This window comes from Polynucleobacter sp. AP-Nino-20-G2 (assembly GCF_018688235.1).
In the GTDB taxonomy this organism is placed as follows: Bacteria; Pseudomonadota; Gammaproteobacteria; order Burkholderiales; family Burkholderiaceae; genus Polynucleobacter.
Genome location: NZ_CP061313.1, coordinates 396336 through 511678, shown reverse-complemented (window position 1 = coordinate 511678; position 115343 = coordinate 396336). Strand labels below are relative to the sequence as shown.

Below are 115343 nucleotides of genomic sequence, written 5' to 3'. Positions count from 1 at the left end.
GCGCCAGCCGCTCAAAACACGGCGCCCAAATAGGACAACCCACCAAAATGCGGAAATTCCGAAGATATAGAGCAATAAATCAGCTAAATAGGCCCCAAATCGACCCCCTAAGTTCTTTGGGGTCTCAAAACTCGCATGTGACCAGGCTGGATCCGCCTTGGAATAAGTCAACAAAATAGCAAATAAGCCTAGGCAAAGGCCGCAGGAGATAAACCAGCGAGCCTCCAGTAGGAGGCGGGGCATCCTGCCCTGCCCTTGATTCTCAGGGGGCTGGGGGCTTAAAGGGGTTTTGGACTTCGGGTATGCGGTTCTTGCCATGTTCTACCGATTGTAAACAAGCAATCCTATAATTTGGGGTATGACTACAAATACCCCAAATCACTCAAAAGTCCTCATTCTTGGATCAGGCCCTGCTGGCTACACGGCCGCGGTATACGCTGCCCGTGCCAACTTGAACCCAACCCTCATTACTGGCATCGCCCAAGGCGGCCAATTAATGACCACCACTGATGTGGAAAACTGGCCTGCTGACCCAGATGGCGTTCAAGGCCCAGAACTCATGGATCGCTTTTTAAAGCATGCTGAGCGTTTTAATACCAACATCATTTTTGACCACATTCATACTGCGGCGTTGACAGAAAAGCCGATTCGTCTCGTGGGCGATTCCGGCACATACACCTGTGATGCTCTGATTATTTGTACTGGCGCTTCCGCTCAGTACATCGGCCTACCAAGCGAAGAAGCATTTATGGGTCGCGGCGTTTCTGGTTGCGCAACTTGCGATGGCTTCTTCTATCGTAATCAAGATGTGTGCGTAGTAGGCGGCGGCAACACTGCAGTTGAAGAAGCGCTCTACCTTACTGGCATCGCCAAGAAAGTAACTGTCATTCATCGTCGCGATAAGTTCCGTGCTGAGCCGATTCTGAATGACCGCCTCATGGCTAAAGTTGCTGAAGGCAAAGTAGAGTTGAAATTGAACTCCACTTTGGATGAAGTGCTTGGCGATGAAAAAGGAGTAACTGGCGTTCGCATTAAGAAACAAGATGGCAGCACAGAAGATATTGCCGTGACTGGCGCCTTTATTGCCATCGGCCACAAACCCAATACAGAGTTGTTTGTTGGGCAGCTAGATATGAACAACGGCTACCTCAAGACACACTCCGGCCTGGAAGGTAACGCTACCGCCACCAATATCCCAGGCGTATTTGCAGCTGGCGACGTGCAAGACCACATCTATCGCCAAGCCATCACCAGTGCTGGCACGGGCTGTATGGCAGCCTTGGATGCGCAACGTTACTTGGAAACTTTGGCCTAATCAACCGAACCAGTGATCAAATAAAAATGCCTAGCGATGCTAGGCATTTTTATTTACAGGTAGCAATTACCCTTTAGATACTAAGGGCCAGCAAGGCAATTTCTGGGGCTCTATCCAGAATCTTCAGCAAAGCTTTGGCGGCGCCCGTAGGACTCCTCTTGCCCTGCTCCCAATTTCGAATAGTCTCCAAAGAAACCTCTATACGATTGGAGAATTCCTGCTGAGACAAGCCAATTCGTTCGCGAACCCCTCTCGCGTATTTGGCTGCATCCAGCATCGCCTGCGCATCATCTTGATGCTGATGCAACTTAATCAATCTCTCGGTAGCGGCATCAAGTAATTTTTTATCAACAAATCCTTTGGGGAAACTTCCTGGATCATTCAGGTCTACGCTAACGCGAATTATTTTCTTCATAACGCTTTACCTCCCTACGATTTGCTCTTCTCGCTGAAATAATCCTCATGGCAGTTGGCCTCTTTGTATAAATCACCACAAACGCTCTTCCCTCTAACTTACCTAAGGCTCTGAAGCGCTCCTCACCATAATCCCAGCGCTGGTCTTTTTCCACAACCAATCCCGGATCTATAAAAATTGATATCACATATGCAAAATTGAAATTTCGAGAGTTCTGGCACAAGTCACTTTTTGCCATATCCTATTCAAAATCCATTGGCACCATTGTAGGCCAATGGCCTACTATTAGTCAATCCACTAAGGGGTCTTATCTATGGGCTTTATTGCAGAAAGCCTTAAACTAGAGCCCACAAAGCATTCATGGCTTTACCAGTAGGAAATAGATTCAATATTCAGAAACATCGCCCGTCCCTTTGCTAAGATCGGAGCGTACATTAATCACTAACCGGAGTATTTATGAGTTACGACAAGGTCAGCCCAGGTAAAAAAATCCCAGAAATTTTCAACGTCATTATCGAGATCCCAATGAATGCGGATCCAGTGAAGTATGAAGTGGATAAAGAAAGTGGCTGCCTATTTGTGGATCGCTTCATGGGTACAGCAATGCACTATCCATGCAACTACGGTTACATCCCACACACGATTGCTGGTGACGGTGATCCGGTAGACGTTCTCGTAATCACGCCTTTCGCATTGGTGCCAGGCTCAGTGGTAAGCTGCCGCGCTATCGGCATGCTAGAAATGGAAGACGAAGGCGGTCAAGACGCGAAGTTATTAGCTGTTCCAGAAGACAAAATTTTGCCGATCTACAAGCATTTGCAAAAGCCAGAAGACGTCAATGAATTGCTCCTCGCCCAGATTCAGCACTTCTTCGAGCACTACAAAGATCTTGAAAAGGGTAAGTGGGTAAAAGTAAAAGGTTGGACTGGTGTTGCTGGTGCCCATAAAGAAATCTTGGACGGCATCGAAGGCTATGCCAAGTCACAGAAGTAATTGATTCTCTAGCATTGATATTGGGAGTGAGCTCACAAACCATCGCCTTAGCGCAAATCAACCCTCTTCTGGGTGATTTGCCTGGCAACGCGCAGCTCATCTCTCAAGCCGCCGCTGATGCATTCGCAAAAGGCGCAACGGTTTTAGTTACCCCAGAGCTATCGCTCACCGGTTACCCCCCAGAAGATTTATTACTACGCCCCGCTTTTATTGAAGCGGCTGAACGCGAGCTCAGTTGTTTAATGCTGGAGCTCAAGAAATTCCCAGGCCTGACTGTCATTGTTGGTCACCCTAAAAAAACCAATGCCGGCTTGCAAAACTTCGCCTCCGTATTGCGTGATGGCAAAGTGATCGCGGGTTATGCAAAACAAGAATTACCCAATCACGAAGTGTTTGATGAAGTGCGCTACTTCGTCCCAGGTAATGAAGCTTGTGTATTTGAAAACGCAGGTATTCGCTATGGCCTCATTCTATGTGAAGATGCGTGGCATGCCGCCCCTGCCAAGCAGGCTCATGCCGCAGGCGCGCAAGTGCTATTGGTTTTGAATGCATCCCCTTATCACTTACAAAAAGAAGCCTTACGCATCGAGGTGTTGCGCAAACATATTGCGATCACCAAAATGCCATTGGTGTACGTAAATGCTGTTGGCGGACAAGATGAGCTGGTGTTTGACGGCGGATCTTTCGCACTCAATCATGCGGGTGATGTTGTGATGGCAATGCCTCAGTTTGAAACTGGCTTAGGCCTTGTTTCAGTCACAGCAAGCGTTGATTTAGAAAAGGGTTCTGTTGCCACGCCTTTGAGCGTAGAAGCCCAAGCCTATCAAGCATTGGTTTTGGGTGTACGCGATTACGTGCAAAAGAATGGCTTCCCGGGCGTCATTATTGGTTTATCTGGCGGCGTCGATTCCGCTTTGGTACTCGCTATTGCAGTAGATGCCTTAGGGGCTGATAAAGTTCGCACCGTCATGATGGCCTCTCGTTATACCGCTGATATCTCCTGGATCGATGCCCGTGAAATGGCAAAAAATCTAGGCGTTCAATACGATGAAATCCCCATTAGTGAACCAGTCGACGCACTCGAAAAAGCCTTGGCTGAGCAGTTCAAGGGGTTAAAAGTCGATGCGACCGAAGAGAATATTCAGGCGCGGGTACGCGGCACCCTACTAATGGCGCTCTCCAATAAAACAGGTCGTCTAGTACTTACCACTGGCAATAAGAGTGAAATGGCTGTCGGCTACTGCACCCTTTACGGCGATATGGCGGGTGGTTTTGCAGTAATTAAGGATATCGCCAAGACCTTGGTCTATCGTCTCTGCGCTTACCGCAATAGCATTGCCCCCATTATTCCGGAGCGCATTTTGACCCGCGCCCCTTCCGCTGAATTGCGTCCCGATCAAACTGATCAAGATAGCCTCCCTTCGTACGAAGTGCTTGATGGCATTGTTGAGCGCTACATGGAGCAGAACCAATCCATTGCCCAGATCATTGCCGCTGGATTTGATTCTGAGAGTGTTGAAAAAGTCACACGCCTCATCAAGCTCAATGAATACAAACGTCGCCAAGCTCCCCCAGGAGTCCGGGTAACGACCCGAGCATTTGGCCGTGACTGGCGCTACCCTATCACCTCGAAATTTAGAGCATAAACAGGGTATTGAAGCCCTCTCAAGAGCTCTTCTAGGTGTCGGAGTCCAGTTCTAGGTATGATTACTGTATTAAGGGGAATATATGAAGCTAATTACATCCATTATTAAACCGTTCAAACTCGACGAAGTTCGCGAAGCCTTGGCTGAAGTTGGCGTTACTGGCTTGACTGTTACTGAAGTTAAGGGATTTGGTCGCCAAAAAGGCCATACCGAACTCTATCGTGGCGCTGAGTACGTTGTTGACTTTTTACCAAAAGTAAAAGTAGAAGTCGTTGTCGCCGGTGATCGCGTTGATGCGGCTATCGAAGCAATTACGAAAGCAGCCCGTACCGGCAAGATTGGTGATGGCAAAATTTTTGTAAGCCCAATCGAGCAAGCGATCCGCATTCGCACAGGCGAAATAAACGAATCAGCAGTTTAAGAAGTACTTCGGAATACGCTAGCCCTATTGCCAGGGTTAGCGAGACTGAGAGTCTGTCCGATCAGCGGATGGAGCTACCACTTCAGCAGCTTCCAACACCACAGTTTTACGATTGGTATTGAGGGAGTTAACTCTAGAGCCCTGGAAATAAATATCCAACTGAGCCAGACCAGCGGTCAGCACCTTAAAGGGTGGCTTGCCATAAAAAGATACGCCTACCCCAGCTTCAACTGACTTGTTTTGAATCTTTCCGGTGGCGTCTATGACACAAATTACCTGCTTTGACTTGGCTTGCACATAAACCATATCGGCAGACTTGCGTCCAATTTCTGGTCGATAGTTGACTGCAGGCTCTTCAGCGGCAGGACATGCGCCTGATGCCTCAGGCGTTGCTGTAGCAGGCACAGCCGCCGTTACGGCAGTGATGGGTGTTGCACTAGAGGTATCAGCTGCCGGCGCGGCAGGCTCGGGCTCAGCCACCTCTTCTTTAATAACAATGACTTCTTCTGGCTTATCTGCAAAAAATAATGTCTGCAGATTGATTACCGCAAAAACCAATCCTGCAAGTACCGCTAACCAAAGCAATACTTTCTTTTGGGATGCCAATGCATTCGCCTTACGCTCTCTTGGTTTCTCAATAGCTACCGCTGTATCCGCCATCACCACTTCAACCACTTTGACCTGAGAAACCTTTACAGGCTCCGGCGTTGGCACTGGAGCCTCTATTGAATTTTTTTCTACTTCGATGTTGGATGGAGGTGGAGGCCCATAGTCAAAAGCCTCTTCGTCACTCATTCCTAAGAGATTGGCTACTTTCTTGGCTGCAGTAAATTTAATTTGCAGACCATAAAAAGCGCCCATTTCACCATTTTCAATTTGCTCAATTTGGCGAACAGAAAGACAGGCCATTCCACCAAGATCTTTTGTACTCAGACGAAGCTTTTCCCTTGCCTTGGTAAAGGCTTCCTTGCGAATCTCAGGGAGGTTAGAGCTTTTATTCACTAAAGGTATCTTAAATGGCTAAGATGAAAAATTGATGACTGATATTATTCTCAAAATTTTAAGAGGGAAATTAGCCCTAGAGCTAGCTATTTTGAAAGTTCTCCAGATCGGACTCTAGGTATTTCGCCACTAAAGTTTGCACAGACTCAACATGCATTTTGTCCATCACTCTAGCCTTATGCACTTTAATCGTCGCGTCTGTAGTGCCTAACTTCACGGCGATATCCTTATTCAGCAAACCCTTAACTAGCCAGAAGCAAACCTCTTTCTCCCTAGGGGTGAGCGTTGCGTAGTCTTTCTTGGTCTCCACTTCCTTGGAGACGCGCTTGAGTTGTCTTTTATCAAATTCGACAGCGTCAGCAACTGCTTTTAATAAGTCTTCTAAATTGAATGGCTTAAATAGAAAATCCAGGGCGCCTTTTTTCAATCCCTTCACAATCTGGTGAGGGTGACTTTGGCCGCTGACAAAAATAATCGGGGTCTTACGCCCCATCTGCAGCAATTTTTCCTGAAGATCAATTCCGGTCATATCGGGCATTTGCATATCGAGCAAAATCACCGCCGGAGAAACTGGAATTGAATGGGCTAGAAAGGTCAATGCAGAAGAAAAATCCTCAACAATATATCCAACCTCTTTCAACATCCTACTTAAAGAAGTGCGCATCGACTCATCGTCGTCAATTAGGTAGATGTGGCCAACTTTAGTCATTGAATTTGAAGGAAAAAGTAATAGATAAGGCAATGTACTGCAGCTTGTTTCGGAAGGATATTAGCTTTTAAGCTAATGGTAAGACTGAATGAGGAAATACAATAGCGAAATAGAGTGCTGCGGTGCATAGCGAAATCCAGGGAAAAAGCCTCATAAAGCCCTGCATTACTAGCTATCTCACGGCACAATAGAGCTTTTCGACCAATTCTTTTCTGGAGTCAATATCAGCATGAAACGCCTCAATGAACGCTCGCGCAATGTCACCGAAGGGGTTGCTCGCGCTCCTAATCGCTCAATGTATTACGCAATGGGCTACCAGGAAAAGGATTTTTCTAAGCCAATGGTGGGCGTAGCAAACGGTCATTCCACAATTACTCCTTGCAATAGCGGCTTACAAAAACTAGCTGACGCAGCAGTTAACGCACTAGAAGAAGCAGGCGCTAAAGCCCAAATGTTTGGCACACCTACCGTTTCTGATGGTATTGGCATGGGCACAGAGGGCATGAAGTACTCACTGATCTCTCGCGAAGTGATTGCGGACAGTATTGAAACTTGTGTCAATGGTCTTTGGCAAGATGGCGTAGTGGTGATTGGTGGCTGCGATAAGAATATGCCGGGCGGCATGATGGCGATTGCACGTACAAACGTGCCTGCAATCTATGTTTATGGCGGAACCATTAAGCCAGGTCATTACAAAGGCAAAGATCTCAATATTGTTTCTGCATTCGAAGCTGTTGGCGAATTCACTTCTGGTCGCATGAACGAAGAAGATCTCAAGGGCGTCGAACAACACGCTTGTCCAGGTAGCGGCTCTTGCGGTGGCATGTATACCGCCAACACGATGAGCTCTTCATTTGAAGCGCTTGGCATGAGCCTGCCCTACTCCTCCACTATGGCCAATGAAGATGCCGAGAAAGTTGCAAGTGCTCACGAGTCAGCCATTGTGCTGGTTGAAGCCATCAAAAATAATTTACGTCCACGCGACATCATCACTAAAAAATCTATCGAGAATGCAGTGAGCGTCATCATGGCTGTTGGCGGCTCCACCAACGCAGTTCTGCATTACCTCGCCATCACTAGCGCGGCAGAGATTGACTGGACCATTGATGACTTTGAGCGTATTCGTAAGCGCGTTCCTGTGATCGTGGATATGAAACCATCAGGCACATACCTGGCAACTGATCTTCACCAGGCTGGCGGCATTCCGCAAGTGATGAAGATTTTGTTAGACGGCGGACTCCTGCATGGCGAGTGCATGACCATCACCGGTAAAACGATTGCAGAAACATTGAAAGATGTTCCATCAGTGCCACGCGCTGATCAAAAGGTAATCCGCACTTTAGATAACCCGCTGTACAAGCAAGGTCACTTGGCAATCCTCAAAGGTAATATCTCCCCAGAAGGTTGTGTCGCGAAGATTACCGGCCTTAAGAACCCATCCATCACCGGCCCTGCTCGCGTATTTGATTCAGAAGATGATGCAATGGCTGCAATCATGGCGCAAAAAATCAAAGATGGTGATGTCATGGTGATTCGTTATGAAGGCCCTAAAGGCGGTCCAGGGATGCGTGAGATGCTTGCCCCTACCTCTGCCCTCGTTGGTCAGGGATTGGGCGAGACGGTAGGCCTCATTACCGACGGACGCTTCTCTGGTGGTACATGGGGTATGGTCGTTGGTCACGTTGCCCCTGAGGCTTTTGTAGGCGGCACAATCGCGCTCATCGAAGAAGGTGACTCTGTAACAATCGATGCGCACAAACTACTCATCCAACTCAATGTCAGCGATGAAGAGATCGCTAAGCGCCGTGCAGCATGGAAGCAACCTAAGCCACGCTATACCCGCGGTTTACTCGCTAAATATGCTCACCTGGCAAGCACTGCAAGTAAAGGTGCCGTTACGGACCTGAATTTGGATTAAGTCAGCTTTAGGGCGGTATCTAACCCAATCAAAAAGCCCCTCAGTCATAAGACTCAGGGGCTTTTTTAATACTTAGTGCTTCATTGCCCCACCATGGCCAGCGCCCATAGCGTTCACCGGCACTTTCACCTCAACCTCACCAGCCTTTGCAAACTTAAGCTTGACTGGAACGGTCTCGCCAGCGGTTAAGGGCGCCTTAATATTCATGAACATTAAATGAAATCCACCCGGCTTCAGCTCAACAGAGCCACCTGCTGGCACTGCAATATCTTTTACCTGGCGCATCTTCATCACCTGCCCTTCCATGGACATTTCATGTAACTGCACTTCACCAGCTACCGGCGAGCTTGCGTAGAGCAATTGATCGGCAGCGCCCTTGTTCTCAATCTTCATAAAACCACCAGCCACTTTTTGCCCGGGGACGGTTGCGCGGGTATAGGCATTTTCAATCTCTACACTACCAACCTTAGCATTTTGAGCAAAGGCTCCAACTGCAAATACTGCCGCAGATATAGAAATTAAACCAATCACAATATTTTTCATGCCACTCTCCTAAAAATTAATAAACGCCTCTAGCAAACCACTTCTTTAATGCAAGGAAATTGATCGGGCCTGTTTTCCGAGTTATCTTTCCATTTTTATCAATCAACAAAGTCATTGGCGTTTCACCGCGCCACTGGGGGTCGATTTCATGTCGAAAATAATCATCAAAAGGGATATTCAGATAGTAGTTATCAGCAGCATCTAGATGGGCTTGGGATAACATTTTTTTTGTTGCTTCAACAGGCACCTCATCAACCTGAATGAATATCACCTTCGAACCTCTATCCGCAGAGAGAAACTTCCCCCATTGAGGCATTTCCCTTGCGCAGGGCGCACAAGTGACACCCCAGAAATGAACGGCAATAGCTTGCCCCGCGTTTTTCTTTAATAAAGAGCTCCACTCCCCCTTTTGATATGCTTGGATACTTACCGCATCTGCAAAGGCAAGATTCATCATCAGTAAGAATAAGGAAAGAATCGGGAATAGTTTTTTCATTGTTTGCTGCCCAGTTTAATGACTTGATACCCATCAGCACGAGTTAGCCAAGATAAAAAAACATCGCTTCCATTGCTAATTAACAAAGGATGATCTGAATATGCGCTTGTCTGTGCAACTAGACTGGGCTGAGACCAGGTAACACCATCATCCGGAGATTGCTTAAGGTACACAGATGTTGTTACCCCATCAAACACTTTCCAAACCAACCAAATAGATTGATCAAGAGCAAGAAGATAGGGGCGGGAGATATTCTCACCCTCAGAGCCAATTCTGCTTGGCTTTGAGTAGACCTCCCCCTGATTACTAGAATTTGCATAAAACACTCCAGAGCGGGCAGATCCCTGAGTAAACCAGGCCACATGATATTTTCCAGTACCAGAAACCGCAATTGCTGGACCATGGTGCGGGCAAGCATCAGTTCTCCACTCGTCTTTAGAGACTCTGCGAATTTTTCCGGACGAGGATTCATTAATTAACTGGGTTGCGTGATCACGTATACCGCCAGGGAAAATAGCTCGATAAACAATTGCTACCCCACCCTTTGGATCAATGGTGGAGCCTATGCGACAGCATTCACAACTCTGCTCATTGGCAATTTTCTCAGGCTGAAAGGTTTTTCCAGCGTCATTCGAAAATGAATAAGCGATGGATCCGCCAAGACGCGCATTGCCCGACTGCTTCGCATCAGCAACTAAACGCTTATCAATCCAAGCCAAAAATATGGAGTTATTTTCACCAATCACCATTGAAGGAAAGCGCTCGCTAGAGCCGTTCTTTATCAGTGGCGTGGGGGCTGTAAAACTGAGGCCTCCGTCAGAAGAGTGGGCCGTATTGATCTGTGCATTCCAATTACTATCCTTGAAAAATGCATAAGCCAGAAATATATTTCCTTTGGAATCAGAAACAATTTGGGGGCGGGCATCACTTCCAGCATCCAAGGATTTTCCATGTTCCGCGACAACTATGGGGGATGTAAACCTCTTTCCTAAATCGGATGACTGGGCAACAGATACCTTGCCGCCAGAGGCCCAAGCAAGCAATAAATTGCCATCTTTAGTTAAAAATGGGGTTGCCGCATTGGCGCAGTCCAATCCAAAGCCCTCGCAAGCCTGAAGCTTGGCTGATGAAGCGCCTGCCATCGAAGAATGATTCATCTGCGCTTGCGCAAGACCCGCGGTACCGAGCAGACTCAGAAGTAGTGGGCCGAACAACTGGCGACTAAAAGAGGAAAGGAATTGATATACCATTAGAAGATGATACGTGCGCCCATAGATATTGTTTGTGGCATGCCCAATACATAACTAGAACTGTTACTGCCAGTGCCAAAGGTGATGTACTGGCGGTTAAACAAGTTGACGGCCGACGCATATACCGTTGCACTCTTAGTCACTTCATAGTTAGCGCGAAGTCCGACTACAGCATAAGAGGCAACTGGCAAGGTATTGCCGTTATCTAACCAAGAGCTACCCACATATCTAACAGTCGCAGTCAAACTTGCTTGAGGCGCTGGGTAATATGTTATTCCACCGCCCAAAATATTTTGTGGCACCCCAGCCACCTGCTTACCGACCGGATCAGTAGTAGCCGTCCATGTCAACTTAGTGCTCGTAAATGCATAGTTAGCATCTGCTGCCCACCGTGAATTAATGTCGTGATGCAACTGGAACTCAAGACCTTGACTCAACAGGCTTTGATTATTTGTGTAGTAACTAGAGTTAGTGGAGCACCCACTAGGATTACCAACCGTAGCACAAAGAGAGTTGGCTAAAGCTTGTTGGCTAGGTTGAATTTTGTAACTCACAATTGCATTCTGTATGTAATTATTAAATGCAGTTAGCTGAGCAAAGCCACCCCTCCAGCGATAGTCGGTACCTACCTCATAGCCCGTCATTGTTTCTGGGGTGAGATTTGGATTTGCAAATGAATATCCAGTGCCAGATCCATAACTACGAAGCGTGTTATTCATTCCGGGCGCATGAAATGCTTGATAGGCCGCAGAACGTAAATCCCAATCTTTATTTAGTTTGTACAACAAACCTAATGTGGGACTGAGTTGAGTCTTGCTTTGATTCGAAACATTTTGATATATCGGCGCACCACTGAGGCCCGCATTATAGGAGGTTGGAGTTTGACTATTCCACTGATCCAGGCGAGCCGCCAAGGTGGTCTCAAGTGGAAATGACACTGCCCTAGACTTCACCTGACCCAGTAAGCCATAAAAAGTTTGCTGGCCCTGTCCATAGTTCACAGCTGTCAGTGATCCATTCGTGCCAAGGTTATTCGTTTGATTTGATCCTGCAATGTTACGAGCATCAACACCCACAACATACTGATCGAGAACCCCGCTTACTTCTTGAGTATATTGAGCAGACCCTCCTATGGTGCTGTAGGGATCTTTGTAGTTTGCATTGATATAAGGGAAATTTTTGGGATTAGAGCCTGTGGCCGAAGTGGTTGAGCCATTTTGCTTATTAAAACCCGTGCTCTCGTAGAAGAAATTAACATCTACTTTTGACTTCTCATCTAAGTGAGTTGTTGTTCCGCCAGCCAAGTCGGTCTCTTGCATGATATTTGTTGCAAAAGCATAGCCCGAAGAGAGATCAGACATAGTGTGATAACCAACGCGGAAAAATCCGCTCGTGTCTTGGGTGGCTTTAAAGTAACCCTGCAACCTCACATTGGAGTTGTGGGAAGCTGCATCGCCCTGTCCATTTTTTATGCTTGTTGGTGATGCCGGAGAAATCGTGGCTATATTTTGGTAACCATCAGTATTAAAGTAATCCGCAGAGAATCTGAGTTGCAGGCTTTCAGAGGCAATTAAATCCTTGGAGGCAGCTACATTGCCAGTCCCAAATGCACCATAGCTTGCTGAAACCTCTTGCTGGCTATTGACTGGTGTTTTGGTCTTAATATTAATCACCCCACCCATGCCATAGTTACCCCACAAACTAGAGACGCCTCCACGAATAAACTCAACAGAATCAATTGCGGACATGGGAACTAAGTTCCATTGCACCGTTCCATAAAAAGCATCATTTGCTGGCACGCCATCAATCAGTACCAAAGTTCTTGCATTACCAAGACCGCGGACATTAATACTTTGCCCGGTTGGATCTTTTTGGTAATAGGGAGCGTCATTCAGAATAACGCCAGGTACATTCTTTAGGACTTGATCAATCGTTTGATCCGGAGCCGCCTCTAACGCCTCTTTGGTCAAAACCGTTGTATTCAATGGAATCTCATCTAGCGACGTACCCGAACGAGTCGCCGAGACGGTAACAGTCTTCAATTTCTGATCATAGTCAGGTGGCGGCGCAATTTGAGCCTGAGCACTGGACGAAATGAGGATTAACCCAAATAGCATACCAACGCATATGCTAATTTTCTTTTGTTTATACAGCATTTACCACTCCACACAATACAAGGACAACACAATATTTCGTTGCCAACTACATAGCTAGGCTATGCCCTAATCAATAAATTAGGCTTGTGTGGGAGGGGCTACTGAGGGAGGCATTACCCAAACAGCGAGCGGCTTGGGTGATTGATAGAAAAGCTGAGGTAACAAGGCAAAGTTTTGGGGTGCTTCAAAACTGAGGTTTGTATTAAATGCGGGGGTGATGCTGCTGTGACCTACGCAATATGGGCAAGACGGTGTAGATTGAGTCTGATCAGCAAAATCATCGCCTGCCACTTGAATCTGCATCTTGCTGCCGTCAATCGAACAGACATCCATGGCAAAACCTTGGCCATGCTTTGCAACAGAAACTGCCTGAGAAATCGATGGCGCAAGCGCACTCATCACAATTGCTAGGACAGCAATCCAATGGACGAGACAGTTTTTGCGGAAATTCATGATGAATGAGATTCTATCTCAATACGATTGCAGGTGTGCAAATGCAAAAGGGGTCCCGAAGGACCCCTTTTATGACATATAAATCTGAATTACATAGAAGCTGAGCGCTCGATCAGTTTGCGACGCATTGGACGCAATACAAACCAAGCCAAGATTGCAGCAGTTCCGTTTAGGAAACTCGCAACCCAGAATACAGACTCCCATCCGCCTGTAGCTGTAGCCAATACGCTAGACAAAGGAACCAGTAATGAAGCAGTACCTTTTGCTGTGTAGAGCAAGCCAGCATTACCAGCAGCATAGGTGGAACCAAATGTATCGGCGTTGGTTGATGGGAACAAGCTGTAAATCTCACCCCATGCAAAGAACACGAGACCAGTCAACAATACGAACAAGACTGGGTCTTGACCGAAGTAGTACAAGCCCAAGATGCCCAAGCACTCAAATGAGAAGCACAGCGTCATGGTTTGCTCGCGACCAATCTTATCGGATACCCAACCAAAGAAAGGACGGGTTAAGCCGTTCAAGACGCGGTCAACGGTCAAAGCAAAAGTCAATGCAGGCAAAGCCAAACCAAGGATGCTTACAGTAACGCCAGCAATCTTGAAGTCTTTAGCAATTGGACCCAACTGAGCAGTAGCCATCAAGCCACCAGCAGCGACCATCACGAACATGAGATACATCACCCAGAACACAGGCTGCTTAACCATTTCCATTGGACGGAAGTCTTTGCGAGTTTGCGCAACGCTTGCCTTAACAGCAGTAATAGCACTCTTAATTGGCTTAGACAGGAACAAGCTTAAAAGAACCACAATCGCGCCTTGACCAATACCGAAGTACCAGAAAGCATCCTGATAGCCATTAGCGGCAATCATTTTTGCAATTGGAATTACGGTCAATGCAGAACCAGCACCAAAGCCAGCAGCAGTTAAGCCAGCAGCCAAACCGCGACGATCTGGGAACCACTTCAACGCATTACCTACGCAAGTACCATACACGGCACCAGCGCCAACACCACTTACTGCAGCAGCGATGTAGAGCATAGTCAAAGTCTCAGCATGGGCATTCATCATCCAACCCAAGCCACAGAGAAGGCCACCACCAAATACCACTGGACGTGGGCCAAATTTATCAACTAAATAACCTTCAATTGGCACCAGCCAAGTCTCGGTCAGAACAAATATGGTGAAAGCAACTTGAATCGCTGAACGACCCCATCCAAATTTTTCATCAATTGGGTTTACAAATAGTGTCCAACCATATTGCAAGTTTGCAATCATCGACATACACACAATGCCGATTAGTAGCTGAAACCAACGACCTCCTAGAGGCCCTGTAGTTTTCTCGCCGCTCATCTGTAATCTCCTGTTTATCTTTTATTAAATCTATTTACTAAATTGCAAATTCCGCTACAACTGCGGTAACTGATTTTTCAGCATATACGCCGTCAATCTCTTGACACCAGTCAAGTTTTATTCTTTTCCGCACTAGTGATTACCCTCGCTAGAAACCCCTCACTACTTGGGTTACAAGCCTTTTTCAATATTACTGGAGGGTGCTTAGATTCGATGCCCATTGTGATGAGTAATAACCCTTGTATCAATCCTTGGGTCAAAGCGTTTTGAGTAATTTGAAATCTGTAGAAATAAAAAAGCCACCCTAGGGTGGCTTTTCTTGACGCTATTTTTTTGAATTACATGCCGCGATATGCGCCATCAAAATCATAGTGACGGGTGCGCTGCTGAGCAGCTGGTTTGCTTTCAGAAAAAAGCTGGTTGAACATATTCAATAACTGAGTCATTTGAATCTCCTTAAGGGTTAATACCTAGAGTATAACCCTAATATTATGGCGATGCAACAATTCAAGATTTGCTTAAAGAGTCAAAAAGTCAGCAATTACAAACATATAAGCCATTGATTTATATGGATAAATATGTGAATCGTGTTAATGAGATGATTTCCGCGTGCGTAAACACTAGTTTTCCTATCGCCCCCACCAAGCAATCGATATAGGCAAGGTCGACCTACCCTAGCAGCTTGAATCTAGCGGAATCGATCCAATAACTTCTTACTAACTTTATCCAACTCGGCTGCATCTTTGATTAGAAATTGCAAGCCATTAGAGTCGGCAATTAAGAGGGTATTTCCCGCGATTCGACGGATGTCTTCTTCGCCCTTTAGACGAATTCTGGTGGGGCCACGGTCAGTTTCGATATCCCAAATACTGGGTGTAGCGAAGGTAGAGACCTTGGTAATTCTCTCAATGACTGGCATGAATTCACGCGTAGTCATTTCTTCCTCAATCAAAGCCAGCTCCGCTTCTGGAATCGCACTGACGCTATCAAACCAACACAACTCCTTACCCGACTGATCCATGATGGAGATCCCATCACCCGGCGCGGTAATCGGAAAGGCTCTGACTGGATAAACACCTACGTGACGATTACCAGCAGCATCAATCAAGACCAGACGCCCCAATGTGTCGCGCTCTAGGGCGTGCGGTTTTTGATATTCATTCATACGCCACCGCCAGTTTCCTTGGCAAGTACTTCTAAGCCTTCTTCACTATGCTCTTCAATACTCTCACCAATAGCGCCGCCCTCAACGAGCTCTGCCGCATGACGAAGTTGCGCTTGATATAGGGCGTAGTAAGCGCCCTGTGCATCCATCAACTCATCATGAGATCCAATCTCGACAATCTCGCCTTTGTCTAGCACTACCAAACGATCCGCTTTACGCAGCGTAGAAAGTCGATGGGCAATCGCGATCGTGGTACGGCCTTTAACCAGATTATCTAAAGCGCGCTGAATTTCTTTCTCAGTCGTGGTGTCAACAGAAGATGTTGCCTCATCCAAAATCAGAATGCTTGGATTAATCAGAAGCGCGCGTGCGATAGAGATCCGCTGGCGCTCACCGCCAGAAAGAGATTGACCGCGCTCACCTACCAAAGAGTCATAGCCGAGCGGTAGGCGAAGAATAAATTCATGAGCATGGGCTGCGCGCGCTGCCTCAATAATTTCTTCGCGCGTAGCATCGGGCTTTCCATACGCGATATTTTCAGCAATCGTGCCAAAGAATAAAAATGGCTCCTGAAGAACCAAGCCGATGCGCTTGCGATAGTCCGCAATTCCAATACTGCGAATGTCGCGACCATCTAAAGCAATTGAACCGCTACTCACATCATAAAAGCGACAAATTAAATTCACTAACGTACTCTTGCCTGAGCCACTATGCCCAACCAAGCCAATCATTTCACCAGGAGCAATATCAAGATCGATTCCCTTGGATACCGCGCGATTACCATAACGGAAACCCACGCCACGCAAGGAGATGCGGCCTTTTACTTCACCTAAAGGAGTTGGGTTAATAGGCTCAGGGACGCTAGAGACATGATCCAAAATATCAAAGATACGTTTTGCTCCAGCGGCTGCTTTTTGGGTGTGCGAAACAATGCGACTCATTGAATCAAGGCGAATATAAAAACGGCCGATATATGCCAGGAAAGCAATCAATACACCAACGGTGACTTTTTGATGCGCCACCTGCCAAATACCAAAACCCCACACAACTAGCAAACCGGTTTCAGTGAGCAAAGTCACTGTTGGAGAAAACAATCCCCACACTCGATTTACGCGATCATTGATTTGCAGGTTATGTTTATTCGAATCCACAAAGCGCTTGAGCTCGCGATCTTCTTGGGCAAAAGCTTTAACCACACGAATGCCTGGAATAGTGTCCGCCAAAATATTAGTGACCTCAGACCAAATACGATCAATCTTTTCAAAGCCAAAACGCAACTTATCGCGCACTACATGAATCATCCACACGATAAATGGCAAAGGCGCTAATGTAACTAGGGCCAGCAATGGATCAATCGATACCAAAATAGCCGCGGTCATCGTGATCATCAGTACATCGGTAGCAAAATCCAGGGCATATAAAGATAAAAATACGCAGATACGATCTGTCTCGGCGCCAATACGCGCGATTAAATCGCCAGTTCTTTTCCCACCAAAATACTCGAGGGAAAGTTTGAGTAAATGCTCAAAGGTAGTGTTGCGTAAGTCAGCTCCAATCCGCTCACTTACTAAAGCAAGTAGATATGTTTTCCACCAACCAAGACCCCACGCCACAATGGCTGCACCAAATAATGCGGCCAAATACTTGCTGGCTAAATGGAAATCAATCGGATTGCCGCGCTCATAGGGAATCAGCACATGATCCATCAGTGGCATCGTCAGATACGGAGGTATTAAAGTCGCTCCCGTTGAGAGCAAGGTTAAAACAAAACCCAGCAAGAGCTCTTTCTTGTATGGGCGAGCAAAACGCCACAACTTAAATAGAGTCCAAGTTGAGGGAGGCGCATCTTCTTCTGGATCGCATGTAGGGCAAGCGTCAGAATTTGCAGGCTTGGGACTGAGGCAAATTGGACAGACCTGCTTGTCATACTCAGAAACTTCAGTAGCAAGCTCGCTACCATGCTCACCACGGACCAGCTGACGAAAACCACTTTGTAAACGCAGAATTTGGGGATTAACCGCCAAAGTGAAGTACCAAACCCTCAAAAGCTTATCGTCGGATTCCAGCTTGAGATGCCCGACCCCCGCATGATCGCCATGCAAGATCCTAGCTTTAGGGCTAATAGGCCAAAATTCAGAATGCTCTCCATCCGTCCAAAATAAGCCTGTGGGGATAAGGCAAAGCATGCTTTTTCTGAAGCGCATCTCGAGATCAAGATCGAGCTCTACCCACGCCAGTATTGAACTAACAGCCTTAACAGGGGATTGAGGGCCAAGTAAGGTAGCAATCCAATCGCTTGGTAGGGGAGGAACGAATGGGGAAATTTCTGGCTTCATTGATCCTAAAAGTATAGTGGAGTCAGATTTTTTAGATTTAGCGGCTCTGTCAACTTTTAAGGCCAGAAAACCGTTAAATTGTCGTAATAGGCTTTTTTATGTATTTTTGCTAATTTTGTGGATTTTCAATAATTACTAGAACCTGAGAGACAGTCCGAGACATCCTCGCCCTCACCCGTTGAAGTGGCGCCGACCCTCCCCATCCACATATGCCCCAATTATTAGATAAAACAATCGAGATTCTGAGTGTCAAGCATCTCCGTGGTCCCAATATGTGGACCTACCATCCGGTCATTGAGGTCTGGGTTGATATCGGCGACCTAGAGGACTACCCATCCAATTTAATTCCTGGGTTCTATGATCGCTTGCTAAAAGCGCTTCCTAGTCTCCACGAGCATCGCTGTAGCTATGGTGAAGCTGGCGGATTCTTAAAACGAGTCGAAGAAGGTACTTGGCCCGCCCACATTCTTGAACACCTCACCCTAGAACTCCAAAATCTCGCCGGCATCCCTGGTGGATTTGGCAAAGCTCGAGACGGTGATCGCCGCGGCGTTTACAAGGTGATGGTTAGCGCGATCAATGAGGAAGTGACCTTAACGGCTCTCAAATACGCACGAGATTTATATCTCACCCTAGCTCAGGACACAAAAGATCCCGTAGCTGAAGTCGCCATGATTATTGAAAATCTGCGCGAACTTGGGGATGATCTATTGCTTGGACCTAGTACGGCCTGCATCGTGAACGCAGCTGAAGAGCGCGGCATTCCTTCAATTAGATTATCCGAAGGCAACCTCGTTCAGCTTGGCTATGGCGCTAAACAACGTCGCATATGGACAGCGGAGACAGACCAAACGAGCGCAATTGCTGAAACCATTTCTCGCGATAAAGACTTAACAAAAAGTCTGCTAGCTAGCGCAGGTGTGCCAACCCCAGAGGGTCGTACAGTCACTAGCCCTGATGACGCCTGGGAAGCGGCTCAAGATATTGGATTACCGGTGGTAGTAAAACCGATCGATGGCAATCATGGTCGCGGGGTATTTATTAACCTCTACACCCAACAAGAAATTGAAGCAGCCTATGCCGTAGCAATCGATGAGGGTAGCGAAGTCTTGGTAGAGCGTCACATCATTGGCGACGAACACCGCTTGCTAGTTGTTGGTAACAAAGTAGTTGCGGCGGCCAAAGGTGAAACTGTTTGGGTTACCGGTGACGGCAAACACACCGTGCTGGAACTCATTCAAATTCAGATTAATTCTGATCCACGTCGTGGCACTGCCGAAGAGCACCCACTCAATCCAGTAAGAATTGATTCCGCAGTGGAGCTTGAGCTCGCACGCCAGAAATTGACTGGATCAAGCATTCCCGCACTGGATCAAAAAGTACTCATTCAAAGCAATGGCAATGTAGCCTTTGATGTCACAGACCTCGTTCACCCAGAGGTAGCCAGCCAAGTAGCGCTTGCTGCTCGCGTTGTTGGGCTGGAGATTGCCGGCGTGGATCTCGTGGCACAAGATATTAGCAAGCCTCTCGAATCGCAAAATGCGGCAATTGTTGAAGTCAATGCAGGCCCAGGCTTATTGATGCACTTAAAGCCTGCGAGCGGCAAACCACAACCAGTTGGTAAAGAGATTGCGAACCACCTCTTCCCTCCCGGAGCTGACTTCCGCATCCCGGTAGTGGGTGTCTGTGGCGCGCGCGGCAAAACGCCCGTCGCCGAAATGATTGCTCACTTTTTGAGATTGACTAATCTATATGTTGGCCTATCTTGCAGCAAAGGATTGTTCTTCGGTCATCGCTCTATCCAGAAAAGTAATGCAGCCAACTGGGAAAATGCGCGTCGTACTTTATTAAATCGCGCAGTTGAAGCGGCCGTAATTGAAAACAATAATCTATCCATGTTGATTGAAGGCCTTGCCTACGATCGTTGCCAAGTTGGCGTTGTACTGAATGTTGATCCCTCAGCAAATTTCCCTCAGTACGCCATTTATGATGAAGACCAGGTATTCAGTATTGTCAGAACTCAAGTGGATGTCGTACTGCCTACTGGTGTCGCCGTATTAAATGCGGATGACCCGATGGTTGAAAAGATGGCGGAGCTTTGTGATGGCGAGGTCATCTTCTTCACGCAAGATTCTTCCAGCACTACAGCGAAAGAGCACCTGAAAAAAGGTGGTCGCCTAGTTCTGGTTGGTAAACAACAAATTACTCTGAAGTGTGGCAATCAGGATCAAAAGAGTATTCCAGTTCCGCGTCACTCTGAGCCTGACTCAGCTGCCCCATGGAAAGCCATGAACTTAGGTGCAGCGATTGCCGCAGCGTGGGCTTTAGACATTCCGTTCAACGTTATTGAAGCTGGTGCTGAAACCTTCGTTTCCGACGCCAGCGTTCCAACAGAGGCTTAATTGGAAATTACCCGTATTCGCATGTTGCGCGGCCCGAATTTATGGAGCCGCCACACCGCTTTAGAAGCTATCGTTTCCTGCGAAGAAACTGAACGCTCTATTGACACTATTCCTCAGTTCGAAACCAAGATCCGTGAGCGCTTCCCCCAATTAGGAAGCATGCGCCGCGGCGGCCATAACGAAATTCTTTCTTTGGCTCATGCCTTGGAACACGCCGCCCTTGGCCTCCAGTCTCAAGCTGGCTGTCCAGTAACCTTTAGCCGTACCGTCCAAACTATTGAAGATGGCGTTTACCAAGTGGTGGTTGAGTACACAGAGGAAGTTGTGGGGCGGATGGCCTTTGACTTCGCTTTTGGATTAATTCAAGCAACGCTAAATGACGTTCCATTTGATTTGGCAGCAGCCCTTTCTGAATTGGAAGCGCTTTATGAGGACGTGCGTCTTGGACCGAGCACAGGCTCCATCGTAGATGCCGCGGTTCAAAGAAATATCCCCTTCCGCCGCATGACAGAAGGCAGCATGGTGCAATTTGGTTGGGGCAGCAAACAAAAACGGATTCAGGCTGCTGAAACCAGTGACACTAGCGCTATTGCCGAGGCGATCGCTCAAGATAAAGAACTTACCAAGAACCTACTCGCTGCCGCTGGCGTATCAGTACCCACTGGTGAAGTAGTCACGACTGCGGATGACGCATGGCGTGCAGCCCAAAAGATTGGCGGCCCCATCGTCTTAAAGCCCAAAGATGGCAATCAAGGTAAGGGTGTCGTTGCGAATATTCAGACAGAAGCTGAAGTACGTGCGGGCTTCATTGTTACTCAAGCGTTCGGACGCGAAACCATTGTCGAGCGCTATCTACCTGGTGCCGACTATCGCTTACTTGTAGTTGGCAATCGCCTCTCCGCAGCGGCTAGACGTGAGCCAGCGCAAGTGGTTGGCGATGGCAAGCACACCGTTGCCGAATTGGTTGAACTGGAGAATAAGAATCCACTGCGCGGTGATGGCCATGCCACTGCATTAACTAAAATCCGCTTCGATGACATTGCGCTCGCACATTTAGCCAGCAACAATCTTTCTCCGCAATACGTTCCCAAAACTGGTGAGCGTGTTTTATTACGCAACAATGCAAACCTGAGCACCGGCGGAACAGCGACCGATGTAACCGATGATGTTCATCCTGATGTAGCTGCTAGCGCGATTGCTGCCGCACAAATGATTGGTTTAGATATCGCTGGCGTAGACATTCTGTGCGAAGCTATCTACAAGCCATTGGAATCACAAGGTGGTGGCATTGTTGAGGTAAATGCCGCGCCCGGCCTGCGCATGCATCTCAAGCCCTCCTATGGCAAGAGCCGTCCCGTTGGCGAAGATATCATCAATATGATGTACCCCCTGGGTGAAGATGGACGCATTCCAGTAGTCGCAGTAACTGGCACCAATGGCAAAACCACGACGGTGCGATTAATCTCACACCTTCTCAATGAAACCGGTCTGCGGGTCGGCATGACCACTACCGATGGCGTCTATATCAACCATCGCCTGATTGATTCTGGTGACTGCAGTGGCCCCAAAAGCGCTCGCAATGTCTTAATGCACCCAGACGTGGATGCAGCGGTCCTGGAAACAGCTCGTGGCGGCATGTTACGCGAGGGTCTTGGCTTTGATCGCTGCGAAGTTGCAGTAGTGACCAATATTGGCGAAGGTGACCACTTGGGCCTGAACTACATCACCAGCGTTGAGGATTTGGCGATTCTCAAGCGCGTTGTTGTGCAAAATGTAGCTCCAACAGGAGCTGCGGTACTGAACGCTGCTGATCCAATCGTAGCGAAGATGGGTGATGTTTGCACGGGTCGGGTGATTTTCTTTGCGCAAAATCAACACCACCCGGTTATTGCCGCACACCGCGCTAAGAATAAAAAAGTGATTTACTGTGATGGCACTTATATCGTAGCATCGAAAGGTTCGCGCGTACTCTTCCGCTTCCCGGTTAGCGAGATTCCATTTACCCAAAATGGCGTATTGGGATTCCAAGTAGAAAATGCGATGGCTTCTATTGGCGCCGCTTGGGCGCTTGGTTTAGATGCTGAAAAAATTGCTCGTGGCTTACATTCATTTGAAAGCTCAGCCAATGTAGTGCCAGGACGCTTCAATCAGTTCCAGCACAAAGGGGCAACCGTCATTGCTGATTACGGACATAACCCCGATGCAATGCGCGCCCTAGCAAGCGCCATCGAGGCGATGAAGCCCAAGAAGAGCCACGTAGTTATTAGTGGTGCTGGTGATCGTCGTGATGAAGATATCCGCGACCTCACCAGAATCTTGGGCAACAGCTTTGACAATGTCATTTTGTATCAAGACCAGTGCCAACGCGGTCGTGAAGATGGTGAAGTGCTCAAGCTCCTGAAAGAAGGTTTAGTTGGAACCACTAGAGCCAAGCAAGTAAAAGAGATTACGGGTGAATTCCTGGCCATCGATGCCGCCTTGAGTGATTTGTCTGCTGGGGATATCTGCCTGATCTTGATTGACCAAGTTGAAGAGTCGCTTGCTTATCTGAAGGAAAAGGTTCAGCCCTAAGGAGGCGCGCCCTTCTTGGCAAGTCCATAAGCAAAAAGCCCAATCACTGATTGAGCTTTTTTATTACAAGTACTGCACCCAAACTCTGTAGAGGTCTTCCGGGCAATTAGACCTGCGAGTGGTAATGCTGTAAACGCTCGATCTCTTCCTTGGAGCCCAGCATGACAGAGACACGTTCATGCAAATCGGTTGGGACCAAATCCATGATCAATTGATCACCGTTGGTAGAGGCACCACCAGCCTGCTCCACTAAGAAGCTCATCGGATTGGCCTCATACATCAAGCGCAGCTTACCTGGCTTATGGGGCTCACGCTGATCCCATGGATACATAAAGATGCCGCCACGAGAAAGCACGCGATGAACATCGGCCACCATAGAGGCAATCCAGCGCATATTGAAATCTTTGTCGCGCTCACCACTAACACCAGCCAGACACTCTTCAACATAACGACGCACAGGCTCAGCCCAGTGACGCATGTTGGACATATTGATTGCGAACTCTTTAGTAGAGTGCGCAATCTCAACAGCATGTTTAATTAAGACAAATTCACCGGTGACTTTATTCAAGGTAAACATCACCACACCGTTGCCTAAGGTTAAGGCCATGGTGGTTTGAGGCCCGTAAACAACATAGCCGGCAGCTACTTGATGACGGCCTGACAATAAGAAGTCAGAGGTCTGCAAAGGCGCAGATGGGTCTTGTTTCTTCAGCACCGAGAATATCGTTCCAATCGAAACATTCACATCAATATTGGATGAACCATCAAGTGGGTCGAATAGCAATAAGTAGTCACCGGTTCCCTGCACCGCTACCGGCAATTCCATCTCTTCCGATGCCAGGCCCGCCAAAGACTTGCAACCCTGAACCCCTTCAATCAAGAGGTCATTTGCAATGACATCCAATTTTTGCTGTACCTCTCCCTGGACATTGCCAGTACCAGCTGAGCCCAATAAACCAATTAAGGCGCCTTGGGCAACCTCATGACTCAACGTGGAGCAGGTATCAGCCACTGCTAAGAGTAATTCTTGCAAGCCAGCAGGAATAGCCTCGCCCTTCACCTTGGTGGACTCGAGATATTTCTTGAAATTGATATTGAAGTTACTTGAGGCAGTCAAAAGGAATTTCTCCGTGAATCAGGTAAAGAGGGTTACTTGGCAGACCTCTATTTTGCCCTGTTCATTCAAAAAATACTTAAATCCAACAGTCATAAGGCCTGCAGATGGGCTTTTGATTACTACAGACTCAGACTTCCCCTCTTTTTTGATGCATTATTTGATGCTAAAATGATTCAATATTGATGATGATAAAAGTATGCGAACAACTGTAACTATTGATGATGACCTCTACCAAAGAGGGCTGGAGCTTGCTGACCCCGGGATGGATAAGGCGGATCTCTTCCGTGAAGCAATGAATGTTTTTGTCAGAGTGCAAATCGGTAAACGATTGGCAGCCTTAGGTGGCAAGGCGCCAGAAATGAAAAGCATTCCTCGCCGAAAACCAAAGGGCGATTAATCACCATGACGATGGTTTTAGCGGACACCTCGGTATGGGTATCCCACTTCAGAAAGGCTAGCGGGACTTTGCAATCTCTTCTCATCAATGATCGAGTACTCTGTCATCCACTCATTATTTTGGAGCTTGCCTGTGGATCACCCCCATCGCCCAGAGTGAAAACTTTAAATCAACTCAAAAGCTTACGACAAGCAACTATTGCGACTAATAATGAAACATTAGAGTTCATTGAAAAAAATAAGTTTTATGACTCTGGTTGCGGGGCAACAGATATTTCACTGCTGGCCTCCGCACTCTTGTCAAAAGATGCTGTCATTTGGACTTCAGATAAAAAACTGCAAGCCCTCGCCCATCAGCTGGGGATTGAATTCAAGGAGAGCTTGCACTAAATTCCCAGCAAAGAAGGCCTGCTTATGCTTAAGATGCCGAAGCCTTAGAAATCACCTCTTTCACATCCGCAGAGAGAGTTCCGCAAGCGGCAACACGCTTTAAAGCCTCGAGCATCTGGGTTTGATACGGCTGAGCAAAATGACGCCAGCGATCTAAACCTCGCGCTAAACGGGCCGCTACCTGAGGGTTAATCGGATCCAAGGCAAGTACAGAGTCAGCCCAAAACGTATAGCCGCTGCCATCTACCTGATGAAAGCTAGCGGGGTTATTCATACAGAAAGCATGAATCACGCTACGAACTCGGTTGGGGTTATTCATCTTGAAAGCAGAGTGCTCTCTCAAGCGATGCACCTCATTCAAAGTAGGCTCAGCGTTTGGTACAGGCGGTCTGCTGGACTGTAAAGCAAACCACTTATCAATGACCAAAGCATCGTCAGCAAAACGAGTATAGAAGTCCTCTAAACATGCAGTAGCTGACTTAGAGCCATGAATTACCAATCCCGCTAAAGCAGCATAACGGTCGGTCATATTGTCAGCATTCTGATATTGATTGACCGCCATTGGAGCCCAAATGAGCGGATCAGCCTCTAACAACATACTGAGAGCCAGATTCTTCAGCGCGCGCTTTCCTGAGCTAGCAGCATCTGGATTAAAAGGTCCCGGCGTCTGCATTTGTTGATACAAAGCAGCCCACTCAATACGCAGCTGACCTGCGATCGCATGACGGAATGCGCGACGTGCAGCATAAATTTTCTGTGGATCTACGCTAGCGCATTGCTCATATAAATATGCCTCGGCGGGCAAGGTCAGCGCCAATTCTTTAAATGCGGGATCTAGCTCTGAATCGGTTAATAGATCGCGGTAGGCATCGATCAGTGCGGCATCTGGCAAACGATTTTCCAAAATCATTTGCATTGCCAGTTTCTGACCAGCTTCCCAGCGATTAAACGCATCATCATCGCTAGAGAACAGTGTCAATAAGTCCGCCTCGCTTTGCGCAAAATCCAGATGGATCGGTGCTGAGAAATTTCGATTAATCGATAGGACTGGGCGACTTTCCACCCCATCAAAAGTCCAGGTTTGTTGATCTTGCGTTAACTCCAACAATACCTCAGCTTGATTATCGCCAGCATTCAACAAACGTATCTTCAGGGGAATATGAAATGGCTCAGTCTTTTGCTGAACAGTATTTTTTGATGGGGACTGCGTCAAAGTAATTTGATATTGCTTTTTGGCGGAATCATAAAACTCACCCACCTTAACCATTGGTGTACCTGCCTGGCTATACCAGTGCTTGAACTGCGATAGATCTCGGTCATTCGCATCGGCCATTGCCATTAAGAAATCATCGCAAGTCACTGCCTGGCCATCGTGGCGCTTGAAGTACAAATCCATTCCCTTACGGAAACCTTCAACCCCAAGCAAGGTTTGATACATGCGCACAACCTCAGCACCCTTCTCATACACAGTAACGGTGTAGAAGTTATTAATCTCTTGATACTCGTCTGGACGAATGGGGTGAGCCATTGGACCCGCATCTTCAGGGAACTGTAGTTGACGCAAGAGACGCACATCCTCAATACGCTTTACCGCTCTACCGGACTCGCTACCCATTTGATCGGCCGAGAACTCTTGATCACGGAAAACCGTCAAACCTTCTTTCAAGGAAAGCTGAAACCAGTCCCGACAAGTCACCCGATTGCCAGTCCAGTTATGGAAATACTCGTGCGCAACAACGCTTTCAATATTGGCAAAGTCAGCATCAGTAGCGGTCTCGGGTTGAGCTAATACATACTTGGTATTGAAGATATTGAGACCCTTATTCTCCATCGCGCCCATATTGAAATCACTTACCGCCACAATCATGAATCGCTCGAGATCCAACTCTAGACCATAGCGCTTTTCATCCCAATGAATGGATGCAATCAAAGAATCCATTGCATGTCGAGTCTTCTTCAAGTCATGCGGCTCAACCCAAATTTGCAATAATTTTTTCGCACCACTGCCGGTCGTTATTGTTTCTTCAATGCATTCCAGCTTGCCCGCAACCAATGCAAATAAATAAGATGGCTTCGGAAATGGATCCTCCCAAACTGCACTATGCCAACCATTGGGCAATTTCTCGGTGCTGATGAGATTACCGTTAGATAACAAGACGGGGCACTCGGCTTCTCGAGCTCGCAAGGTAACGCGATAACGCGCCATCACATCAGGCCGATCTAAGAAATAGGTAATCTTTCTAAAGCCTTCAGCCTCACACTGAGTGAAGAAGTTTCCATTGGAAACATACAAACCCATGAGTGATGTGTTTTTTTCTGGAACACAGACGCAAATAATTTCGACTACAAATGTCTGTTTACCCTGATTGGGTAAAGCATGAATCGTGAGGGTCTCGGGAGTTAACTCAAATTGGCGATGGGCCTCGCCATTAATACGCAAGCTGACAAACTCAAGCTCATGACCCTGCAGCACCAAGGGGGCACCAGACTCATGACTCGGCCCAGGAAGCACTTCAAGACGACTTTTCACGATCGTCCTGGCGGGATCTAAGGCAATATCTAATTCAACTCGCTCAAGTGTGTAATTTGGAGCGCGGTATTCAAGCCTATGGAAGCTTTGTGCAATATCTGTTTTCATGGAGCAATTTTAAGCCCCGTTCCAGACTTTCTTCTTAACCCAAGGCAAGGGTCGTCACACCGATAGCAATGAAGGTAATAGCGGCTACAGCATGAACCCACTTGATCGGCATACGTTTAGTGAACTTTTGCCCAATCCAAACAGCAGGGGCATTTGCCAGCATCATCCCCAAAGTGGTGCCAACTGTCACGGAAAATACATCAGAATATTTAGCCCCTAAAGCAATCGTGGCAATTTGGGTCTTATCACCCATCTCCGCCAAAAAGAAGAGGCCCACAGTCAATATAAAAACTTGGAAAGCGCGGTCCGCAACCTTGGAGCCGGCAGCATCGTCAATATGGTCTGGCACCAAAAGCCATAAACCTATTCCCAGGAAGCTCAACCCCAAAATCCACTTCAACATGTCTGGACTGACAAATGTAGTGAGCCAATGCCCCAAAAATGCAGCGCAAGCGTGATTAGCAATTGTGGCAATAAAGATGCCGCCAATGATGGCCAAAGCTTGTTTTGGATAACGGGCAGCCAACATAAGTGAGAGCAACTGGGTTTTATCGCCCATTTCAGCTAGTGCAACCACACCACTAGAAAGTGCTAATGCAGAAAAGTCCATCAATTCAGTAAGGTAGATATATTAATAAGCAATACTGAAATCATAGAGGATAAATATGACAGCCCCAATATGCATTGGGGGGGGGCTGGCATCTCATGAGATGCCAGCACTATGTAGCCTTATGCAGTTCTATGCGGCCAACAGCTCTTCCGCAGTGACAAAGTCCAGTTTTTGAGCCCTTGCCACCGGCTCTGAAGTTAAACTACCCCGATGAACACTCAAGCCATTACGCAAGTGATGATCATGGGATAAAGCCAACAAGCCTCCTCGATTCGCTAACGCCTCCACAAATGGATAAGTGGCATTGGTTAAGGCAAAGGTAGAAGTACGAGCAACAGCACCAGGCATATTGGCAACGCAATAATGCAATACGCCATCGACAATATAAGTTGGATCGGCATGGGTGGTGGGCTTGGATGTTTCAAAGCAACCGCCCTGATCAATGGCGACATCCACCACCACCGATCCTGACTTCATCTTACGAACCATTTCACGAGTAACAAGCTTTGGAGCTGCAGCACCCGGCAACAGCACCGCACCAATCACCACATCAGCCTCACACACCTCCATCTCCACCAATAACGGGTCGGAATAAAATGTTCTTACACGGTTACCGTACAACATATCGATCTGTCTCAAACGATCAATATCGCGATCGAAGATGCACACATCGGCACCCATCCCTACCGCCATTTGCAAAGCATTGCGTCCAACCACACCGCCGCCCAAGATCACGACCTTCGCAGGAGAAACTCCCGGTACGCCCGCCATGAGCACCCCCAGGCCGCCGTTTGTCTTCTCAAGATGAGTAGCAGCGGCCTGAATTGACATGCGTCCGGCCACTTCACTCATGGGCGCCAGCAATGGCAATGCGCCATGACATGAAGTCACAGTTTCATACGCAATGCAGCTTGCGCCGGAGGCTAGTAACGCTTTGGTTTGTTGTGGGTCTGGCGCAAGATGCAAATAAGTAAAGAGAATTTGATCTTCACGCAACATGGCACATTCTTGCGGCTGCGGCTCCTTCACTTTAACCACCATCTCCGCCTTGGCAAATACTTCGGCAGCGCTATTAATCAGCGTGGCGCCGGCCATGCGATAAGACTCATCACTCAAACCAATGAGCTCGCCAGCTCCGCGCTGCACTAATACAGAGTGGCCTTGCTTGCACAAACCCCTGACATTTCCCGGAGTGAGGCCAACACGAAATTCATTATTTTTTACTTCTTGTGGAACGCCAACAATCATTTATATCTCCTTATTTGAATTCACGATTCAGTTTTGTTTTGCGATGCAATCCAACGATGTAGAACATCGCGAGATACACGCCCAATAGACACGGACCCAATACCAACGCGATCCGCGCATCCTCATGGAAGCCCATTAGCACCACTACCAAAGCAATGAAAGCCAATGCGAACCACGAGGAATAGGGCCACCACGGTGCGCGATAAGCCAACTCGGCAACCTGTGTTTTAGTGAGAGAGCGACGGAATTGAATTTGCGTAAAGAGAATGGCGATCCACACCATCAATCCTACAAATGTGACCGCGGCCATGATGTATTGAAAGGCCTTATCTGGCACAAAGTAATTCAGTACCACACCCGTCATACAAACTGCTACTGTTGCAAGTACCGCACGATGAGGAACGCCATACTTCGATAGCTTGGCAAAAGGTGAAGGCGCATAACCATTCACGGATAGCGCATACAACAATCGGCCACCACTAAAGATGCCAGCATTGCATGAGGAAAGCGCAGCGGTGATCACAACAAAGTTGATGATTCCGGCAGCTTCGCGCAAACCAATCCGCTCGAACATCACAACGAATGGACTGCCTTGCTGCCCCACTTCATTCCATGGAAAGATCGCCAGGATGACAAAAATTGCACCCATGTAAAAAATCAAGATGCGCCACGCCAATGAATCAATTGCCATTGGAATCGTTTTGCGTGGGTTCTCAGCTTCACCAGCTGATAAACCAATCATCTCAATCCCAACGTATGCAAACAGCACCATCTGTAAAGAAAGCAACATGCCACTAATGCCATTTGGGAAAAAGCCACCGTGTTGCCAGAGATTGGCTAAGCCGATTGGGTTCCAGTCATTCGTAAAACCAAAGAAGATTACGGAGCTCCCAAGTGCAATTAAGGCAACTATCGCAACCACCTTAATTAGGGCAAACCAAAACTCAAACTCGCCAAATACTTTTACGGCGATGAGATTGATCAGACCCATCATCAAGATGGAGGACAAAGCCCAAATCCACTGCGGTGTTTCCGGAAACCAGATGCCCATATAGATGCCCACGGCAGTTACCTCCGCGATACCTACAACAATCCAGTAGGTCCAATAGCCCCAGCCGACCATGTACCCTGCAAGTGGCCCAACATAGCTATTGGCATAAGCGGCGAACGATCCTGCCACAGGCTCGTGTACAGCCATCTCCCCGAGAGTTCGTAGCACGATGAACGCCACGATCCCCGCCAATAAATAGCCCAGCAAGATCGAGGGTCCAGCAATTTGTATAGCGCTGGCAGAACCTAGAAATAATCCAACGCCAATCGTGGACCCCAAAGCCATCAAGCGAATATGTCGCACTTTTAGATGGCGCTTTAAACCTGCCTGTTCAGTCTGCAAAAGAGACCTCCTTTCGATTTGTTGTTGGTAACGCACCAACGAGGCAAAGTCTAGGGAGGACTGCTCATCTGCACTAGGGGATAAAACTACCCAAAGTGCCTAAACAAATAAATGTGAATGAGATAAAAAGTGTTGGCCCAGCAAACACAAGCCGATAGATGAATCTTTGAAAGATGGATGACAACAGAATACGTAATTTCCTACAGGGATTCCCCTAAAGGAATTCAGCACACTTCAATACTCTTTGCGGTATTTCTGAAAATTTATTCCTGAGTAGCGATTAAATTCAAGATCTCTGCAGCAGCCGCAAGACCGCAAGCTGCCGTCACCATGACGGTTGAACCATAGCCAGAGCAAGCTAAGCCACCGCTCGCAACTCCAGCGCGTGGCTCATGAGAGTAGATAGCACGAATACCAATTTTTTTCTTTAAGTTTCTAGAGAAGCCATGATCCTGTCGCAAGCCCTGACGCACCTTTGCCAACAAAGCATCTTGCTCGGTTCGTGAAAGATCATCACAACGCACTGAAGTAGGATCCGACTTGCCACCAGCCGCGCCACACATCACCAATCCACGCTGATTTTTTTCCGCCCATACTGCTAAAGCAATTTTGGTTTGAACGGAATCGGTTGCATCTAAAACAATAGCGTCTTTTGGAATCAAAATATCCAAATTATCTGGCTCTAAAAATTCATCACAAACTGTCAGCTGAATCTCGGGATTGATCTTGAGAATTCGCTGCGTCATCGCCTCTACTTTGGCTTTTCCGTACTCGCCTTCAAGTGCATGAAGCTGGCGATTGGTATTGCTCTCGGCAATATGATCGAAATCAATCAAAACGAGATGCCCAATTGCAGTACGTGCCAATGCTTCAGCGGCCCAAGAGCCAACACCGCCCAAGCCTGCCACCACAACAGTGGCATGACGAAAGCGCTCGCGCAGCTCCGGACCGTATAGCCGAGCTACACCTCCAAAACGACGGTCATCTACACTGTCTTCTACCTTGTCTTCTGCCATAGCTTCTCTTTATACTGAAAAAATGGACACCATTGCTCAACTTCGCAAAAACTATACTTTTGGCCAACTCTCTGAAACCGAGGCTCCATCGAACCCCATTAGCTTATTTCAGACTTGGTTTGAGCAAGCCATCAAAGCAGAGTGCCCCGAACCAAACTCCATGACCTTGGCTACCGCTGATCAAGCCGGAAATCCATCAGCCCGTATTGTCTTACTAAAAGGCGCGGATCAGGATGGCTTTACCTTTTTTACCAATTACGAAAGTCAAAAAGGTAAAGATTTAGCGGTTCGCCCTCAGGCAGCCCTCTTATTTCACTGGCATGAGCTTGAGCGTCAAGTCCGCATTAAAGGGGTGGTTGAGCGCGTAAGCGCCCAAGAGAGCGACGGCTACTTTCACTCACGCCCCGCAGCTTCCCGCATTGGCGCGTGGGCATCCCCCCAAAGCTCTGAAATTCCAAATCGAGAATTTCTAGAAGAGGCTGAGAAGCGTTTCGCCGCAGAGTTTGGTGATCACCCACCGCGCCCAAAGCATTGGGGCGGCTATCGATTACGCCCTACTGAAATTGAATTCTGGCAAGGTCGCCCCTCGCGACTCCATGACCGCATCCACTACCAATTAGATGGATCAGCCTGGTTAATTGCGCGCCTAGCCCCCTAAGAGCACCGCCTTATTGAAAATCCGAGGCAATTAAGGATTGAAATTTCGCTCTAAATTTTGCTAACTTGGGAGCAACTACTGCCATGCAATAACCCTGTCCAGGGTGCTGACGGAAGTAGTTCTGGTGGTAATCCTCCGCCGGATAAATCACAGGCGCATCTTCGATTTGGGTCACGATAGGATTGGCATAAATGCCAGCCTCCTCAAGCTCTTTGACAACCTCATGCGCAATCATTTTTTGCGCGTCACCGTGTGTGTAAATCACCGAGCGATATTGCGTCCCATGGTCATTCCCCTGATAGTTCAAGGTCGTTGGATCATGAATTACAAACAAAACTTCCAACAAATCTCGGTAGGACACAATGTTTGGATCGAAATAGATGTCGACTATTTCAGCATGACCGGTAGTTCCAGAGCAAACCGATTCATAGTCGGGATTAAGCGTGGCCCCACCTGCATAGCCAGACACCACTAACTGGACCCCGGAAATTTGTTGATAAACAGCCTCTAAGCACCAAAAACAACCGCCGCCCAAAGTGGCGCGCTCAAGGCCAAATGAATTTATATCAAGGATTTTGTTCATGGCTTTATCCTAATGCCTTATTCAATCGCTTGCTTGCCGCTAATACAACCCAATGACCATGAATCGCTTTACGCTCCAGTTAGACGAAATCAAAGCGGCCTACGCTGCCGAACCAAATCCCACTCTTGAGGTTCGCCTTGAGCGCATCGGTCGCATCGAAAAAATGCTGATGGCAAACGAAGAGAAGATCTGTAAGGTGCTTCAAGCGGATTTTGGTGTGCGCAATTCCGTTGAGAGCAGGCTTCTTGAATTTCAGATGATTTATCAAGCGTGCAAATACACACGCAAACATCTCAAAGAGTGGATGAAGCCCCATTTGGTGCAAACCCCCGGATTCTTGGGATCCTCCCATGCCTGGACTGAAATGCAGTCTATGGGCGTAGTGGGCATCATGAGTCCGTGGAACTATCCCGTGCAACTGGCGCTCGTTCCCGCGATCGCCGCATTTGCAGCGGGTAATCGTGTTTGGCTCAAGCTCTCCGAAAGAAGCTCTCGCACTTCAGGTTTTCTAGCTGGCCTGATTCAAGAATATTTTCATCCAAGTGAATTTTGTGTAACCACAGGTGGCACAGATGTTGCGGAATCATTTGCGACACTTCCGTTTGACCATCTCTTTTTTACCGGATCAGAGCATGTCGGTAAAAAAGTAATGCGTGCGGCGGCTGACCATCTCACTCCCATTACGCTTGAGCTGGGTGGCAAATCCCCCGCGATCGTTGACCCTTCAGCCAAATTAAAAGATGCGGCGTCCAGCATTGTTTATGGCAAGCTGATTAACGCTGGACAAACTTGTATTGCCCCAGACTATGTATTAATTCATGCGGGCAATTGCGATGAGTTCGTAGAAGAGCTGCGAAATGCCGCTCAAAAACAATTCGCTAATCCTGAGGAATTCACTGGGCCGATTGATCAACAACAACTCAATCGCTGGAATCAGTTAGTACAAGATGCCGTAGATCGAGGCGCGAATGCCATTCCACTCCTCTCTTTTAATCAAGATACCTCTCCAATATTTACACCTGTCGCGCTGCTGAATGTTTCGAAAGACGCCCTCATCATGCAAGAAGAGATCTTTGGCCCCATTCTTCCCATTGTGGCAGTCGATGACCTCAACTCAACGATTCGTTACATCAACGAGAATCCAAAACCACTGGCACTGTATTGGTTTGGTAAAGATAAGCGGGCAATGCAAAGCATCCTCAATGAGACTCGCTCTGGCGGGGTAACGATCAACGACACGCTATTGCATGCCGCAGTTGAAGACTTGCCCTTTGGTGGGGCTGGCGCTAGCGGTATGGGTGCATACCATGGCAAAGCTGGATTTGACACCTTTAGCCTGCGTAAGTCGGTTTTAGAGGTTCGCGGATTCTTTGGCTTAAATGTGCTGCGAGGCACTAAGTTAGCAAGACCGCCTTATGGGAAAGGTGTGGAACGTTTCATGCGCTGGTTGCGTTAATGGCATTGTCCGGAATTAATTCGGGAAATCCTTGTCATTACCTTCTTAAAATGCCATAATAAGAGGCTTTTTAAAGCAATTTGATTCATCGCCCCCCAGCTATATTTCAGCGTACCGTTTAGAAGTCATAAACACCGAAGTTCAAAAAACGCGCTGCCGCCTGTCTGATGGTCGATGCCTTTGACCATCGCACTCAATAAAAAACAGAGAGTGTATACACGGAGACATCCCTTAAAGGGGATGTGTAATAGCATGACTTTTTCTAAAGAAACCAATCACGAGTCCAAAGACTCAAAACACTCTGGAACTGAATTCCAGTCTTTTGCCCTCGCGGCACCACTTCTTAAAAACATTGCTGAATTGGGTTATACCCAAGCCACTCCAGTACAAGCTCAGGTTATTCCTGCAGCGCTTGCTGGTGGTGACTTATTAGTCAGCAGCCAAACCGGTAGCGGTAAAACCGCAGCCTTTTTATTACCTTTAATTAATAAACTCATCGAAGACAACCCAAGCGGCTCACCTGTACCAGGTCGCGCACAACCTAAAGTGTTGGTGCTCTGCCCTACTCGTGAATTAGCTCAACAGGTTGCCGCAGATGCAGTGAACTTAGTTCGCGGCATGAAAGGGATCCGTATCGCAACTGTGATGGGTGGCATGCCTTACGGCAAGCAGATCCAAGCTCTGAAGGGTGCATTATTAGTTGTCGCAACACCAGGCCGTTTACTCGACTTGACCGACAGCAAAGCAATCCGCTTGGATGATGTAAAACAACTCGTTATCGATGAAGCCGATCGCATGCTCGACATGGGATTCGCGGATGACCTCGAGGCGATTGATAAACGTTGCGCTGGTCGTAACCAAACTTTGATGTTCTCTGCAACTTTTGCGCCAAAGATCATGTCCTTGGCAAATGAGTTGACTACTAACGCTAACCGCATTGAGCTTGCTCATGCTGGCGAGAAGCATGCGAACATCGAGCAGAAGTTGCACTGGGCTGACAGCGTGTCACACAAACATAAATTGCTCGAGCACATTCTGGCTGACGCCTCTTTGGATCAAGCAGTAGTGTTCGCAAGCACACAAGTTGAAAGCGAAAAAATTGCCGACACATTGCGTGCTAACGGTTACGAAGCAAGCGCCTTACACGGTGCGATGCCACAAGCTGTTCGTATGCGTCGTTTAGAGTCTCTCCGCAAAGGTCACACCAAGATTTTGGTTGCGACCGATGTGGCCGCTCGCGGTATCGATGTACCCCGTATTAGTCACGTGATTAACTTTGGCTTGCCAATGAAACCAGAGGACTATACGCACCGCATCGGCAGAACTGGACGCGCTGGTCGCAATGGCGTAGCTATCACCTTGGTTGAACATCGTGACCGCGCCAAAATTCGCAATATTGAGCGTTTTACACAGCAAGATATCGTTGCCTCAGTCATTTCTGGTCTCGAGCCACAAGCTAAGCCTAGCTTTGGTGGTGGTGGCCGTCCAGGCGGTGGTCGCTCTGGCGGTGGCTTCGGCGGTGGTAATCGTTCTGGTGGCGGTGGTGGCCGTTATGGTTCTGGCGCCCGCTCAGAGTCTCGTTCTGGTGGTGGTGGCGGAAACCGCTCCGGCAATCATTTCGAATCTCGTTCAGGCGACTCACGTCCATCTGGCGATTCTCGTCCTGCTGGTGGCAATCGTTTCGGCGATTCCCGTCCTGCGCGTTCTGCTGACTCACGTCCAGCTCGCTCTGGCGACTCACGCCCCTCCGCTGGTCCACGTTTTGCGAAACCAAAATCTGGCGGTCAACGTAGAAGCTTTAGCGGCAACTAAAAATGGTTCACCGTCGTCGTCTCCGTTCTGCATGGAATCGAGTCGATTCCGGTGAGCTACACCAAGCGCCACGAAAGTGGCAGCCTTGGCTTAGCGACACGGGTTCTTTAACTCAAAAAATTGAACGTGCAATTGGTCAAAAACTAGAAGTTGTAGTTTTGCGAGATTGCCGGCAAAACCTTAATAGCGATGAAAGTCGCTATTTTCACTTCCAGATTAAGCGTTGTCGTGTACGCGAAGTATTACTCTGCGTAAATGGCGCACCATTGGTAATGGCGCACAGTATCATTCCCGCAGCCAGTTCTAGTGGCAGTAATCACCCCGTCCTACGTTTAGGCAAAAAACCTTTAGGGGCTGTGCTCTTTGCAAAAACACGCATGCACTCTAAGAAAAAACCGTTGCGTGAAATCGCACGCCTAGATCAACACAGCGCTTTGTGGAAGAAATGCTTTAAGCAATTCCCTGAACTGCCGAAGGTGGCATGGGCAAGGCGAACGCTGTATGACCTTAAAGGGCGTCCACTACTAGTCAGCGAAGTCTTCTTGCCTAGTTTGCTCAATTACCCTTTAAACAGATAGCCAAGCGAGCGATGCCGCAATTAATGCGTCATCACCTGGCTCACAAGTAAAAACCTCTCCGAAGCCAATCTGCTCAGCAGCATCTGCAATATTGTGATGAGGGCAAATAGCCGTTGCTACAGCCAAGCCTTGCTTAGAGAAGCCAAATTGATCGGCGATGACCTGACCTAAATAGCGCACTGCTTCCGAGGAAGTCAGCAACCAAAGCGATTGTGAAAAATCCATCTCATGGATATCACTCCACGCAGGGCTATCTATATCCAAGGGTACGCGAGCATAAACAGAAATCGCCTCCAGATCTGCGCCTGCTTTTTTCAAAGTATCAGCCAGCCAGTCTCGACCACCCTCTCCTTTAAAAATCACTACTTTCTTGCTAGACCAGTCCCAATCTAGTTTTTTTAACTCAGACCAAAGACCCTCAGAATCCCAATTCGCATTATCTTGAGGAAGAATAATTTGAGTGGGAGAGGCCTCTTTTCCAATACCATGATGATGGAGTGCGGCCATACTGCTACCGCCCATTACCCCAATCGGAACTGGTTTACCAGAGACATCAACCCAAGACCTTTCAAGTAAACGCATGGTGCACTCGATGGCGTTTGGACTCACAAAGATAGCCAAATCCGCATGGGCTAATACTGTTTCGATCCGCGCAATTAATACAGGATCAGCTTTAGGAACAATGGTCAGTAAGGGCAAAGAAATAATCTTAGGCGCATGCTCTTTGCTCACGCCATGCTTAAGCAAGTGCGCTGACAGTATTTCTGAGAGTTGGCGCGCCTGCCCAGTCGGGCGGGTGATCACAATAGTCTTGGCGCTCATAAGGAAATGAACTGGTACTTACTTTTGCTGCGGTAAACCGTTTGGCAACAAACTGGCGACACCTTGCGCGATTAAATCCTGCGCAACCGAAAGACCTAATTCCTCAGCCTCTGCCAAACTGTTCACCGAGCCTTGCGCCTTTGCTAAGCAACTTGCTTTGCCATCAACACTAGCAACAAAAGATCGAATGTTCATACGACCCTGCTCCCAGGTGGCGTAAGCCGCTAAAGGCACTTCGCAAGAACCTCCCAGCTGGCGTGACACCATACGCTCAGCAGTGACCGCATATAAGGTCGGCAAATCATTTAAAGGGGCAAGCCATTGCTTGATGTTGCGATGCTTGCTTAAGGTCTCAATTCCTAGAGCACCCTGACCAGCAGCAGGAGTGTATGGGTCGATCGGCAACAGTGCACGAATGCGACTTTCCAAGCCGAGCCGCTTGAGACCCGCGGCAGCCAAAATAATTGCCTGATACTCACCGCGGTCTAGTTTGCCCATACGCGTATCTAAATTTCCCCTCAGAGGCGCAATCTCTAAATGCGGGAACTTGGAACGCAGTACTGACTCACGACGTAAGCTAGAGGTGCCGACAACTGCCCCTTGGGGTAAATCATTCAAACTGGCGTAATCATTGGAAACAAATGCGTCATGCGCATCTTCCCGCTCCATGACACAGGACAAATCAAAGCCCTCGGGCATCACCATCGGCACATCTTTTAAGGAATGCACCGCCAAATCCGCCCGACCATCCTCTAAAGCGGTCTCAAGCTCTTTAACAAATAAGCCCTTTCCGCCCACTTTTGAGAGGGCTTTATCCAAAATCTGATCGCCTCGGGTTGTCATTCCTAGGATCTGTACATCGCACTCTGGATAGAGCGTTTTGAGGCAATCCCGGACGTGCTCAGCCTGCCACATGGCAAGGCGGCTCTCGCGGGAGGCGATTACAAGGCGCTCAGGGGTGGCGAAGGGGGTGGCTGTAGAGCTAGAAATGGGGGTTTGGGACATAACATTTAAAATAATCAAAGACCTACACCAATATACTGCGTTTATGAGCTCATCTAAAAATTCCCTCGCCAACAAAGCCCAAGCTTGGTCGGCCCGTTTTACAGAACCTGTTGACGAACTGGTTCAACGTTATACAGCCTCCATTGGCTTTGACCAACGTTTTGCCCTCGTCGATATCGCTGGATCCCTCGCGCATGCCGAGATGCTTGCTGCCCAAAAAATTATCAGCGCGCAAGATTTGGCCGATATTCAAAAAGGAATGGCGCAGATTAAGGCGGAAATTGAGGCTGGTGAATTTAACTGGCAACTCGCCTTAGAAGATGTGCATCTCAATATTGAGGCACGCTTAACTGAACTAGTTGGCGATGCTGGCAAGCGTCTTCATACTGGCCGTTCACGTAACGATCAAGTGGCGACAGATTTGCGCCTGTGGTTGCGCGGCAGCGTGGATCAAATTGCGGCAACCCTAAAGACATTGCGTGGCGCCCTCTTGGATCTTGCGCAGACTCACTCCGCTACCATCATGCCGGGCCACACCCATTTGCAAGTAGCGCAACCCATTACTTTTGGTCATCACCTCATGGCCTATTACGAAATGTTTAGCCGTGATGCCGGTCGTTTAGCGGATCTCCGTGCCCGCTTAAATCGCTTGCCACTTGGAGCGGCAGCCTTAGCTGGAACGACTTACCCCATTGATCGTGAGCAAGTGGCTCGCATCTTGGGCTTTGACGGTATCTGCAATAACTCCTTAGATGCCGTATCGGATCGTGACTTCGCGATTGAATTCTGCGCTTTTGCATCAATCTTGATGATGCATATCTCACGATTATCTGAAGAGCTCGTACTTTGGCTCAGCCCTCGTTTTGGCTTTATTGATTTACCGGATCGCTTTTGCACCGGCAGCTCCATCATGCCGCAGAAGAAAAATCCAGACGTCCCAGAATTAGCTCGCGGCAAAACGGGTCGCGTCTACGGAGATTTGATTTCTCTATTGACCCTAATGAAGAGTCAGCCGCTGGCTTATAACAAAGATAATCAAGAAGATAAAGAGCCCTTATTTGATGCGGTAGATACCGTGCAAGATACCTTGCGCATCTTCGCCGATATGGTTCCGCACATTGAGGTAAAGGCTGAAGTCATGAAGGCCGCTGCTGAAGAAGGATTTGCTACCGCAACCGACTTAGCTGATTACTTGGTGAAAAAAGGTCTAGCCTTCCGCGATGCGCATGAAGCCGTTGCTCATGCTGTGAAGGCCTGCGTTGGCCGTAACTGTATGCTGACCGACCTGAGCCTTTCTGAGCTGCGTTTTGCTTGTGGATTAGATAGCCGCCCAGAACTGATGGGTGATGATGTATTTACCTTGCTCACTGTTGATGGCTCCGTTAACTCGCGTCAACATGCAGGCGGTACCGCTCCAGCACAGGTGCTCGCTGCAATCAAACGGGGTCGCGCAGATCTCTAGATCGCATGGGTTTCTGGGGAACACTCTCAACTGGAATTGATCGCCTAAACCAATTTCTGGGCAAGATGGCAAGCATTATGATTTTGCTATCTTGCGTAGTGTCTGCGCTCAACGCGCTTTTGCGTTACGGTCTCGATATCAGCAACAACTGGCCCTTGGAGTTGCAGTGGTATCTCTTTGCCACTGCCGTTATGCTCGGCGCCTCATACACACTCAAGCGCAATGAGCATGTGCGAGTAGATTTAATCTATTCACAACTATCGGACCGCGGCCGAATGTATGTCGATTTATTTGGCTTGATCTTATTCCTAATGCCAGCATGCATGCTGTTTACCTGGCTGTCTTGGACTTCCTTGTTTTACCCTTCATGGCTGGTATCAGAGCACTCACTTAACGCCGGAGGATTGGCGCGATACCCCATTAAATTTATTGTGCCATTTGGTTTTTTCATGCTGAGCCTTCAGGGGCTTTCAGAAATTATCAAGCGCATTGGCATGCTCAAAGGCAAAGATACTCTGCCGAGCGCTGACCTCAATTATGAAAAGCCCATGCAATGATTCCAATTGAATGGATGCCACCGCTCATGTTTGGCGGACTCATTGTGTTTATGTTGATCGGATTCCCCGTAGCGTTTTCTTTAATGGCTGCAGGCCTCTTCTTCGCCGGTATCGCCATCACTGAAAACTTTTTTGGTATGCCGTTCTTGCAGGCTATTCCACAGCGGATCTTTGGGAGCGTACTTGCCAATGACTTACTCCTGGCGATCCCCTTCTTTACTTTTATGGGCGCCATTCTAGAGCGCTGCGGCCTGGTAGAAGAGATGCTCGATTCTATGGGGCAACTGTTTGGCCGCATCCGTGGAGGACTTGGCTACTCCGTCATCATTGTGGGCTTCATCCTTGGTGCAATTACCGGCACCGTAGCCGCTCAGGTGATCGCTATGGCCATGATCTCCCTGCCGGTAATGATGCGCTACGGCTACAACATGCGCTACGCTACGGGCGTTTTAGCAGCTTCTGGAACTATTACCCAGCTAGTGCCCCCATCTTTGGTGCTGATTGTCTTGGCGGATCAACTCAAAACCCAAAGCGGTAGTGCCGATGTTGGCAGTATGTACTTGGGCGCCTGGGGTCCATCACTACTACAAATCGCCTTATTTGCTCTCTATACCTTTTTTCTATCCCGCTTTAAGCCGGACTATCTACCCGCAGCCCCTGAAAATGAACTCACCTTAAAGGGATGGGCGCTCTGGAAAAAATGTCTCATGGGTATTATTCCCTCTGCGATCTTAATTTTCCTGGTTCTGGGAACCATCATGACAGGCATTGCCACCCCAACAGAATCTGGCGCAATGGGCGCAATGGGCGCCCTCCTCCTAGCCTGGATTCGAAGAGCAAGCATCCCAAATCTCAAGGGGCTCATTCGGGAAGCGTATCAAAACACTATGCAGATTACCGCAATGGTGGTCTTTATCCTGATTGGCTCAACCTGCTTCTCAGTGGTATTCCAAGGAGTCGATGGGGGCCATTGGGTTGAAGAGCTCTTCTCCAATCTGCCAGGTGGATGGATTGGCTTCCTCATCGTCGTCAATCTCTTTGTATTTTTCCTAGCCTTCTTTTTAGACTTCTTTGAGATTGCCTTTATTGTCGTGCCAATGTTGGCGCCCGTAGCCGTTAAGCTTCTGTCGCCCGTATTGCTAGATTCGATGAACGGCAATCCACAAGCTGCTGCTAGCGCTGCACTCGTCTGGTTTGGCGTCATGCTCTGCGTGAATATGCAAACCTCTTTTATGCATCCGCCTTTTGGTTTCGCACTCTTTTATCTACGCGGCGTTGCACCCAAAGAAGTCAAGAGCAGCGACATCTATTGGGGTGCTCTGCCCTGGGTGGCACTACAACTCATCATGGTGGTTGTTGTGATGGCATTCCCCTCTTTAGTAACCACCTTCTTAGATAAGCCGGCGGCAGTTGTGCAGAGTCAGGAGTTCAACTTCACCGGCGGCGATGATGTGAAAGCAAATCCATCATCAAGCAAGACTGATGAAGATGCGCCAGTCACCTTTCAGCTAGATAAACCGACGAAGTAATAAAGAAAAAGCCACCCGAGGGTGGCTTTTGCATATCGCTGCCTGCTTACAAAGTGATGTCGCGCTCTTGTCTAACGCAATCCACGTAATACTCACTACGCCCGTCAACATCAGCCTTCACCAAGCCATGGATATCTGTTTCAAATCCAGGGAAGCGCTCATTGAAGTCACGCGCGAAGTAGAGATAGTCGATGATCCGCTTGTTAAAGCGCTCACCCGGGATCAACAAAGGAATCCCTGGGGGATATGGCGTTACCAACATTGCAGTAATCCGGTCTTCCAATTGATCCAAAGGCACGCGATCTACCTCTTTATGCGCCATCTTCGCCCATGCCTCTGAAGGCATCATGGCCGGAACCATATCTGAGGTGTACATCTCAGTTGTCATGCGCGCTACATCACGACTCTTGTAGAACTCATGAATCTGCTGGCAAATATCCTTGAGGCCAACACGCTCATAACGAGGGTGCTTTGCCACAAACTCAGGCAATACTTTCCATAAAGGAGCATTCTTATCAAAGTGGTCTTTGAACTGTTGCAACTCAGTTACCAAAGTATTCCAACGGCCTTTGGTAATGCCAATGGTAAACATGATGAAGAAGGAATAGAGGCCGCACTTCTCTACGATCACGCCGTGCTCAGCCAAGTACTTCGTTACGATGCTCGCTGGAATACCCATTGAGCCAAAATTACCTTCAATATCCAATCCAGGCGTAACCACTGTCGCTTTAATGGGATCGAGCATATTGAAATCTTTGGTCACATTGCCAAAGTCATGCCAACTCGCATTTGGCTCCAACACCCAATCAGAGCGCTCGCCAATACCCTCTTCTGCCAGATGATCTGGGCCCCAAACCTTAAACCACCAGTCTGCGCCAAACTTATCATCTACCTCTCGCATCGCGCGACGGAAGTCCATCGCTTCCGCAATAGACTCTTCCACCAAAGTAGTGCCACCCGGAGACTCCATCATGGCTGCAGAGACGTCACAAGACGCAATGATGGCGTACTGTGGACTAGTTGAGGTATGCATTAAATAGGCCTCATTAAAGCAATCGCGATCCAACTTAGTGTCTTCGGCGTCCTGAACTAAGACTTGCGAAGCTTGTGAGAGACCAGCCAACAATTTATGTGTTGATTGAGTAGCAAACATCAAACTCTTTTTAGTGCGCTTACGGTCCGAGCCAATCGCGTGCATATCCTTATAGAAAGGATGGAAGGCGGCATGCGGCAACCAAGCTTCGTCAAAGTGCAATGAATCCACTTTGCCATCCAACATCTCTTTAATCATCTCGACGTTGTACACAATTCCGTCGTAAGTACTTTGTGTAAGCGTCATGACGCGTGGCACAACATCTTTGTTCTTGATGAATGGATTAGCATCAATCTTCTTCTTGATGTTTTTCCACTCAAACTCTTCTTTAGGAATTGGGCCAATAATGCCCAAATGGTTGCGCGTTGGCATCAAGAAGATCGGAATTGCGCCCATCATCGTGATGGAATGAATAACTGACTTATGGCAATTGCGGTCTACCAACACCACGTCGCCAGGAGCAACAGTGGAGTGCCAAACAATCTTGTTGGATGTGGAAGTGCCGTTGGTTACGAAGAATAAATGGTCGGCATTAAAGATACGCGCAGCATTACGCTCACTCTGCAATACAGGGCCAGTGTGATCAAGCAACTGACCCAACTCTTCCACGGCATTACAAACGTCAGCGCGCAACATGTTCTCACCAAAGAATTGATGGAACATTCGACCTACTGGGCTTTTCAAAAAGGCTACACCACCAGAGTGTCCTGGGCAGTGCCAAGAGTAAGAACCTTCAGACGCGTAATTGGTTAAAGCACGGAAGAATGGAGGCGCCAATGAATCGAGGTAGACCTTGGCTTCACGAATAATATGTCGCGCCACAAACTCTGGCGTATCTTCATTCATGTGAATGAAGCCATGCAACTCACGCAAAATGTCGTTAGGCATGTGACGTGAAGTACGCGTCTCACCGTACAAGAAGATGGGGATATCTTCATTGCGCTTGCGCACTTCAGTAATGAAGGCGCGCAGGTTATTTAATGCGGGTAAGTCATGATCTTCAGAATCGGATACAAATTCCTCATCATCAATCGAAACAATAAAGCTGGAGGCGCGGGAGGCTTGTTGCGCAAAGGATGTCAGGTCGCCGTAACTCGTCAGACCAATGACTTCCATGCCCTCATTCTCAATCGCTTCCGCTAAGTCACGAATACCTGAACCTGAAATATTTTCAGAGCGAAAGTCCTCATCAATAATGATGATAGGAAAACGAAATTTCATGAGTGCCCTTTAAATTCGCTGTGCAGGCGATTAAATAAATTAAGAGTAAGAATTAGGTCTTAGGCAAGGTAACGCCAACCTGACCTTGGTATTTTCCACCACGATCTTTGTACGATGTCTCACAAACTTCATCGCTCTCAAAGAATAGAACTTGAGCACAACCCTCGCCCGCATAAATCTTGGCAGGTAATGGAGTGGTATTAGAAAACTCTAGGGTCACGTAACCCTCCCACTCCGGCTCGAAGGGAGTGACGTTCACAATAATTCCGCAACGCGCGTAAGTGCTCTTACCAACGCACACGGTTAAAACGCTGCGTGGGATCTTGAAATACTCCACTGTTCTCGCTAAAGCAAAAGAGTTTGGAGGAATGATGCAAACCGGACCCTTGAAATCGACGAAAGATTGTTCATCGAAATTTTTAGGATCAACAATAGTGCTGTTGATATTCGTAAAAATCTTGAATTCATCAGCGCAACGAATGTCATAGCCATAGCTAGAAGTGCCATAGCTCACAATTTTTTGCCCGGCGGCATCTTGGCGGACCTGCCCAGGTTCAAATGGGCTGATCATGCCTTGCTCGCCCATGCGGCGGATCCAGTGGTCAGATTTAATAGTCATGGCCGAATTGTAAAACCATCGCAGGCGCTATGCCCACGAATTTACGAGGCGACAGGTACGGGGGTAAAAATAACCCGCTCTGGGGCGTTATAGATCTCAAAATGCTTACCCGAGCACCGAGACAGAAGGGTGAGATTGGTTTTGCGCGCCAGCTCTAGACCCATCAAGGTCACGCCAGAGCGGGTCAAGAGAAAGGGAATACCCATTTGAGCGCCCTTGATCACCATCTCGGAGGTTAAGCGCCCCGTTGTGAAGAAAATTAAGTCCTTGCCCGGCTTATCCGCCAACCACATCAATCCAGAGATGGAATCAACGGCATTATGGCGGCCAACATCCTCTATAAAGTGCAACATTCGCACGCCTTGATCGCCATCCCGCTCAAAGACTGCGCAGGCATGGACTGAGCCAGATTTCTTGTAAATAGTGTCGTGGACGCGAATATCATCAATGAGCGCAACGATTGCCTCCTGAGATAGCCCAGGGCCATCAGACAAGCGAATCTCCGACATCTCCTCGATTAAGCCCCCAAACATCGTGCCCTGGCCGCAGCCGGTGGTCACGACCCGCTTGCTAGTAAGGGCGTCGATATCTACAGTGCTACGGCGGGTCTTGACTGCCGCTGAATCCGTCTCCCAGTCGACTTGGATACTGGCGATGTCATCAGGCGACTCTACCAAGCGCTGATTACGCAAATAACCGAGAACTAGGGCTTCCGGGGCGCTACCCAAGGTCATTAAGGTGACAACCTCACGCTTATCTAGGTAGATCGTTAGCGGGCGCTCCCCAGGAATATGGTTGGTTTTTAGGCGCCCCGCCTCGTCCATGATCTGCACCTCATGCACTAAAGGCACGGAAGCATTGGACATCTGAATATTGTGGGGTAAGGCCATAAAACGTCTCTTATTGGGTTCAAATCGGTATTAACTTTAACCGCAGACTAAAATTACTGCACAAGTAAAACCCAAGCCCCATAATCTTGGATTCCCGATTGATTGAATTAATTTCTATTTAAGTCCGCTTCATGAGCAGCCCCAAACGTCGCCTTCTTGTCACCTCCGCCTTGCCCTACGCCAATGGTCAAATTCATATTGGTCACCTGGTGGAATATGTTCAGACTGATATCTGGGTCCGCTTTCAAAGAATGCGTGGCCATGAAGTGCATTACGTTGGCGCAGATGACACTCATGGCACGCCTATCATGTTGCGTGCTGAAAAAGAAGGTCTTACACCAAAACAGCTGATTGCCAATGTTTGGAAAGAGCATAAGCGTGACTTTGATGACTTCCTCATTTCATTTGACAACTACTACACCACTGATAGCCCCGAGAATGAAACGCTGTCTCAGAGCATTTACATCAAATTGCGCGACGCCGGCCTCATTGAAAAGCGCGCGATTGAACAAGCCTACGATCCTGTTAAAGAAATGTTTTTACCGGACCGCTTTATCAAAGGCGAATGCCCTAAATGTGGCGCCAAAGATCAATACGGCGACTCTTGCGAAAAGTGTGGTGCAACCTACTCCCCAACTGATTTAAAAAATCCGTTCTCCGTAGTCAGCGGTGCAACCCCAATCAAAAAAGTTTCCGATCATTATTTCTTCAAACTTTCAGATCCACGCTGCGAAACTTTCTTGCGCGAGTGGACTCAAGTAAAGACTCCGCTTCAGCCGGAAGCCCGCAACAAGATGAAGGAATGGGTGGGACAGCCCAGTGATAGCAAGCTTGGGGACTGGGACATCTCTCGTGATGCACCCTACTTTGGCTTTGAAATTCCGGATGCGCCAGGCAAGTATTTTTATGTCTGGCTAGATGCTCCGATTGGCTATTACGCCAGCTTCCTTAACTATTGCCAAAGCAAAGGCTTGAACTTTGAGGAATGGGTCAGGCCCGATACCACCACCGAGCAGTATCACTTCATCGGTAAAGATATTTTGTATTTCCACACATTATTTTGGCCAGCTACATTGCACTTTGCGGGCTATCGCACACCGACCAATGTTTTCGCGCACGGCTTCTTGACAGTTGATGGTGAAAAGATGAGTAAGTCGCGTGGCACCCTCATCTCCGCGCATAGCGTGATTGAATCCGGATTTAATCCAGAGTGGTTCCGTTATTACTTCGCGACAAAACTCAATGACAGCATGGAAGACTTGGACCTCAATCTTCAAGACTTCGTTGCTAGAGTGAATAGCGACCTCCTAGGCAAATACATCAACATCGCTAGTCGCAGCGCCGGCTTCTTGGTGAAGCGCTTTGGTGGAGTCGTGTCTGACGCGGCAATGAAGAATTCTCTGCTCGAAGAAATCACTTCATCCAGCGACAAAATTGCTGAACTCTATGAGGTGCGCGAATATGCAAAAGCATTGCGCTCCATCATGGAGCTAGCCGACAAGGTCAATGCCTTTGTCGATGAAAACAAGCCCTGGGAAATCGCTAAAGATCCAGAGCGCGAAGCTGAGCTCCAAAGAGTCTGCAGCGTCACCTTGGAAGCATTCCGCTTATTAAGCCTCTATCTGAAACCCGTCTTGCCGCAAGTAACCGCTGGCGTGGAAGAGTTCCTATCCATCCCTGCAATGGGCTGGAATGATGTTAAAATCCCCCTCTCAAGCCAGACCCCCATCAAACCCTACAAACACCTTATGACACGGGTAGAAGCCCCTCAAATTGAAGCTTTATTAGCGGCTAATCTCTGAAAATAGCCCCCATTAGGGGCTATTTCTGGCAATTGACCAAAAAGTCGGCGAGTTTGTAGGAAAAATCGTTAATAATGATGGGCTAGGCAAGCTATTCTTGCCCGGTAAATTTTTTAAGCTATTGATTTAATTAAGAATTTTAGGAAATGTGATGGCAAGATATACCTCCGAATTCACCCAGTTCTTAAATGAGCTCAAATCCGAGAAACCAGAGCTTGAAGCGGGCCAGCAAGCAGGTCGCGCACTCCTATGGGATAAAGAGCCTTTGACCACTGAGGACCAACGTCGCGCCAAAGCAGCTAAATTAAAGCAACGCGCTTACGTTTACTCGAATGATTGACTTAAGAGCTGAGCCAGGCGCTCAATCCGAACTGCTGGATAGCACCCCGTCAGTTACGGACGGCATGTCCTCGGCTTTCGCGAAGTTATATGGCGAGCCGCTCTTTAAGCTCCCAACTGACCTTTACATTCCACCAGATGCTCTAGAGATTTTTCTGGAGGCATTTGAAGGTCCTCTCGATCTTTTGCTCTACCTCATTCGTAAGCAAAATTTCAATGTTCTCGATATTCCTATGGCGCAGGTGACTCAACAGTACCTGAGCTATATCGATCAAATTCGTCACCATAATCTCGAGCTAGCTGCCGAATATCTCTTGATGGCCGCAATGTTGATTGAAATTAAATCTCGCATGCTTCTGCCAATGAAAAAGGCGGATAGCGATGAAGAAGTTGAAGATCCACGCGCTGAATTGGTACGCCGACTGCTTGAGTACGAGCGCATGAAGCTTGCCGCGCAAGAGCTCGATCAAATTCCACAACAAGGTCGTGATTTCCAAATCGCTCATGGTTATGTAGACACCACTGTTGCTGTCACATGGCCTGAAGTTAATCTGGATGACCTGCAAATGGCTTGGCGTGACGTGCTCCACCGCGCCAAACTGAATCAACATCACACCATTACTCGCGAAGAGTTGTCGGTGCGTGATTTCATGACCCGTATTCTGCGTCGCTTGCAAAACACCCGCTTTGTAGAATTCAGTGAATTATTTGAAGAAGCAATTAAATCCGGCAAGGGCGTTCCAGTAGTCATCGTCAACTTTATCGCGATGCTTGAACTCTCGCGCGAAGCTTTGGTGGAAATTACCCAGGCCGAGCCTTACGCTCCTATCTACGTACGTCTGGCATATACCCCTGTTGCATGAAAATCATTAGCGATATACAAGAGTTGCGCGACCACTTACGTGGACAAAATCGCGCATCCTTTGTACCAACCATGGGTAACCTGCACGAAGGTCACCTATCACTCATGCGCTTGGCTAGACAACATGGCGACCCTGTTGTAGCGAGCATCTTTGTCAACCGCCTGCAGTTTGGTCCAAATGAAGATTTCGATAGCTATCCACGCACGATGCAGGCAGACATCGATAAGCTGGAAAAAGAAGGTGTCTACATTCTCTTCGCACCAACTGAACGCGACCTATATCCACAGCCGCAAGAATATCGTGTCGAACCACCGCAACAACTAGGCGATATCCTCGAAGGTGAATTCCGTCCAGGGTTTTTTAAAGGTGTGTGCACCGTAGTACTCAAGTTACTTTCTTGCGTACAACCCAAAGTAGCGGTCTTTGGAAAAAAAGATTACCAGCAGCTCATGATCATTCGTCAGATGGCCAAACAATTTGCATTACCTGTGGATATTGTTCCTGGTGAAACGATTCGTGCGGAAGATGGCTTAGCCCTATCATCTCGCAATGGCTACCTCTCCGCTGCAGAGCGCGCCGAGGCGCCTGAGCTACAAAAGGCATTACAGGAAGTTCGTGAGCGCGTTCTGCAATTAAAAGAACGCGATATGAACGCATTGCTTGAAATTGAAAAGATCGCCTTAGCCTCGCTTACCGGACGTGGCTGGCAACCTGATTACATCGCCATTCGCCAACAAAGCGATTTAGCGCCCGCATCTAATGAAAATCTGCAGTCTGGCGAGCCACTGGTCATCCTAACCGCAGCCAAGCTGGGTAAAACGCGCTTAATTGATAACCTAGAGATTTAATCTCTAGACTGGTTTACAAGAGGAAGAACTGACCAACTTCCAAGTGAAGTTCTTTGGCTAACTCAGCGCCAGTCACTTTTCCACTCGCACCTTTAGCCTTTAAGACTTCAATCTGACCGCCATGACAGGCAACGAAGAATGAATCCAAATTAATTTGGGTGATTTCACCTGGCTTACCTTTCACCGAGCCAAAAGTCGCTGCTACATGCTTATGCGCATCGTAAATCTGCACCTTCTGCTCACCAAACTTCGTCCAGGCACCTGGCGCAGGGTTGCATGCGCGAATGAGGTTATAGATCTGGCTAATGTGACTAGCCCAATGAATTTGGGCTGCATTCGCATCAAACCAGCCTTCATAGTTCGCTTGCGACTCATCCTGAGCAATCTCTTGATGCTGATTAGCAAGCACTAAATCCGCCGCCTCTAATAGCGCGCTAACACCCAAGGGAAATAAATGATCGAAATAGACTTTGCCTAATGTGTCATCAGGCCCAATGGCTACTTCTTTCTGCAAAATGATCTCACCCTCATCCAAGCCGTCCGATGGTCGGAAGATCGTCAAACCAGTCTTCTCCTCCCCTAATGCAATCGCCCAGTTAATAGCGCTTGGGCCACGGTATTTAGGAAGCAAGGATGGGTGGTATTGGATGGTGCCATGCTTAGGAATCTTGCAGAGCTCTTGTGGCACAAATTGCAGCACATAGGCCATCACACAAATATCGGCCTTGCTGTCAATCATGGCTTGCGCCGCTTCAGCGCTCTTGAGAGAGGCAAACTGCAAAGGTGTTAAACCCCTTGCAATTGCACCCTCTTTGAGCACTTCAGGCTTGGTAGATTTAGGATTATCTGGAGGACAAAAAACCGCGACGACTTCGTCGCCACGATCCAAGAAGGCCTCTAACGCCGCCTTACCAAAATCCGCACTTCCAATCAGCGCAACTCGCATCTTAGATCACCTTATCGTGACGAAGAGCAATCAACTCATCAGTAGAGTAACCCAGCTCACTGAGAATCTCATCAGTGTGCTCACCAAGCAATGGTGAACGCGTTACTTCCGTAGGACTATCAGACATCTTGATAGGATTGCCGACTGTTAAATACTTGCCGCGGATTGGATGATCCACTTCAACGACTGTACCTGTAGCGCGCAATGCAGGCTCTTCAGCAATTTCTTTCATAGACAAAATTGGACCGCAAGGGATGTCGTACTTGTTCAAGACATCCATGACTTCGAACTTGGTCATAGTCATAGTCCACTTTTCAATTTCACCAAAGATTTCCATCAGGTGTGGCAAACGTGCCATTGGTGAAGCAAAACGCACATCAGTGATCCAGTCTTCGCGACCGATGACTTTGCAAACAGCTTCCCACACTGGGGCTTGCACAATCACATACATGTAAGCATTAGGATCGGTTTCCCAACCCTTACATTTAACAATCCAACCAGGCTGACCACCGCCAGAGGCATTACCGGCGCGGGGCACAGAGTCACCAAACTCTCCATTCGGGAACTGTGGGTACTCTTGCATTAGACCGTTACGCTCTAAGCGCTGTTGATCGCGCAACTTCACGCGGCACAAGTTCAACACCGCATCTTGCATGGCTGCCAATACTTTTTGACCGCGCCCAGAATGAGTGCGCTGATACAAAGCAGTAACGATTCCCAATGCCAAATGCAAACCAGTTCCGCTATCGCCAATCTGCGCACCAGTGACCATCGGAGGGCCATCATCAAAACCAGTAGTTGATGCGGAACCGCCAGCGCATTGCGCTACGTTCTCGTACACCTTGCAATCCTCGTAAGGACCAGGACCGAAGCCCTTAACAGAGGCCATGATCATCATGGGGTTAAGTTCTTGAATACGCTCCCAAGAGAAACCCATGCGATCTAATGCGCCTGGAGCAAAGTTCTCAACGAGAACATCGCATTCTTTAATGAGGCGCTCTAAAATTTCTTTACCTTTTTGAGTCTTGGTGTTGACAGTGATTGAACGCTTGTTATGGTTCAGCATTGTGAAATACAAACTATCAGCATCCGGAAGATCACGTAACTGACCACGGGTAGCATCACCCTCGCCAGATTTCTCCACCTTAATAACGTCCGCACCAAACCAAGCGAGCAGCTGAGTGCAAGTTGGTCCAGATTGAACGTGCGTGAAGTCGAGGATTTTGACCCCTTCTAATGCTTTTGCCATGATTAACGTCCTAATAAGATTGAAATTTTGAATTGGATCAAGTTTACCAGCGAGGGATTGCGCTGCAACATAGGATGCCTATTTTTTGGGCATAGCACCCTCAGGCCCCTGTTATTTGATATCTGAGCCAGTTATTGTGGGTTTTCAAGTTCAGAAAGGCGCTTTTTCAGAGCCCTTTCCTCAGCAAACCGCTCCGTCTCATCTCGAATCACCGCAGCCACCCCATTTGCCTGGTGCTTTTCATCGAAAAGCATACCAACCGTAAAGGAAATCGATAAAGTGCGTCCATCTTTGTGTTTTGCTGGCACTTTGAGTAAAGAGGTGCCGTAACGCGTTGTGCCAGTCGCCATGGACTTGCTATAGCCCTCATTGTGTCTTTGGCGCTGGCGCTCGGGAACAATTAAATCCAAGGTACTGCCAAGAGCCTCTTCTTCTGAGTAACCAAAGATTCGAGTCGCTGCTGCATTCCATAAAACAATCTTCTCATGCGCATCCGCCACAACAACGGCATCGCCAATGCACTCTACTAGCTGGAGCAAATCTACATTTGTTTTCATATTGTCAGTCTATAGGCTTTTTAAAGATCAATGGCGATAAAAAAGGCGCCCACTAGGAGCGCCTTTGAAATCAAAACAAATACTGCTTATTGTTATTAAACTGCTTTAGCTGCATGCAACTTAGCAATATCGTCAGCGCTGTATCCGAGGTCAGCCAATACTTCGTCAGTGTGCTCACCCAATACTGGTGATGGACCAACTTCGATTTCCAAGTCAGAGAACTTGATCGGGCTACCAATTGTCAAATACTTGCCACGAACTTTGTGGTCAACTTCAACAATAGAACCGCTCTTACGCAAGTCTGGTGATGCAGCCAATTCTTTCATTGAGAGAACTGGAGCACAAGGAATATCGAACTTGCGGAGGATGTCCACAGCTTCGTATTTAGTCTTGTCTTTGAGCCAATCTTCAATAGTTGCGAAGATGTCAAAAATCTTATCTTGACGAGCTTCAGCAGTCATGTACGCTGGATCAGTTGCCCACTCTGGTTTGCCCAAAGCTTTAGTAATTGGTTCCCAAGCGTGACCTTGAATAGTGAAGTAGATGTACGCGTTTGGATCTGTTTCCCAGCCCTTACACTTCAACACCCAACCTGGCTGACCGCCACCACCAGCGTTACCGCCACGTGGAACTACATCAGTGAATGAACCGTGTGGGTACTGTGGATACTCTTCGAGGTAACCAACTTTGTCCAAACGTTGTTGATCGCGCAACTTCACGCGGCACAAGTTCAATACAGCATCCTGCATTGAACAAGATACTTTTTGACCCTTGCCAGTCTTGGCGCGCTGCATCAATGCAGTCAAGATACCAATCGCCAAGTGCATACCAGTGTTTGAGTCGCCCAAAGCTGCAGCAGAAACTGTAGGAGGACCATCCCAGAAACCAGTTGTGGAAGCGGCGCCACCAGCACACTGAGCAACGTTCTCGTACACTTTCAAGTCTTCGTATGAGTGACCATCGCTAAAGCCCTTTACTGAAGCCATGATCATCTTTGGATTCAATTCTTGAATGCGCTTCCAAGAGAAACCCATGCGATCCAATGCGCCTGGACCGAAGTTCTCAACCATCACGTCAGATGTCTTGATCATCTTCTCTAAAACTTCTTTACCTTCTTGAGTCTTAGTGTCGAGTGTCAAAGAACGCTTGTTACCGTTCAACATCGTGAAATACAAAGCATCTGCACCTGGGATATCGCGCAATTGGCTACGTGTTACGTCGCCAGCACCTGGACGCTCTACTTTAATAACGTCAGCACCATACCAAGCCAACAGCTGAGTACATGCAGGACCAGCTTGCACGTGCGTGAAATCGATAATGCGAATACCGTCTAATGGTTTAGTCATGTTTGTTTCTCCTTAAAGTATTTCTATTTATTGCTCAATGTATGTAGAAAAGCTACCTATTTATTACTTCTTACCAGCAGCAGTAGATGGATTCAAGTTTGTTAAACGTCCACTTTCTGTACCGGCAGTTTCATCAATCACCGCATTAATCAGAGCTGGCTTACCTTCGGCAATCGCCTTAGTCAAAGCAGCTTCTAATTCAGCAGGGGTAGTCACGTAATAACCAACGCCACCGAATGCTTCAATCATCTTGTCGTAACGCGCATCCTTAACGAATACTGTTGGAGCAACATCAGCGCCACCAGTTGGATTAACGTCAGTACCGCGATACACGCCGTTGTTATTGAAAACAACCGTTGTGATTGGCAAGTTGTAACGGCAAATCGTTTCTAACTCCATGCCACTAAAGCCGAAAGCACTATCACCCTCTACTGCAACAGTTGGCAAGCCACTAGTAACAGCAGCGCCAATGGCGTAACCCATACCAATACCCATAATGCCCCATGTACCCGAGTCAAAACGCTTACGTGGCTTGTACATATCGACAATTGCACGGCAATAGTCAAGTGTGTTTGCGCCTTCGTTAACCAAGTTAACGTCTGGGTTTTTCTTGATCACATCACGAATAGCACGCAACGCGCCATGGAAGTTCATTGGTGAAGCTTCTTTGGCAAGTGTTTCCGCCATCTTCGCCATGTTCTTATCTTTTTTCTCATTGATTGCGCCAATCCATTCAGCGCTTGGCTTCGGAACAGCAGCAATACCCTTCAAGAGTTCACCAACGCATGAGCCGATATCACCAATCAATGGAGCATCGATTTGCACGTTGCTGTCCACTTCGTTTGCTTGAATATCGATCTGGATAAATTTCTTAGGATCTTTACCCCATGTTTTGCCTTTACCGTGAGCAAGCAACCAGTTCAAACGTGCGCCAACCAACATCACCGCATCAGCTTCAGCCAATACAAATGAGCGCGCCGCAGAAGCAGACTGTGGGTGATTGTCTGGCAACAAACCTTTGGCCATAGACATTGGCAAATAAGGAATGCCTGATTTCTCAATTAAGGCACGAATATCTGCATCAGCTTGTGCGTATGCAGCGCCTTTACCCAAGAGAATCAATGGACGCTTAGCGCCTTTCAACACATTCAATGCGCGCTCTACTGCATCAGCAGCAGGGATTTGACGTGGAATTGGATCGATTACCTTGAAGATAGACTTCTTAGCTTCTTCAACTGGCATAGTCTGAGACAGCAACTGTGCAGGCAAGTCCAAATACACACCGCCTGGGCGACCAGAAACCGCTGCGCGAATTGCGCGAGCAAAACCGATGCCGATATCTTCGATATGGTTAATACGGTATGCAGCTTTGCAATATGGCTTAGCTGCATTGAGCTGATCCATCTCTTCGTAGTCACCCTGTTGCAAGTCAACGATCTCGCGCTCGCTTGAGCCAGAGATCAAAATCATTGGGAAACAGTTCACCGTTGCGTTTGCAAGCGCTGTCAAACCATTCAAGAAACCAGGCGCTGACACAGTCATACAGATGCCAGGCTTTTGCGTCATGTAACCAGCGATCGCAGCAGCGTTACCAGCATGCTGTTCATGGCGGAAACCAATGAAGCGCATTCCTTCAGCTTGAGCCAAGCGGCACAAGTCAGTAATTGGAATACCAACTAGACCAAAAATGGTGTCAAGGTCGTTTGCTTTTAAAGCATCAATGACGAGATGAAAGCCATCCGTTACTTGTGTATTTTGATTGTCTGTTGTCATAGAAATTTTTAGTTAATTACACCGCCCGAACGTACAAACTGTTCAGTGCAATTTAGCTTTCGCTAACCGTCTCCAATTAAGTTATTCGTAGTGCCACGGGTAGCCATAAATTCACCCCCGTTGAGGCTGAGATGAATCTTAGGCTCGGGGGTGGGGATCATCATTGACTTCGGTCAATTTCCCCTAAAATCTAGAAATAAGAAGGGGGTTCGCCTCAGACGAAGAGCTCTTTATGCTTCGTTTTGAGGCGACTCAATGTCTCTGGAGAGAGGTTGAGATAGGCGGCCAGCTCCTTTTTAGGAAGCAACTCAAATAAGTCCTCGTATTTGCGCAAGAAGCGCTCTACTCGACCTGGAGCATCCAGCATATGCAAGGTGATGGTGTGAGCCATGATTTCACTCATTAAACGCATCACCTCAAACTCAAAACTCTCTTTGAGGGGTTTGTGGGCATCCAAAAATTCAGCCCATTTTTTAAGGGGCATCCGCGCTACGCGAGCCTTGGTAACCGACGCAATGCTATATGGGGCAGCTGTTTTGAGGCGCCAAGCGGCGTAGCTCGTTTCAATATCTCTCTCAATGGCAAAGCGCAAAATCATCTCTTTTGCATCCGCACTAGAGACAATCCTCTTCAAAATCCCATCCAGCACAAAGTACTGCTCCATCTGGTGATCACCTTGATGGAGCAAGATTTCTGATTTTTTGAGGTCTGAGATCTCTAAATAGCGCTCTAGCTCGGCCATTGATGCCGGATCCAGGCTTTTTAGCACTGAGTTTTGGCTCAGCTGCAAGCGAATCAGGTTTTTTTCGGGGTGCTTATCTAATGCTGTCATGAATCCTTAATCCTATAACCCATATTGTAGGCTTTTTTGACATATAAATCGGCTTAGGAACCATACCCATGAGATAGAATTGCGGAGTCGTGGTGCTTTGTTGCAATGCAACAAAGTTAAACGGGAAACACTAAACGTGTGCTGCCCCCGCAACGGTAAGTAAATGCACCCTAACTTTTCAGTAAAGGTGTCAGGAATTTGATAAAGCCACTGTGCGCGTCAATTGCATGGGAAGGCCAGATTCTGAGATTTACTAGCCCGGATACCGGCCAAGACAGGTGGAATTTTGCGGACGGGGACCTTCGCGCGCCGATGAAGCATCCCCGCCGTCCGGCGAGATGCCCAATTGACGCCTGAACTCTCACAAGTGAAATTCTGTTCGACCCAGCTTACGGGGAAGTTAGCTAGGTGATTCGAAGGCAGAAAGTTCATCATGAAACAGCAGTTCAGCAACAAAACACTAATCGCCCTATTTTGCGGCGCAGCAATATCTTTCAACACAGCAATTGCACTCGCCCAAAACTCTCAATCCACAGTCATTGTTTCGGGTTCGCGATTTGAAGAAAACCTCAATGAGGTTCCTGCAAACGTCAAAGTGATTACACGAGATGAGATTGCAAACTCGACTTCTAACAACATTCCCGAAGTGCTTTCACAGATTGGCGGGTTAAACATTAAAAACTCCAGCGGTAACCCCTTAAATCTAGACGCTTCAGTCGATATGGGCGGCTATGGCGCCACCGCTAACAGCACCACATTGATATTGGTGGATGGTCAGAGATTAAATCCCGTAGATTCGGGCACCATCAATTGGGAATCTATACCGATAGACTCCATTGAGCGAATTGAGCTCCTGCAAGGGGGAGCCAGCGTTCAGTACGGCAATGGCGCAGTAGGTGGAGTTATCAACATCATCACTAATGGTGGCGCAAAAAATCTCAACCAAGCATCAGTGACTTACGGTAGCTATAACACCGTCATTGGTAATGCGATTTTGCGCAATAAAGTTAACGACACAACCCTGCAACTGACGGCCAACACATCCAATACAGATGGCTGGCGACAAAACTCCGCAGCGAACGCCTATTCATTTGATGGGAAGCTAACTCAATCATTGGGCGGAATTGACCAGATCTACGCTGACATATTTTTCAACCATTCAAACTCTCAAACGCCGGGATCCGTCCTTGGCCAAGCGGGAACAGGTAGCCCTCAATCCGCTAGAGCCGCCTTTATTGGATCCACCACCACTACCGATAATGCGGGGGTTAGGGCTGGCTTTATTAAAGCAATCAACAGTCAGTTAACTTTTGATATTGATGGAACGTACTCAAATAAGAATACCAACTACAACGCTCCAGCCCTTCCATACCCGTACTACTCATTAAACCCAAACTGGCAACTAGCAGTCTCTCCAAAGATCAAAGCAAACTTTGGCGCGTGGGGCTCTACAGTAGTTGGGTATGACTTTAATCAGGCCTCACAGAGCAACTCGTCAGGATCAACCTTTAACAATACGAGTCTTCAGCAAAACGTCAGCATCCTTAATCAATCCATCTACCTTGTTTCACGAATTCCTTTACAAGTGGTTGATGGGCTAGAGGCTAGCGGAGGGTTTAGACATCAGGCGCAAAACGCTTCCACAAACGATCTCTCAACCGGTTCAACCATTAGCGCAAGTCAAAAATACTCCGCTAATGCGGGCGATGTTGCATTCAACTACAACTACCGACCCGGTCAAAAATTATTTGTTAAGTGGGATCAATCTTATCGATTTCCAAATACCGATGAATTCTGGGGATGGGATCAAAACGCCAACGGCGGTTATGGCGCCCCCGTTTTCAATGGCATCTTAAAACCTCAAATCTCTCAAACGTATTCAGCTGGAGGTGACTGGAGTATTAGTCAATCACATCTTTCAGCACTGATCTTCCAGTCAATTACACAAAATGAAATTCGCTTCGATCCATCTTCTGGTAGCAACATTAATACAGCAGGCAATATCAATCGAACTGGATTTCTTTTTGATTCATCAAGTAACATCACCCGAAATTTCACTCTAGCAAGCGGCGGAAAAATACAAAGATCCACCTATACCACTGGATCCATTTCTGGAGTTGGTGTTGGACTATCCCCAGACCTATTATTAAATGCTCGCGCTCAGTACGCGTTCAATAGCATGTGGAGTACAGGAGCTGTAGTGAATTACGTTGGCAACCAAAACTATGATGCCTCGCCATCCATAAGCAATTCATTGGCAAAGATACCTTCTTATGTTGCAGCGGATATTTATGCTAGCTATAGGATCCATTCTTGGGATGCTCGATTTACAATCAAAAATATTGGTGGAAATTCTTACGCAACTACTGGTGGTTATAGCCCAAGCAAAGGCTACTATTACTATCCCACAACACCAACAACGTATTTTGTAACAGCAAAATACAACTTCTAAATTAATAAGAGAGAACTCAAAGCCATGCAAGCCTCGACTCGCGCCCGCTATTTGCTGGTCGGGGTTGCATTATTTTTATTGGGCTTCTCATTGGCAATCCTTGCCGCGCCTGTTTCAGTGGTTGATGATCGTGGAGACACTATTGCGCTTGATGGGCCACCACAACGAATTGTCAGCCTTATTCCCTCGATTACTGAATCGGTTTGCGCGCTTGGTAAGTGCTCCAGTCTCGTAGGTGTGGATCGGTTTTCTAACTGGCCAAAATCCATTCGAGCACTTCCCAAATTGGGTAGCATGGGTGATGTCAATCTTGAGCGGCTGACACAATTAAAACCGGATGTCGTATTGCTAGAAAAAGCATCTCCACTGATTGCGAGGCTAAATGGCTTGGGCATTAAAACCTTCGCTCTCGACATTAAATCTATGGGCGATGAACAGCGCGGACTTGAAAAGCTCGATGCACTTCTTGCCACCTCGGAAAGTAAACGGGTCTGGAATCAAATCCAGAAGGAGATGATGCGTGCGAACAAACAGTTATCTTCAATGCAAAAGAATGTCCGCGTGTACTTTGAAGTCAATCCGGCACCATTTGCCGCAGGCAGAAACTCCTTCATTGGAGAAATTCTGACTCAGTTAGATTTGGTGAATATCATTCCGGAATCACTCGGACCCTTCCCAAAGATCAATCCGGAGTTTGTTGTTCAAGCCAAACCTGAAGTCATTCTCTTGAGTGAATCCACCACATCAGATATACAGAAGCGCCCCGGATGGAGCGCCATTCCAGCAGTATCCAATCATCGTATTTGCATATTTACCGCTGAACAAAATGATGTCCTAGTTCGTCCAGGCCCTCGCATGGGTGAAGCGGCATTGATTATTTCGCAATGCATTCAAGAGAAGCTGTCATCATCACGCTAATGCAAAAAAATTCTTTCTTAGGCAAATTGTTCGGCCTCTTTCTTATCAGCTTTGTTCTTGTTTTATTGGGAACACTATTAGGAAGTACCGGCAGTTATTGGGGGAGCCCCGAAGTAAATCAAGCGATCCTGCTGGATATTCGCCTACCTAGAGTTTTTGGGGCCTATCTTGCTGGGGCTTTATTGGGTCTTGCTGGCGGGATTGCTCAAAGCCTTTTTCGCAATCCCTTGGCCGACCCTTATTTACTCGGTAGCGCATCAGGCGCGCTGCTAGGCGTTGGGAGCATTCTTTGCTTTGCCTCATTGGGTAATGTCTGGCTAGAAATCATCGGTTTAAATGGCGGCGCCTTTATTGGCGCATTAACCGGAGTGCTGGCAGCCCTTCTCCTCGCAGGCGGATACCAAAGCTCTCTGCGCCTCTTGTTATCGGGCGTAGTCATTAGCGTGATTCTTGGGGCGGCGAATTCTTTATTTACCTTCATTCGTCCAGATCTCTTTCAAAGCATTCAGTCATTCATGTTGGGTAATACAACGCTTCTGAGCTGGTCGGGCGTAGATGTGATGAGCTTAGTGCTAGTGGCCTGCCTAATGGTGACTATGCTTGTCAGCCCAGTACTAGATGCACTGTCACTTGGTGAAAATACTGCGCGCACTTTAGGTCTTCCTCTGGATAAGTTAAGGCTATTGCTGATTGGTATATTGGCACTAGCAACTGGCTGTGCTGTAGCGCAAACTGGCTTAGTTGCTTTTGTCGGCTTGGCCGCACCACATTTAGTGAGAAAGATGTCGGAGGGTCGTCAGCGCATCCAATTATTGTTCTCTTGCATTGGCGGCGGCATCTTACTGCTGGGCTCGGATCTCATTTCGCGCACACTATTTGCCCCTGTTGAAATCCCGGTAGGCATTGTTACGGCAGTACTTGGTGGCTTCTACCTTTTATTCCTACTTAGGCGCACACCTTTAGGAGGGCGCCCATGAAAGTACTTAACTTAACAGTCTATCGAGGGCCATGCGCCATCCTCAACAATATTGATCTGGATATTCCTCAAGGTAAATGGACCAGCATCATCGGACCAAATGGCGCCGGTAAGTCTTCTTTATTGCAGGCTATGACTGGACTCCTTCCATACACCGGCTCCATCGAAATCAATGGGCAAGCATTAAGCGCTTTTTCTCGCAAGGATCTCGCTAAAACCGTTGCATGGCTTGATCAGGGCGCAACCCACTCCAATGAACTGGGCGATACCATTAGCGTATATGACACAGTCATGCTGGGAAGACTGCCCCATCAAGGGTGGTTGCACCTACCTTCTATGGAAGATCATGCAACAGTAGAGGCGGCTTTAAAGCAAACTGATAGCTGGAATTTACGTCATCGCCCAATACATCTCCTATCAGGTGGAGAGCGTCAACGAGCTTTATTGGCGCGACTACTAGCAGTCAATGCACAGATATTGCTCATGGATGAGCCTCTAGCCAATCTAGATCCACCACACCAGGCTGATTTTTTACAATGGCAAGATTCCCTGCTTGCGGAGGGTAAGACCTTGGTCACGGTCTTGCACGAAATTCATTTTGCGCTGCGAGCAGACCATCTCATCATGCTCAATCACGGTAAATTACATTTCCAGGGATCGAGTAAGGACCCAAAAACACATCAGGCGCTCATTGAGCTGTTTCAAGGCCGTATTCGCCTTGAAAAACTGGGAAATGATTGGGTTGCCCTGCCTAACTAAGGGAAAAATGGGAGTTTCACAAAGCTTTTTCCTAAGGCTACAATGCCTATATGAACGAGCACACTCCTCATATATCTAACGACTCTACTGAAACCGACCCCATCAAGGAATCGATTCAGAGGCTGTCCAAGAAAATTCAAGTGGTGAGTGATGCAGTAAAAGCCATTCAGCAGGATCGCAATCAACTTGAATTGAAAATTGAAGACGCGCAAAAAAGAATTCAGCACATATTAAGTCGCCTACCAGAACAAAGTGATGGCCGACAAATGAATTTACTTGGTGAGCCAGTAACACCAACTAACCCAGAGGATGACAATGAGCCAACAACGCATTGAAGTAACCCTCGCCGGCCAAAAGATCACCTTAGCCACTAGCGCCGAGCACGAGCCATTACTTCGCTCAGCCTGCGCCCTGGTTGATGAACAAATCCAACTCGCGATCAATGGCGGCAATCGCAGCATTGAACGCGCCAGCATGATGGCCGCCCTCAAAATTGCTGGCGACCTCATTACTCTCCAAAAAAATTCGCAACAGCATCCAGCACAGAGCGCCTCTTCCGGTGCAGACCCCGAAGAAATCACACGCCTCCAAAGCGAGATCCACTCACTCGAAGATCAAGTGGATGCTCTAATGCAAAGCCTTTCCCTGCCTGGTTCGCCAAGGCCAATAGTTCCTTGAACCGATGCGCAAGCATCAGGAACGATCTTTACCTTGTGGGCGTGAGCGTTTCGAACCTTCACAGTGGCAGCTTCGCGCTGTTCACTCCCTGAGCTTCTTAATGCACCCGAAACAGAGTAGCCGTTCCACCTTGAACCTTAGGGTTCAGGATGACGGCCTAGCGGCTAAGGCGGGGAATTCATGTCAATAAACGATATCGCAATGCTCATGCTCTGCGGGAGCATATCCGGCTTTTTAGCTGGACTACTTGGTATTGGCGGAGGGATGATTTTGGTTCCCTTCATGATTCTGGTATTCAATCACCTTGGCTTTAATCAAAGCGTGATAGTGCATATGGCAATTGCTACCGGAATGGCGACCATCCTCTTTACAACCACCTCCGCCATTTGGGCGCACCACAAACACAGCTCCATAGATTGGAAATTAGTGGCTGCTCTTAGTCCGGGGATGGTCATTGGCGGTTTAGTTGGCGGTAGCGAAATTTTTGAGGCCATCAATACCTCCTGGCTCTCACTGTGTTTTGCGATTTTTATCGTTTACACCTCAATCCAAATGATCATCAATAAAAAACCGTCTGCCGGACGAGAGTTACCAGGCACTCTAGGTCTTTTTTCTTTTGGGGCATTTACAGGCGTGATCGCCAGTCTAGTCGGTGCAGGCGGCGCATTTATTACCGTGCCATTCATGCTTTGGTGCAATGTCAAACCACATACCGCTATGGCTAGCTCTTCAGGCTTGGGCTTTCCGATTGCCGCAGCAGCCACGGTTGGCTATATGTATGGCAGTTGGGGAAATCCGAATCTGCCTGAGGGATCATTAGGTTTTGTTTATGTGCCGGCAGTGCTTTGTATTGTGGGCGTCAGCATCTTTACCGCCCCACTGGGAGCAAAGATGGCTAGAAAACTCGATGTAGCTCAGCTCAAGCGCATCTTTGGCATCATGCTGTTTTTGCTTGCGGCCTTCATGTTCAATGAAAGCCGCAAAGCATTCGGCTTCTAGTTGGTATATTGCTGACGCAAAATATTCTTCTGCACTTTACCCATCGCATTGCGAGGCAGGTCAGAAACAATTTCTAAGCGCTTAGGAATCTTAAAGTTCGCAATCTGTGTCTTTAAGGTTGCAATCATTGCTTGCGCATCCAACTTGGCACCCGCTTTTGGTACCACGACTGCCATTACGGCTTCACCAAAATCAGGATGTGGAATACCAATCACCGCACTCTCATCCACGCCATCCATATCATCAATAAAGCTTTCGATTTCTTTTGGATAAACGTTATAGCCACCGGAAATAATCAAATCCTTACTACGGCCAACGATACAGAGGTAATCCTTTGGGGCTTTCCCGCCATTGGCATCACCACCCCAACGACCGACGTCCCCAGTTTTAAACCAGCCGTCTTTTGTAAATTCTTCGGCAGTTTTCTCTGGCATGCGCCAGTACCCCTTGAATATGTTCGGGCCCTTAACCTGAATGCTGCCGATTTCATCAACACCACAAGGCTTGTTGTTTTCATTAACCACCCGTACTTTGACACCTGGTAATGGCAATCCAACTGATCCGCCAACACGATTACCTTTGTAAGGGTTAGAAACCAACATCACTGTTTCGCTCATGCCATAGCGCTCAAGAATCGGCTGGCCAATAACTTCCTTGAAAGTGTTGAAAGTCTCAGTCAACAATGGAGCCGAGCCGGATACAAACAAGCGCATATTGCGCGCTACATCTTTAGTGAAGTTTTTATCAGCCAAGAGGCGAACATAGAATGTTGGTACACCCATCATCACTGTCGACTTTGGCATGTGATGAATTAATTGCGCTGTATCTAAACGTGGCAGCCAAATCATCTTGCTACCATTAATCAATGCGCCATGAGCAGCAACAAATAAACCATGGACATGGAAGATTGGAAGTGCGTGCAATAAAACATCACCTTTTTTCCATCCCCAGAACTTTTGGAGAACCTGCGCATTGCTTCCCAAGTTCTTATGAGTCAACATCGCACCTTTGCTGCGGCCAGTGGTTCCAGAGGTATACAGAATCGCCGCTAAATCATCGTCCTTAACAGTGACTGTCTTGAACTTATCGCTTTGTCCACCTGCTCGCTCGAGCAATGTACCCTTGCGATCTTCATCTAAGGTGAACACATGTTTAGTGCCCGCCTTAAACGCGACCTTGGATACCCATGAAAAATTTTTGCTGCTGCACACCACTACCGCAGGCTCTGCGTTTTCTAGGAAGTACTGGATTTCCGCTGCTTGGTAAGCGGTATTTAAGGGCAGATACACATACCCAGCCCGAATCGTGGCGAGGTACAGAAAGAGAGCTTCTGGAGACTTCTCTACCTGCACCGCTACACGAGAACCTGCTGGCAGCTTGAGGCTTTTTAAAAGGTTTGCCATCTTGGCAGTTGCACGCTCAAGATCGCCCCAAGAGTAATAGAGACCATCATGTGTTTCTAATGCACATGCTTGTTTATCTTTTGGAAAACCTTTTTCCAATAGTGAATATAAATTCATCAGAACCTCAAAACTAGTAAGTTAAATCAAATCGTTAATCGAGCTTAGCGCCAGAAGCTTTAGCAACCGCACCCCAACGCTTAATATCCGCAGCTACAAACTTGCCAAACGCATCGCCTGAGAGCGTAGGTGTATCGGAACCATTGTTGGTCCAAATTGTTTTGAGCTCTGGGGTATTGATTGCTTTTTGCACTTCAACAATCATCTTGTCGACGATAGCTTGCGGAGTGCCTTTAGGAGCAAACAAACCGTACCAAGTAGAAACCTCATAGCCCACTAAGCCAGCTTCAGCCGCAGTTGGAATGTTTGGAAAACCTGGGGCACGCTTCTGTGAGGCAACCGCCAATGCAACGATCGAGCCATTTTTGATTTGAGCTGCTGAAGATCCAAGACCATCAAACTCCACATCTACTTGTCCCGCGATGAGATCTTGCATTGCAGGGCCGGCGCCACGGTAGGGAATATGCGTCAAGAAGGTCTTTGTGAGCATCTTAAATTGTTCGCCAGCCAAATGATGAGATGAGCCATTGCCAGCACTTGCATAGTTGAACTTGCCTGGATTCTTCTTCAGAAGCTCAATAAATTCTTTCAAGTTCTTTACTTGAACATTCTTAGGATTAACAACAATGACCTGAGGTGGGCTAGCAATCATTGCTACAGGCACAAAGCTCTTTTCAATGTCGTAATCTAAATTAGGGTACATAGCGGGTGCGATCGCATGATGCGCCGCGCCTACGAAGAAACTATAACCATCAGGTGCGGCCTTAGCTGCGATAGAGGCGCCTAAGGTACCACCTGCACCGCCGCGGTTATCAATGATGATTTGCTTACCCAACTGCTTGGTCAACTGATTTGCCAAGGGGCGAGCGAAAGCATCTGTACCTCCGCCTGCAGGGAATGGAACGACGAATGTAATAGGTTTAATTGGCCAATCTTGAGCCATGACGGCAAGCGGTGCGGCGCAAATTAAAAAGAGCGCCTTCTTTAAAGTGCTCAATGAAAATGCGGAACGAATGCTGATCTGCTTAAACATTTCTGTCTCCTATATTCACGTCAACTGGTGCGTTGACTTCATTTTTACAGCGTATTTCAAAACCCCTTATTCTAAAGGGGACTTCCATTTCCCAGTGGAAATGAGCCGCCACCCCAAAATTAAGGGGCCATGAGGCGCCCTACCGCTCTTGAATACACGATTTCACCATTTGCAAAGCGCTCATGGTTATCTTCCACGCTACCCAAGTCATATAAATAGTTCACCATCAATCCGGCAGATTGACGCAAGCCTTTACGCGATAAATCACCAGCCCAATTAATCAGGTGCAATTTGGCGCCATTACCCAAATGGAATTTCGCGACAGGATTACCATCGCGCCCGGTCGAAGCCAGGCCCAAATAAATACTGGCAAGGCATAGCAATGCGTCTTTTTCTTTTTCAGAAGCGAGATCCGGGTGCCATCCACCTGATAAACGCTCAGACCAGGATTGACTGTCCAATTTCAGAACCGCTAACGCCGCATCGCGCGCAGTCTTTTGATTTGGCTTCAAGCGCTCAGCGGGAACACCTTCGCCCAAATTGGCACCTGCAGATACCCAATCCATAAAACCAGGAATTGGTGAAAGGGTCACAAAAGTTTTAATACCTGGAAATTCCGCATGCAACTGCTCAGCTACACGTTTAATTAAAAAGTTGCCCATCGAAACACCGCGCAGACCAGGCTCACAGTTACTAATAGAGTAGAAGACCGCAACCTTGTATTGCGATACCTGGTCAACGGTTTCCGCCTTCTTATCCACCAAAGGTGTAATCACCGTTGGAATCTCCGGCAAGAGCGCTACCTCAACGAAGATGAGGGGTTCGCTCGGCAATTGAGGGTGAAAGAAAGCAAAGCAGCGACGGTCAGGCTGAAGGCGACGACGTAAATCATCCCAGCCATCAATAGCATGCACTGCCTCATGTTGAATCAACTTCTCAAGCACCTCAGCAGGAGACTTCCAATCTACTTGATGCATCTTCAAAAAGCCTGGATTAAACCAAGAAGAGAGCAAGTGGCGCATATCAAAATCCACTGCGGCTAACTCTGGCTTCTTATCGAGCAACTGCAGTAAATCGCGACGCATTTGCACTACTGCTGCGGTTCCCTGACTTGCCCGATTTAGGCGGCGGAAAAACTCCTGGCGAGGAGATTCAGATGCCTTTTGCAGTTGAATGTAATTACGGGCACTGGCATCCGCTACGAAATTTTGAGCGGCCTTTAAAACGGCATCAGCCTGAGGATTCAATTTCTCAAACAAAAATGTGAAGAAAGAGACATGCTGATCTTTGGCTAATTTGCGATAGTTATTCACCACGTCATCAGCCATGCTCAAGGCATTTGATTCACCGCGCTCCGATATCAATCGCTTGATTGCGTTATTGGCCTTAGACAAATTGCGAGCTTTGGTTAGCTTTTCAAGCATGGGTTTCTTTCGACAGGGGTGAAAACAGACAGAAATCGAGCGACTTACGCATTCACTATGACTTTCCAGGAAGATTTAAGTCAATTTAATGAAATTGACTACAAAAGACCTATGAAAACCTTATTTTAGCTACTGATAAGAGCCGTTTTTCGTATTTACTCTTACTATAAGGTAAATTCCGAAAATAATCATCGGAACAGAAAGCCACTGCCCCATTGAAAGCCCGAGCCCCAAAAGGCCCAGGAAAGCATCTGGCTCACGGGCAAACTCTGCCAAGAAACGGCAAATACCGTAACCAAACAAGAAGAAGCCAGAAACCTGCCCTACTTTACGAGGCTGACTCGAATAGAGCCAAAGCAGAATACCCAAGCAAACCCCTTCGCCAAAGAACTGATAGATTTGGGATGGGTGACGCGGAACTAAATCAACTAGTGGGAAGACCATCGCCCAAGGTAAATCCGTAGGCCTACCCCATAACTCTCCATTAATAAAGTTACCCAGGCGACCAAACGCTAAACCAAACGGCACAAGTGGTGCAACCAAATCGCTCACGACAAAAAAGGAAACTTTGCGGCGATCAGCAAACCAAAGAAGCGCCAATAAAACTCCCAATAGCCCTCCATGAAAAGACATTCCGCCTTCCCAAATTTTGAAGATGCTCAAAGGGTGCGCCAGGTAATAGGCGGGCATATAAAACAGGGTGTACCCAAGTCGCCCGCCGAGGACCACGCCCAAAACGCCCGCGAATAACAAATCCTCAAGATCTTTATAGGTCCAGCCTAATGCTTGGTAGCGTGGCGCACGAATACGCAAACGCCCCAGTAATAAAAATTGAGCGAAAGCCAAGAGATACATTAAGCCGTACCAATGAATCGCAAAGGAGCCAATACGAATTGCGGCCGGATCAAATTGAGGATGTATCAGCATCAGTGCAGACCAATCAAGATTTAGATTGATCAAAGTTATGCAATTCGTGACCTAAATCCCGATAGGCTTTATAGCGCTCACGCCCCGCCAAACGTTCCGCATCATTCACAGTCACCACTTCCACAATTCGAGGAAAGCGAGCAACCAATGCAGCAACGTCTTTGGGCATCCGCATACCCAAATGAATCATCACATCAGCATGAGGAAGCTGAGTAAGCGCAGGAGATGAAAAATCATCCGTCAGTAAGATTGGGGTATCCGCAGCGCCCTCATCCTCTATAAAACAATGCGGCAAAAAATCGACAGCGCTAAATGTCCACAAGAGTTCATCGAGTTTTTTAAGAACCGCCTTCTCACCTACCATCACAATATTTCTGACAGGTTCACCAACAAGGGTCGCGCTCCAAATCTTGCGCGTCAAACGACAAGCGTATTCCAACTTGTCGCTGACATTGCTATGAAAATCGATACGGGCCATAAGTACTATCTTCCGCTTTATTTGCTTTGATTCTTGACTTACTTTTGCTCAAGCAAATAGTTCACCAAGAGGGGAACCGGACGCCCAGTAGATCCTTTAGCTGCACCACTCTTCCACGCAGTGCCGGCAATATCCAAATGCGCCCATTTATATTTCTCAGTAAAGCGAGAAAGGAAACACGCCGCAGTGACACTGCCTGCAGGGCGACCGCCAATGTTAGCGACATCAGCAAAATTCGATTTGAGCTGCTCGTGATACGCAGCATCTAATGGCAAACGCCACACGGTATCCAAGGAAGCATGGCCCGCTTTAGTAAGCGCATTAACCAAGCCCTCATCCTCAGAAAAAAGTCCGCTGTGAACATGTCCCAAAGCAATGATGCAAGCACCAGTCAGGGTTGCTACATCAATCACAGCCTTTGGTTTAAAGCGCTCCACATAAGTTAAGGCATCGCACAAAATCAAACGACCTTCTGCATCGGTATTGAGAACCTCAATCGTTTGACCTGACATGCTCTTGACGATATCGCCTGGGCGGGTTGCTTGACCCGAAGGCATATTTTCACAAGTAGGGATGACGCCGATGACATTCTTTTTTAATTTCATCAAAGCAGTTGCATACATCGTGCCAATCACAGATGCCGCGCCACACATGTCGTACTTCATCTCATCCATCGCCTCACCAGGCTTTAATGAAATACCGCCCGTATCAAAGGTGATGCCTTTGCCCACCAACACAATTGGCGCTTCGCCAGCCTTACCGCCTTGATGACGCATCACAATAAATTGTGGTGGTGTATCTGAACCTTTGGCAACAGCTAAAAATGAGCCCATACCTAAAGCTTCAATTTGTTTGCGGCCCAATACTTCTACTTTTAGTGCAGTCTTCTTGCTCAAGCCCTGTGCAGCCTTACCCAAATAGGTTGGCGTACAAATGTTAGGCGGCAAATTACCTAAATCTTTGGCGAGATTCATGCCCTCAACCATCGCCACACCTTCTGCAACCGCAGCCTTTAATTCTTTCGCACAGGCATCGTTGCCCGCGAAAATGAGATGGGCGAAGGTATCCGCTTTATCTTTAGCTTTAAATTTCATTGCCGGCTGACGAACGCCAAAACGATAGGCTTGATCGCCCGCGTATTGAATAGTCAGACGTACTTCTTCTGCGATGAAGTCGGCGCGGTGACCCAAAGCAAAGCTTGGGATAAACCACAATGCACTTTGAATCGATCCGCCACTTAATTGCTTTAATGCTGCTCGTGCAATCTTTGAGAAGGAATTCAAGCTACGCGCGCTGGCAACAGCCACATCGCCCAGACAGACCAATAGAACCCGTTTAACCTTAATGCCAGCGCCAGCCCAGGACTTTTCAGCACGCAAAACACAAACCGAAGCTTGCTGGGCCTCCAAATCACCCACGAGATGGGCGTGCGTCACTGAGCCGCCCAATAATCGGTCCAACTCCACTAACAGGCCCGTTTTGGATTTTGCAGAGCCCAGGGCATCTAAATCCGCTTTTGAATAGGCTAAAACTAAGCAATCTGAGCTTTGCGACAACAATGTAACCAGGCTTGCCTTAAGCTGTTTAGGGTTATTGGTGTCGGCTTGCGAGAAAATCTTGGTGCTAAATTGAATGGTCATAATCTCTTGCGGTATTTTTAAGTCAATTCAAAGGGAAAAGGGGATATTTATCCATTATCCTCCGACATGAAGGTCAGCATCTTTAACTGGCCAATAACAGTGACCCCCAATATTTCGTCATGATTTTTCACCAAGCCCTTCGCCGCGAGCTCAGTTTTACGACTGGGGGCGTCTTTTTGGTCTTGGTAACCATCATGATTACCACTCTGGTCATCCGTATTTTGGGCTTTGCTGCCAACGGCGCAGTGAACCCAGAGGATGCCTTGGTGCTGATCGCCTTGGCCACTCTCGGCTATATGGCCGTTTTACTGACTGTCTCCCTCTTTGTGGCCGTCCTTATCGTCTTGGTACGTTGGTACAAGGATTCGGAAATGATTGTTTGGTTTGCCAGTGGACTCAGTGTGGCCAGCCTTATTCGGCCTATTTTGAGCTTTGCCGCCCCACTGATCATCATCATTGCACTGCTTGCTTTATTTGTATGGCCTTGGGCAAATCGCGAGTCTACCTTAATTAGCCAAAGATTCCAGCAACGTAGCGACGTCTCTATGGTCGCTGCCGGGCAATTTCGGGAGTCTGCAAAAGCGGAGCGCGTATTTTTTATTGAAGAGCTCGATGTTGATAAAAGTGAAGTCAAAAACATCTTCTCTGCCGAATCCAAAAATGGGCGATTAAGTGTCGCAGTGGCCTCTACTGGCTTTATCGAAAATGGTGCTGGTGGGGCAAAGGACATCATCCTCAATAACGGTCGTCGCTATGAAGGCTTGCCGACGCAACCAGATTTTCGCATTCTGGAGTTCGACACCTACACAACCACTATCCGCAGCAAAGAAATCTTGGACCCTGCGCCGCGTGATAGGGAAAAGACCGTCACCGAGCTTCTCAATGCCAGCGATCCCTCGTTAATTAACGCCAATCGCGCTGAATTGTTATGGCGCTTTGGTTTGCCCTTAATGGCTTTGGGCTTAGTGCTAATTGCCATCCCGCTCGCCTACGTCAACCCAAGGCTGGGAAATTACACTGCCATGTTCTACGCTGTGTTGACTTATCTAATCTATAGCAATTTATTGAACTTGACGCAAAACTTTGTCGCGCAAGGCAAAGTCAATGTCTTCATGGGAATTTGGCCTATTCATGTACTGGCATTTGGCATAGCCTTCATTCTGATTCGTAATCGTATTAATCCTTCTTTGAAGTGGTGGCGCCGTCAATTGCCCGCCTCTATGGTCAATAGATGAAATATCTTTTCCCATACATCTTCGAGCGCTATCTCGCACGACAGATTTACGCGGCTTTTGGCTTCATTCTGTTTGCGCTGGTTACATTGTTTTTATTCTTTGACATCCTGGGCGAGCTTGGCTCAGTTAAGGGTCAATACACCTTGCCGCTGGCGCTTCTGCACGTTGTCTTAAAGGCACCAAGCCGCATCTCTGAAATCATTCCAATTGCCGGACTCATTGGCAGTATTTATGTTTTCGCCATGCTAGCTAGCCAATCTGAATTCACCATCTTACGAATTGCCGGTCTAGATATTCGCCGTGGACTAACAACGCTCGCGAAAATTTCACTACCCCTGATTGTTCTCACTTTAATCATGAGCGAGTGGCTTGGACCTTATACAGAAAACCTCTCGGATCAAATTCGAATGAAGGCTCTAGGCTCATCCTATGGCTCTCAATTTAAAACTGGGGTTTGGGTCAAGGATCGTCTACGCGACGAAGATGGCAGCGGCCCAATTCGGCCTGGAGTGCGCTATGTGAATGTAGGCAAGATTGAGCAAGATAACGAGATTAAAAATATTCGGATGTATGAGTTTGATGATGCGTATCGACTGCTCTCGATTCGCAGTGCTGTCTCAGGGCGATTTGATCATTCCGGCACCTGGATTTTGGATGACGTGACCGAGACTCGTTTTAAGGAAGCAAAGCAAACGGACCCACTCAACCCCGTCTACTCTGCGCAAACATTTACTCATCCCATCGTCAGTCTTGATTCAGAAGTGACTCCACAAATTCTGAGCGTACTTCTAGTGAGCCCAGAAAAGATGTCCATCTTTAGTCTTGGTCGCTTCATCTCTCACTTGAGGGATAACAAACAAGATGCGCAACGCCACTCCATTGCATTCTGGAAAAAAGTGATTTATCCCTTCACCATTTTTGTGATGCTAGCCCTGGCCCTGCCATTTGCTTACCTCAAGGTGCGCGCAGGAAGCGTCGGCATTAAAGTTTTTGGTGGAATCATGTTGGGGATGAGTTTTCAGCTGTTTAACTCACTCTTCTCAAATGTAGGGCTTTTGGGCTCATGGCCAGCCCTACTGACCGCACTCACGCCGCCACTGATTTATTTTATTTTGGCAATCGTGGGTCTACGCTGGGTATCTAGAGCTTAATACCTCAAAATCATATAGAATTTCATTCCTATATCTTTGTAGATATAAAGAATGGAATCGATATGAACCTGCACCAATTTCGCTTTGTCCGTGAAGCGGTAAGACAAAACTTCAACCTGACCTCAGCCGCTAAAGCGCTCTTTACTTCCCAGCCAGGAGTGTCGAAGGCCATTATTGAGCTCGAAGACGAATTAGGCGTGGAGATCTTCCGTCGTCATGGCAAACGCATCCGCTCACTCACTGAGCCGGGTAAACGGATTTTGGTTTCCATTGAACGCATCCTGGATGAAGTAGAAACATTGAAGCGCGTTGGCAAAGATTTCGCTAGTCAAGACCAAGGCAGCTTTGTCATTGCTACAACACATACCCAGGCTCGTTATGCACTGCCTAAAGTGCTCACCGAATTTACAAAGCGCTTCCCGAAAGTACGCGTCAGCATCCAGCAAGGCAGCCCCGGACAAATTGCTGAACTATTAATTCATGATCGGGCCGACATTGCGATTGCTACTGAAGGCATTGCCAATACCCCTGGTGTTCTTGCTCTTCCAGGCTACCAATGGCAACACGTCATCATGGTGCCACTCAGCCACCCCCTGCTTAACCAAGCCAATATCACCTTAGAAGAAATCGCCAAGTACCCGCTCATCACCTACGACAAAGCCTTTGCGGGCCGTAGCAAGATCGATGCCGCATTTGCACAGCGCAATTTAAGCCCCGATATTATTTTGGAAGCCATTGATGCTGACGTGATTAAAACCTATGTGGAAACGGGCATGGGTGTAGGAATTGTTGCTGGTTTAGCCTATGACGCTGATCGAGATCGCAATCTGCGAGTGATCCCAGTTGGCCATTTATTTGGCAACAACGTTACCCATCTTGGCGTGAAGCAAGGCGCCTACCTTCGTTCATTCGTTTACACGTTCATAGAGCTGTTCTCGCCAACCTTGACGCGCAAAATCGTTGAACAGGCTATGAATAGCGAATCAGAAACCTACGAAATTTGAAGATTTAGACATCTCATGGCATAAATTACAACCAATTTGAGATGGTGCTCGGGGCGGACTCACATTAACATGATAACTCATTGATTTATATGTAAATTTTTTATATCGAATAAATATTTACCCACTTTTATGCCCACAAATTCAATCGAATTGCAAAAAATATCTCTTTGCAATTTCAGTCGCAGGTCATCAATACCCCTACTTAACCAAAATAGTATTACCGGAACCGATATTCAAGTTTTGACAAGGGTCAGGAGAAGCGGAAGCATTTAAATTTCCCCTCAAGTCAAGAGAGTTAGCATACAAAGCCCCGCTGATGGCAAATGATGCTGATGTCCCCTTAATTAAAAAATTAGTATTGGGTAGTTGCGTTCTACCAGTCAATGAAATGTTTGTATTGGAACCAGCCCCGCCAAGAGTGTAGGTTGTACCCGTCAGACTTATAGGTTGGTATATCAGCATTCCCCCGCCCGCCGTGCCGCAGGTTGACGCACCATTACTGCTATTGAGGTTGACTGTCCCACTCAAATCAAAATTTTTGTCGACCCCAACAATAATTGTTACCCCCGTGCCAGCCAAAGTAATGCCGTTATTTGTAAATCCATTATTGAAGTAGTAAATACCACTCATATTGACCTGAGTTCCGCAACCAGTAAGATTTATTGACGAGTTGTATGTGCCTGATGGCAATGAACATCCTGATGCGTAAGTCATGACCGATGGAGGTGTGGGAGGCGTATACGCTGGCGGGGTAGGCAATGACAATCCAGTTGATTGTGGCGGAGGCTGGCAATTTGAGCAGTTGACCGACGCATTGTTGTAAACCGTAGTTGTTGAGCCAGCTGTGGCTAGCTTAATAAGCGAACCTCCAACAGCACGAAGAGCGCCGCCAATAGCAACGGAACCTGAAGATACTCCCAATATGGTTCCACCGTTTAAATCAACGGTACTTCTAATAACCACGGCATCAGAAAGAAGCTTTTTGCCAGCAATAGCTGTTTTACTTAAGTTAAGTGTATTGATGCCAAAAAGAGGTAAAAAGAAAGTATTCCAATTTGTCGAAGCGGTTGCCTGAACACAATTCTGTTGAGTTGATGGATTTGGGCAGGCTACTCCCTTGGTTGTAGCAATCGTAAAGCCATAAGCATTTGTTAATGGGTATTGGTCACCACCACTTTGGCAGTTTGCATAATCTCTCGCACAAGCCAAAGCCTCCGCATCAGCCACATTCTGCAATTGGGCTTGGCGCATATAAGCAAATCCAAAATCAATCGCAAAAGCCGCGAATCCGAGCAGCACGACCAACATAATGGCAAAGAACGGAAGGACGGCGCCGCTCTCACCATCCAATTCAAGTCTTGATTGTTTTTGGCGCATAGTTCACCGGCAAATGTTAGTCGAATAATTTCAGCTTAATTGGGCTAGTACCCGCTTTCAATATACACCCAAGACCCCCCAAAACTAGCAGGAAAATGCTATGTTTTGTAATAAATATAGCCAACTTCACTCAAACCAATGCATGTTTTCATTCATTGGAATTCGGCGTATATTTAGCGGATAAGCCACAGATGTTTCAAGCAAATCCCCCAATAAAAATTAGGTCACACTAAAAATGAATCTCAAATTAAGCTTTTGGATTAAATTGATTGGAATTGGTATTGCTTTTTGGGTAATCGTGGTTGGCACACTGACATATCAGAGTGTCAGCAAGGTTGCTGATGGTGCAGGTCAGACCATATTCGATGCGTGCATGCGTGAACATGAACAATCAAGCAATCAAGCTGCGTGCGATAGCGAACGAGATTTGGCTAGAAAATCAGTCATGTCGGGTATTTGGAGATTTAGCCTGAACTAGCAACATGAATCAACCCAGCAACCGTAAAAAGTCCCTTACTGCTAAATTGGTCATTAGATACATTTTTAGTACAACCCCTTAAGGGGCAATAATAGAACGGAATTACTGCATCTTTGAGCGCCCCAGTCGCACCACCTCGGGAAGTACCTTGGTACTTTTCATTGCCACGAGGTCTTTACCAAGAAGTAGAGCCATGCCACGGATCTTTTCATAGCGCAAATTTACCCCCATCAGAATCCCAAAACTCCGATGGAATGGCGTCATCTCTCTCACGAATTAATTCGGTCTGATTGGTACTGTTTGACGCACTAATTTCCGGATCAGATTTAGTGAACCCTACAGAGCATAGGGTTTGATGTTTACTTTTGCCCTCGGATGACTCAAACCCTATAGGCTTCTCGCTCTTCATCTTCTTAATAAAAATAGATGTCGATGATTTAATTTTTCTCATTGAGTCGAGTTTGATGGGGATATTCAAAAGCTCTAACAACTTGACCGGGGCTTGAATGGCAATTGCCTCCATCAATGCCGCAAAGATGGATGCATTCTTCAGCTTTGTGGGGTCGTCTTTAATCACGGTCAGCACTTGAACTGCCATCTCTTGTCTTTTTGCTTTGGAATACTCCTTGCTCCTAGCAGGTCTTTGTAAGCCGAAGCCATGAGCAACATTGGCATAAAAGTCTGATTGCATTCTTTCTAAACTTTGGCGATTCCCAATCAAATCACTACCTACTAAGCGATTCCCAACCAAAGGCAACATCAAAACATGGCAATGCGGTGCTTGCTCATCGTGGTGAATGACTGAACTAAGAATCGGCACCTGAAAATAAGCCTCAGCCCATGATGTTGCCTTTGCAAAAAACCCGTTCACATCAATCTCAACATTTGGAGATAGGCTAAAAACGATTTCAATGGCTCGTACGGCATCTTTTCTTAATTTTGATACCCCGGCATCAAGCATCAACTGATTCGCCCTCTGAGTCACTTTTTGAGCCGTTCTCTCGCCTCTTAGGATGATATTTGCTTCACTTCTATGCGGATCAATGTGACTATACGCGCCCAACTCGGCTTGAATTTCCCTCAAATTATGGCGAGATGCAACTTCAATTTTCCTGGCACCCTTTAATTTAGCTGTGCGCAGGAATGGCGTGGAGTTGCCCGAAATGTAGCTGGATGCACCATTCATCATTTCGCCACCTCATAACTAGCTGGATCATTTAGAAATTCATGCAATTCCGCATTGCGCCACATGGTGCATCGAATCCCAAGTTTTACTGGTTGTGGCGCTTGTCCATCACGAACCATCTGACGGAACTTCTCGCGGCTAATTGGCACGAATGATTTGATCTGACTCCAGCGACTCATGCCATCGTGTGGCAAGGTCCCTGGTTTCGGTGATGTTACTTTGCTAACCATGGTTAACCTCTTTTATAGGTTGTTGAACATGGTTATTGATTATTTACATATTTTCCTTTTTTACAAATTAATAAATGTCAAACAAAGGACAGCATTCTCTTGAGTACTCCATCATTCTTAACCGTTGTCATTTGTTGTCAATCGCTGGCAAACTAAAAATATTTTTATTCTGTGGTTTTTATGCAATATAAATTTACGATTTTGTATTTGCAACATACGCTTTTATTGCATCTAAGTAATCCGCCCATTCTTGCATCATCCTTGCTCGAGCGGGTAGATAGGTTGCAAAGTTATATGCAGCACTCACACTATTTCTTTCGGAGTGAGCCAACTGAAGCTCAATATGCTCATGGGGATAGCCCAGCTCATGCAAGATGGTGGATGCGACACCCCGGAAGCCATGCCCTGTCATGCGCCCTCTATAGCCCATCCGATAAAGCGCAAAAAGAATAGTGTTGTTACTCATGCTTTTTAATGGCTTTTCTGATGGGAAAATTAACTCCCTACCCCCTGAAATTTCTCTCAATCGATTGAATACAGATATAGCCTGAGGAGTTAAGTGAACTATGTGAGGATCCCTCATCTTCATTCGCTTAGCGGGAATGCGCCATTCCTTATTCTTCAAATCAATTTCATCCCACTTTGCCTGAATTAATTCGCTCGTTCGTAAAAAGGTGAGGGTCATTAATTGCATGGCTAATTTTGTCAATTCATCGCCGCCAAACTCTGAGTCATATGCATCAATATTGCGAAGCAATTTAGGCAAATCTTTAGTATCAATTCTCTTTCGATGAACCACAGGCTTGCTTTTTACTACATCAGAAATTCTTACATCTGCAGCTGGGTTGCGCTCACAAATGCCATGAGCTACAGCGAAGCGAAAAATCTGCCCACAAGTTGAAAAGGATCTTTTAGCAATTTCTAGCGGATTATTCTCGCCGGACTCAATCTTCTTAACCATCGCCACTAACATTGGTGCAGTAATTGAGGTGATGGGCTTAGATCCAATCTCCTTAAAAACATTCGCCCTTAGCCTGCTTAATACTCGCTTTACATGACTGGGCTCTTTTCCTACCGCCCAAGTTTCATGCCACTTCAATGCAACCGCTTCAAAGCTATTTCCAATTGCAACCTTGTCTTTTCGCTTCTTTTCGCGCCTAGCATCTGACGGGTCAACCCCACCTCCCAATGCATCACGCAATTCAGCACATTTAATTCGAGCATTGGCTAGCGATACTTGCGGGTATCGCCCCAATGAGAGTGTCTTTTGAATACCGCCAAATCGATAGCGAAAACGCCAAAGTTTTGATCCGTTTGGATAGCAATACAAATTAAGTCCATACCCATCCGAATATTTCTTGAGTTTTTCTTCAGGCTTGTAGCCTTTGATCTCGGCGGCACTCAGCTTCATGGCATAGCCTTCTGATAAGAAATTGTGGGTACATTTAGCTTGGGCTAATTTTTTACCCACATTTTTACCCACTTTAGTTGAATGCTACCCTCATTTACCAGCGTTGCCAATGAATAACAAAAAACCCCTGAGAGGCTTATTTCATCAGGGGTTATGTGGTCAACGCTGGGCGTTGTATGCGGTATATTTGGTGCCTCGGGGCGGACTCGAACCGCCACGCCTTGCGGCACCGGATTTTGAGTCCGGCACGTCTACCAATTCCATCACCGAGGCAGGTGTTTGCAGTGGAAATTCTGCTTAATTTGATGCTTTGTTACTGCTTAGAGGTGAGAGTGTAACAAAAAATGACTCACTGCCTTCTACCTTTGGTATGGAACCCCTTAAAATGAGGTCTTCACGCCAAATTACTCAAAAGGACTTACCCGTATGGCCGGCCATTCGAAATGGGCCAATATTCAGCACCGCAAAGGTCGTCAAGACGAAAAACGCGGGAAGATTTGGACCAAACTTATTAAAGAAATCACCGTTGCAGCCAAATTAGGTGGTGGCGACATTGCCACTAACCCACGTTTGCGCCTGGCCATCGATAAAGCCAAAGACGCCAATATGCCTAACGACAACGTTCAGAGGGCGATACAACGTGGAACTGGATCTCTAGAAGGCGTGAACTATGAAGAGATTCGTTACGAGGGCTATGGCATGAATGGTGCCGCCATCATTGTGGATTGCTTAACCGATAACCGCACCCGCACCGTCGCTGAAGTACGTCATGCATTCGCCAAGAATGGTGGAAATATGGGGGCAGAAGGTTCAGTGGCATTCATGTTCAAGCATTGTGGTCAGATGTTATTTGCGCCTGGCACCAATGAGGATCAACTGATGGAAGTAGCTTTAGATGCTGGCGCAGAGGATGTCATCACGCATGATGATGGCTCACTAGAAGTGCTTACCCCAGTGCCAGACTTTCCCAAAGTCCAAGACGCCTTGGAAAAAGCGGGGTTGAAAGCGGAACTAGCGACAGTTACTATGCGCCCAGAAAATGAGACCGCACTTGAAGGCGATCAGGCTGAAAGCATGCAGAAGTTATTAGATGCTTTGGAAAACTTAGATGACGTTCAAGAAGTATTTACCAACGCATCTCTGTAAGTACTATCGATCTCATCAAAACTATTTATCAACATACCTTTAGCTTCTTATGAAAATTCTTTTAGTCGGATCCGGTGGTCGCGAACATGCACTTGCCTGGAAGTTGGCTCAGTCCCCTCAAGTTCAAACTGTCTACGTTGCTCCCGGCAATGGCGGCACAGCTACAGCCAAGCAAACCGCAGCTGGCATTCAGAATATGCCGATCTCGGATTTACAAGAATTAGCGGACTTTGCGAAACGCGAAAAGATTCACCTCACTGTAGTTGGACCAGAAGCGCCTTTGGCAGCCGGTATTGTTGATATCTTCCGCGCCAATGGTTTACGTATTTTTGGGCCAACTCAACTGGCCGCCCAACTGGAGTCTTCAAAAGATTTCTCTAAAGCATTTATGAAGCGTCACGGCATCCCCACTGCGGATTACCAAACTTTCTCAAGCGCTTTGGAAGCCCATGCTTATATTGATGCAAAAGGTGCGCCAATTGTGATCAAGGCTGATGGACTTGCTGCCGGAAAAGGTGTGGTGGTAGCAATGAGCCTCGAGGAAGCACATGCAGCAGTAGATATGATGCTGGCTGACAACAAACTGGGTAATGCTGGCGCACGCGTAGTCATTGAAGAGTTTCTCACTGGCGAAGAAGCTAGCTTTATCGTTCTCGTCGACGGCAAAAATGTATTGGCCTTAGCAACCAGCCAAGATCACAAGCGCTTGCTCGACGCTGATCAAGGACCCAATACTGGCGGTATGGGCGCTTACTCACCTGCTCCAGTAGTAACGCCAGAAATCCACGCCCGCGCATTGCGCGAAGTCATTCTGCCCACCGTCAAAGGTATGGAGGCTGATGGTATTCCTTACACAGGGTTTCTCTATGCCGGCTTGATGATTTCTCCAGATGGCAAGATCAAGACCCTTGAATTTAATTGCCGCATGGGCGATCCAGAAACGCAACCAATCATGGCACGTTTGCGCAGCGATCTAGTCAAGGCACTTGATCATGCTGTAGATGGCACCTTAAATGAAGTTGAGTTGGAATGGGATCGTCGCACTGCTTTAGGCGTCGTGCTTGCTGCACACAACTACCCAGACACTCCTCGCAACGGCGATGTCATTACCGGCATTCCTGCCGATACTGAAGATCAATTAACGTTTCATGCGGGCACCAAGTTGCAAGATGGTAAGTTGGTGACTTCTGGTGGACGCGTGATGTGTGTTGTTGGCTTGGCAGATACCGTTCGTGGCGCACAGCAAAAAGCCTATGAAACTATCTCCAAGATTCAATTTGATGGCATGCAATATCGCAAAGACATTGGCTATCGTGCAGTGAAGTAAATCCAATTCATACAAAGAACATTAAGAACCCCTGCCCTTGCCATCTACAGAACATACTCATATCAATATTGACACCTTAAAAGATTATTTTTTAGGCTTGCAAGAGCGCATCACTTCTGCGATGAGCGCTTTGGATGGAAAAGCATTTGCAGTTGATGCCTGGGAAAAGCCTGAAGATAGTAAGCTCAAGGGCTATGGTCGCACCTGCATTTTGGACGGCGGAAATATTCTAGAAAAAGGTGGTGTCGGCTTCTCGCACGTACGGGGTGATCAAATGCCCCCTTCTGCTTCTCACCATCGTCCAGAAGTGGCTGGGCGTAGCTTTGAAGCGATGGGCGTATCCCTAGTCTTTCACCCCAACAATCCCAAAGTACCCACTACCCACATGAATGTGCGCTGCTTTATCGCGCAAGCTCCGGATAAAGAACCGGTATGGTGGTTTGGAGGTGGCTTTGACCTCACCCCGTATTACGGCGTAGATGAAGATTGCAGGCACTTTCATCAAACCGCTAAAGAGGCTTTAGATCCATTTGGGCAAGATCTCTATCCCCGCTTTAAAAAATGGTGTGATGAATATTTTTATCTGAAACACCGAGAAGAGCCTCGCGGTATTGGTGGCGTCTTTTTTGATGACTTTAATAGCCTAGGCTTTGAACAAAGCTTTGCAATGACTCGCGCGGTTGGCGATGCCTTTATCAATGCTTATTTACCGATTGTGGAGCGCCGCTACCAAGAAAGCTTTACCCCCCAAGAAAAAGCTTTCCAAGAATACCGTCGCGGTCGTTATGTCGAATACAACCTGATATTTGATCGGGGCACTATTTTTGGACTGCATTCTGGTGGGCGCACTGAATCGATTTTGATGTCGATGCCACCCGTAGTGCAGTGGTGGTACAACTGGCAACCGACACCCGGAACGCCAGAAGCCAAACTCTACGATCACTACCTCAAGCCACGCGACTGGTTGGCCTAAGTTGACCTCTTTGAATTTAGATACTCCAAAAAAAATTGGCATTCTAGGTGGGACTTTTGATCCTCCGCATCTAGGACACCTCAAGCTAGCCACTCACTTTGCAAAGACCTTACATCTTGATGCGCTACTACTCGTCCCGAGTGGCGAGCCATGGCAAAAAGGCACGGGCATCACTCCCGCAGAAACCCGCTTTCAGTTAACCGAGGCTGCCGGCATTGATCTCGCCAGAGCATTTCTGTATTTAAAAATACCCACTCAAATTGGCATTGACCGCATTGAAATCGAGCGCGCTGGACCTAGCTATGCCATCGATACGGCAAAAGCACTAAAAGAACGCTTTGGCGCTCAGGCAAACCTGATTTGGCTCATGGGGGCAGACTCCCTCATCAAACTCCCCACATGGAACTCCTGGAAGCAATTGCTCGAATATGTAAATTTCGCAGTTGCAAGCAGACCTCAGCATGATATCTCGGTCGAAATGAGTGCTGAGATTGCACAATTGCTCGCTAAACATCAATGTATTGATGCAAATACCCTTGAAAAAAGCCTACATGGCCTCATTTACCTAGATAACAGTCTTTCAGTAGACCTTTCCTCAACCGAACTCCGAAATCAGCTTAAAAGCCCCTCACGGAGCTCTGTCGCAACCGAGCAGATCCCTTCTCACGCACTAGAGATCATTGCAAATTTAGGTCTGTACAGCTAATCAAGCTAAGATCACCCTTAATTACGAAATATCAAAGAAAAAATAGCAAAGAAACTATGGACTTAACAAAATTACAACGCGTGGTGATTGATGCCTTAGAAGACGTCAAGGCACAGGACATTCGCGTTTATGACACCACCAAGCTCAGCGAATTATTTGATCGCGTCATTATTGCGACCGGATCTAGCAATCGCCAAACTCGCTCACTCGCAATGTCCGTCAAAGAAGCAGTAAACGCCAAAGGCGGGGAAGTGATTTCTGTTGAAGGTTTAGAAACTGGTGAATGGGTTTTAGTGGATTGCGGCGATATTGTGGTGCATATTCTTCAGCCCGCTCTGCGCGCCTACTACCAGCTAGAAGGCATGTGGGGAGCAAAACCCGTGCGCGTTAAATTAGCTGCCGATAAAGGCCTGGCCAAAGCAAGCGAGCCTGAGGACGACGAAGAGTAGTCTTTTAGCAATGCGTTTAACCATCGTTTCCGTTGGCCACAAAATGCCAGACTGGGTTGCTACCGCGACCCAGGATTACGTTAAGCGCATGCCGGCAGATTGCAGCATTGATATCAAAGAGATCAAACCCGATCTCACACCAGCCAAAGAAGCCATCAAAATCGCTGCCGCTATCCCCAAGGGCTCACGAGTAATCGCTCTCGATGAACGCGGCAAAGATCAAACAACACAGAATCTAGCTACTCAACTAGCGAACTGGCGCCAAGAAGGATTTGATATCACCTTCCTCATTGGCGGGGCTGATGGACTTGACGCCAGCCTCAAAGAGAATGCCCAAGCTATGTGGCGTTTATCGAGCCTGACATTACCCCACGCCATGGCAAGAGTTTTGTTGGTGGAGCAGCTCTATCGGGCCTGGACTATTTTGCAAGGCCACCCGTATCATCGTGAGTAGCCGATCAATATCGTGAGCGGCGCCTTTCTCGCCATTGATTGAACTCCTATGTACCCGTATATTTATCTCGCCTCACAAAGCCCCCGTCGCCAAGAGCTACTTCGTCAAATTGGCGTGAAATTTGAGATGTTAGTGGCTCAAGCAGGCGAAGATACCGAAAGCATTGAAGAGCCCCTCCCCAATGAAAATGCACGCGATTATGTGCAGCGGGTTACTTTCGCTAAGAGCGCCATCGCATTACAGCGCTGGCAACAAAGTGGTAAGCCATGGGCGCCTATTCTGTGCGCGGACACAACCGTCAGCCTGCCCGGCAGCGCTAGCGGTGAAATTCTCGGGAAACCCAGCGATGCCGACGATGCAGCGCGCATCCTGGAAATGCTCAGCAGTAAAACGCATGAAGTATTAACAGCGGTAGTGCTCACGGTTGACCAAAATACCAACCCGCTTTGCTTGGTGCAGGTTTCTGAAGTGCAGTTTGCGCATCTTTCTAAAGCGCAAATCGAAAGCTATATCGCCAGTGACGAACCCTTTGGGAAAGCTGGGGCCTATGGCATACAGGGGCTTGGTGGCGCTTTTATACCCTCGATCAAAGGGAGCTATAGCGGTATCATGGGGCTACCCATTTACGAAGTTAATCAACTCCTCGAGTTTGCCAAAGTTGCCCGCATATGAATGAAGAAATTCTGATCAACATCACCCCACAAGAAACGCGGGTGGCCTTAATTCAGCAAGGCGCAGTTCAAGAACTTCAAATCGAGCGAACCCGTCAACGCGGCATTGTTGGCAACATCTACTTAGCAAAAGTAGTGCGAGTGCTACCCGGCATGCAATCCGCCTTCATTGAGATTGGCTTAGAGCGGACGGCATTTATGCACGTTGCGGACATTACCCAAAACAATCCTCAAGCTCAGATCGAAAAACTACTCTTTGAAGGACAAAATGTTTTAGTACAGGTACTAAAGGATCCGCTTGGAACAAAGGGTGCCCGCCTAACAACCCAGCTGAGCATTGCGGGGCGCAATTTGGTGTATTTGCCGCCAGCAGGAACCGATGCGGCAACTGAAAAATACATTGGCGTCTCCCAAAGAATCGATCAGCCTGAAGAGCGAGAGGCCATTAAGGCCCGTCTCGCAGGCTTGATGGCTGCCGACGAAAAAGGTGGAATTATCGTTCGCACCAGCGCGCAAGATGCTACCGATACCGAACTGCAACACGATATGCATTATCTGCGCACTACTTGGGAAAAAATTCGTGAGGCAGTCAATCATCAGTCTGCGCCTAGCTTGCTCTATCAAGATCTCAGCCTAGCTGAGCGAGTATTGCGAGATGTAGCGGGCGAAGAGACCACTCAAATACGCGTGGACTCTGCAGAGAACTTTGAAAAGCTCAAAGGCTTTGCCAATTTATATATGCCTAATCTGCTGGAAAAGCTAACACTTCATCGCGGAGAGCGCGCTTTATTTGATTTGTTTGATGTTGATGCAGAGATTAATAAAGCCCTTGGCCGAAGGGTGGACCTCAAATCCGGCGGCTATCTGATGATTGATCAAACAGAGTCTATGACTACGATTGACGTCAATACAGGCAGTTATGTAGGCGCGCGCAACTTAGACGACACAGTATTTAAGACCAATCTTGAGGCAGCGCAATCGATTGCTCGGCAATTACGTCTACGCAATCTTGGCGGCATCATCATCATCGATTTCATTGATATGTTGAGTAAAGACCATCAAGAATCCGTATTACATGAGTTAAAGCGTAATTTAGAGCGTGATCATGCGCGCACCTCAGTGAGTGACTTTTCTTCTCTAGGCTTAGTAGAGATGACTCGAAAACGCACGCGTGAATCCCTGGCCCACATCACCTGCGAACCTTGTCCTACCTGTCAAGGCAAAGGAGAAGTTAAAACCGCTCAAACGATTTGTTATGAAATTTTGCGAGAAATTGTGCGTGAGCATCGCCAGTTCAACCCTCGGGAATTCCGCATCGTAGCGGCGCCGGATGTCATTGACCTCTTTCTGGAAGAAGAAAATCAATTCTTGGCCCAGCTTGGGGACTTTATTAGCAAGCCCATCAAACTCCAAGCGGAAGGCAGCTTCCGCCAGGAGCAATACGATATCGTCTTAAGTTAAGGTCTTGTTACTACGCTAACTAATGCCAAACTCTTTCAGGCATTAGAAAACTGAATACGGTGCAGGTTGGCGTACAAGCCATCATGCGCAATCAACTCTTCGTGAGATCCGTTTTCAATCACCTTGCCATGCTCGAGTACCACAATGCGGTCGGCATGCTCAATGGTAGATAAGCGATGTGCAATTACCAAGGTGGTTCTGCCTGCCATCAGCCGCTCTAATGCATCCTGCACTTGACGCTCTGATTCAGAATCGAGCGCTGAAGTAGCTTCATCCAAAATCAAAATAGGCGCATCTTTATAAATGGCTCGTGCAATTGCCAAGCGTTGACGCTGTCCACCAGATAAGCGATTGCCATTATCACCAATAGCGGTATCAATACCTTCCGGCAATTCTTTTACTAAGGCCGTGAGATTTGCCGCCTCAAGCGCCTCCATCACCCGTCCACGATCAATCCCTTCCGGACCGACTGCACCATAAGCAACGTTTGCAGCAATACTGTCATTAAACAAAATGACGTCTTGACTAACGAAAGCGATTTGCTTGCGCACATCAGAAAGAACGATATCTTCTAGCGCAATTCCATCGAGGAAGATTTGGCCTGTCGTTGGCTTAAAGAACCGCGGCAATAAATTCACTAGAGTCGATTTTCCACCGCCTGACGGCCCCACAAATGCCACCACTTCCCCGGGATTGATATTTAAATTCACACCCTGCAGAGCATCTTTACGCCCTGCTTCTTGCTGGTAGGAAAAGCCGACATCTTCAAAACGGATGCCGCCCTTAGCCTTATCTAGAGATTGCATGTTCGCCTTGCGGGACTCATCTTCTTCGAGCGGTTGATCCATCAAGGAGAAAATCATTTCCGCAGCTGTAAGACCGCGCTGTAAGGGCTGATTGATATCTGCCAAATGCTTAATCGGCGAAATCACCAGCATCATGGCGGTAATAAAGGATGCAAATCCACCCACTGTTGTCCCCTCTGAAGCAGACTGCATCAGTGCGATCACCAGAACAATGGATAAGGCCATGGAAGCGATGAGCTGAGTAATCGGCTGATTCAAGCCGCCCGCTACCGCCGATTTCAAGGCAAATTGGCGTAGGCGCTCAGCCTTCTCCATAAAGCGACGCATCTCATATTCTTGAGCGCCATGCACTTTGACAATCTTGTAACCCGCCGCAGATTCCTCAACGATATAGGCTAGCTCACTTGTCATAGTTTGCTGTTCCCGATTGAGGGAGCGCAAACGTTTATTAATCCGACTAATGATCAACGCAATCACGGGAAATATCATCAGCACAACCAAAGTTAACTGCCAATTCAAATAAATGAGGTAGCCAATTAATCCAATCACAGTCAGCGAATCGCGCACCAAACTAATTAACATCCCACCCATGATAGAAAGGGCGTTATTCACTTCGAAAACCACTGCATTAATGAGATTTGATGCGGAATTCTTTTGAAAGAAATTCGTTGTTGAGTGAAGTAAGGACTGAAACATTTGCATGCGCATCTTCAAAAGGATGGCATTGATGACGCGATTTAGGAGATAGCTAGATAGAAATTGAGCCATTCCACGGACAAAAGCGAGACCCACTAAAAAAACCGGCACCTGCCAAAGCTTGCTGTTGAGCTGACCAGTAAAGCCGCGGTCAAGCAAAGGCTTCATTAGAGCGGGAATGGAGGTTTCAGCGCCGGCCACTAGGGCCATGGCCAATAAAGAGCCAATAATCAAGCCAATATGGGGCTTGAGATACTGAATTAAGCGATTTAAGGCGGTACGGTCTTGAGCATTCATATAATGAATTATGCCCACCTTATCCGTCATACTCATCACCCGCAATGAAGAGGCCAATTTGGCTGATTGTTTGGCCTCCCTGGAGGGGATTGCCCAGCAAATTGTGGTGGTGGACACTAACAGCACAGATCGCACCTTAGAAATCGCCAAAAATCATGGTGCCACCGTCTCCCAGCCAGCTGATTGGCCTGGCTTTGGCCCCCAAAAGAATCGCGCCCTTGATCTTGCCACTGGTGATTGGGTTTTATCTTTAGATGCCGATGAGAGACTCACCCCAGCCTTGAGAAGTGAGATTTTGACGGCTATTCACCATTCCGCTCATGTGGACTGCTTTGCTATCCCAAGACTCTCTTGGTACTGTGGGCGCTTTATTCGCCATTCTGGCTGGAGTCCTGATTATGTGGATCGCTTATTCAAAAGAGGGGGTGCTCGCTTTTCTGATGACCTCGTTCATGAGCGCCTTATTCCAAATGGCCAAGTAGCTAAACTCGAAAATCCAATGCTGCACTACAGTTTTATGAATTACTCCCAAGTGCTGCAAAAACTAGATCGCTACTCAAGCGCCTCCGCTGAGCAAGCCTTCGCAAAAGGTAAAACGAGCAGCCCCTTAAAAGCAGTCCTTCATGGCATGTGGGCCTTCATTCGCACTTACCTCATACGGGCAGGATTTTTGGATGGCGCACAGGGGTTTGCCTTGGCAGTCTCCAATGGTCAAGGCACTTACTATCGTTATCTCAAATTGTGGCAACTGCACCAGCAAGCCAAGAATCACGAACATTCCACCAAATGATCTCTATTCTTCTGGCGACGTACAACTGGCCACAAGCCCTCAAACTCTGTCTTGAGTCTCTTAGCACTCAAACAGATACAAACTTCGAAATCATCATTGCCGATGATGGCTCTGGGACTGAAACAAAAGATCTAATTGAAGAGATACGAGCAGGATCTTCAATCGCCATCACACATCTTTGGCAAGAAGATCAAGGCTTTCGAAAAACCCGCATTCTCAATCAAGCCATTAGTGCTGCACGCGGAACATACCTAGTATTTCTGGATGGAGATTGCATTGTTCAGCCTGATTTTATTGCTCAGCACCGCTTGCTATCCCAGGCAGGCCATCTCGTTACTGGTAGCAGAGTATTGTTGAGCGAAAATCTCACCGAGCAATTACTCCTCTGGCCTCATTGGAATTTTAAACGCTTTACTCAACATCTATTGAGTTATCGCCTTTCAGGTGGCATCAACAAATACTGGCCCCTCAAAATCAAATTAGGCAATGGCTCATGGCGCGACTATAAAAAGTTTGTATGGCGCCGTATTAAAGGTTGCAATATGGCCTGCTGGAAATCTGATGCAGTAGCTATTGGTGGCTTTGATGAGAGCATGACTGGTTGGGGGCATGAAGATGCGGACTTTGTATTTAGACTACAAAACGCTGGTGTAATTCGTAGGTCTGGATCATGGTCGACTGAAGTCTTACACCTTCATCATCGCATTCATGACCAATCGAATGCCGCAGAGAATGCACGTCGCGTGCGCGAAAAAATTCTTGCAAAAGCTCTCTAAGAAATTCCAGAGTAATTTATGACTTCTTCTCTAGCGCTCAAGCCAAATAAAGTCTTATTTATTGCTACCCGTCAAATTGGCGATGTCCTGGTAACTACTCCACTGATTACCAAAGCCCGTGAACTCTGGCCAGATGCGGAATTTCATTTTCTAGGTTATCGGGGTAAGCTCGACATGCTCAAAGGCAACCCTGATATCACTCAAACCATTGAAACCTCGGATCGACCAGGCTTTCGCGAATACCTCCGCCTATTTCGTCGATTGTTTCAGCGCTATGACTTAGCGATAGTGACTCAACCCAGTGATCGCGCCTATCTTTATAGCTTGATTGCGGCGCGCAAAAGAGTTGGTGTCCTGGGCGGGCATCCACAAGGCCTCACTGAGCTGGATAAGGCGAAGAAGAGCAAGAGTGATAAACAGAATACCTGGAAAAAGGCCATTTGCCTGCACACAGTGGATATCGATTATTTCGCGCAACACGTCATTACTGAAAAGCTGCGCTTGCTCGAGGCTTTTTATCAAGATGCCCGAGACTTGTTTAGTAAGCCCATCTCAGTAAGTGCGCCCGTGGGGGAAGCGGTCACCCCCAGCATCGCTTGTCAGCTTCAATCCCCTTATGTTGTGGTTCATCCAGGGCCGCTTACCGCATACAAGCGCTGGCCCCTAGCCTATTGGCAAACTTTACTTACCTGGATTACGCAACAAGGATGTCAGATTGTTTTAAGTGCATCGCCCGCAAAACAAGATTTGCAATTAAACAATGACATTCTCTCTTTATTGGATGAGGAAACCCGCAAGCATGTAGTCAATACCGCGGGTTTACTGACTATTCCTCAGGCAGGAGCATTAATTCGAGGAGCGATTGCCTATGTAGGGGTTGACACCTCAATCACGCATCTCGCGGCAGCTTGTAATACACCAACAGTCGCTTTATTTGGTCCAACACCCCCTACTAATTTTGGACCATGGCCCAATGGCTTTGTTGGTAATCAGCCTTATCAACTCCGTGCGCGTAGTCAGACCGTTGGAAATGTCACCATTCTTCAAGGCCCAGGGGAGTGTGTGCCCTGCCGTAAAGCAGGTTGCGAAGATCGCGCTAGCAGCAATAGTGAGTGCTTAGATCATTTAGAGCCGAGTCAAGTCATCGAGGCACTTCAAAAGACTATTGCAGCGTAGAGCCTTGGAAAAACTGTTAGTGGTATTGAACTTGAACAGTATTGGATTGCTTGGCGGCTAGAATTTGATTCAAGCCATGAAGACAAGCATCGTCAGGATAAATACGTAACTCTTCAGGGAACTGCATAAGACAAGCTCCAGCGCTAGTAGTCACAGCGGCAGTCAACATCAACCCTTTCATACCCTCATTCCCGCCCGGCATGGTTGCGGCTGCAGGACCTAGCTTTGGATCACGAATACGATTGCTCATTAAATAAGGATTAATTTGACTCCGTAGAGACTTCAGGTCAATTGCCGAATCAATATTGAGATGCACATTACGAGCAAAACGCATCCGAGCACCAGTAATATCCATCACCGCTTCTGAAACAATCCGCATGCCGCCTGAGAATTTATCAGGCGTGACATTCACCTTGGCAACTAATAGCTCATCCTCTTTTAACCAAGAACGATTTGGCTCATACACCTCGCTGTAGAGAGTAACCTCAATTGCCGCAGAACCATCATCAATCGTAGCGATCATCATGCGCCCACGCTGACCAGTCAGCATGCGGGCAGAGGTAATAATGCCGGCAATTAACTGATCCTTACCCTCAGTCACCTTGGCAAGCGGCTGACGAATAAAATGCGCAGTCTCTTCGCGATAGGCGTCAAACATGTGGCCTGTCAGACAAAGACCTAATGCATTCTTTTCCTCCTGGAGACGCTTCTTCTCAGACCATACGGGCTCACGCACTAGTTCAGGCAAATGTCGATCCGCCTCGCCCGCAGCCTCAAATAAACTGACTTGATTAATTGAGGCTTCCGCCTGTTCCGCAGCTTCAATCGCGCGCGCAAGTGATGCTAATAAGGTTGAACGGATATCGTACAAATTGCCGCCAGCGGGCACAGCATCTTTATACAAACTATCAAATGCACCTGCGCGCATTAGAGCTTCAATCGCACGACGATTGACTTGCCTACGATCAACCCGCGCGCAGAAGTCAAATAAATCCTTGAATGGCCCGCCCGCTTCACGAGCTTTCACAATCGCCTCAATAGCAGCCTCACCAGTGCCCCTTACTGCACCAAGGCCATAGCGTACGTGGCTAATCGGGGAATCGGGGGCTGCATCAGGTGCGCGCAGTGGCGTAAAGACGTACACGCCAGTATTGATATCTGGCGAGAACACGCGAATCTGATTCACCAAGCAATCGTCGTACAGAATCTTCACCTTATCGGTGTCATCCATCGCGAGCGATAAGTTGGCTGCCATAAATTCAGCGGGGTAGTACGCCTTCAACCAAGCAGTTTGGTACGCCAAGAGTGCATATGCGGCAGCATGGGATTTATTGAATCCATAGCCTGCAAAGCGCTCCATCAAGTCATAAATCTCGTTGGCCTTCCCTTCGGAAATACCACCCGCTTTTGCGCCATCACTAAAAATCTTGCGATGCTGGGCCATCTCTTCCGGCTTTTTCTTACCCATCGCGCGACGCAACATATCAGCGCCACCCAATGAGTAGCCGCCAATCATCTGCGCCATCTGCATCACCTGCTCTTGATACACCATGATGCCGTAGGTTTCTTGTAAAACAGGCTCGATACGAGGATCGGGATACTCTACTTTTTGACGACCATGCTTACGCTCAATAAAGTCTGGAATCAAATCCATTGGACCTGGTCGATATAGCGCCACGAGCGCAATGATGTCCTCGAATCGGTCAGGCTTAGCCTCACGAAGCATGCCTTGCATGCCGCGACTTTCTAGCTGGAAGACTGCAACCGTATTGGCATTCTTGAGAACCTCAAATGCTTTTTGATCATCTAGTGAAATCTCACCGATATTCCAATCTTTACGATCCGCGTGCAAAGTTTTAATCCACTTCTCAGCGGCGGCCAGAATCGTTAATGTCGTTAAACCCAAGAAGTCGAACTTCACCAAGCCAATGGCTTCCACGTCATCTTTATCAAACTGGCTGATAACGGAGCTACTCTCTTGATCTTTAGAGTCTTTTGCTTCTTGTGTATAAAGCGGGCAAAAATCAGTCAAACGCCCAGGGGCAATCAGAACGCCACCCGCATGCATACCAACGTTACGCGTCATTCCCTCTAGCTGCTGCGCTAAAGATAGCAACTGACGCACTTCGTCTTCATTCTTTTCGCGTTCGCCTAATTGCTTTTCTTCCTTCTTCGCCATCTCAATGGTCATGTATTGACCTGGCTTATTCGGAATGAGTTTTGCGATGCCGTCGACGAAGTTATATCCTTGTTCGAGTACGCGACCCACATCACGAATCGCCGCTCTCGCAGCCATCGTTCCAAACGTAGCAATCTGACTTACCGCATCCTTGCCATACTTATCCTTCACGTACTGAATCACGCGATCGCGCCCGTGCTGGCAAAAGTCGATATCGAAGTCGGGCATGGAGACCCGCTCAGGATTTAAGAAGCGCTCAAACAGTAAGTTGTAGCGCAAAGGGTCTAGATCGGTAATCCCAAGAGAGTAAGCAACCAAAGAACCTGCGCCAGATCCACGGCCAGGGCCCACTGGAACCCCATTGTTTTTCGCCCAGTTAATAAAGTCGGCAACAATCAGGAAGTAACCCGGGAAACCCATTTGAGAAATTGTCTTCACCTCAAAGACCAGGCGATCGTGATAGCGCTGCTCTTCTTTTGCGCGCTCATCCGGATCCGGGAAATTGCGCTCCATATGACGCTTCAATCCAATCTCGGATTGCTGCAGCAAATAATCATCCAGCGTGATGCCAGGCGGCGTTGGGAAGTCCGGCAAACGCGGCTGCCCCAAGGTAAGTGAGAGATTGCAACGTTTAGCAATTTCTACAGAGTTTGCCAATGCCACAGGCAAATCGGCAAAACGCTTTTCCATCTCCTCTTGAGATAGGAAATACTGTTCATCATTAAATTTCTTTTGGCGCCGCGGATTGCCCAACAATTCACCTTCAGCAATACAGACGCGCGCTTCATGTGCCGTGAAATCACTCTTTTGCATGAATTGCACTGGATGTGTCGCCACAATCGGCAAATCTAAATCACTAGCAAGATGACAGGCTAGCTGGAGCTGCTTTTCATCCTGGGGGTGCCCACCACGCTGTACCTCAATAAAGAATGCGCCCGGAAATAACTTCTCCCAGCGTTTTGCAGCTTCCTTAGCCTGCTCCTCTTGTCCAGCCAAGAGAGCAACACCAACATCACCCCAGCGTCCACCAGAAAGCGCGATCAGACCATAGGCCAGCGTTCTTTTTGCAGCCCGATCTTCCGCCTTAGAAGCGGGCTCAGAAAACCACTGAGGATCCACTTCAGCGCGACCACGCGACTGATTATCTAAAGAAGCCTTACTTAGTAGCTGACAGAGGTTAAGGTAGCCAGAATGGTTCTGCACTAATAGCAACAAGCGAAACGGCTGGTCTGGGTCTTGGGGATTACTAATCCAAACATCAGCACCAGCAATCGGTTTAACGCCACTAGACCGTGCGGCCGTATAAAAGCGCACCAAACCGAATAAATTACTTAAATCCGTGAGGGCCAAAGCCCCCATGCCGTCTTTTTCAGCGGCAGCCACCGCATCGTCAATGCGAACGACGCCATCCGTAATTGAAAACTCGGAATGGACGCGTAGATGAACAAAACGGGGTGAAGCCATGAGATCATTTTAGCTGTGCCGACCCTAAAAAACCCCTCATCCCCAGCTGACGGCTATCGCGGGCGATTTGCCCCCTCGCCCACTGGCCCACTCCATGCTGGATCCCTTGTTGCCGCCCTCGGAAGCTGGCTAGATGCCCGTACAAATCAAGGGAAATGGCTACTCAGAATTGAGGATGTGGATACCCCACGGTGTATTTCAGGCGCAGATCAGGAAATCATGCGCCAATTGCTTGCCTGCGGCCTCTCATGGGACGAAGAAGCCACTTGGCAGTCTAAGCACCAAGATCGCTACCAAAAGGCTCTAGAGCGCTTAAATGCGCTCCATTGCCTATATTCCTGCACCTGCTCGCGGCAAATGATCGCCAACACCTTAGAAGCCCAAGGGATCATCGCCCTGCGCAACCAGGAAGTGATCTATCCGAGGACCTGTCGTCCCCAGCAGCCCCAGGCATTTGAGGGGCTTACCCAAACCCTTCCAGATGCCGCCTGGAGGCTAGCCCTTCCGGCTGATCTTGTCATTGAGTTTGAGGATCGAGTTCTGGGAACACAAAGCCAAAATCTCAATCTTGAAGTGGGGGATTTTGTTTTGCGACGTAAAGATGGTCTATTTACTTATCAACTAGCTGTCGTTGTGGATGACGCCACACAAGGTATCACCCACGTCGTGCGCGGCCAAGACCTACTGAGCAATACCGCGCGTCAAATATTTCTGCAAAACCTACTGGGATATCAAAGGCCTCAATACCTTCATCTACCGCTGGTTCTTGATGAGCATGGAGAAAAGTTAAGCAAGCAAACTTTAGCCACAGCAATCCACACTCAAGATGAAAAACATGCCTTGAATGAATTACGTAAAGCAGCACTGCATTTAGGCTTGAGAAATCTTCCGGACGGCCAAGAGATCACTATTGCTGAGTGGCTTTTAGCTGCCACTCAAGCTTGGAATGACAACTTACTTTTTCTTAAAGCCACCAAGTAAAGCGCCAACTGCTGGTCTAGCAGGAGTAATGCCCACTTTTTTCTCTTCCGGTTTTGTAGAGTCTGCAGACGGCGCAGACGCAGCACTCGGCTCATAAGGCTTGTAGAAAAACGGATCCGACATTTTGGCCGGTGACTCTGATCTAGATGAGGTCCTGCCGTATGAAGAACCGCTAGATGAAGAGCTACCCTGAGGTAATGGCTGAACATCCAACTTGCGCTTCATCAACTTTTCAATATCGTCGAGTAACCGTTTCTCACTGGCGTCTACCAACGCAATTGCATCACCTTTAGAGCCAGCGCGTCCAGTACGACCAATGCGGTGAATAAAGTCTTCGGCATTAAATGGCAGCTCGTGATTAATCACGCAAGGCATGGAAGGAATATCTAATCCACGCGCAGCAACATCAGTAGCAACCAATGCTTCAATCGCGCCTGACTTAAACGCATCCAAAGTTAAGGTGCGCTCGCCCTGACTTTTATCACCATGAATCGCGCCCGCTTTAATGCCATCACGCTCCAAAGAACGAGCCAATCTTGCGCAACCTAAGCGGCTGTTGGTGAAGATGATGCACTGACGAGATAAACCTTGACGCGTACGCGCTTCAAGCACCTTCACAATCGCACGCTGCTTATCGGCACTTGAAACCATGTGCACTACTTGCTTGACGGTATCTGCAGCGGCATTTTGACGAGCCACTTCAACAGTCACTGGAGTACGTAAATAGCTCTGCGCCAACTTCTTAATCTCAGGAGAAAACGTCGCTGAGAACAATAAAGTTTGACGTTGCGCTGGAATCAAATCAATGATGCGCTGCAGATCAGGCAAGAAGCCCATGTCCAACATGCGATCCGCTTCATCTAAAACCAAAATTTCTACTTGTGACAAGTTGGCAACTTTTGAGCCGATGTGATCAAGCAAACGACCAGGAGTGGCAATCAAAATCTCGACACCATTGCGCAGAATAGAGACCTGCTCCTTCATATCCACGCCACCATAAACCACAGCAGCACGGAGGTCCGTATGCTTAGAGTAGCTTGCAGCATTCTCAGCAACTTGCACAGCTAACTCACGAGTCGGTGTCAGCACCAAGGCACGAATGGGATGGCGTGCGGGCGAAGCACTGCTGCTAGCGTGACGCAAAATCTTTTGAATAATTGGCAATACAAACGCAGCTGTCTTGCCGGTACCCGTTTGCGCCGCACCCATCAAATCGCTTCCCGCCAAAACGTGCGGAATCGATTGCGCTTGAATCGGAGTTGGGGTGTTGTAGCCCTGCTCAGACACCGCTTTTTGAATTTTCGGATCTAAGCCAAAGTCAGCAAAAGTAATTGTTGCTGAGGTGGCGCTGCTGTCAGCAGCGCCGGTAGGAGAATTTATTTCAGGAACAGTATTTGTCAAGGTAACTTACAGGATGGCCGCAATGCCGGCTTTAGCAGTTTCAGCATCCTCGGTCGATTTAACGCCGGAAACGCCGACTGCGCCGATGGTAAACCCATTTACCTCGATATTGACTCCACCCTCCAACATGCCCGAAATGTGTGGGGCAGATAAAAAGGAGATGCGTCCGTTATTAATAATCTCTTCGTAAACACGGCTCTCGCGCTTACCCATTGCCGCGGTACGCGCTTTTTCTTGAGCAATGTAAGTAGAGACAGGAGCACAACCATCGCGACGAATCAAGCCAAGAACATGGCCGCCATCATCACAAACGGCAATCGTCACTGCCCAATTATTTGCGGCGGCATGTTTATCGGCTGCGTCCAAAATCTTTTGAACGTCAGCTTGGGTCAAATATGGTTTAGTTGCCAACATGATTAATCTCTCTGTCTCTAATGCTATTGATATATATGGTGAATTATAGGTTGTGTCTACTGCCAGGGCTTACTTTAAGAACTCCTGGGCAGCAACCACACCGCTAGCCTTGGGTTTATAGCCCATAGCGCCCAAACTCATCTCCACCCCACTTAAAGCTGCCATCAGGCTTAATTCATTGCAATCGCCTAGATGGCCAATACGGAAAATCTTGCCTTTTAGCTTGCCTAGGCCAGTTCCCAAGGAAAGATTGAACTTTTCCAAGGCATGTTTACGCAATACATCCGCATCCATGCCTTCAGGGACAACAATTGCTGTCAGCACTGGAGAATAGGCATTTGGATCCAAACATTGATTCTCTAGACCCCAAGCGGCCACTGCGCGACGGCACGCCTCAGCCAAACGCTGGTGACGAGCAAAAATCGTATCCAAACCTTCGGTTTGCATCATATCAATCGCCTCATGCAAGCCGTACATCAAATTGGTGCTCGGCGTTGTTGGCCAGTAGCCCGTCTTATTGGACTCCAGAATTTCATCCCAAGCCAAATAAGCCTTTGGAATTTTGCTGCGCTTGCTAGCTTCAATCGCCTTAGGAGACAAGGCATTAAAGCCAATACCCGGCGGCAACATTAAGCCTTTTTGTGATCCAGAAACTGTTACATCAGCACCCCAAGCATCATGACAATAATCGGCTGAGCCCAAGCCTGACACGCTGTCCACCAGCAATAGAGCTGGATGCTTAGCAGCATCAATCGCCTTACGAACCGCGGCAATATTAGAGGTCATGCCGGTAGAAGTTTCGTTATGCACTACACAAACCGCTTTGATTTCATGTTGCGTATCTTTGCGCAAACGCTCTTCAATAACCGCAGCATCAATACCCCAACGCCAGGTATCTTGACCAGGCTTACCAATCACCTCAACATCAATAGCAATCTTCTTGGCCAATGCGCGCCAGAGGTTGGCAAAGTGGCCAGTCTCGTAAAACAATACCTTGTCACCAGGATTGAGGACGTTTACTAAAGCGCCCTCCCAAGAGCCCGTTCCAGAAGCGGAATAAATAATGACGGGCTGTTCTGTTTTGAAGATCTTTTTGATGCCATCTAAAACCTTTAGACCAAATTCACCGAATTCAGGGCCGCGATGGTCAATCGTTTGATAGCTGATCGCACGCAAGATGCGGGATGGCACGGGGCTTGGGCCAGGAATATGAAGGAAATGACGCCCAGAAAGGTGATTATCAAGTTTTAGCATGCTTAGTCTCGCTTGGTTTTTGTAGTTAATCTTGCAATTCAGTGTAAGCCACTTTTTGGGTATTTACAATTTTGTATGCAAAGTAATTTATATAACTCTGAAAAATAAGCATTTCGAAGGCTATTTTTTGGTTTCTGATCGGTTATAGTCAATATGTATACAAAATAAGGCATTGGAAATATGGTCGTCACAGAGCAGCCCAGCAACCAAAATTTGCACGAAACCACCTTTCAAAGACTGAGATCACTCTTGGTGGAGGGTGCGATTACTCCTGGGAGCAAGCTCAACGAACGAGAATTAGCCGAACAACTCAATGTGTCTCGCACACCCATTAGAGAAGCTATTCGTCGTTTAGCCGCGGATGGCTTAGTAGAGCTCATTGCCAACCGCGGCGCTATTGCAGTCCAACTGAGTCGGGATGACATCATTCACACTTTTGATGTCATCGCCAACCTAGAGGGTTACTCGGGTGAACTGGCCGCACAAAATATTAGCGAGCAAGCCTTAGTGGAATTAGAGGCCCTCCAATATGAAATGATGGCTTCATACGCGCGCCGAGATCTTTCCAACTATTACAGATTGAATTTAAAAATTCATGGCGCAATCAATCAAGCAGCAAACAATCCCGTATTGAGCCAACTGTTTACTCAAGTAAATGCCCGGATTGAGGCTTTGCGCTTTCGCTCCAATCAAGATGGCGTGAAATGGGAGAAGGCAGTAGGCGAGCACCAAGAAATGTTAGATGCATTAAAAGCTCGCGATAGCGCACGGATGCGCAAAGTCATGATGCAGCATGTCATGAACAAACGTGATGTGGTTATTCAATTAATCGACTCAGAGAAATCTACAGCATGAACAAGCCCCTTGATTTGCCACTTCCAGAATTCGTAGCCAATAAGGCAGAGTTAGCCAAACGACTACGCCAAGAAACTTCTGGCGAGGTAATGACCGATATTGCTAGTCGCGGACGTTACGCAACTGATGCCTCAATTTATCAAGCGATGCCTGTTGCTGTCTTCGTACCAAAAACTGCCGAAGATATTGCGAATGCGATTCAGATCGCAGGCGAGCTAGGTGTGCCGGTATTGCCCCGTGGTGGTGGTACGAGTCAGTGCGGCCAAACTACAGGCACAGCATTGGTGATCGATAACACCAAATACTTTCGTAAGCTGCTGCATGCAGACCCTGAAAGGGCCACTGCTATCGTTGAACCCGGCATCGTGCTTGATCACCTCAATGCCGCACTCAAGCCACATGGCCTCTGGTACCCAGTCGACGTCTCCACTGCGGGGCAAGCCACCATTGGTGGCATGGCTGGCAATAACTCTTGCGGCAGTCGCTCTATTGCTTACGGCAATATGGTGCATAACGTTTTAGGTATCGATGCCTGGCTATCGAATGGTCAAGTAGCTCAGTTTGGTAATTACGCCAACAGCTCGGGTCCCGCAAAACAATTGGGTGATTTTGTAAAAAACCTGGCAAATACACTGCAACCGGAAATCGAAGCAAATTTTCCAAAAGTTTTGCGTCGTGTTGCGGGATATAACTTAGATGTGTTCCATCCGCAAAGCGAGCGCCCTTACACGCAAGATGGCAGCGTCAATTTGGCGCACCTCTTAGTAGGTAGCGAAGGCACGCTAGCCTACTTCAAGTCACTGGAACTCAAACTGGCGCCATTGCCGCAACACAAAGTGCTTGGAGTGGTCAACTTTGCAAGCTTCTTTAAAGCAATGGATAGCGCGCAACATATCGTCAAGCTTGGGCCTACCGCAGTAGAGCTCGTAGATCGCACCATGATTGATCTAGCTCGTCACAATCCGAGCTTTAAGAAAACCATCGAGACAGCACTGATTGATCCGACAGGTCAAACGCCTGAAGCGATTTTGCTGGTGGAGTTTTCTGGCGAGGCTCATGCTCCGCTATTGGAAAAACTCAAGTCCTTGCAAAGCTTAATGGGGGATCTTGGTCTTCCAGGGTCAGTTGTCGCCATGCCCGATGCGAGCTTGCAAAAGAATTTGTGGGAAGTACGCAAAGCTGGTCTCAACATCATGATGAGCTTGAAGGGTGATGGCAAACCAGTCAGCTTTATTGAAGACTGCGCCGTCCCACTGGAAAGCCTAGCTGAATACACGCAAGCGCTAACAGATGTGTTTTCTAAATATGGTTCACGCGGCACTTGGTATGCGCATGCTTCGGTTGGCACTTTGCATGTGCGCCCTATCCTGGATATGCGTCGTGATGGCGCGCAGAAGATGCGCTCAGTCGCTGAAGAAGCGTCGGCCTTGGTACGCAAATATAAGGGCGCATACAGCGGAGAGCACGGCGACGGTCTCTGTCGTGGCGAATGGATTTCTTGGCAATTTGGCCCCAAGATTACCGAGGCCCTTTCCGAGATCAAGCAAGCCTTTGACCCCAAGGGATTATTCAACCCTGGGAAGATTATTGACCCTCCCAAAATGGATGATGCGAGTAACTTCCGCTTCCCACCGAGCTATAAGGTCATTCCACTTCAACCGGCCTTAGATTGGTCCGCCTGGAATGTGCAGAACAATCCTGTCACAGAAGAAACTAGCGCCCCAGGCACTGGCGGAGACCCCGCAATGGGCTTAGCCAAAGCAGTGGAGATGTGTAATAACAATGGGCACTGTCGTAAATTTGATGCCGAAGTCATGTGCCCCAGTTATCGCGTCACTCGTGATGAAAAACATTTGACGCGGGGTCGAGCCAATACCTTGCGCCTTGCACTATCAAATCAATTGGATATTAAAGACGAGAGCTCCCCGCTAGGTAGCGATGCGATTAAAGAAGTGATGGAGCTCTGCGTTAGCTGTAAGGCCTGTCGTCGTGAGTGCCCTACTGGCGTGGATATGGCTAAGATGAAGATTGAGTTTCTTGCCGCTTATAAGAAACGAGTGGGTCATTCCTTGCGCGATTTGGCAGTAGCATATTTACCGAAATACGCCTCTATCATCAGCAATACCCCAGGACTCCCGGCTTTACTCAATCTGCGTAATCGCATTGCGCCTATTGCCAAGTTACAAGAATGGTTCATGGGTATCTCCGCACAACGCAGCTTGCCGATCTGGAAATCAACAACTTTCTGGAGTAATAAGAAGGCTCTTACTCAATATCAATTTACCCCGGCAGAGCTTGCTAAAGATGATGCAACCGGACTCAAGGGCGTTGTCCTGTTGGCCGACACCTTCAATGCGCACTTTGAAGATGAAAATCTACAAGCGGCTTTAAAAGTATTGAATGCCGCTGGTTATCGCGTGCATATCCCACACAAAGCATCAGACTCAAATGCAAGACAAGAGCAGAATACTTGCTCAAAAGAGTTTTGCTGTGGTCGTACCTATCTAGCCGCAGGCATGGTTGATAAAGCGAAGGCTACTCTTGATGAATTAGTAAATCACCTCGCGCCTTATGCGGAGAAAAATATTCCGATCATTGGCCTTGAGCCTTCATGCTTGTTTACGCTCAAAGATGAAGCATTGGTCATGGGTTTTGGTGAACGCGCTGTCACAGTCAGCAAACACGCTCAACTTCTAGAAGAATTTTTAGCTGCCGAAGCAAAGTCTGGAAAACTCCAGCTTCAACTCCAGCCCGCTACGCACCCCATTCTTTTCCATGGTCACTGCCATCAGAAATCATTTGCTGCAGTCACCCCTGCAATGGAACTACTTAAATTGATTCCGAATGCGGAGCCCAAACTGATTGAGTCTTCCTGTTGTGGCATGGCAGGTAGCTTTGGATATGAAGCAGAGCATATCGATGTATCCAAGCAAATGGCGGAAGCCAGCCTCTTACCAGCGATCCGAAAATCTCCTGATAGCTGGGTAGTGGCGGATGGAACGAGTTGTCGCCACCAGATTGCCGATGGCGCACAGAGAGACGCAGTGCATATCGCCAAGATCTTGGCGGCGCACCTCTAAGCATTGGAAACGAATGGCTTAGCGCATTACGCCATAAGAAAGCATTAACAAAGTTCCAGTCAATAAGGCTGGAACGAGGCGGCGTGTTGGTCCAGAAACCATCACGCCGATACTCAATATACAAATCAGCACCCGAATCCATACGGGGACGGTAGACAAAAGACCTACCGGCATCAAAATCATTCTGACAGTCAAAGCCGCTACCATCGCATAGGTGACCGCGGCGAGCCAGCGAAAGATTTCGCTATCTTGATGAATTCTTTTGGATAGGAGCACGCCGATCGCACGGCAAAAATAAGTGCCAATCGTCGCGCCTAATAGGGCGATCCATAAACCCCAGCCTTGGTGAGCGCCATTCATCAACCGATCACCCCTGCTCTTTTGCGCAATAGCTTACGGTCAACCAAGTAAGCAATGGTGCCAGCTACTAAGCCCGTAGTCAGCAAACTCGTGTCACGATCCAACAAGAAAAAAAATGGGCCCATCACAAAACCTAAACCAATCGCGATCCGATTAATCCAAGGCTTCACCTCAGTAAAGGTTAACAAGAAAAACAGGGGGTTAATAAAGATTAAACCTAGAGTGATTGCCATGGGCACCATCCCGGCCAACAAATACCCCAAGATTGTTCCCGGCACAGAAATCAACCAGCACAACAAGCCAAGACCAACGAAATAACTTAAACGATGCTTTGATTCAATCGTGTGAAACTCGCGCATAGAGATTGCCCATGCGGTCATTGCTAGTAGATGAACAGAGGCATAGAGTCCACGATTGCGGTCTTTGTCATGGAATTGTGGGAAAAGTGTCACCGTCATAGTGATAAAGCGAGTAGAGGTTAAGGTAACCGCTAGCGCAATTGCTAACACCGATGAACCAGTGATGGCCATCTCCAGCAAGACCACTTGACCTGGTAAGGCAAACATCAATAGGCTAGTTGCCCCAGTAAACCAAGCGTCCATGCCGTTGGTTTTACCCATCGCGCCAAAGCCCACCATGCCAGCAAAAAGAACCATTGCTGGTGCACCTGCGGCATCACGAATGCCCGCCCAAAAGGCATCACGTCGATTTTGAAAGCGCTGCGCCGCCGAACCCTCCAGCGCAATTTCGCTAGGATCTATATAGGATTGGTCGACAGCTGACATAGATTGATTGTAAGAGTTAGTGAAAACTTTGCCAATAGATCTCAAGCTTTCAGTGCCCAGGAAATGTGTTCGGCCACTAAGGGGTCTGCCTCTGCTTGCGCCTCCATTAAAGCCTGGCGGATATGTAATTTATCTTCATTAGTAACTTCAGGAGCGATCAATGCATTCCCTAGTGCTACTGCGAGATTTCTACGCCAGCGGGAGTAACCAATACGGCGAATAGCGCTACCCTCATGGCGTTTTTCAAACTCGGCTTCAGTCCATGACCAGAGCTGCAACAAACTAGCTCTACCTAAACCGTGACGCTCCGCAAAATCAGGCAGCGCGGTTCTTTGGGCAAACTTATTCCAGGGACAAATTAACTGACAGTCGTCACATCCATAAACGCGATTACCCATTGCTCTACGAAACTCCACTGGAATGGAGTCTGGATTTTCAATCGTTAAATAAGAGATGCATCGACGCGCATCCAACTGATATGGAGCGATGATGGCTTGGGTAGGACAAACCTCAATGCAGGATTGGCAGGTGCCACAATGGGATTCTTGCTCCTCATCAATAGGTAGTGGCACATCTATCAAGATTTCACCTAGAAAAAAGGTGGAACCAGATTCGCGGTTCAGTAGCAAGGTATGCTTTCCTCGCCAACCTAAACCAGCCTTGCGCGCCAGCTCCACCTCCATCAATGGTGCGGAATCTGTAAAAACACGATAGCCAAAATTTCCAATTCGACTTTCAATTAACTTGGCAAACTCTTGCAAACGATTGCGCATCACCTTGTGATAGTCGCGGCCGCGCGCATACATAGATACTGCCGCTTGACTAGGATCAGCCAATCTTTGCCATTCACCGTCAAAATCAATTGCGGGAGATAAATAATTCATGGTCAGGCAAATCACTCTGACCGCGCCCGGAACAAGTGCGCCTGGATCTGAGCGCAAGTCGGCATGTCGCGCCATATACTCCATTTGGCCGTGGCGACCTTCGGCTAACCATTCATTGAGCCGCTCGGTTGCTGACCCGAGATGCGTATCTGTGATGCGCAAGCCATCAAAACCCAAGATTCGCGACTGTTCATCCAACCATTCACGTAGATTGGGCTGGTCTATAGCATTGGGTGAATGGGAAGCTGACATAAGGAATACCGAATGTATCTCAATAATTGAATAAACTAGGCAAATGGCTCAAGACTTATTTACTCAACATTGTAGGCAGGAAGCAGAAACGGCAGCTTTGGCCCGAAAATTGGCTATGAGTATTGACTATCTGCTGCAGGAGAACCCTGGAGCCCATCTCAATATCTCATTGGTGGGTGATCTTGGAGCTGGCAAAACCACCTTTGCACGACACCTTATTCAAGGCATGGGATACCAAGGCCGAGTAAAGAGCCCCACCTACACCTTATGCGAGCCTTACCCATTAGAAACTAGTGCAGGGAATTCAACCGCACATCACTTTGACCTCTATCGCATGCGCGACCCACTAGAGTGGCAGGAGGCGGGATTTTCGGAACACTTTGATGCACCTGGATTCTGCCTGGTGGAATGGCCGGAAAAGGCGGAAGGCACTCTCCCTCCATTTGACCTAGAGATTCATCTGACTGCAGGCGAAGATGAAAACACTAGAGAAATAAAGCTTCATGCACTCTCATCATTGGGACTTGCCACTCTTGAGAGGCTGCCCTCTTCATATTGATGAGCAAACACCCAAGCAGCTTCTCCAGAAGAAAATATCTTAAGACATCGGCAAAGCTGATGGGCTTTGTCTTGCTATTGAGTGAAATAGATATTGCATGGGGCGCAAAAATATTGGGTGTGCGCATATGGCCTGCCGAAGACTACACACGTATCACCTTAGAGTCAGACAAGGCGCTGCCGATTACTCAGCAATTACTCACGAATCCCGATCGCCTGGTAGTAGATGTCCAAGGCATGGAGCTCAACTCTACTCTGAAGGACTTGGTTGCTAAAGTAAAACCGAATGATCCTTACGTGTCACAAATTCGGGTAGGGCAATTTCAACCAGGGATGGTACGCCTAGTCTTTGATCTTAAGGAACCGGTAAAGCCACAGCTTTTCACGCTCGATCCTATCGCGGAATATCAATACCGCATGGTGCTGGATTTATATCCGTCCATTCCGCCAGATCCGTTGATGGAGCTCGTTAAGAGCAGCGCCCGCAAAGAAAGCGCCTTAGAAAAATCAAATGAAGAGATTGATCTGATTGCGCAATTTGCCACCAAGAAAGAATCCCTAAAAGCGCCGGCAGCTCCAGTCGCACAAGCGATACCAAGTGTTAAAGAAGCCCCCGCCCCTGCAAAACCCAAACGCCTGATCACAATAGCGATTGATGCTGGACATGGCGGCGAGGATCCTGGTGCCATTGGATCTTTAGGGTCTAAAGAAAAGCATGTAGTGTTATCTATCGCCAAACGCCTACGCGACAAAATTGATAATGATGCTTATATGCGTCCGTTCCTCACGCGTGATGGCGATTATTTTGTACCCCTCCACACACGAGTACAAAAAGCACGTCGTGTAGAGGCGGACTTATTCGTATCTATTCATGCGGATGCCTTCATCGAACCCCGAGCAAAAGGAGCTTCCGTATTTGCACTGTCACAGATGGGCGCCAGTAGCACGATGGCTCGCTGGATGGCAAATAAGGAAAATGCATCCGACTTGATTGGGGGTATCAACATCAAGACCCAAGATAAGCAAGTTGCCAATCTACTATTAGATATGTCTACGACCGCCCAAATCAAAGACTCCCTCCAGGCGGGTAACTCCATCTTGAAGCAAATTAGTGGCTTTGCCGCCTTGCATAAGGGCAAAGTCGAGCAAGCCAGCTTTGCCGTTCTCAAGGCCCCTGATATCCCATCCATCCTGGTGGAAACCGCCTTTATTAGCAATCCCCAAGAAGAAGCGCGCCTCAATGACGACGCCTACCAGGACCGAATAGCGGAAGCTATTTTGAGGGGAATTAAGGACTATTTCTCGAAAAATCCACCGGTCGCCAGACGAACAAACGCTTAACGCACTTGTAACTACAAGGCATAGAGGGTTGCCCACCAAAACTCAGGGAAGTCCAACTCAGTTCTTGCTATAATTTCTGTTTTACTGGGTCGGTAGCTCAGTCGGTAGAGCAGCGGACTTTTAATCCGTTGGTCGCGAGTTCGAATCTCGCCCGACCCACCAGCATTACTAAGCCTCGCGTCTGCGAGGCTTTTTTATTTCTAGCCGGGCTAACTCTGGGCTAACTTTTCTCATTAAAGACAATTAACTTCCAATAAAGGTTTCAGGCATCTAAGGTTACTAAATCTAGGAAGTAATGGTGGATGTAAGTGCATTTAAAAAACACCAGCTCACCGTTACTCGATGAAAGGTTCTCATGTGAATTCAGGTTCAGGTTCAGGCGGCAACTTACCCATGGCTTTGAGCTTGTCTCGGTGAATTCTTTGTCGCACCTCTTCTAGCCGTTCTTTTTCAATAGTGGCTAGCGATTTAAAAGGTTTCGGATTCATCTTCCCGATAAATTCAAGATCGCTCATTTAGGTGCTTTTGTCCTTCTATGACGCATTTCAAACTCAATGGCCTCTGCCATAAGTTTTTGCTCTGCCACCTTTCCATCAAGCACGACCTTACCCCTGAGCAATTGATTTGATGCCAATAGGTCAAGGGTTTGCTTGGGGGTTTATAGGCTTTTTGAGTGACTACATCGCAAAATCATAAGGCAAGCATCATGAAGGCTTCAATCGTCAGCTAACGACCCATAGCGTACGCCTAAAGATAAACTGCCAATGTTTGCTTCATTTAAAAATGTAAACCAGGATTGGATTATCGCTCCCCATGGGGCTATTTGTATCCCCCACCGCCTTACGTCTTCAGCGCATCTTCTAGACATTTAGACATAAATTCGCTGTATTTAAATGCCATCTTTGTAGGAGTGACAAACTTTCTACGGCCGTCCTCTTTATCAATTAGGAGCTTTATATAGCCAAGTGCTGATAGATTTTTTACTCTTCCATGAATCGTTGCTTGCGAGCCGAGCTTGTTTAATTGAAGAAGATCGCCGACAAGCAATACCTGGCCCTCACTAGTGCAGCGCAAAATATGCTCCACCAATTCTCTTTCGAGCTCATCCAAATTACGTCCAGGATTCATGCGATCCAATGAATCAATCAAATTTAAAAACCGTATAAATGCAGTATTCACAAGCAATATCCCGATCTAACCGTACCTTCGCCACGAAACCTTATAAACCGTTAATTAATAACATGTATAATTTATACATCTTTTAAGGGTAAACTGTCAAGAACTTAATTCATTTAAATAAGGTGAAAAATGCGATTTACGACTTATACAGACTATTCACTCCGAGTCCTGATGCATCTTGCTCAAAGCAACAAAGGCGACACTACCATTTCTGAGCTTGCTGACTTTTACAAAATTTCACGTAATCACTTGGTAAAAGTTGTGCATCACCTAGGATTACTTGGCTATATTGAAACTACTCGCGGTCGAACAGGTGGCATTAAATTAGCTATGCCAGCCAATCAAATTAAGCTTGGAGATGTGGTTGAGCAAACTGAACCGGATAGCAACCTCTTGGAATGCATAAATCCTGGCGCGAATAGCTGCGTAATTGATGCCCAGTGTCGCCTAAAAGGGATTCTCTCATCAGCAAAATCAGATTTCATTAAAGGTCTTAATAAGTACTCTTTACATGATTTTTCCAAGCCTAAATGGCAAACAGATAATTTGTTTAAATCTGTAACGATTCAAGCAGCATAGGGATTTGGTATGAATATTAATTTTGAAGCACTCGTTCAATCGCTTGGCGATGGCGTAGTTATCTCAGATGCTAACGGCATCATTACCTATTGGAATCCATCGGCAGAACGTATTTTTGGCTTTAGCGCACAAGAAGCGTTGGGTGCTAGCTTAGATCTCATCATTCCTGAGCGCCTTCGCCAGCGCCATAATGAGGGATATGACCACTCTATGCAAACGGGCACCACCCAATATGGCGACAAACTACTCACCGTACCGGCAATCCATCAGTCCGGTCGACCTCTTTCGATTGCATTTACTGTCTCCATGATTTTTGGTCCTGATGGTAAGGTTGTAGGGGTTGCCGCAATCATTCGAGATGACACATCCAGATTTAATGAGCAGCGCATGCTTCGCAAGCGTATTGCTGAACTAGAAGCCCACTCAAATTAAGCCCCTTGCTACATATGTCATTAAAGCCCCATGATCGAATCTGCCTTGCAGATCTCATTGGAAGGGATGCTGTTAATACAGTGGTTGATGAGTTCTACAACAAAATCCAGACCCACCCTACTTTAGCTGCGCCATTTTCTTCAGTGCATGATTGGCCAGCTCATAAAGAAAAAATTGGCGACTTTTGGTGGGTTGTATTGGGCGGTAAGCCTCAAACCTCCTATAAATATAACCCCGTTGGTAAACATTTTGCAGTTGGCTTTAACGCAAAATTGTTAGAAGACTGGAAGCAACTATTTAAAGAAGTTCTAGACTCCCATCTTGATCAGGAATTGACTAACAAATGGTTTTCCAGGGTCCAAATGATTGGCGAAAACCTTCTAACCCAAAATGAGCGATTAAATAATGAAAATTAAGGGGTCTAGATGGCCGATCTAACCATTGCACGTGCGATTCATATTCTGAGCATTGTTATTTGGATGGGTGGAGTAGCCTTTGTGACTATGGTGCTAATTCCCGCTATCAGAAACCCCTCGTTCAAAACCGAGCAACTATTGATTTTTAACGCCGTCGAGAATCGTTTTGCTTCGATTGCAAGGATAGTTGTGATATTAGCTGGAATGAGTGGCTTTTATATGGCCGACAAAATGAATGCATGGGGTCGATTTCTAGAGGCTCAGTATTTTTGGATGCATGCTATGGTTCTTATTTGGTTAATGTTTGTTATTGCACTTTTTGTGATCGAACCATTTTTTATAAAGAATCATGGGCGGATGGTGAAAGATGGTCACAATATTGAGGATCTCAAGAAAACCCAACTTGTTCATATAGTGATTCTAGTTTTGAGCTTAATCACCATTTTTATTTCAGCACTTGGTGCGCATGGATTTTTCCATTAATAAAGGAATACAGGCCTGCACCATGGCAGCTTCCGACCCTTAGCAGACATCTAAAGATACCTCATCAATCATGAACAACCCTGGGCTAGCCTATAAAGGTATTGCCAAAAGAATATCGATGAGAATCCACTTAAAAATATCAATCAAAGTCCCAAATCTCATGCAAATCAAGGCGCATACGGTAGTGCGACTCCAAAGCATCCAAACGCATTAAATCAGCCGATAACTGATTCTCATTGGCGGCTTTTCTTGCAGCAATTAAATCTGAAATATTTCCCTCTCCTAGCACATAAGCTTTTTCAGCTGCCTGCGCGGCATCGTTCTGACTTTTTGCAGAACTCAACAATGTTTCTGCTGCCGCTTTTCTACTCATCATCTGCGACCATAAGCGTTCAAACTCAACGCTAATGCGTTGCTCAGTTTCTATAACTCTTTGGCGACTCATTTCTGCTTCAGATGCTGCCGCAGAAGCATTAGAAAAACGAGCGCTACCGGATATTGGGAACGATAAACTAACACCATTAATTCTCTCGGCGCCACCAAACTCATTGGCGGTATATAGGCCAACGGTTGGATCCGGAAACCTGTCCAAGCCACTGCGTTTAGCTTGCAAATCAAATCGATCAGCATCTGATTTAGCTAGCTTTAATTCATGACTTCGCTCAAGAAATTGTTGACGTAGTAATTCCTTCCTAGTTTGAAGATTAGGAATTACATCCCATTTAAAGTTCTTAATTAATGCGATGCCTTGGTATCTCTGCGTGACTGATTCACCGCTTGCGCTTTCTTGTGCTTTAGCAAGCTCTAAGAAGGCCTTTAGCCTACCTTGCTCCGCTGTTGCTAATTGAGCATCCAATCTAGCTACATCCCCAACCTTGTAGCGCACTTGAGCAATCCGGCCAATTTGATCGCCTAGCTGGCTATTTTTCTCGGCAACAATTCTTGACTGAAGCGCTTTAAGATAAGTAAACCAGGTTGCTAATAGATCCTTGCTGGTTTCATGCATCGTATCGGCATACTCAATTCCGGCAAATGACTTGGTGGCATCGGAAATCTTCTCATCAACACCGCCTTTACCCCAAAAACGGATTGGACGCTCAATACCCGCCCAGTATTCTTGATAATTTGTGGCTCCCGGTATATTGGTTACTCTTCGATTTTGTCTAGAGCCCCTGACAACAAACTCTTGCGAACCCGAGGCAATGGCATCAGCCCTGTAATTTAAAGAGTCCTTTCTCGCATCCGCAGCTCCAATCTTAGGGTTGGAATACAGAGCATTTTTTACCTGTTCATCAGTTGGCAATAAATTATTAGCTAATGCTGAAGAACAAACTCCAATAAATGTAGCAAATAGAATCAATTTTTTCATTTTTTGATCCTCTTAATAGATTCAATTAAACGATCAAAGTGGATTTCTTCTTTAAGCTCACTCCAATTTTTTAATGCCCCAAAGCGCTCATAGAGCTTTGGTAAAAGTAGCAAGGTTAATAAAGTTGACGTGATCAAACCACCAATCACCACAATCGCTAAGGGACGCTGAATTTCAGAACCTGGCCCCGTAGCAAAAAGAAGTGGAATCATTCCAAGGGCGGTAATAACTGCCGTCATCAGTACGGGGCGTAAACGCCTTTCAGTACCAAAGTGAATGACATCGGACATAGAGTCGCCCTTAACCAGGCGCTCGTTAAAGTGAGTGACCATCACCACGCCATTTAGGACGGCAATACCAAGTAATGCAATAAATCCGACCGACGCTGGCACGGAAAGATATTGACCGGTGATGGTTAAAGCAACAACTCCACCAACCAGTGCAAAAGGGATATTGAGGAATATGATCCCAGCCTGTATTGCCGAGCCAAAGGTCACCATCAGTATTGCAAAGATTAACCCCAATGCAATCGGGATCACAATAGCTAGCCTTGCAGCAGCCCTTTGTTGATTTTCAAACTGCCCTCCCCAAACCACATTGATCGTTTTAGGCAAGCTCAACGCAATCACTGCCGCCTGAGCATCCTTCACAAATCCTGCTAGATCCCTGCCATCGACAGACACTTGAATGCTAGCAAAGCGACTTGATTGCTCATGGTCAATCCGAATGGGCCCATCTACTTGCTTAATTTCAGCTAGTGATGCTAGTGGCCATGATTTTCCATCAGGTGCGGATATCATTAAGTCGCCAAATGCTTCTGGGCTTGTACGTATATAGTCATTTCCACGCAGTACCAATGGTGTTCTAATGACCCCATCTAATACCACCCCAAGGTTCTCGCCTTCAATTTGATTGCGTAATCGCTGCTGCAAGTCCTCAATCGAGAATCCAGCTTGCCCCGCTACGGTACGGTTAATCTTTAGGCTTAAGTACTGCATTCCTTCAGCACGAGGTGCAATTACCTCAGCAGCACCCTTAACATTCCGAACTGAGCCAGCTATAGCTTGTGCCGCCATATTGATTTCAGCTAAATCACTGCCGAAGATTTTGATTGCTACATCACCGCGGGTTCCCGTAAGCATCTCGGAGACACGCATTTCAATAGGCTGAGTAAAGCCATAAACTAACCCAGGAAAGCTATCTAAAGCAATCCTGAGCTTATTGGCAATATCGTCTTTGCTTCCAGACCACTCACTTTTAGGTTTGAGCACTAAAAACATATCAGTCTCATTTAAGCCCATAGGATCTAGACCCAAATCATCTGAACCTGCTCTAGCAACAATGGATTTAATCTCAGGAACTTCTTTTAAAAATAACTGCTCCACCTGAGAATCAATGGTGAGTGATTCATTTAAGGATATCGATGGAAGCTTTTGCAGTTGAACCAGAATGTCTCCTTCATCTAGAGTAGGCATAAAGGTTTTTCCCACAATCATATAAAGGATTACCATCACACCTAACCCAATACCAGAGGCCCTGTAAAGCCATTTAGTATTGCCCCAAATCTGATTGCGCCACTCAACATATTTCTCTGAAATCTTGCGCATAAACTTTGTCTCTTCATCAGCTTTACGCTCTAAAACAAAGGAAGCTAAAGCGGGAATGGCAGTAAATGCAATTAATAAGGATGAGGCGAGTGCCATAACAATTGTTAGTGCTACCGGTGAAAATAGTTTGCCCTCCAAACCTTCAAGACTGAGTAACGGAAGAAAAACTACAGCAATAATCAATACACCAGCTACCACCGGCTTAACAACCTCATGAGTAGCTATAGAAATGATTTCCGTCTTGCTTAATGCTTTTGATGTATTGGGGTCAGCAAAGGCTGTTTCCACATTTTCAACCACCACCACTGCGGCATCCACCAACATACCGATGGCAATTGCCAATCCACCCAAGCTCATCAAGTTAGCCGTTAGGCCAAATGCCTTCATTAATATGAACGTAGAGAGTATTGAGAGCGGAAGTACAGCCGCAACCACCAGAGCGGCACGATACCCACCTAAAAATAGATATAAGGTGATGCAAACCAAAACGGTAGCTTCAAGTAAAGCCTTTGTTACAGTACCTGCTGCGCGAGATACTAATTCACCGCGGTTATAGAAAGTATTTACGGTCATGCCTTTTGGCAATCTTGGAGCAATCTCAACTAGTTTTTGCTCAACCGAATCAACCAGAAGGCGGGCATTAGCGCCGCGTAAACCCAAGACCAAACCTTCTACTGCCTCTCCTTTTCCATCTTTAGTTACGGCGCCATAACGAGTTGCTGATCCTAAATGCACTGTAGCCACCTCATCAAGCATGACTGACCCACCATTCGCCTTGGGGATCTGGATCTTTTTAACATCGTCAAGTTTTTTAACAGCTCCCTCAACACGAACCACTAAGGTCTCTTCGCCTTGATCAATACGCCCAGCACCATCATTACTATTGTTCGTCATTACCGCTTTACGAAGATCTACCATCGCAATTCCACGAGCAGCCAATCGGGATGGATCCGGTATCACCTCATAAGTCAAAATCTCTCCACCTAAGACATTGACTTCAGCCACTCCAGGAATGGTTCGAAGCTCAGGTCGAATGGTCCAGTCCAACACGGTGCGTTTATCTCTTAAGCTAAAGCCCTCACCCTCAAGAGTGAACATATAAATTTCACTTAAAGGAGTGGTAATTGGTGCCAGCCCACCAGTTGCGCCGGGTGGGAGGTCTTTTGTAAATGCATTTAAACGCTCTGAGATTTGCTGACGTGCCCAATAAATATCAGTGCCATCATCAAAATCAATCGTGATATCGGCAATGCCGTATTTAGATACCGATCTTACAATCCGCTTCTTGGGAATGCTAAGCATTTCAATTTCAATTGGGCGAACTACTCTCTGCTCAACCTCTTCAGGTGTCATCCCCGGAATCTTCAGAATAATTTTGACTTGGGTTGGCGAGATATCAGGAAAGGCATCAATTGGCAGCGTCATCCACGCATGAATACCAAAGAGCACTAATGCAATAGCCATTGCCAATACGAGCTTGCGAAAATGCAAACTTGCATCAATTAATTTAGTAAACATTACTCATCCTTCTGCGCAAGCGCTTTCAGAGAGGCAATGCCAGTTACCGCAACCTTAGCGCCATTCGATAACGGCGCCTGAATTGAGGCCAAGTCATCATCGCTTGAGATGACCGATACGGGTTGAAGTACTACACCAGTGCCTGAAAGAATGAATATCGCGCTTTGCCCTTTCCAGCTCGTAAGCGCTCTTGAGGGTACCTGCCATAACGTTTTATCCTGAACTTTTGGTTTCAGCCTTGCCTGAATAGTTGCAGCAACCACTTCACCCATCTGCAGAGTGCCGCGTTCCTCAACAACAGCTCTTATTCTTGCTGACTGTGAGGCGCTAACTGCCTGGGATACTCCGGTTACCTTGGCTTTAGCGTTACGGGAGGCAATCACAATCTCATCTCCAGGCTGAATTCCGAGAGCTTTAAATCCAGATGTATTGATCTCGAGATTCAAGGTGGAGATGTCAGCAATTCTAAAAAGCAAGGTTCCAGTATCAACGCGCTGACCAATCAGGTTATGAGCCTCAACCACCGTTCCCCGGATTGGCGACTTCAATGCGCCTGTAGCATAAGAGTTAAATGCCTCTTTATTCTTAGGATCATCAAAGTTAATCCCCGCGGCCTTTAGCTCCGACTGCCTTGCCATTAACATGGCATTGGCATTTTCAGCTTTTGCTTTAGTGATATTGAGACGAGATTGAGGAATAATTCCTTCTTTAAACAATTCGTTATCACGAATCAAGGCTTCTTTAGCCAAACGAGCATCAGATGTGGCTTCTAATAATTTCTGCCTTGAATCGCCCATCTGGGGACTAGTGAAATAAGCCAACGGTGATCCTACTTTTACTGGATCACCAACACCCACAACCATTTGACTGAGCTGTCCAGGATAAGGCGCGGATAGAATCGCCTGCTTTTCCGGCGGGACTGTGACTGAAGCGCTAATTAATACAGAGCCCGAATCAACAGAAATTGCTTGGGCAAAATTCACGCCCATTGCTGCCTGTTGATTTGCAGTCAGTTTTAATGACTTAGGTGCAAATTCTTGTGCCTGTAGACTCCCGCTCAAAATCAGCGAGAAAAGGGAAAGTCCAACTATATGGAAACGAAACATAAAAACCTCTAGAAACGCTGCTAACTAATTCGAAGAAACGTGAGCAAGTCACGCCTGAGAAATTTAGAGGTCTAGAGGTGGAGCTAAAGAAAGGGGTGGAGAACTTTGGGCGTACCTTTGATACGCAAATCTGTCTAAGCTATAAAAATGGAAAATGGGTCTAGCAGCATAGGTTGCATATACCAAAGCAAACAAGGCTAAAACATAGAAATTTAAGATAACAAGATCAAATTGATCGCTTTGACGTGAAGCAGGCACCCCAACCTCTGGCGACTCTTCAGTAGAGGTGGTTATAAATACCTTTCCAACCTCAGATGTATTGGCGGACTCAAATCCTGCGCTATCAACATGAAGATGGAGACCATGCTGACTTGAAGCTCCAGTATGAGCATGTAGAAACGGGGTCAATAGCTGCAAAATAATAGCCAGGAACAGTGCAACAACAAGAAGA

103 protein-coding genes, 2 tRNA genes, 1 other RNA gene, 3 pseudogenes and 1 riboswitch (2 of these 110 cut by a window edge) are annotated in these 115343 nt (G+C 47.4%); of the genes and pseudogenes, 53 read left to right on the top strand and 56 right to left on the bottom strand.

The window, feature by feature from the left end:
* On the bottom strand, positions 1-318 hold the 5' portion of the coding sequence (locus FD960_RS02715) for a DNA translocase FtsK (protein ID WP_215299701.1). 1995 nt of this gene lie to the left of the window's left edge; 318 of the gene's 2313 nt are visible here — the first part of the coding sequence; the start codon lies at positions 316-318; its stop codon lies beyond the left edge, outside the window.
* Between the two features lie 40 nt (positions 319-358).
* On the opposite strand from FD960_RS02715, the gene trxB reads away from it, so the two are divergent.
* A complete protein-coding gene (trxB, locus tag FD960_RS02710; protein WP_215299700.1) occupies positions 359-1315 on the top strand; it encodes a thioredoxin-disulfide reductase in 957 nt (318 codons plus the stop codon).
* A 73-nt stretch (positions 1316-1388) separates the two neighbouring features.
* Here trxB and FD960_RS10470 read toward each other — a convergent pair whose 3' ends face one another.
* Together FD960_RS10470 and FD960_RS02700 are read right to left on the bottom strand one after the other, a co-directional pair.
* Positions 1389-1730, bottom strand: coding sequence for a DNA-binding transcriptional regulator (locus tag FD960_RS10470; protein ID WP_251369827.1), 342 nt, complete (start codon positions 1728-1730; stop codon positions 1389-1391).
* Positions 1708-1968: a BrnT family toxin gene (locus tag FD960_RS02700; protein WP_251369826.1), complete on the bottom strand. Its 261-nt coding sequence runs from the start codon at positions 1966-1968 to the stop codon at positions 1708-1710. Before FD960_RS02700 ends, FD960_RS10470 begins: the two co-directional genes overlap by 23 nt.
* A 218-nt stretch (positions 1969-2186) precedes the next feature.
* On the opposite strand from FD960_RS02700, the gene ppa reads away from it, so the two are divergent.
* The 3 genes from ppa (at position 2187) to FD960_RS02685 (ending at position 4790) form a co-directional block, all read left to right on the top strand.
* Complete coding sequence (ppa, locus tag FD960_RS02695; protein WP_215299698.1) at positions 2187-2723, top strand: inorganic diphosphatase; 537 nt, start codon at positions 2187-2189, stop codon at positions 2721-2723.
* Positions 2724-2749: 26 nt separating this feature from the next.
* On the top strand, positions 2750-4369 hold the full coding sequence (locus FD960_RS02690) for an NAD+ synthase (RefSeq protein WP_215299696.1): 1620 nt from the start codon (positions 2750-2752) through the stop codon (positions 4367-4369).
* Positions 4370-4451: 82 nt separating this feature from the next.
* Positions 4452-4790 (top strand): P-II family nitrogen regulator, encoded by a 339-nt coding sequence (locus FD960_RS02685; RefSeq protein ID WP_215299694.1) that lies wholly within the window; start codon positions 4452-4454, stop codon positions 4788-4790.
* A gap of 36 nt (positions 4791-4826) precedes the next feature.
* Here FD960_RS02685 and FD960_RS02680 read toward each other — a convergent pair whose 3' ends face one another.
* Together FD960_RS02680 and FD960_RS02675 are read right to left on the bottom strand one after the other, a co-directional pair.
* Positions 4827-5792 (bottom strand): RodZ family helix-turn-helix domain-containing protein, encoded by a 966-nt coding sequence (locus tag FD960_RS02680; protein WP_215299693.1) that lies wholly within the window; start codon positions 5790-5792, stop codon positions 4827-4829.
* An 82-nt stretch (positions 5793-5874) separates the two neighbouring features.
* Positions 5875-6501, bottom strand: coding sequence for a response regulator transcription factor (locus FD960_RS02675; RefSeq protein WP_215299691.1), 627 nt, complete (start codon positions 6499-6501; stop codon positions 5875-5877).
* 229 nt (positions 6502-6730) lie between these two features.
* On the opposite strand from FD960_RS02675, the gene ilvD reads away from it, so the two are divergent.
* Positions 6731-8419, top strand: coding sequence for a dihydroxy-acid dehydratase (gene ilvD / locus FD960_RS02670; RefSeq protein WP_215299689.1), 1689 nt, complete (start codon positions 6731-6733; stop codon positions 8417-8419).
* Positions 8420-8491: 72 nt separating this feature from the next.
* Here the strand turns inward: ilvD and FD960_RS02665 are convergent, their stop codons facing one another.
* The 8 genes from FD960_RS02665 to FD960_RS02630 form a co-directional block, all read right to left on the bottom strand.
* On the bottom strand, positions 8492-8962 hold the full coding sequence (locus FD960_RS02665; RefSeq protein WP_215299688.1) for a copper chaperone PCu(A)C: 471 nt from the start codon (positions 8960-8962) through the stop codon (positions 8492-8494).
* A 16-nt stretch (positions 8963-8978) separates the two neighbouring features.
* On the bottom strand, positions 8979-9458 hold the full coding sequence (locus tag FD960_RS02660; RefSeq protein WP_215299686.1) for a TlpA disulfide reductase family protein: 480 nt from the start codon (positions 9456-9458) through the stop codon (positions 8979-8981).
* Positions 9455-10708 carry a sialidase family protein gene (locus FD960_RS02655; protein ID WP_215299685.1) on the bottom strand — a complete coding sequence of 418 codons (1254 nt, stop codon included), beginning with the start codon at positions 10706-10708 and terminating at the stop codon, positions 9455-9457. Before FD960_RS02655 ends, FD960_RS02660 begins: the two co-directional genes overlap by 4 nt.
* Complete coding sequence (locus tag FD960_RS02650) at positions 10708-12864, bottom strand: TonB-dependent receptor (protein WP_215299683.1); 2157 nt, start codon at positions 12862-12864, stop codon at positions 10708-10710. Before FD960_RS02650 ends, FD960_RS02655 begins: the two co-directional genes overlap by 1 nt.
* Before the next feature lie 78 nt (positions 12865-12942).
* A complete protein-coding gene (locus FD960_RS02645; protein WP_215299681.1) occupies positions 12943-13317 on the bottom strand; it encodes a DUF2946 domain-containing protein in 375 nt (124 codons plus the stop codon).
* A gap of 89 nt (positions 13318-13406) precedes the next feature.
* Positions 13407-14669 (bottom strand): oxalate/formate MFS antiporter, encoded by a 1263-nt coding sequence (gene oxlT, locus FD960_RS02640; protein ID WP_215299679.1) that lies wholly within the window; start codon positions 14667-14669, stop codon positions 13407-13409.
* Positions 14670-15357: 688 nt separating this feature from the next.
* Entirely contained in the window at positions 15358-15834 is a 477-nt protein-coding gene (locus FD960_RS02635; protein WP_215299677.1) for a DUF1854 domain-containing protein, read from the bottom strand.
* Positions 15831-18170 (bottom strand): ABC transporter ATP-binding protein, encoded by a 2340-nt coding sequence (locus tag FD960_RS02630; protein WP_215299676.1) that lies wholly within the window; start codon positions 18168-18170, stop codon positions 15831-15833. Before FD960_RS02630 ends, FD960_RS02635 begins: the two co-directional genes overlap by 4 nt.
* A 209-nt stretch (positions 18171-18379) precedes the next feature.
* Between FD960_RS02630 and cphA (FD960_RS02625) the strand changes: the two are divergent.
* Positions 18380-20560: pseudogene (gene cphA / locus FD960_RS02625) on the top strand (cyanophycin synthetase); the annotation flags it as partial.
* A 12-nt stretch (positions 20561-20572) separates the two neighbouring features.
* Positions 20573-23143 carry a cyanophycin synthetase gene (cphA, locus tag FD960_RS02620; RefSeq protein WP_215299672.1) on the top strand — a complete coding sequence of 857 codons (2571 nt, stop codon included), beginning with the start codon at positions 20573-20575 and terminating at the stop codon, positions 23141-23143.
* 106 nt (positions 23144-23249) lie between these two features.
* Here the strand turns inward: cphA (FD960_RS02620) and FD960_RS02615 are convergent, their stop codons facing one another.
* Entirely contained in the window at positions 23250-24260 is a 1011-nt protein-coding gene (locus tag FD960_RS02615) for a class 1 fructose-bisphosphatase (RefSeq protein ID WP_371817439.1), read from the bottom strand.
* Positions 24261-24456: 196 nt separating this feature from the next.
* Between FD960_RS02615 and FD960_RS02610 the strand changes: the two genes are divergently transcribed.
* Both FD960_RS02610 and FD960_RS02605 read left to right on the top strand, forming a co-directional pair.
* Entirely contained in the window at positions 24457-24657 is a 201-nt protein-coding gene (locus tag FD960_RS02610; protein WP_215299671.1) for a type II toxin-antitoxin system VapB family antitoxin, read from the top strand.
* A gap of 5 nt (positions 24658-24662) precedes the next feature.
* The gene (locus FD960_RS02605; protein ID WP_215299669.1) at positions 24663-25046 is read left to right on the top strand and encodes a PIN domain-containing protein; all 384 of its coding nucleotides are present in this window, start codon (positions 24663-24665) and stop codon (positions 25044-25046) included.
* Positions 25047-25074: 28 nt separating this feature from the next.
* Here the strand turns inward: FD960_RS02605 and pepN are convergent, their stop codons facing one another.
* From pepN to FD960_RS02580, 5 genes are all read right to left on the bottom strand, one after another.
* On the bottom strand, positions 25075-27684 hold the full coding sequence (gene pepN, locus FD960_RS02600) for an aminopeptidase N (RefSeq protein WP_215299667.1): 2610 nt from the start codon (positions 27682-27684) through the stop codon (positions 25075-25077).
* A 34-nt stretch (positions 27685-27718) separates the two neighbouring features.
* Positions 27719-28294 (bottom strand): TMEM165/GDT1 family protein, encoded by a 576-nt coding sequence (locus FD960_RS02595; RefSeq protein WP_215299665.1) that lies wholly within the window; start codon positions 28292-28294, stop codon positions 27719-27721.
* Between the two features lie 129 nt (positions 28295-28423).
* Positions 28424-29542: an alanine dehydrogenase gene (gene ald / locus FD960_RS02590; protein WP_215299663.1), complete on the bottom strand. Its 1119-nt coding sequence runs from the start codon at positions 29540-29542 to the stop codon at positions 28424-28426.
* A 10-nt stretch (positions 29543-29552) separates the two neighbouring features.
* Positions 29553-30878, bottom strand: coding sequence for an amino acid permease (locus tag FD960_RS02585; protein ID WP_305849561.1), 1326 nt, complete (start codon positions 30876-30878; stop codon positions 29553-29555).
* 320 nt (positions 30879-31198) lie between these two features.
* Positions 31199-31951 (bottom strand): ThiF family adenylyltransferase, encoded by a 753-nt coding sequence (locus FD960_RS02580; RefSeq protein WP_215299660.1) that lies wholly within the window; start codon positions 31949-31951, stop codon positions 31199-31201.
* A gap of 22 nt (positions 31952-31973) precedes the next feature.
* Here FD960_RS02580 and pdxH point away from each other — a divergent pair, with 22 nt between their 5' ends.
* Entirely contained in the window at positions 31974-32609 is a 636-nt protein-coding gene (pdxH, locus tag FD960_RS02575; protein ID WP_215299658.1) for a pyridoxamine 5'-phosphate oxidase, read from the top strand.
* Positions 32610-32619: 10 nt separating this feature from the next.
* Here the strand turns inward: pdxH and msrA are convergent, their stop codons facing one another.
* Positions 32620-33192, bottom strand: coding sequence for a peptide-methionine (S)-S-oxide reductase MsrA (gene msrA / locus FD960_RS02570; RefSeq protein ID WP_251369825.1), 573 nt, complete (start codon positions 33190-33192; stop codon positions 32620-32622).
* Between the two features lie 52 nt (positions 33193-33244).
* Here msrA and FD960_RS02565 point away from each other — a divergent pair, with 52 nt between their 5' ends.
* The 3 genes from FD960_RS02565 to FD960_RS02555 all read left to right on the top strand — a co-directional run bounded on the left by FD960_RS02565 (position 33245) and on the right by FD960_RS02555 (position 37038).
* Positions 33245-34648 carry an aldehyde dehydrogenase family protein gene (locus FD960_RS02565; protein WP_251369824.1) on the top strand — a complete coding sequence of 468 codons (1404 nt, stop codon included), beginning with the start codon at positions 33245-33247 and terminating at the stop codon, positions 34646-34648.
* A gap of 252 nt (positions 34649-34900) precedes the next feature.
* Positions 34901-36460, top strand: a complete 1560-nt coding sequence (locus FD960_RS02560) for a DEAD/DEAH box helicase (protein WP_215299656.1) — start codon at positions 34901-34903, stop codon at positions 36458-36460.
* 2 nt (positions 36461-36462) lie between these two features.
* Positions 36463-37038 carry a chorismate lyase gene (locus FD960_RS02555; protein WP_215299654.1) on the top strand — a complete coding sequence of 192 codons (576 nt, stop codon included), beginning with the start codon at positions 36463-36465 and terminating at the stop codon, positions 37036-37038.
* Here FD960_RS02555 and FD960_RS02550 read toward each other — a convergent pair.
* Positions 37027-37860 carry a uroporphyrinogen-III synthase gene (locus FD960_RS02550; protein ID WP_215299652.1) on the bottom strand — a complete coding sequence of 278 codons (834 nt, stop codon included), beginning with the start codon at positions 37858-37860 and terminating at the stop codon, positions 37027-37029. The genes FD960_RS02555 and FD960_RS02550 overlap by 12 nt on opposite strands.
* Before the next feature lie 18 nt (positions 37861-37878).
* Complete coding sequence (gene hemC / locus FD960_RS02545) at positions 37879-38865, bottom strand: hydroxymethylbilane synthase (RefSeq protein WP_215299651.1); 987 nt, start codon at positions 38863-38865, stop codon at positions 37879-37881.
* Positions 38866-38908: 43 nt separating this feature from the next.
* Here hemC and argH point away from each other — a divergent pair, with 43 nt between their 5' ends.
* The 3 genes from argH to FD960_RS02530 are packed head-to-tail and all read left to right on the top strand — an operon-like array spanning position 38909 to position 42413.
* Positions 38909-40327, top strand: a complete 1419-nt coding sequence (gene argH, locus FD960_RS02540) for an argininosuccinate lyase (protein WP_215299649.1) — start codon at positions 38909-38911, stop codon at positions 40325-40327.
* Between the two features lie 5 nt (positions 40328-40332).
* A complete protein-coding gene (locus FD960_RS02535; protein ID WP_215299647.1) occupies positions 40333-40884 on the top strand; it encodes a TRAP transporter small permease subunit in 552 nt (183 codons plus the stop codon).
* Positions 40881-42413 carry a TRAP transporter large permease subunit gene (locus FD960_RS02530; RefSeq protein WP_215299645.1) on the top strand — a complete coding sequence of 511 codons (1533 nt, stop codon included), beginning with the start codon at positions 40881-40883 and terminating at the stop codon, positions 42411-42413. Before FD960_RS02535 ends, FD960_RS02530 begins: the two co-directional genes overlap by 4 nt.
* A 46-nt stretch (positions 42414-42459) precedes the next feature.
* On the opposite strand, the gene FD960_RS02525 is transcribed toward FD960_RS02530, so the two are convergent.
* From FD960_RS02525 to FD960_RS02515, 3 genes are read right to left on the bottom strand one after another with little or no spacing between them, the layout of a single operon-like run.
* Positions 42460-44727, bottom strand: coding sequence for an arginine/lysine/ornithine decarboxylase (locus FD960_RS02525; protein ID WP_215299643.1), 2268 nt, complete (start codon positions 44725-44727; stop codon positions 42460-42462).
* A 52-nt stretch (positions 44728-44779) separates the two neighbouring features.
* Positions 44780-45346 carry a dCTP deaminase gene (dcd, locus tag FD960_RS02520; protein WP_215299642.1) on the bottom strand — a complete coding sequence of 189 codons (567 nt, stop codon included), beginning with the start codon at positions 45344-45346 and terminating at the stop codon, positions 44780-44782.
* 41 nt (positions 45347-45387) lie between these two features.
* Entirely contained in the window at positions 45388-46236 is an 849-nt protein-coding gene (locus FD960_RS02515) for a formate dehydrogenase accessory sulfurtransferase FdhD (protein WP_215299640.1), read from the bottom strand.
* A 131-nt stretch (positions 46237-46367) separates the two neighbouring features.
* On the opposite strand from FD960_RS02515, the gene metG reads away from it, so the two are divergent.
* The 4 genes from metG to panC all read left to right on the top strand — a co-directional run bounded on the left by metG (position 46368) and on the right by panC (position 50088).
* Positions 46368-48038: a methionine--tRNA ligase gene (gene metG, locus FD960_RS02510; RefSeq protein ID WP_215299639.1), complete on the top strand. Its 1671-nt coding sequence runs from the start codon at positions 46368-46370 to the stop codon at positions 48036-48038.
* A gap of 151 nt (positions 48039-48189) precedes the next feature.
* The gene (locus tag FD960_RS02505; protein ID WP_215299638.1) at positions 48190-48378 is read left to right on the top strand and encodes a DUF3460 family protein; all 189 of its coding nucleotides are present in this window, start codon (positions 48190-48192) and stop codon (positions 48376-48378) included.
* The gene (locus FD960_RS02500; protein WP_215299637.1) at positions 48371-49240 is read left to right on the top strand and encodes a ScpA family protein; all 870 of its coding nucleotides are present in this window, start codon (positions 48371-48373) and stop codon (positions 49238-49240) included. Before FD960_RS02505 ends, FD960_RS02500 begins: the two co-directional genes overlap by 8 nt.
* Entirely contained in the window at positions 49237-50088 is an 852-nt protein-coding gene (gene panC / locus FD960_RS02495) for a pantoate--beta-alanine ligase (protein ID WP_215299636.1), read from the top strand. Before FD960_RS02500 ends, panC begins: the two co-directional genes overlap by 4 nt.
* Positions 50089-50101: 13 nt before the next feature.
* On the opposite strand, the gene FD960_RS02490 is transcribed toward panC, so the two are convergent.
* From FD960_RS02490 to FD960_RS02465, 6 genes are all read right to left on the bottom strand, one after another.
* A complete protein-coding gene (locus tag FD960_RS02490) occupies positions 50102-51034 on the bottom strand; it encodes a methionyl-tRNA formyltransferase (protein ID WP_215299635.1) in 933 nt (310 codons plus the stop codon).
* Position 51035: 1 nt separating this feature from the next.
* Positions 51036-52283: a formyl-CoA transferase gene (gene frc, locus FD960_RS02485; protein ID WP_215299634.1), complete on the bottom strand. Its 1248-nt coding sequence runs from the start codon at positions 52281-52283 to the stop codon at positions 51036-51038.
* A gap of 131 nt (positions 52284-52414) precedes the next feature.
* Positions 52415-52840: a PAS domain-containing protein gene (locus FD960_RS02480; protein WP_215299632.1), complete on the bottom strand. Its 426-nt coding sequence runs from the start codon at positions 52838-52840 to the stop codon at positions 52415-52417.
* A 95-nt stretch (positions 52841-52935) separates the two neighbouring features.
* Positions 52936-54186: a formyl-CoA transferase gene (gene frc, locus FD960_RS02475; RefSeq protein ID WP_215299630.1), complete on the bottom strand. Its 1251-nt coding sequence runs from the start codon at positions 54184-54186 to the stop codon at positions 52936-52938.
* Positions 54187-54249: 63 nt separating this feature from the next.
* Positions 54250-55959 carry an oxalyl-CoA decarboxylase gene (oxc, locus tag FD960_RS02470; protein WP_215299629.1) on the bottom strand — a complete coding sequence of 570 codons (1710 nt, stop codon included), beginning with the start codon at positions 55957-55959 and terminating at the stop codon, positions 54250-54252.
* Between the two features lie 214 nt (positions 55960-56173).
* A complete protein-coding gene (locus tag FD960_RS02465) occupies positions 56174-56791 on the bottom strand; it encodes a Crp/Fnr family transcriptional regulator (RefSeq protein WP_215299627.1) in 618 nt (205 codons plus the stop codon).
* Between the two features lie 73 nt (positions 56792-56864).
* Positions 56865-57080: riboswitch (cobalamin riboswitch) on the top strand.
* Positions 57081-57224: 144 nt separating this feature from the next.
* Between FD960_RS02465 and FD960_RS02460 the strand changes: the two genes are divergently transcribed.
* The 8 genes and pseudogenes from FD960_RS02460 to FD960_RS02425 all read left to right on the top strand — a co-directional run bounded on the left by FD960_RS02460 (position 57225) and on the right by FD960_RS02425 (position 63573).
* Positions 57225-59243, top strand: a complete 2019-nt coding sequence (locus FD960_RS02460) for a TonB-dependent receptor (RefSeq protein ID WP_215299625.1) — start codon at positions 57225-57227, stop codon at positions 59241-59243.
* A 24-nt stretch (positions 59244-59267) separates the two neighbouring features.
* Complete coding sequence (locus tag FD960_RS02455; RefSeq protein ID WP_215299623.1) at positions 59268-60161, top strand: ABC transporter substrate-binding protein; 894 nt, start codon at positions 59268-59270, stop codon at positions 60159-60161.
* Positions 60161-61138 carry an iron ABC transporter permease gene (locus tag FD960_RS02450; RefSeq protein ID WP_215299621.1) on the top strand — a complete coding sequence of 326 codons (978 nt, stop codon included), beginning with the start codon at positions 60161-60163 and terminating at the stop codon, positions 61136-61138. The genes FD960_RS02455 and FD960_RS02450 overlap by 1 nt, the downstream gene beginning before the upstream one ends.
* Positions 61135-61896 (top strand): ABC transporter ATP-binding protein, encoded by a 762-nt coding sequence (locus tag FD960_RS02445; protein ID WP_215299619.1) that lies wholly within the window; start codon positions 61135-61137, stop codon positions 61894-61896. The genes FD960_RS02450 and FD960_RS02445 overlap by 4 nt, the downstream gene beginning before the upstream one ends.
* A gap of 50 nt (positions 61897-61946) precedes the next feature.
* Positions 61947-62231 carry a hypothetical protein gene (locus tag FD960_RS02440; RefSeq protein WP_215299617.1) on the top strand — a complete coding sequence of 95 codons (285 nt, stop codon included), beginning with the start codon at positions 61947-61949 and terminating at the stop codon, positions 62229-62231.
* Positions 62206-62436, top strand: a pseudogene (locus FD960_RS10550) (cell division protein ZapA); the annotation flags it as partial. The gene FD960_RS02440 and the pseudogene FD960_RS10550, both read left to right, overlap by 26 nt.
* A gap of 99 nt (positions 62437-62535) precedes the next feature.
* A non-coding RNA gene (gene ssrS, locus FD960_RS02430) (6S RNA) lies at positions 62536-62754 on the top strand.
* Positions 62755-63573, top strand: coding sequence for a sulfite exporter TauE/SafE family protein (locus FD960_RS02425; RefSeq protein WP_215299615.1), 819 nt, complete (start codon positions 62755-62757; stop codon positions 63571-63573).
* On the opposite strand, the gene FD960_RS02420 is transcribed toward FD960_RS02425, so the two are convergent.
* The 6 genes from FD960_RS02420 to FD960_RS02395 form a co-directional block, all read right to left on the bottom strand.
* A complete protein-coding gene (locus FD960_RS02420; protein WP_215299613.1) occupies positions 63570-65093 on the bottom strand; it encodes a malonyl-CoA synthase in 1524 nt (507 codons plus the stop codon). The two genes, FD960_RS02425 and FD960_RS02420, sit on opposite strands and share 4 nt — an antisense overlap.
* Positions 65094-65127: 34 nt before the next feature.
* A complete protein-coding gene (locus FD960_RS02415) occupies positions 65128-66126 on the bottom strand; it encodes a tripartite tricarboxylate transporter substrate binding protein (protein WP_215299612.1) in 999 nt (332 codons plus the stop codon).
* Between the two features lie 119 nt (positions 66127-66245).
* Positions 66246-67550 (bottom strand): malonyl-CoA decarboxylase, encoded by a 1305-nt coding sequence (locus tag FD960_RS02410; protein ID WP_215299610.1) that lies wholly within the window; start codon positions 67548-67550, stop codon positions 66246-66248.
* A 129-nt stretch (positions 67551-67679) separates the two neighbouring features.
* Positions 67680-68477, bottom strand: a complete 798-nt coding sequence (gene lgt / locus FD960_RS02405; protein ID WP_215299609.1) for a prolipoprotein diacylglyceryl transferase — start codon at positions 68475-68477, stop codon at positions 67680-67682.
* A 13-nt stretch (positions 68478-68490) separates the two neighbouring features.
* A complete protein-coding gene (locus FD960_RS02400) occupies positions 68491-68955 on the bottom strand; it encodes a DNA polymerase III subunit chi (protein ID WP_215299607.1) in 465 nt (154 codons plus the stop codon).
* 38 nt (positions 68956-68993) lie between these two features.
* Positions 68994-70589 (bottom strand): leucyl aminopeptidase, encoded by a 1596-nt coding sequence (locus FD960_RS02395; protein WP_371817449.1) that lies wholly within the window; start codon positions 70587-70589, stop codon positions 68994-68996.
* A 125-nt stretch (positions 70590-70714) separates the two neighbouring features.
* On the opposite strand from FD960_RS02395, the gene lptF reads away from it, so the two are divergent.
* The 3 genes from lptF (at position 70715) to FD960_RS02380 (ending at position 73985) form a co-directional block, all read left to right on the top strand.
* Positions 70715-71830 (top strand): LPS export ABC transporter permease LptF, encoded by a 1116-nt coding sequence (lptF, locus tag FD960_RS02390; RefSeq protein ID WP_215299603.1) that lies wholly within the window; start codon positions 70715-70717, stop codon positions 71828-71830.
* Positions 71827-72981, top strand: coding sequence for an LPS export ABC transporter permease LptG (lptG, locus tag FD960_RS02385; RefSeq protein WP_215299601.1), 1155 nt, complete (start codon positions 71827-71829; stop codon positions 72979-72981). Before lptF ends, lptG begins: the two co-directional genes overlap by 4 nt.
* 62 nt (positions 72982-73043) lie before the next feature.
* A complete protein-coding gene (locus tag FD960_RS02380) occupies positions 73044-73985 on the top strand; it encodes a CysB family HTH-type transcriptional regulator (protein WP_215299600.1) in 942 nt (313 codons plus the stop codon).
* A 198-nt stretch (positions 73986-74183) separates the two neighbouring features.
* On the opposite strand, the gene FD960_RS02375 is transcribed toward FD960_RS02380, so the two are convergent.
* Positions 74184-75362 carry a TadE/TadG family type IV pilus assembly protein gene (locus FD960_RS02375; RefSeq protein ID WP_215299599.1) on the bottom strand — a complete coding sequence of 393 codons (1179 nt, stop codon included), beginning with the start codon at positions 75360-75362 and terminating at the stop codon, positions 74184-74186.
* Positions 75363-75597: 235 nt separating this feature from the next.
* Here FD960_RS02375 and FD960_RS02370 point away from each other — a divergent pair, with 235 nt between their 5' ends.
* Positions 75598-75840 carry a hypothetical protein gene (locus FD960_RS02370; protein ID WP_215299597.1) on the top strand — a complete coding sequence of 81 codons (243 nt, stop codon included), beginning with the start codon at positions 75598-75600 and terminating at the stop codon, positions 75838-75840.
* 208 nt (positions 75841-76048) lie between these two features.
* Here FD960_RS02370 and FD960_RS02365 read toward each other — a convergent pair whose 3' ends face one another.
* From FD960_RS02365 to FD960_RS02350, 4 genes are all read right to left on the bottom strand, one after another.
* Positions 76049-77026: a plasmid recombination protein gene (locus tag FD960_RS02365; protein ID WP_215299596.1), complete on the bottom strand. Its 978-nt coding sequence runs from the start codon at positions 77024-77026 to the stop codon at positions 76049-76051.
* Positions 77026-77256, bottom strand: coding sequence for an AlpA family transcriptional regulator (locus FD960_RS02360; protein WP_215299594.1), 231 nt, complete (start codon positions 77254-77256; stop codon positions 77026-77028). Before FD960_RS02360 ends, FD960_RS02365 begins: the two co-directional genes overlap by 1 nt.
* Positions 77257-77449: 193 nt before the next feature.
* Positions 77450-78667: an integrase arm-type DNA-binding domain-containing protein gene (locus FD960_RS02355; RefSeq protein ID WP_215299593.1), complete on the bottom strand. Its 1218-nt coding sequence runs from the start codon at positions 78665-78667 to the stop codon at positions 77450-77452.
* 188 nt (positions 78668-78855) lie between these two features.
* Positions 78856-78940, bottom strand: a tRNA-Leu gene (locus FD960_RS02350).
* 153 nt (positions 78941-79093) lie between these two features.
* On the opposite strand from FD960_RS02350, the gene FD960_RS02345 reads away from it, so the two are divergent.
* The 8 genes and pseudogenes from FD960_RS02345 (at position 79094) to rng (ending at position 85854) form a co-directional block, all read left to right on the top strand.
* Positions 79094-79813 carry a YebC/PmpR family DNA-binding transcriptional regulator gene (locus FD960_RS02345; protein WP_215299591.1) on the top strand — a complete coding sequence of 240 codons (720 nt, stop codon included), beginning with the start codon at positions 79094-79096 and terminating at the stop codon, positions 79811-79813.
* Positions 79814-79862: 49 nt separating this feature from the next.
* The gene (purD, locus tag FD960_RS02340) at positions 79863-81140 is read left to right on the top strand and encodes a phosphoribosylamine--glycine ligase (RefSeq protein ID WP_215299589.1); all 1278 of its coding nucleotides are present in this window, start codon (positions 79863-79865) and stop codon (positions 81138-81140) included.
* Positions 81141-81201: 61 nt separating this feature from the next.
* On the top strand, positions 81202-82113 hold the full coding sequence (hemF, locus tag FD960_RS02335) for an oxygen-dependent coproporphyrinogen oxidase (RefSeq protein WP_215300558.1): 912 nt from the start codon (positions 81202-81204) through the stop codon (positions 82111-82113).
* Between the two features lies 1 nt (position 82114).
* On the top strand, positions 82115-82819 hold the full coding sequence (nadD, locus tag FD960_RS02330; RefSeq protein WP_215299587.1) for a nicotinate (nicotinamide) nucleotide adenylyltransferase: 705 nt from the start codon (positions 82115-82117) through the stop codon (positions 82817-82819).
* Positions 82820-82875: 56 nt separating this feature from the next.
* Positions 82876-83265, top strand: a pseudogene (gene rsfS, locus FD960_RS02325) (ribosome silencing factor); the annotation flags it as partial.
* Positions 83266-83278: 13 nt separating this feature from the next.
* Positions 83279-83722: a 23S rRNA (pseudouridine(1915)-N(3))-methyltransferase RlmH gene (gene rlmH / locus FD960_RS02320; protein WP_215299583.1), complete on the top strand. Its 444-nt coding sequence runs from the start codon at positions 83279-83281 to the stop codon at positions 83720-83722.
* A 48-nt stretch (positions 83723-83770) separates the two neighbouring features.
* A complete protein-coding gene (locus tag FD960_RS02315) occupies positions 83771-84394 on the top strand; it encodes a nucleoside triphosphate pyrophosphatase (protein WP_215299582.1) in 624 nt (207 codons plus the stop codon).
* Positions 84391-85854 carry a ribonuclease G gene (gene rng / locus FD960_RS02310; RefSeq protein ID WP_215299580.1) on the top strand — a complete coding sequence of 488 codons (1464 nt, stop codon included), beginning with the start codon at positions 84391-84393 and terminating at the stop codon, positions 85852-85854. Before FD960_RS02315 ends, rng begins: the two co-directional genes overlap by 4 nt.
* 35 nt (positions 85855-85889) lie before the next feature.
* On the opposite strand, the gene msbA is transcribed toward rng, so the two are convergent.
* Positions 85890-87653, bottom strand: a complete 1764-nt coding sequence (gene msbA / locus FD960_RS02305; RefSeq protein WP_215299579.1) for a lipid A export permease/ATP-binding protein MsbA — start codon at positions 87651-87653, stop codon at positions 85890-85892.
* 10 nt (positions 87654-87663) lie between these two features.
* Between msbA and FD960_RS02300 the strand changes: the two genes are divergently transcribed.
* From FD960_RS02300 to FD960_RS02290, 3 genes are read left to right on the top strand one after another with little or no spacing between them, the layout of a single operon-like run.
* On the top strand, positions 87664-88443 hold the full coding sequence (locus FD960_RS02300) for a glycosyltransferase family 2 protein (protein WP_215299577.1): 780 nt from the start codon (positions 87664-87666) through the stop codon (positions 88441-88443).
* The gene (locus tag FD960_RS02295) at positions 88440-89219 is read left to right on the top strand and encodes a glycosyltransferase family 2 protein (RefSeq protein WP_215299575.1); all 780 of its coding nucleotides are present in this window, start codon (positions 88440-88442) and stop codon (positions 89217-89219) included. The genes FD960_RS02300 and FD960_RS02295 overlap by 4 nt, the downstream gene beginning before the upstream one ends.
* Before the next feature lie 18 nt (positions 89220-89237).
* The gene (locus FD960_RS02290) at positions 89238-90395 is read left to right on the top strand and encodes a glycosyltransferase family 9 protein (protein ID WP_215299573.1); all 1158 of its coding nucleotides are present in this window, start codon (positions 89238-89240) and stop codon (positions 90393-90395) included.
* 16 nt (positions 90396-90411) lie between these two features.
* Here FD960_RS02290 and dnaE read toward each other — a convergent pair whose 3' ends face one another.
* Positions 90412-94038: a DNA polymerase III subunit alpha gene (gene dnaE / locus FD960_RS02285; protein ID WP_215299571.1), complete on the bottom strand. Its 3627-nt coding sequence runs from the start codon at positions 94036-94038 to the stop codon at positions 90412-90414.
* Positions 94039-94053: 15 nt separating this feature from the next.
* On the opposite strand from dnaE, the gene gluQRS reads away from it, so the two are divergent.
* Positions 94054-95019 (top strand): tRNA glutamyl-Q(34) synthetase GluQRS, encoded by a 966-nt coding sequence (gene gluQRS / locus FD960_RS02280; RefSeq protein WP_251369822.1) that lies wholly within the window; start codon positions 94054-94056, stop codon positions 95017-95019.
* On the opposite strand, the gene FD960_RS02275 is transcribed toward gluQRS, so the two are convergent.
* The 3 genes from FD960_RS02275 to FD960_RS02265 all read right to left on the bottom strand — a co-directional run bounded on the left by FD960_RS02275 (position 94993) and on the right by FD960_RS02265 (position 98088).
* Positions 94993-96420, bottom strand: coding sequence for a DEAD/DEAH box helicase (locus FD960_RS02275; RefSeq protein ID WP_215299570.1), 1428 nt, complete (start codon positions 96418-96420; stop codon positions 94993-94995). The genes gluQRS and FD960_RS02275 overlap by 27 nt on opposite strands.
* 6 nt (positions 96421-96426) lie before the next feature.
* Positions 96427-96831, bottom strand: coding sequence for a heme-binding protein (locus FD960_RS02270; protein WP_215300555.1), 405 nt, complete (start codon positions 96829-96831; stop codon positions 96427-96429).
* Positions 96832-96903: 72 nt separating this feature from the next.
* Positions 96904-98088, bottom strand: a complete 1185-nt coding sequence (locus tag FD960_RS02265; RefSeq protein ID WP_215299568.1) for an alanine--glyoxylate aminotransferase family protein — start codon at positions 98086-98088, stop codon at positions 96904-96906.
* A 180-nt stretch (positions 98089-98268) separates the two neighbouring features.
* Here FD960_RS02265 and FD960_RS02260 point away from each other — a divergent pair, with 180 nt between their 5' ends.
* Positions 98269-98943 (top strand): GntR family transcriptional regulator, encoded by a 675-nt coding sequence (locus FD960_RS02260; RefSeq protein ID WP_215299566.1) that lies wholly within the window; start codon positions 98269-98271, stop codon positions 98941-98943.
* Positions 98940-102023: an FAD-binding and (Fe-S)-binding domain-containing protein gene (locus FD960_RS02255; RefSeq protein WP_215299564.1), complete on the top strand. Its 3084-nt coding sequence runs from the start codon at positions 98940-98942 to the stop codon at positions 102021-102023. Before FD960_RS02260 ends, FD960_RS02255 begins: the two co-directional genes overlap by 4 nt.
* Positions 102024-102041: 18 nt before the next feature.
* Here the strand turns inward: FD960_RS02255 and FD960_RS02250 are convergent, their stop codons facing one another.
* Genes FD960_RS02250 through queG form a run of 3 tightly spaced genes read right to left on the bottom strand, consistent with a single transcriptional unit; the run spans position 102042 to position 104304 of the window.
* Positions 102042-102383 carry an AzlD domain-containing protein gene (locus tag FD960_RS02250; RefSeq protein WP_215299562.1) on the bottom strand — a complete coding sequence of 114 codons (342 nt, stop codon included), beginning with the start codon at positions 102381-102383 and terminating at the stop codon, positions 102042-102044.
* Positions 102383-103168 carry an AzlC family ABC transporter permease gene (locus FD960_RS02245; protein WP_215299560.1) on the bottom strand — a complete coding sequence of 262 codons (786 nt, stop codon included), beginning with the start codon at positions 103166-103168 and terminating at the stop codon, positions 102383-102385. The genes FD960_RS02250 and FD960_RS02245 overlap by 1 nt, the downstream gene beginning before the upstream one ends.
* Before the next feature lie 41 nt (positions 103169-103209).
* The gene (gene queG / locus FD960_RS02240; RefSeq protein ID WP_215299559.1) at positions 103210-104304 is read right to left on the bottom strand and encodes a tRNA epoxyqueuosine(34) reductase QueG; all 1095 of its coding nucleotides are present in this window, start codon (positions 104302-104304) and stop codon (positions 103210-103212) included.
* Between the two features lie 43 nt (positions 104305-104347).
* Between queG and tsaE the strand changes: the two genes are divergently transcribed.
* The 3 genes from tsaE to FD960_RS02225 all read left to right on the top strand — a co-directional run bounded on the left by tsaE (position 104348) and on the right by FD960_RS02225 (position 106365).
* Complete coding sequence (gene tsaE, locus FD960_RS02235) at positions 104348-104863, top strand: tRNA (adenosine(37)-N6)-threonylcarbamoyltransferase complex ATPase subunit type 1 TsaE (RefSeq protein WP_215299557.1); 516 nt, start codon at positions 104348-104350, stop codon at positions 104861-104863.
* Complete coding sequence (locus FD960_RS02230; protein WP_215299555.1) at positions 104863-106203, top strand: N-acetylmuramoyl-L-alanine amidase; 1341 nt, start codon at positions 104863-104865, stop codon at positions 106201-106203. Before tsaE ends, FD960_RS02230 begins: the two co-directional genes overlap by 1 nt.
* 86 nt (positions 106204-106289) lie before the next feature.
* A tRNA-Lys gene (locus tag FD960_RS02225) sits at positions 106290-106365 on the top strand.
* A gap of 191 nt (positions 106366-106556) precedes the next feature.
* Here FD960_RS02225 and FD960_RS02220 read toward each other — a convergent pair.
* Positions 106557-106718, bottom strand: a complete 162-nt coding sequence (locus tag FD960_RS02220) for a hypothetical protein (RefSeq protein WP_215299553.1) — start codon at positions 106716-106718, stop codon at positions 106557-106559.
* A 325-nt stretch (positions 106719-107043) separates the two neighbouring features.
* Complete coding sequence (locus tag FD960_RS02215) at positions 107044-107382, bottom strand: helix-turn-helix domain-containing protein (RefSeq protein ID WP_251369820.1); 339 nt, start codon at positions 107380-107382, stop codon at positions 107044-107046.
* A 129-nt stretch (positions 107383-107511) separates the two neighbouring features.
* Here FD960_RS02215 and FD960_RS02210 point away from each other — a divergent pair, with 129 nt between their 5' ends.
* Genes FD960_RS02210 through FD960_RS02195 form a run of 4 tightly spaced genes read left to right on the top strand, consistent with a single transcriptional unit; the run spans position 107512 to position 109292 of the window.
* The gene (locus FD960_RS02210) at positions 107512-107961 is read left to right on the top strand and encodes an Rrf2 family transcriptional regulator (RefSeq protein WP_215299551.1); all 450 of its coding nucleotides are present in this window, start codon (positions 107512-107514) and stop codon (positions 107959-107961) included.
* A 9-nt stretch (positions 107962-107970) separates the two neighbouring features.
* Positions 107971-108393, top strand: a complete 423-nt coding sequence (locus FD960_RS02205; protein WP_215299549.1) for a PAS domain-containing protein — start codon at positions 107971-107973, stop codon at positions 108391-108393.
* 14 nt (positions 108394-108407) lie between these two features.
* Positions 108408-108809 (top strand): group III truncated hemoglobin, encoded by a 402-nt coding sequence (locus FD960_RS02200; RefSeq protein ID WP_215299547.1) that lies wholly within the window; start codon positions 108408-108410, stop codon positions 108807-108809.
* 9 nt (positions 108810-108818) lie between these two features.
* A complete protein-coding gene (locus tag FD960_RS02195) occupies positions 108819-109292 on the top strand; it encodes a hypothetical protein (RefSeq protein ID WP_215299546.1) in 474 nt (157 codons plus the stop codon).
* A 139-nt stretch (positions 109293-109431) separates the two neighbouring features.
* Here the strand turns inward: FD960_RS02195 and FD960_RS02190 are convergent, their stop codons facing one another.
* From FD960_RS02190 to FD960_RS02175, 4 genes are all read right to left on the bottom strand, one after another.
* On the bottom strand, positions 109432-110661 hold the full coding sequence (locus FD960_RS02190) for a TolC family protein (RefSeq protein WP_215299544.1): 1230 nt from the start codon (positions 110659-110661) through the stop codon (positions 109432-109434).
* A complete protein-coding gene (locus tag FD960_RS02185) occupies positions 110658-113786 on the bottom strand; it encodes an efflux RND transporter permease subunit (RefSeq protein ID WP_215299542.1) in 3129 nt (1042 codons plus the stop codon). The genes FD960_RS02190 and FD960_RS02185 overlap by 4 nt, the downstream gene beginning before the upstream one ends.
* Entirely contained in the window at positions 113786-114892 is a 1107-nt protein-coding gene (locus tag FD960_RS02180; protein ID WP_215299540.1) for an efflux RND transporter periplasmic adaptor subunit, read from the bottom strand. Before FD960_RS02180 ends, FD960_RS02185 begins: the two co-directional genes overlap by 1 nt.
* A 63-nt stretch (positions 114893-114955) precedes the next feature.
* Positions 114956-115343: the 3' portion of a hypothetical protein gene (locus FD960_RS02175; protein WP_215299538.1), read on the bottom strand. It continues 23 nt past the right edge of the window; 388 of the gene's 411 nt are visible here — the last part of the coding sequence; the start codon falls outside the window, past its right edge — the gene reads right to left on this strand; the stop codon is at positions 114956-114958.

What these genes read in the sequence shown, in the direction of transcription:
- trxB (WP_215299700.1), top strand. Translation starts at nt 359, where the DNA reads ATGACTACAAATACCCCAAATCACTCAAAAGTCCTCATTCTTGGATCA.
- FD960_RS10470 (WP_251369827.1), bottom strand. Translation starts at nt 1,730, where the DNA reads ATGAAGAAAATAATTCGCGTTAGCGTAGACCTGAATGATCCAGGAAGT.
- FD960_RS02700 (WP_251369826.1), bottom strand. Translation starts at nt 1,968, where the DNA reads ATGGCAAAAAGTGACTTGTGCCAGAACTCTCGAAATTTCAATTTTGCA.
- ppa (WP_215299698.1), top strand. Translation starts at nt 2,187, where the DNA reads ATGAGTTACGACAAGGTCAGCCCAGGTAAAAAAATCCCAGAAATTTTC.
- FD960_RS02685 (WP_215299694.1), top strand. Translation starts at nt 4,452, where the DNA reads ATGAAGCTAATTACATCCATTATTAAACCGTTCAAACTCGACGAAGTT.
- FD960_RS02675 (WP_215299691.1), bottom strand. Translation starts at nt 6,501, where the DNA reads ATGACTAAAGTTGGCCACATCTACCTAATTGACGACGATGAGTCGATG.
- ilvD (WP_215299689.1), top strand. Translation starts at nt 6,731, where the DNA reads ATGAAACGCCTCAATGAACGCTCGCGCAATGTCACCGAAGGGGTTGCT.
- FD960_RS02665 (WP_215299688.1), bottom strand. Translation starts at nt 8,962, where the DNA reads ATGAAAAATATTGTGATTGGTTTAATTTCTATATCTGCGGCAGTATTT.
- FD960_RS02660 (WP_215299686.1), bottom strand. Translation starts at nt 9,458, where the DNA reads ATGAAAAAACTATTCCCGATTCTTTCCTTATTCTTACTGATGATGAAT.
- FD960_RS02655 (WP_215299685.1), bottom strand. Translation starts at nt 10,708, where the DNA reads ATGGTATATCAATTCCTTTCCTCTTTTAGTCGCCAGTTGTTCGGCCCA.
- FD960_RS02650 (WP_215299683.1), bottom strand. Translation starts at nt 12,864, where the DNA reads ATGCTGTATAAACAAAAGAAAATTAGCATATGCGTTGGTATGCTATTT.
- FD960_RS02645 (WP_215299681.1), bottom strand. Translation starts at nt 13,317, where the DNA reads ATGAATTTCCGCAAAAACTGTCTCGTCCATTGGATTGCTGTCCTAGCA.
- oxlT (WP_215299679.1), bottom strand. Translation starts at nt 14,669, where the DNA reads ATGAGCGGCGAGAAAACTACAGGGCCTCTAGGAGGTCGTTGGTTTCAG.
- FD960_RS02635 (WP_215299677.1), bottom strand. Translation starts at nt 15,834, where the DNA reads ATGAATGAATATCAAAAACCGCACGCCCTAGAGCGCGACACATTGGGG.
- FD960_RS02630 (WP_215299676.1), bottom strand. Translation starts at nt 18,170, where the DNA reads ATGAAGCCAGAAATTTCCCCATTCGTTCCTCCCCTACCAAGCGATTGG.
- FD960_RS02610 (WP_215299671.1), top strand. Translation starts at nt 24,457, where the DNA reads ATGCGAACAACTGTAACTATTGATGATGACCTCTACCAAAGAGGGCTG.
- FD960_RS02605 (WP_215299669.1), top strand. Translation starts at nt 24,663, where the DNA reads ATGACGATGGTTTTAGCGGACACCTCGGTATGGGTATCCCACTTCAGA.
- pepN (WP_215299667.1), bottom strand. Translation starts at nt 27,684, where the DNA reads ATGAAAACAGATATTGCACAAAGCTTCCATAGGCTTGAATACCGCGCT.
- FD960_RS02595 (WP_215299665.1), bottom strand. Translation starts at nt 28,294, where the DNA reads ATGGACTTTTCTGCATTAGCACTTTCTAGTGGTGTGGTTGCACTAGCT.
- ald (WP_215299663.1), bottom strand. Translation starts at nt 29,542, where the DNA reads ATGATTGTTGGCGTTCCACAAGAAGTAAAAAATAATGAATTTCGTGTT.
- FD960_RS02585 (WP_305849561.1), bottom strand. Translation starts at nt 30,878, where the DNA reads ATGGCTTTGGGGTCCACGATTGGCGTTGGATTATTTCTAGGTTCTGCC.
- FD960_RS02580 (WP_215299660.1), bottom strand. Translation starts at nt 31,951, where the DNA reads ATGGCAGAAGACAAGGTAGAAGACAGTGTAGATGACCGTCGTTTTGGA.
- pdxH (WP_215299658.1), top strand. Translation starts at nt 31,974, where the DNA reads ATGGACACCATTGCTCAACTTCGCAAAAACTATACTTTTGGCCAACTC.
- msrA (WP_251369825.1), bottom strand. Translation starts at nt 33,192, where the DNA reads ATGAACAAAATCCTTGATATAAATTCATTTGGCCTTGAGCGCGCCACT.
- FD960_RS02565 (WP_251369824.1), top strand. Translation starts at nt 33,245, where the DNA reads ATGACCATGAATCGCTTTACGCTCCAGTTAGACGAAATCAAAGCGGCC.
- FD960_RS02560 (WP_215299656.1), top strand. Translation starts at nt 34,901, where the DNA reads ATGACTTTTTCTAAAGAAACCAATCACGAGTCCAAAGACTCAAAACAC.
- FD960_RS02555 (WP_215299654.1), top strand. Translation starts at nt 36,463, where the DNA reads ATGGTTCACCGTCGTCGTCTCCGTTCTGCATGGAATCGAGTCGATTCC.
- FD960_RS02550 (WP_215299652.1), bottom strand. Translation starts at nt 37,860, where the DNA reads ATGAGCGCCAAGACTATTGTGATCACCCGCCCGACTGGGCAGGCGCGC.
- hemC (WP_215299651.1), bottom strand. Translation starts at nt 38,865, where the DNA reads ATGTCCCAAACCCCCATTTCTAGCTCTACAGCCACCCCCTTCGCCACC.
- argH (WP_215299649.1), top strand. Translation starts at nt 38,909, where the DNA reads ATGAGCTCATCTAAAAATTCCCTCGCCAACAAAGCCCAAGCTTGGTCG.
- FD960_RS02535 (WP_215299647.1), top strand. Translation starts at nt 40,333, where the DNA reads ATGGGTTTCTGGGGAACACTCTCAACTGGAATTGATCGCCTAAACCAA.
- FD960_RS02530 (WP_215299645.1), top strand. Translation starts at nt 40,881, where the DNA reads ATGATTCCAATTGAATGGATGCCACCGCTCATGTTTGGCGGACTCATT.
- FD960_RS02525 (WP_215299643.1), bottom strand. Translation starts at nt 44,727, where the DNA reads ATGAAATTTCGTTTTCCTATCATCATTATTGATGAGGACTTTCGCTCT.
- dcd (WP_215299642.1), bottom strand. Translation starts at nt 45,346, where the DNA reads ATGACTATTAAATCTGACCACTGGATCCGCCGCATGGGCGAGCAAGGC.
- FD960_RS02515 (WP_215299640.1), bottom strand. Translation starts at nt 46,236, where the DNA reads ATGGCCTTACCCCACAATATTCAGATGTCCAATGCTTCCGTGCCTTTA.
- metG (WP_215299639.1), top strand. Translation starts at nt 46,368, where the DNA reads ATGAGCAGCCCCAAACGTCGCCTTCTTGTCACCTCCGCCTTGCCCTAC.
- FD960_RS02505 (WP_215299638.1), top strand. Translation starts at nt 48,190, where the DNA reads ATGGCAAGATATACCTCCGAATTCACCCAGTTCTTAAATGAGCTCAAA.
- FD960_RS02500 (WP_215299637.1), top strand. Translation starts at nt 48,371, where the DNA reads ATGATTGACTTAAGAGCTGAGCCAGGCGCTCAATCCGAACTGCTGGAT.
- panC (WP_215299636.1), top strand. Translation starts at nt 49,237, where the DNA reads ATGAAAATCATTAGCGATATACAAGAGTTGCGCGACCACTTACGTGGA.
- FD960_RS02490 (WP_215299635.1), bottom strand. Translation starts at nt 51,034, where the DNA reads ATGCGAGTTGCGCTGATTGGAAGTGCGGATTTTGGTAAGGCGGCGTTA.
- frc (WP_215299634.1), bottom strand. Translation starts at nt 52,283, where the DNA reads ATGGCAAAAGCATTAGAAGGGGTCAAAATCCTCGACTTCACGCACGTT.
- FD960_RS02480 (WP_215299632.1), bottom strand. Translation starts at nt 52,840, where the DNA reads ATGAAAACAAATGTAGATTTGCTCCAGCTAGTAGAGTGCATTGGCGAT.
- frc (WP_215299630.1), bottom strand. Translation starts at nt 54,186, where the DNA reads ATGACTAAACCATTAGACGGTATTCGCATTATCGATTTCACGCACGTG.
- oxc (WP_215299629.1), bottom strand. Translation starts at nt 55,959, where the DNA reads ATGACAACAGACAATCAAAATACACAAGTAACGGATGGCTTTCATCTC.
- FD960_RS02465 (WP_215299627.1), bottom strand. Translation starts at nt 56,791, where the DNA reads ATGACAGCATTAGATAAGCACCCCGAAAAAAACCTGATTCGCTTGCAG.
- FD960_RS02460 (WP_215299625.1), top strand. Translation starts at nt 57,225, where the DNA reads ATGAAACAGCAGTTCAGCAACAAAACACTAATCGCCCTATTTTGCGGC.
- FD960_RS02455 (WP_215299623.1), top strand. Translation starts at nt 59,268, where the DNA reads ATGCAAGCCTCGACTCGCGCCCGCTATTTGCTGGTCGGGGTTGCATTA.
- FD960_RS02450 (WP_215299621.1), top strand. Translation starts at nt 60,161, where the DNA reads ATGCAAAAAAATTCTTTCTTAGGCAAATTGTTCGGCCTCTTTCTTATC.
- FD960_RS02445 (WP_215299619.1), top strand. Translation starts at nt 61,135, where the DNA reads ATGAAAGTACTTAACTTAACAGTCTATCGAGGGCCATGCGCCATCCTC.
- FD960_RS02440 (WP_215299617.1), top strand. Translation starts at nt 61,947, where the DNA reads ATGAACGAGCACACTCCTCATATATCTAACGACTCTACTGAAACCGAC.
- FD960_RS02425 (WP_215299615.1), top strand. Translation starts at nt 62,755, where the DNA reads ATGTCAATAAACGATATCGCAATGCTCATGCTCTGCGGGAGCATATCC.
- FD960_RS02420 (WP_215299613.1), bottom strand. Translation starts at nt 65,093, where the DNA reads ATGAATTTATATTCACTATTGGAAAAAGGTTTTCCAAAAGATAAACAA.
- FD960_RS02415 (WP_215299612.1), bottom strand. Translation starts at nt 66,126, where the DNA reads ATGTTTAAGCAGATCAGCATTCGTTCCGCATTTTCATTGAGCACTTTA.
- FD960_RS02410 (WP_215299610.1), bottom strand. Translation starts at nt 67,550, where the DNA reads ATGCTTGAAAAGCTAACCAAAGCTCGCAATTTGTCTAAGGCCAATAAC.
- lgt (WP_215299609.1), bottom strand. Translation starts at nt 68,477, where the DNA reads ATGCTGATACATCCTCAATTTGATCCGGCCGCAATTCGTATTGGCTCC.
- FD960_RS02400 (WP_215299607.1), bottom strand. Translation starts at nt 68,955, where the DNA reads ATGGCCCGTATCGATTTTCATAGCAATGTCAGCGACAAGTTGGAATAC.
- lptF (WP_215299603.1), top strand. Translation starts at nt 70,715, where the DNA reads ATGATTTTTCACCAAGCCCTTCGCCGCGAGCTCAGTTTTACGACTGGG.
- lptG (WP_215299601.1), top strand. Translation starts at nt 71,827, where the DNA reads ATGAAATATCTTTTCCCATACATCTTCGAGCGCTATCTCGCACGACAG.
- FD960_RS02380 (WP_215299600.1), top strand. Translation starts at nt 73,044, where the DNA reads ATGAACCTGCACCAATTTCGCTTTGTCCGTGAAGCGGTAAGACAAAAC.
- FD960_RS02375 (WP_215299599.1), bottom strand. Translation starts at nt 75,362, where the DNA reads ATGCGCCAAAAACAATCAAGACTTGAATTGGATGGTGAGAGCGGCGCC.
- FD960_RS02370 (WP_215299597.1), top strand. Translation starts at nt 75,598, where the DNA reads ATGAATCTCAAATTAAGCTTTTGGATTAAATTGATTGGAATTGGTATT.
- FD960_RS02365 (WP_215299596.1), bottom strand. Translation starts at nt 77,026, where the DNA reads ATGAATGGTGCATCCAGCTACATTTCGGGCAACTCCACGCCATTCCTG.
- FD960_RS02360 (WP_215299594.1), bottom strand. Translation starts at nt 77,256, where the DNA reads ATGGTTAGCAAAGTAACATCACCGAAACCAGGGACCTTGCCACACGAT.
- FD960_RS02355 (WP_215299593.1), bottom strand. Translation starts at nt 78,667, where the DNA reads ATGAAGCTGAGTGCCGCCGAGATCAAAGGCTACAAGCCTGAAGAAAAA.
- FD960_RS02345 (WP_215299591.1), top strand. Translation starts at nt 79,094, where the DNA reads ATGGCCGGCCATTCGAAATGGGCCAATATTCAGCACCGCAAAGGTCGT.
- purD (WP_215299589.1), top strand. Translation starts at nt 79,863, where the DNA reads ATGAAAATTCTTTTAGTCGGATCCGGTGGTCGCGAACATGCACTTGCC.
- rlmH (WP_215299583.1), top strand. Translation starts at nt 83,279, where the DNA reads ATGCGTTTAACCATCGTTTCCGTTGGCCACAAAATGCCAGACTGGGTT.
- FD960_RS02315 (WP_215299582.1), top strand. Translation starts at nt 83,771, where the DNA reads ATGTACCCGTATATTTATCTCGCCTCACAAAGCCCCCGTCGCCAAGAG.
- rng (WP_215299580.1), top strand. Translation starts at nt 84,391, where the DNA reads ATGAATGAAGAAATTCTGATCAACATCACCCCACAAGAAACGCGGGTG.
- msbA (WP_215299579.1), bottom strand. Translation starts at nt 87,653, where the DNA reads ATGAATGCTCAAGACCGTACCGCCTTAAATCGCTTAATTCAGTATCTC.
- FD960_RS02300 (WP_215299577.1), top strand. Translation starts at nt 87,664, where the DNA reads ATGCCCACCTTATCCGTCATACTCATCACCCGCAATGAAGAGGCCAAT.
- FD960_RS02295 (WP_215299575.1), top strand. Translation starts at nt 88,440, where the DNA reads ATGATCTCTATTCTTCTGGCGACGTACAACTGGCCACAAGCCCTCAAA.
- FD960_RS02290 (WP_215299573.1), top strand. Translation starts at nt 89,238, where the DNA reads ATGACTTCTTCTCTAGCGCTCAAGCCAAATAAAGTCTTATTTATTGCT.
- dnaE (WP_215299571.1), bottom strand. Translation starts at nt 94,038, where the DNA reads ATGGCTTCACCCCGTTTTGTTCATCTACGCGTCCATTCCGAGTTTTCA.
- FD960_RS02265 (WP_215299568.1), bottom strand. Translation starts at nt 98,088, where the DNA reads ATGCTAAAACTTGATAATCACCTTTCTGGGCGTCATTTCCTTCATATT.
- FD960_RS02260 (WP_215299566.1), top strand. Translation starts at nt 98,269, where the DNA reads ATGGTCGTCACAGAGCAGCCCAGCAACCAAAATTTGCACGAAACCACC.
- FD960_RS02255 (WP_215299564.1), top strand. Translation starts at nt 98,940, where the DNA reads ATGAACAAGCCCCTTGATTTGCCACTTCCAGAATTCGTAGCCAATAAG.
- FD960_RS02250 (WP_215299562.1), bottom strand. Translation starts at nt 102,383, where the DNA reads ATGAATGGCGCTCACCAAGGCTGGGGTTTATGGATCGCCCTATTAGGC.
- FD960_RS02245 (WP_215299560.1), bottom strand. Translation starts at nt 103,168, where the DNA reads ATGTCAGCTGTCGACCAATCCTATATAGATCCTAGCGAAATTGCGCTG.
- queG (WP_215299559.1), bottom strand. Translation starts at nt 104,304, where the DNA reads ATGTCAGCTTCCCATTCACCCAATGCTATAGACCAGCCCAATCTACGT.
- tsaE (WP_215299557.1), top strand. Translation starts at nt 104,348, where the DNA reads ATGGCTCAAGACTTATTTACTCAACATTGTAGGCAGGAAGCAGAAACG.
- FD960_RS02230 (WP_215299555.1), top strand. Translation starts at nt 104,863, where the DNA reads ATGAGCAAACACCCAAGCAGCTTCTCCAGAAGAAAATATCTTAAGACA.
- FD960_RS02220 (WP_215299553.1), bottom strand. Translation starts at nt 106,718, where the DNA reads ATGAGCGATCTTGAATTTATCGGGAAGATGAATCCGAAACCTTTTAAA.
- FD960_RS02210 (WP_215299551.1), top strand. Translation starts at nt 107,512, where the DNA reads ATGCGATTTACGACTTATACAGACTATTCACTCCGAGTCCTGATGCAT.
- FD960_RS02205 (WP_215299549.1), top strand. Translation starts at nt 107,971, where the DNA reads ATGAATATTAATTTTGAAGCACTCGTTCAATCGCTTGGCGATGGCGTA.
- FD960_RS02200 (WP_215299547.1), top strand. Translation starts at nt 108,408, where the DNA reads ATGTCATTAAAGCCCCATGATCGAATCTGCCTTGCAGATCTCATTGGA.
- FD960_RS02195 (WP_215299546.1), top strand. Translation starts at nt 108,819, where the DNA reads ATGGCCGATCTAACCATTGCACGTGCGATTCATATTCTGAGCATTGTT.
- FD960_RS02190 (WP_215299544.1), bottom strand. Translation starts at nt 110,661, where the DNA reads ATGAAAAAATTGATTCTATTTGCTACATTTATTGGAGTTTGTTCTTCA.
- FD960_RS02185 (WP_215299542.1), bottom strand. Translation starts at nt 113,786, where the DNA reads ATGTTTACTAAATTAATTGATGCAAGTTTGCATTTTCGCAAGCTCGTA.
- FD960_RS02180 (WP_215299540.1), bottom strand. Translation starts at nt 114,892, where the DNA reads ATGTTTCGTTTCCATATAGTTGGACTTTCCCTTTTCTCGCTGATTTTG.